The sequence below is a fragment of the Streptacidiphilus monticola genome, assembly GCF_042658505.1.
Classification (GTDB): Bacteria; Actinomycetota; Actinomycetes; order Streptomycetales; family Streptomycetaceae; genus Streptacidiphilus; species Streptacidiphilus monticola.
Genome location: NZ_JBHSQJ010000031.1, coordinates 56,030 through 171,372, shown reverse-complemented (window position 1 = coordinate 171,372; position 115,343 = coordinate 56,030). Strand labels below are relative to the sequence as shown.

The window sequence follows — 115,343 nt, the reverse complement described above, 5'->3', positions numbered from 1 at the left end:
CACCCGCCCGAACCAGGCGACTCGACCAACGTTAGACGCTGCTCTCCGGGGAGTCAAACAGGACAGGCGAGAACTTCGGAAGTTCTCGCCTGTCCTGTCAACCGACTTGTCCGGCAGGTCAGTTGGCGACGAGCTCGATGGCCGCGAGGTTGCGCTTGCCGCGGCGCAGGAGGAGCCAGCGGCCGTGGAGGAGGTCACTGGCGGTGACCACCGCCGCCTCGTCGGAGACCTTCTCGTTGTTCACGTAGGCGCCGCCCTCGTTGACCGTTCGGCGGGCGGCCGAACGGCTGGCCGAGAGGCCGGAGGCGACGAAAAGGTCGACAAGTTCACCCAGTTGGTCGACCTTCGCGTACGGCAGTTCGGCCACAGCCGCGGCGAGGGTCTGCTCGTCGAGGCCGCCCAGGTCGCCCTGGCCGAAGAGGGCCTTGGAGGCGGCGACCACGCGGTCGAGCTGCTCCTGGCCGTGGACGAGGGCGGTCAGTTCCTCGGCGAGCGCGCGCTGGCCGGCGCGCTTGAAGGGCTCCTCGACGGTGAGCCGCTCCAGCTCCTCGATCTCCTCGCGCGACTTGAAGCTGAAGATGCGCAGGAAGTTCGGCACATCGCGGTCGTCCGCGTTGAGCCAGAACTGGTAGAAGGCGTAGGGGCTGGTCAGCTCGGCGTCGAGCCAGACCGTGCCGGTCTCGGTCTTGCCGAACTTGGTGCCGTCGGCCTTGACGATCAGCGGGGTGCCCAGCGCGTGCACGGACTGGCCCTCGGCCTTGCGGATCAGGTCCGTGCCGGCCGTGAGGTTGCCCCACTGGTCGCTGCCGCCGGTCTGCAGGGTGCAGTGGTAGCGGCGGAACAGCTCCAGGTAGTCCATGCCCTGGAGGACCTGGTAGCTGAACTCGGTGTAGCTGATGCCGGCCTCGGAGTTGAGGCGGCGTGCCACGGCCTCTTTGGCGATCATGTTGTTGACCCGGAAGTGCTTGCCCACGTCGCGCAGCAGGCTGATGGCCGAGAGGCCCGAGGTCCAGTCCAGGTTGTTGACGACACGGGCCGCGTAGGGGCCCTCGAAGTCGAGGAACTTCTCCACCTGGCGGCGCAGCTTCTGCACCCATTCCGCGACGACCTCGGGGTCGTTCAGCGTGCGCTCGGAAGTGGGGCGGGGATCGCCGATCAGGCCGGTGGCGCCGCCGACCAGGGGGAGCGGGAAGTTGCCCGCCTCCTGGATCCGGCGCATGGTCAGCAGCTGCACCAGGTTGCCCATGTGCAGGCTGGGGGCCGTCGGGTCGAAGCCGCAATAGAAGGTGACCGGGCCGTCCGCGAATGCCTTGCGCAGGGCGTCCTCGTCGGTGGAGAGGGCGATGAGCCCGCGCCACTTGAGTTCGTCGACGATGTCGGTCACGGTCCGGTTCCCGCTTTCGTGAATGAGGAGTGGTGTCGGCCTAGGGACATGGGAACTCTAGCGCGGGGCGGGAGTCGACCGTTTTTTGGCGACGTGGCGGCGGTAGGGGCTGACGGTGGGGTCGCCGTCGATCCAGAAGCGCCAGGGGGTTTCGTGAGCACGGGAGACGCCGGTCCGGGGTCCGCAGCGGATCAGGTCGCCGGGTGCGGGGACACCGGCGTGGACCCGGACCGGTGCGGCCGGGTCGCAGATGTCGACGCCGTTGAGGCCCCGGTCGAAGGCGAGGGCCGAGGCCAGTCGGCCGGGGCCCTTCGCCAGTTCGGCGGGCTTCTTGGCGGTGGCCCGGCGCAGCGTGGCGTGGGCGTGGCCGTCCACCACCTCGCCGGCGCGCAGGAGCACGGCGTGGGAGCGGCCGACCGGGCCGCAGACCAGGTTGGCGGCGTGGTGCATGCCGTAGATCCAGTACACGTACAGGTGCCCGGCGGGGCCGAACATCACCTCGTTACGGGGGGTCGGGCCGCGCCAGCCGTGGGAGGCCGGATCGTCGGTGCCCTCGTAGGCCTCGACCTCGGTGATCCGCAGCAGGATGCGCTGGTCCGGCTCCTCGCGGACGAGGATGCGGCCGAGCAGCTCCGGGGCCACGAGGTGGGCGGGGCGGGCGAAGAACGCGCGGGGCAGGAGGTCACCGGTCGGCACAGCAGTCACCTCGGGATTCTCGCACCGGGGTCCGACCGGCATGCCGTGCGACGGGACGGTGCGGACGGCATAGGCTCGCCGTGGCCGGTCGGTCCCGTCGCGATCGGCCATGAGAGAGAAGGAGGTTGACGACATGTCGGAACAGAAGCGCCGACCGCTCCCCCACGACTTCCACCCGCCGGTCCCCTCGTTCGAGGTGGCCAGCACGGATCTCGAGGACGGCGGCACGCTGCCGGACGCCCACGTCTATGCCAAGGGGAACACCTCCCCGCAGCTGAGCTGGTCCGGGTTCCCGGAGGGCACCAAGAGCTTCGCGGTGACCTGCTACGACCCGGACGCGCCGACCGGCAGCGGCTTCTGGCACTGGTCCGTGTTCGACATTCCCGCCGACGTGACCGAACTGCCCACGGGCGCGGGCACCGGGGACTTCAAGGGCCTGCCCGCCGGAGCGGTGCAGGTGCGCAACGACTACGGCACCCGCGACTTCGGCGGCGCGGCCCCGCCGCCCGGGGACGGCCCGCACCGGTACGTGTTCACGGTGTACGCGGTGGACCAGGAGAAACTCGGCCCGGACGCCGACGCGACGCCCGCCGTGGTCGGTTTCAACCTGCGCTTCCACACGCTGGCCCGGGCCCAGCTGATCGCGGAGTACGAGGAGCGTTAACCCGCAGCTCAGCGAAATTGCGTTGTTGCGGCACCCGGCCCGCCCGCAAAGTGGGGGCACCTCGCCCACCGGGGGCGGGCCGAGTCGTGCCGAGGGGTGGCCGGGATGCGCAACACGCTGGTGCTCAATGCGAGCTACGAGCCGCTGGCTGCGGTGACGCAGCAGCGCGCGGTGGTGCTGGTGCTGCAGGACAAGGCGGTGGTCGAGGAGGCCCATCCGCTGCGAGTGGTGCGCGGCGGGACGCTGGAGCTGCCGGCGCCCCGGGTGGTGCGGCTCAGACGGTACGTCAAAGTGCCGTTCCGACAACGGGCCGCGTGGTCGCGGCGGGGCGTGCTGGTGCGGGACGGGTTCCGCTGCGCGTACTGCGGACGCCGGGCCACGACCGTGGACCACGTCGTGCCGCGGTCCCGCGGGGGCGGGGACACCTGGCTGAACACCGTGGCTGCGTGCGCGGCCGACAACCACCGGAAGGCTGACCGGACTCCGGAGCAGGCCGGCATGGTCCTGCTGCGGAAGCCGTTCGAGCCGACGCCGCAGGCGTCGCTGCTGGCGGCGCTGGGCATCGAGGGCTGGCCGGCGGTGGCCTGAGCTCCGCCGCCGGTACGTCCCGTCGGCAGCCCGGCCTACTGCCCCGTCCACAGGGTCGCAGCGGTGTGGTAGCTCGTCGTGTACTCGGGGAGGGCGACGACGACGCGGTCGCGGAGGAGGAGCCTGCCGGAGCCGAGCAGGGAGCCGGTGTTCTGCGGGAACTGGCCGCCCACGGTCTCCTTGCCGGTGGTCAGGTCGAGCCGGCTCAGCCGGGCGGGCTGACCCAGGCGCTCCTCCGTCGCCACCACGGCCGCGGTGTCGTCGACCGCGACGGGGACGGACTGGCCTTTCTCCTGGACGGCGGTGCGCCACAGCTGCTGACCGTTCGTCAGGTTCAGGGCGACGAACGCGGTGGCCCCCGCGGTGCCGGCCGCAGAGGTCGACGGCTCGACGGCGGCGACCAGCGTGGTGCCCTGGAAGAACAGGGCGGGGGCCGGATCGAAGGTGCCGTGGGTGGAGTCCAGGCGGCCGCCGGTCTGCGCGACCGGGACGGTGCTCTGGACGTCGCCCTTGTCGGTGAAGGACATCAGCGTGTCCTTGGCCGGGTCGCTCATGTGGACCGCGACGACGGGCGGGGTGGCCGAGAGCACCGTGTACGAGGCGGCGTTCTGCGGCAGGCCGCGCCACCAGCGGAGCTTGCCGCTGGCCGCGTCCAGGGTGATGGCCTGCTGCTTCGGGCTGGTGTCGGCGCAGGTGCTCTGCAGCAGCACGGTGGTGCCGGTGCCGTTGCCGGAAAGGGCGCAGTACTTGCCGGGGCCCGTGTAGCTCCAGCTCTGCTTGCCGGTGGCGGCGTCGTAGCCGTACGCGGCGGAGTCGCCGACGGCGACGACGCGGGTGTCGTCGACCATGACCTGGCCGCCGTAGTTCTTGGTGGCGCCGGAGATGCTCTTGGTCCACTTCGCCTTGCCGGTGGCCGTGTCCACGGCCACCAGCTGGGTGCAGGCCTGGCCGGTGCCGGGCTTGGGCTGGAACAGGACGGCGCCGACGCCGTCGGCGTTGGCCGTCGCGGACATGGCGCAGGGGACGGCTCCGGACCCGGGCGCCGCCACACTCCACAGCTTGTGCCCGTCGGCGAGCGCGTATGCAGTCACGCCGCTGGCGTCGCCGCGGACGACGGCGGAGTCGAGCAGCCACGCGCCGAGGAGCCCGTCGTTGCCGCCGGAGCCGACGGTGTCGGCGGGCGCGGCCCAGGTGCGGGTGTGGCTGGTGCCGACGTCGGTGGTGCTGTGACGACCGGCGGCCGCGGCGCTGCTGGGCGTGTCGGCGCCGTTGCCCGCCACCGTGATCCCGACGCCGGCCAGGACGATGAGGGCGGTGGCGCCGACGCCGGCGCGCAGCAGGAAGGTGCGCCGGTCGGTGCCGGGGGCGCGCCCGGTGGCGGCGTCGAGGAGGCGGCGGCCGAGGCCAGACGGGGCGTCAGCAGCCGCTTCCCGGGCCGGCTGCTGGTCCGGGGCGGCTTCCGGCTCGGGCTCGGGCTGCGACGCGGGGGCGGGCTGCGCTGTCGGCGTGTCGGCGGTGAACTGCTCCGCCGCCGGGGCCTCGGCCTGGAGCGGGAACTGCTGCTCCGCGGCGTATCCCTCGGTCCCGCCGGTGTAGGGGTCGTACCAGGCCTGCGTCTGCTGGGCGGCGGCCTGCTGCTGCTCAGAGGTCCAGTACTGGCCGGGGTCGTAGTACTGCTGCGGCTGCTGCGGCTCCGCGTACCCGGCCGGGTAGGCGGTGTACTCGGCGGGCTGCTGGTAGTCCTGATAGACCGTCTGCTGTGCTGCGGCGTAAGGGTCGTAGTACTGCTGGGGCTGCTGCGGGTCGGCGTACTCGTAGCCGTAGGGCTGCTGGTAGTAACCGGCGTAGGGATCCTGCTGCGGCTGCTCCTGCCAGTACTGGCCCGAGTGGTCGGGCTCGACGCCGTGCGCGTCTCGATCCATGGGTGGTCCCGCTTCCGCCTGCTCGATGCGTCCGACAGCATCTCACAGCAGCAGCCGCGCGATGGCGACACAGCCGACGGCCACGATGACGGCGCGCAGGGCGACGGGGGGCAGTCGGCGCCCGACCCGGGCGCCGATCTGGCCGCCGATGACGGAGCCGCCCGCGACGAGCAGCGCGGCGGTCCAGTCGACGGGGGCGGCGAAGGCGAAGAAGAGCCCCGAGACGGCGTTGACGATCAGTGCGAGCACGTTCTTCACGGCGTTCATCCGCTGCAGCGTGTCGGCGAGCAGCAGCCCCATCAGGCCGAGCAGCAGCACGCCCTGGGCCGCGCCGAAGTACCCGCCGTAGACGCCGGCCCCGAACACGCCCAGCAGCAGCGGGAGTCCGCCGTGCGGGTGCGGGTCGCCCTGGCGGCGGTCGGCCACCCAGCGGGCGAGGCGGGGCTGCAGCACGACCAGGACCAGGGCGAGACCGATCAGCACGGGGACGATGGCCTTGAACGCGTCCGCCGGGAGCACCAGCAGCAGGACCGCACCGAGCAGGCCGCCGAGCAGGGACGCGCTGCCCAGCCGCAGCAACCGGTCGCGCTGGCCCCGGAGTTCGGCCCGGTAGCCGATGGCTCCGCTGATCGAGCCGGGCACCAGGCCGATGGTGTTGGAGACGTTGGCGCTGACCGGGGGCAGGCCGACGGAGAGCAGCACCGGGAACGTGATCAGGGTGCCCGAGCCGACCACGGTGTTGATGGTCCCGGCGCCGACGCCGGCGGCGAGGACGCCAACTGCCTCCCACGGTGACATGCGCGTCCCCTCCTGTTCGACCGGGCTTCTCGTCGTTCGAGCCGATCATGGCAGGAGGGGACGGGGTCAGGTCACTCCGGGTCGATCTGTGGACGCTCGGTCCGCTTGTCCAGCGGCGTGGGGCCGTCCGCCGGGCCGGTGGCCTGCGGCGGGACGGCAGCGGAGCCGTTGGCGCCGGTCAGGTTGGTGAACGCGCCGCCCAGGCCCTTGAGGGCGTCGCCGACCTCGCTGGGGATGATCCAGAGCTTGTTGGCGTCGCCCTTGGCCAGCTCGGGCAGCGTCTCCAGGTACTTGTAGGCGAGCAGTTTCTGGTCGGCGTCACCGGCGTGGATGGCCTCGAAGACCGTGCGGATGGCGGCCGCCTGGCCGTCGGCGCGGAGGACGGCGGCCTGTGCCTCACCCTCGGCCTTGAGCACCTCGGCCTGCTTCTGGCCCTCGGCGGAGAGGATGGCCGCCTGGCGCTGGCCCTCGGCGGTGAGGATCGCGGCGCGCTTGTCGCGGTCGGCGCGCATCTGCTTCTCCATCGAGTCCTGGATGGAGGTCGGCGGCTCGATGGCCTTGAGCTCGACGCGGTTGACGCGGATGCCCCACTTGCCGGTCGCCTCGTCCAGCACGCCGCGCAGGCCGGCGTTGATGGTCTCGCGGGAGGTGAGGGTGGACTCCAGGTCCATGGAGCCGATGATGTTGCGCAGCGTGGTGATGGTCAGCTGCTCGATGGCCTGCAGGTAGCTCTGCACCTCGTAGGTGGCCGCGCGCGGGTCGGTGACCTGGAAGTAGATGACCGTGTCGATGTTCACGACCAGGTTGTCCTGGGTGATCACCGGCTGCGGCGGGAAGGGCTGCACCTGCTCGCGCAGGTCGAGCCGGTTGCGCACGGTGTCGATGAAGGGGACGACGATGTTCAGCCCGGCGTTGAGGGTGCGGGTGTAGCGGCCGAAGCGCTCCACGATCGCCGCCTGCGCCTGCGGGATGACCTGGATCGTCTTGACGAGGGCGATGAAGGCCACCACCACCAGGACGATCAGGACGATGATCACGGGTTGCAACGGGGACAACTCCCTTGACGCTGTGGACGCTTGACGGACACTCGGAGGGTCGGGAAGGTCAGAGGACCAGGGCGGTGGCCCCGTCGATGGACGCGACGCTGACCTGCTCGCCGGGCTCGAAGCGGGCCCCGGCGGCGAGGGCGCGGGCGGACCAGACCTCGCCGCGCAGCTTGATGCGCCCGCCGTGCTCGTCCACGGCCTCCAGGACCAGGGCGGTCTGCCCGGGCAGGGCGTCGACACCGGTGCGGGAACCGGGGGCCGGCTTGGTGAGGTGCCGGACGGCGATGGGCCGGACGAAGACGAGGAGGGCGACGCTGACCGCGAGGAACACGACGATCTGCAGCGGGACGCTCAGCCCCAGCCCCGCGGAGAGCGCGGCGGCCGCCGCGCCGAGGGCGAACATGGCGAACTCGGGCATGGCCGTGACGACCAGCGGTATGCAGAGGAGGGCAGCGCCCAGGAGCCACCAGATCCAATCGTCCACGGGATCAGTCTAGGCGTCAGATGCCTTTCCTGGCAGGGGCTTTGCCATGCACCGCGCAGGGGCGCGCGCGACGGCTCGCGTGCGCCCCTGCGGGAGCTGACGGCTGCGGGTCAGCCGAGCGGAAGGCCGCGCGCCGACCAGCGTCCGTCCTGGTGGTCGAGGGTGAGCGGCAGGCCGAAGCAGTGGGACAGGTTGCGCGGCGTGAGGGTCTCCTGAATCGGACCGGCGGCCAGCACCCGGCCCTGACGGATCATCAGGATGTGGCTGAAGCCCGGCGGGATCTCCTCGACGTGGTGGGTGACCATCACCATCGCCGGGGCGTTCGGGTCCTGCGCCAGCGCACCGAGACGGCGGACCAGGTCCTCGCGGCCGCCGAGGTCCAGGCCGGCGGCCGGCTCGTCGAGCAGCAGCAGCTCCGGGTCGGTCATCAGGGCGCGGGCGATCAGCGTGCGCTTGCGCTCGCCCTCGGAGAGGGTGCCGAACTTGCGGTCGGTGAACTCGGCCATGCCCAGCAGATCGAGCAGGAGCCGGGCGCGGGACTCGTCGGTCTGGTCGTACTGCTCGCGCCAGTGGGCGGTCATGCCGTAGGCGGCGGTGAGCACGGTGTCCAGCACGGTCTGGCGCTTGGGCAGGCGGTCGAGCATGGCCGCGCCGGCGGTGCCGATGCGGGGGCGCAGCTCGAAGACGTCCACGCTGCCGAGCTTCTCGCCGAGGATGGCGGCGGTGCCCTGGCTCGGGAAGAGGTAGCTGGAGGCGACCTGGAGCAGAGTGGTCTTGCCGGCGCCGTTCGGTCCGACGATCACCCACCGCTCGCCCTCGGCGACGGCCCAGGACACCTGTTCCAGCAGCGGGCGGCCGTCCCGGATCACGGACACGTCCACCAGCTCGAGAACGTCGCTCATTGCGTACGCCTTCCCCAAGTACAGAGTTTTCCCTTCGGCAGGGGAAAACCTACGCCACGAGACTGTCCGGACGCTCCGTAGGCTGGCTGCCATGACCGAAGAAGAGGAGCTGCGTTCGGCCCGTCTGGTCGCCTGGGGCAACGCCTGGTTCGCCGGGCTGACCTCTCCGGACCACCTCGCGGAGGCCGTGCGCGGGGACGACGCCGCGCACCAGGTGGTGGGGCTGCCGGGCGGCGGCACCCCCGGACTGACGCTCGCGCTGGGCGAGTTGCGAGGCCTGGGCGCGACAGGCCTGCGGCTGGCGCTGCCCGAGCCCGGGCACCCGCTGGGACTGACCGGCCCGCCGGAGTTCAACGCCCGCGCGATGGAGGCGGGCGAGGCGGTGCTCGCGGTGGGCGTGCCCTGGGGACTCGTCCCCGAAGTGGTGTGGCACGGATCACCGGACGGCGAAGGGGACGACGGCCTGACGGCGGTGACCTGGCACGCGCTCCCGGTGAATCCGGGCGTACCCGCCGATGTCCCCGCATTGCGGGACGCGGAACGGGAGTTGGCGCAGGGCATGCGCGAGGCGACGGACCTGCTGCTGCGGTTGGACGTCGCGGGCGCGGGTCCTGCGGTGCAGGACGCGCTGCGGCGGTTCCGGCGCGGGGAGGAGGGGACCGTGCTCGCGCCCGGCTATCCGCCCCGGGTGGTGAAGGTCCTGGACTCGGCACGGCGGGTGGCCGCGCTCCTGGAGATCGCCGCGATGAGCGAGGGGGCGGCGGTCAGCGCCGGCGAGATGGCCGCCCGCAGCGGCGCCCTGCGGCCGCTGGCGCGCAGCGCGCGCCGCGCCCAGGTGGCCGCGTACAACGCCCTCGTGGACGAGGCCCCGCGGTAGCCCCGGGGGGCGGGAGGGTTCGTGCCCTCGGCAGCGCTCGCGGTGGTCCCACCCCACTGACTCCGCGGGCGCGCGGCGCAGGGCCCGTTTCAACCAAGGGCGCGGGCCGCGGCCCGGTCGGCCGCCGTGGCGGCAGGCGCGGCCCCGGGGCGGGGAATGATCAGCCCGTGGCTGGGTCAGCCGGTGAGGCCGTTGCGGACGGCCCAGAGGGCGGCTTGGGTGCGGTCGGCCAGGTCGAGCTTCATCAGGATGTTGGAGACGTGCGTCTTCACGGTCTTCTCCGAGAGGTGCAGGCTGCGCGCGATCTCACGGTTGGAGCGGCCGTCCGCGATCAGGCCCAGGACCTCCTGCTCGCGGTCGGTCAGCGCCCCGCCGCGGCCCTGCGGGGCGCGACCGGAGAGGTCCTCGGAGAGCAGCGCGCCCGCCAGCTCCGGCTGCAGCAGCACGTGTCCGGCGTGCACCGAGCGGATCGCGCCGGCCAGGGCGTCCGGGTCGACGTCCTTGTAGACGTAGCCGGCGGCACCCGCCCGCAGCGCGGGGACGAGGGTGCGGTGCTCGGTGAAGCTGGTGACCACCAGCACCTTGGCCGGATTGCCCTTCTCCTTGAGCAGTTGGAGGGCCTCGATCCCGTCGGTGCCGGGCATCTTGACGTCCATCAGCACGACGTCCGGCTTCAGCTCCTCGGCTGCCGCGACGCCCTCCGCGCCGTCCGCGGCCTCGCCCACGACCTCGATGTCGGGCTGGACCTCCAGGAAGGTGCGCAGGCCCCGGCGGACCACCTGGTGGTCGTCGACGAGCAGCACGCGGATGGTTGCTGACGACCGCTCAGCCACCGGGCACCTCCAGTTCCACGACGGTCCCCTTGCCCGGGGACGACTCGATGCGCAGGGCGCCGCCGACCGAGGCGGCCCGGTCCCGCATGGACACCAGGCCGAGGTGGCGTCCGGCCCGGCGGACCTCCTCGGGGACGAAGCCGCGGCCGTCGTCCACGACGCGCAGCCTGGCGCCGCGCTCCCCCGCGCGGCGCAGCTCGACCGCCACCGTGCTCGCGCCGGAGTGACGCAGGGCGTTGTGCAGCGCCTCCTGGGCGACCCGCAGCACCGCCTCCTCCTGGCCGCCCGGCAGGGTGCCGATGCGGTCGTGGGCGAAGCTGACGGATGCCTTGTGCGCCCGGTCGAGGACGTCCACCTGGGAGGCGAGGGTCGGCAGCAGGCCGTCCTCGTCCAGCGCGGCGGGCCGCAACTCGACCACCACGCTGCGGAGTTCGTCGGCCGCCTCGGCCGCGAGCCGGGACACCTCGGCCAGTTCGCGGCGGGCCCGCGCCGGGTCGCGCTCGACCAGCGCGGCGGCGGCCTGGGCGGTCAGCCGGAGGGAGAACAGCTTCTGCGAGACGGCGTCGTGCAACTCGTGGGCGATCCGGGCGCGTTCGCCGACCAGGGTCAGCTCGCGGCTGCGCTCGTAGAGGCGGGCGTTGATCAGCGCCAGCGCGGCGTGCTGGGCGAGGATCCGCAGCAGTTCCTCGTCGTGCGCACTGAACGGGCTCCCGTCCTGCTTGTTCGCCAGGAAGAGCGCGCCGAGGATCTCGTCCTCGTCCTGGATCGGGACCCCGAGGAAGGCGTGCAGCTCGGGGTGCGCGGACGGCCAGCCGCCGAAGCGGGGGTCCGTGCGCACGTCGCCGAGCCGGGTCGCGGTCCGGCTGTGCAGCATCGCCGCCAGGATGCCGTGTTGACGGGGCAGCGGGCCGATGGCCCGCCACTGCGCCTCGCTCACGCCGTCGACGACGAACTGGGCGAAGCCGCCGTGGTCGTCGGGCACGCCGAGGGCGGCGTACTCGGCTCCGACGAGCGCGCGGGCCGAGGAGACGATCCGCTGCAGCACCTCGCGCACCTCGAGGTGACGGCTCATGGCCAGCACGGCGCTGCTCACCGCCTCGATGCCGCCGAGGCACGGGTCGCAGGCCGGGGCGGCAGGGGGTTCGCGGTGCTCGTCGCCGGTCATGCGGTCACGGTACCGCCCGGTGATCCACAAGGCATCGGACATCCGGCGTAGGACCGGGCGTAGGTCCAAGGTCCCGGGGCCACGGCGGCGGGCGGCCGAGGCGGGTCGGACCGCCGCGAACCTAGCGTCGGGAGGGTCAGCAGGACCGTGAGGTGGAGGGAGCCGGCGATGGGTGCGGGAGTGGCAGTGGTGACGGGGGCCTCGCGAGGGCTGGGCCGGGCACTGGCCCGGGCGCTCGCGGCGGAGGGCTGGTCGCTGGTGCTGGACGCGCGGGACCGGCGGGCGCTGGCCGAGGTGGCGGCGGAGGTGGGCGGCACGGCCGTCCCCGGCGACGTGACGGATGCCGGGCACCGGCGCGAACTCGTGGCGGCGGCAGCGGGGTTGGGAGGCATCGACCTGCTCGTGAACAACGCCGGGACGCTCGGCGTGGAGCCCCTGGTGCCGCTCGCTGAGGCGGACCTGGACGGACTGCGGCGGGCTTTCGAGGTCAACGCCGTGGCCTCGCTCGGCCTGGTCCAGGAGGCGCTACCGCTGCTGCGCGCCTCGGGCGGGGCGGTGCTGAACATCTCCTCCGAGGCCGCGGCCGAGCCGTACCCCACGTGGGGAGCGTACGGCTCGTCCAAGGCGGCCGTGGACCTGTGGTCGGCGGTGCTGGGCGTCGAGGAGCCGGGGCTGCGGGTGTGGGCCCTCGACCCGGGGTCGATGCGCACGGAGATGCTGACCGCGGCGGACGCCGAGGAGGCCGCCGCGGCGCCGGGGCCGGAGGAGCGGGCGGTTCCCGCGGTGCTGCGGCTGCTGGCGGATCGGCCGGAGAGCGGACGCTACGAAGTGGGAGAGGTGCTGAAGTGATGCGCGTGGTCGAGGTCGTCGGGAGGGGCGGCGGCAAGCGCGGCGACCGGGCCGGGCACCGGGCGCAGCCGGACGCCTTCGCGGAGGACTTCGAGCTGCCGGAGGACCTGGAGGCCTCCGCCCCGGTGGAGGAGCGCGGCGGCTCGGGGCGCGACGACGTGCGGCTGCTGGTCGCCCGCGGGGACGCGGGGACCGGGGCGGATGCCGGGGTGACGCACCATCGCTTCGCCGAACTGCCACGGCTGTTGGCGCCCGGCGACGTGCTCGTGGTGAACACGAGCGCGACGCTCCCGGCCGCGGTCGACGGCATGGTGGTCGAATCCGGCGAGCGGGTGGTCGTGCACTTCTCGACCCGCCGCACGGCGGACGAGTGGGTGGTCGAACTGCGGTCCCCGGACGGGCGGGGCTCCACCAAGCAGCGGACGGCGACGGGCCCGGTGACGGTCCGGCTGGCAGGCGGCGCCCTGCTGGCCCTGCGCACGGCGGCGGCCGACGGACGGCGGCTGTGGCGGGCGGTGCTGGGCGCCGAGGACCCGGTGGCGTACTTGCGCCGGTTCGGCCGGCCCATCCGCTACCGCTACACGGACGCGGACCGCCCGTTGACGGCGTATCAGACGGTCTTCGCGGACGCGCTGGCCGAGGTGCGCGGAACCGCGGACGCCGGCTCGGCGGAGATGCCGAGCGCGGCGCGGCCGTTCACGCCCGAGCTGGTGACGCAGCTGGTGTCGGCGGGGGTGCTGGTGGTGCCCATCACCCTGCACACCGGCGTCGCCTCGGTGGAATCCCACGAGCCCCCGTACGCCGAGTGGTTCGACGTCCCGGCGACGACGGCCCGGGTGGTGACGGAGGCCCGTCGCGCGGGCGGACGGGTCGTCGCGGTGGGGACGACGGCGGTCCGCGCGCTGGAGTCGGCGGCGGGCCCCGACGGGGCGGTGCGGGCGGCCCGCGGCTGGACCGAGCTGGTGGTCACGCCCGAGCGGGGCGTGCGGGCGGTGGACGGCCTGCTGACGGGACTTCACGAGCCCCGGGCATCCCACCTGTTGATGCTGGAGGCGATCGCCGGTCGGGACCTGTTGGCCCGCAGCTACGCGGAGGCGCTGCGCGCCCGCTACCTCTGGCACGAGTTCGGCGACCTGCACCTGGTGCTCCGGCGCTGATACCCCCTGGCGGCGCTGGGGTCCCCGGGCCGAAGGCTGGGGGAGAGGAACTGCGCGAGCGACCCACCCCCTGGGAGATCCGGCCCCATGTGCGGGACGAACCTCCCGGGGGGGGTGGGTTGCTCGCGCCGGGGGCACCTCCCGCCGTGGGGGCACCCCCGGCCGAAGGGTGGGGGAGGGTGGGGGATCCTCGCGCCCCCGGAGGGAGCTAGCGTCCGCCGAAGAGGTCGATGTGGATGGTCTCCGGCTGCGGGCCGCCCGCACCGCGCTCGGCGCGGGTCGTGGGCTGAGGGGACATCAGGATCACCATCCCGCCCACCGTCAGGAACACCAGGATCCCCACGGCCACCGGCAGGATGAACTCCGAGGCCGGCATACCGCTCGGGATCACCGGGTCCAGGTAGAGGGACACCCGCACCGCAGTCATCGCGGTGTAGTGCATGGCGACCACGGCGATCCCCGCGATCAGCGCGGCGCCGAGGCTGGCTGCGAAGCCCCGCACGTTCAGGGTCATCCAGAGCGCGGCTGTCGCCGCCACCACCGCGATGGCCACCGAGGCGGCCACGAGCAGCGGGTTGTAGGAGACGGTGCCCGCGACCTGCATGGCGCTCATGCCGAGGTAGTGCATCGCCGCCACCCCGAGGCCGGTGAAGCCACCGCCGATCAGCAGGCTGGCCGTGCCGCGCGGCCGGTGGCCGACCCAGAAGATGCCCACGCCTACGACGACGACGGCGACCCCGAGGCTCGCCAGCGTCCGCGGCACGTCGTAGACGATCGTCGCGTTCGTCACCGTGAAGCCCAGCATCGCGATGAAGTGCATGGTCCAGATGCCGCAGCCGATCGCCGCCGAGGCGAGCAGCAGCCAGCCGCGCCGCCGACGCGCCGGCAGGTCGAGCGCGCGGACGGTGCAGCGCAGGCCCAGAGCCGCGCCGAGGCAGGCGGCGAAGTACGCGAGCAGCGGGTTGACGAGGCCGTAGGTGAACCCGTCGATGTGTGCCATGGCCCAGGAACTCCGATCCGAGCGGCGGTGCAACGGATGAGCGGTCAGGCACATGATGGGAGGCCGAAACGCCGGGCGCGGGGGCCGCAATCGAACTGTTGTGAAAGGACGTGTGCCCCGCGCCGGGAAGGGCGCGGGGCACACGGGTGACGGACCGTCAGGGGCAGGGGCGGCTCAGCGCTTGCGCATGACCTCGGGCTCGTGGCGGCGCAGCAGCCGGACGACGAGGACGGCGCACAGGACGCCGAGCAGGACCAGCGCGCCGACGTCGATGCCCCACTGGCCGATGGTGTGCTTCCACAGCGGGTCGGTCTCGGTCTTGCCCTGCGGCGGGCCCATGATGGCGGGCAGGTTGACGGTCGCGGCCTCGGCGGCGACGGCCCAGCGGGACGGGGCCAGCCAGGCGACCTGCTCCAGACCGGGGGTGCCGAAGAGCGGGAAGAGCGAGCCGCAGAAGACCACCTGGATGATCGCGATGAGCACCAGCAGCGGCATGGTCTTCTCGGCGGTCTTCACCACGGCGGAGACGACCAGGCCCAGCATCATCGAGGTGATGCCCAACAGCATGACCACGAGCACCAGTTCGGGCAGCGGCGTGCCGCTGATCAGCAGCCCGGAGCTGGGCAGCTTGCGCGGCAGCAGGCCGATCGCGGCCACCAGGATCGACTGCACCGCCGTGATCGCGCCCAGCACGATGACCTTGGACATCACGTAGGCCGAACGCGACAGGCCGACCGCCCGTTCGCGTTCGTAGATGACGCGCTCCTTGATCAGCTCACGGACGGCGTTGGCCGCGCCGGTGAGGCAGGCGCTGACCGCCAGGACCAGCAGCACCGTGGCGGCGTCCGAGTTGATCGCGGGCTGTCCGGGGCCGGCCGGCTGGGCCGGGCCCAGGCCGTACTTGGCCGGGATGGCCATCGACAGCACGCCCATGATCAACGGCAGCGCGACCAGCAGGCCGACGTAGCCGCGGTCGGAGGCGATGACGGAGAGATAGCGGCGGATCAGCGTCGACAGCTGCGAGCCCCAGCTCTGCTGCTTCGGCGGCTGGACCGCCTGCACCTGCACCGGCGCGGACTGCGGCTGCACGGCCTCCACGTCGGCGGAGTACATCTGGTAGTGCACGCTGCCGCGGAAGCGGCCGGCCCAGTCGTGGTCCGGGTAGTTCTCGAAGGCCTGGAAGACGTCGGCCCAGGTCTCGTAGCCGAAGAAGTGCAGGGCCTCCTTGGGCGGGCCGAAGTAGGCCACGGAGCCACCGGGAGCCATCACCAGGAGCCGGTCGCAGAGGGCGAGTTCGGCCACGGAGTGGGTGACCACGAGCACCGTGCGGCCCTCGTCGGCGAGGTCGCGCAGCATCTTCATGACGTCGCGGTCCATGCCCGGGTCGAGGCCGGAGGTCGGCTCGTCCAGGAAGATCAGCGACGGCTTGGTCAGCAGCTCCAGGGCGACCGAGACGCGCTTGCGCTGACCGCCGGAGAGAGCGGTGATCTTGTTCTCGGCGCGCTTCTCCAGGTGCAGCTCGGTCAGCACCTCGTCCACCCGGCGCTCACGCTCGGCGGCCTCGGTGTCGCCCGGGAAGCGCAGCTCGGCGGCGTACTTGAGCGCCGTACGGACCGTCAGCTGCGAGTGCAGGATGTCGTCCTGCGGCACCAGACCGATGCGCTGGCGCAGTTCGGCGAACTGCTTGTAGAGGTTGCGGCCGTCGTAGAGGACGTCGCCGCGGTCGGCCGGGCGGTAGCCGGTCAGCGCGCGCAGCAGCGTCGACTTGCCGGAGCCGGACGGGCCGATGACGGCGATCAGCGACTTCTCCGGGACGCCGAAGGAGACGTCGTTGAGCAGGATCTTCTTCGCGCCCTTGTGCTCGACCTCGACGGTCAGGTGCCGGGCGGAGAAGGAGACCTCACCGGTGTCGACGAACTCCTCGAGCCGGTCGCCCACCAGGCGGAAGGTCGAGTGGCCGATGCCGACGATGTCCTGGGCGCCGAGGACGACACGCTGGATCGGCTGACCGTTGACGTACGTGCCGTTGTGGCTCTCGAGGTCGACGATCTCGTAGCGGCCGTCGGCGAGTTGGCGCAGTTCGGCGTGGTGGCGGGAGACCGAGAGGTCGGAGACGACGAGCTCGTTGTCGAGGCCGCGGCCGATGCGCAGCGTCTTCAGACCCGCCGTCAGGTTGCGCACCATCGTGGGGTTGCGCGAGCCGTAGACCGGCTCGGGCGCGGCCTGGCCGCCCCAGGACGCGGCGCCCTGCTGCTGCGGGATGCCCCCCTGGCCGCCCTGGCCTGCCTGCGGGCCGCCCCACTGCTGCTGGGGCTGCGGCGTCTGCTGCTGCGGCTGGGCGTAGCCCGCGTTCGGCTCGAAGCGGCTGGTCTGCACGTCGTACCAGCCCCCGTCACCGCCCGCCGGGGTGGCCGCAGGGACCCCGGCGAAGCTCAGCCGCGGCCCGTTCTCGGCGTTGCCCAGTACGACCACAGCACCCTCGCCCAGCTGGATCTGGGTGAGCCGCTGCCCGTTCGCGAAGGAGCCGTTGGTGCTGCCGAGGTCCTGGAACACCCAGGCATAGCCGTTGAAGCCGATGGTGGCGTGCCGCCACGAGACCCTGGCGTCGGCGATGCTGAAGTCAGAGTTCGGATCGCGGCCGACCGCGTAACTGCGGCCCGGTTCCAGGGTGGTGCGCTGTCCGTTGAGTTCAAGTACCAGTTGCGGCACTGTTGCCTGCCCCACGTGATAGTCCCCCGAGGTGCACCCCTGCGATGCAGGGGCAGTTTAGGGATGCCGAACGACTGGGGGAATCATTCCAGTTTCGGCGTCCACGGCGCGAGCGCTGACGCAGGACTGTTGCCGTGTGGCAATCTGGCGCGCGTGACTGTGTACGGGTACCAGCGGCCCACGGGGGCAGGCAGTTTGGTGCGGGGCGTCATCTGGTCGGCGCTGGCCGCGAGTTGGGCTGTGGTGGCGATGGCCGCCGTGGGGGCGCTGGGCGTGCACCTGCTCGGCCTGGACAAGTACGCCGACCTCGGCGGAGTGACGGCGGCGCTGGTCGCGATGGCGGTGGGCGGAAAGGTCAGCCCGACGGGTGACGTCTCGGTCTTCGGCCTCGACGCGGCCCAGGCCCAGGCGGACATCGGCATCGTGCCGCTGGGTCTGACGGTCGTCGGCGCGCTGGTGCTGGGCCGGCTGTTCGTCAGACCCCTTGGGCGGCTGGGCCGTTTGGAGGTCGCCGAGCTGGCGGCGCGGGCGCTGTCGGCGGTGGTGGCCTTCCTGGTGCTCATCGCCCTCGTCGCCTGGGCAGGCAACGGGACGGTGACGGTCAAGCTCGACTCGCTGACCGGGTCCGGCTCCTCGGGCTCCTCCGGCTCGTCCGGCGGCGACCCGCTCGGCGGCCTCGGCGACCTGGGCGGACTCCTCGGCGGCATCGTGGGCGGCAACACCAAGCCGACGGTGGGCTTCAAGGTGGACCTGGGCCCGACGCTGGGATGGGGCCTGCTGTGGGTCGTCGGCGTGCTCGTCGTCGCCTATCTGGCCTCCCGGCGCGCCGCGCTCCCGGCCGCGTGGGCGCCCCTGGCCCGGCAGGTGCGTCCGGCCGTCTCGACGGTCGTCACGCTGCTGACCGGCGCGATCGCGGTCGGCGCGCTGGCCGGCGTCGTCGTCGGCCTCACCGGCAACGGCGGCGCGCGGACCATCGGGGGGGTGCTGCTGGGCACGCCCAACGGTGTCTTCCTCGCCCTGCCACTGGGCATGTTCGTGCCGCTGACCGGCAAGGCGTCGGGCCTGCTGACGCAGTTCCTGCCGGCTCCGGTGAACCAGTTGCTGAAGGGCGGCTCCGGACAGTCCATCACCGTCCCCCATCTGGCCCAACTCGACGGCAGGGTCTGGCTGTTGCCGGTGGCCGTCGCCCTCTTCCTGCTGGCCTGCGGCGTCATGGCGGCGGTCCGGACGCCGCGCCCGGTGCTGCCCGAGTCCCTGGCGAAGGAGGCCGGCGGCACGGCGCTGCGGCTGGGCGTGGTGCTCGCCGTGGCGGTGCCGCTCATGCTGGCGCTGGCGGAGGTGTCGATCAACGCGGACGTGGGCGTGTTCGGCATCTTCAGCGTGAAGGGCAGCGGGGTCAGCATCAGCGGGAACCTCGGGCTGGGCTTCGTGCTGGGCCTGGTCGAGGGGGCGGTCTTCGGCTTCCTGGGCACGCTGCTGGTCCGCAGGTTCGCGGAGCCGAAGCGGGCCCCGGCACCCGTGGGTGGTCCCACGCCCCCTCCTCCGGCCCCGTACGGCGGCCTGCCCCAGGCCCCCCTGCCCCCGCGGCCGACGGCCAACCCGTACGCACCCCCCGCCTCCCCGCCGGTGGCTCCGCCACCCCAGGACTACAACCCCTATGCCGGCGGCCCGACCCAAGCCCCTCCCCCACCCCCCGAGCCGCCGCGCTAGCCCGTCCGCCCAGGCGGCGCAGCCGCCAGGGGCGCAGCCGCCAGGGGCGCGGGGAACTGCGCGACCGGCCCACCACCCAGGGAGGTTCGTCCCGCAGATGGGGTCGAACCCCCGTGGGTGGTGTGTTGCTCGCAGTGGGGGCACCCGCGCCCGAAGGGTGGGAGCACCGCCCGCCCGAAGGGTGGGGGATCCCCGCGCCCCTGGCGGCTGCGCCGCCCGCTGCGCTCCCGCAGGGCGTCCGAGGGGCGGGACGGGTGGGGGGCCGGGCCGCCAGGCCCGGTAGCGTGGGGGGCACCATGAACGCACAGGTCGCTCGGGCAGACGAGCCTCGCACTCTCCTGGTCAAGGTCTTCGGCAAGGACCGGCCCGGTCTCACCACCGGACTGTTCACGACGCTCGCCGGCTACGGCGTCGACGTCGTGGACTTCGAGCAGGTGGTGATCCGCGGCCGGATCGTCCTCGTCGCCCTGGTCACCGCGCCGCCCGCCGAGGGCGAACTGCGCGCCACCGTGCACCAGTGGGCCGACGCCCGCAAGCTCCAGGCCGAGGTCATCTCCGGCTCGGGCGACAACCGCCCCCGCGGGGAAGGTCGTTCGCATGTGACCGTGCTCGGGAACCCGCTCACCGCGGCCGCCCTGGCCGCGCTCACCGCGCGGATCACCGAGGCCGGGGGCAACATCGACCGCGTCTTCCGGCTGGCCAAGTACCCGGTGACCGCCGTCGAGCTGAACGTCTCCGGCGTCCTCACCGAGGAACTGCGGGCCGCCCTCGCCCCCGAGGCCGCCGCCCAGCGCGTCGACGTCGCCGTGGTCGCCTCCGGGCTGCAGCGCCGGGCCAAGCGCCTGGTGGTCATGGACGTGGACTCGACCCTGATCCAGGACGAGGTCATCGAGCTGTTCGCGGCCCACGCCGGCTGCGAGGAGAAGGTCGCAGAGGTCACCGCCGCCGCGATGCGCGGCGAGCTCGACTTCGCCGAATCGCTGCGTGCCCGGGTCGCCCTGCTGGAGGGCCTGGACGCGAGCGTCGTCGAGAAGGTCCGCGCCGAGGTCCGGCTCACTCCGGGCGCGCGCACGCTGATCCGCACCCTCAAGCGGCTGGGCTACCAGGTGGCCATCGTCTCCGGCGGGTTCACGCAGGTGACGGACGATCTGGTCGAGCGCCTGGGCCTGGACTTCGCCGCGGCCAACACCCTTGAAGTGGTGGACGGGAAGTTCACCGGCCGTGTCGTCGGGGAGATCGTGGACCGTGCCGGCAAGGCGCGGATGCTGCGCCGCTTCGCGGCGGAGGCCGGGGTGCCGCTGGAGCAGACGGTCGCGATCGGCGACGGCGCCAACGACCTCGACATGCTGAACACCGCCGGCCTGGGCGTCGCCTTCAACGCCAAGCCCGTCGTCCGCGAGGCCGCGCACACGGCGGTCAACGTGCCCTTCCTGGACACGGTGCTCTACCTGCTCGGCATCACCCGCGACGAGGTCGAGGAAGTCGTCTGACCCGACGAACGCAGGAGCCCCCGTCGGTGCCGACGGGGGCTCCTGCGTTCGGGCTCTCGCTGGTTGCCGGGGCTGACGCCCCGTCAGTCCTTCGGCGTACGGAAGGTGCTGAGCCGGGCGACGCCCGGTTCCAGGGCCTTCCACGGACCGGGGAACTCGAGCACGGCCACGGCCGCGGTGGGGAAGCCGGTGCCGCGCAGGCGGGCCAGGGCGTCGCCCTCGAACTCGCCGGCCAGTACCTCGGTCAGTCCCTGCACGCCCGGGTTGTGGCCGACGACGAGGACGGTGGCCACCTCCTCCGGGACCTCCTGCAGCACCTCGATGATCTGCCCGGGAGCGGCCTCGTAGAGCCGGTCCTCGTAGACGGTGCGGGGGCGGTGCGGCAGTTCGTGCGCGGCGAGCTTCCAGGTCTCCCGGGTGCGCTGCGCGCTGGAGCAGAGGACCAGTTCGGGCTGGAGGCCGCTGCCGGCCAGCCACTGCCCGACGGCGGGGGCGTCCTTGCGGCCTCGGTCGGCCAGCGGCCGCTCGTGGTCAGGCACGTTCGGCCAGTCGGCCTTCGCGTGCCGGAGGACGATGATCCTGCGGGACGTGTCGACGCTCATGCCTGCCAGCTTGGCAGAAACCGGACGAAGCGGCAGGAGGTCAGCCGATCTGGGCGGCGATGGTCGCGACGATCGAAATGACGATCATGACCCCGGCGATCAGGGCGGCCATCTGCAGCAGCTTCTTGTGGCCGTCCGTGGGGTTGGGTTCGAGTACGGGCATGCCGACGAGTCTGCCATCCACTGCGCGGTCGCCGTGCCCCCCTGCCCGGCCCAGGGCGGCTACTGCCCCAGCTCGTCCTCGACGCTCCTTGGACGGCCGGCCCTGCGGCCGACCACGGCCTGAACGGCCATCAGCACCGCCAGCAGGGCCAGGGGTTCGTACCAGCCGTGCTCCCGCTGGTAGAGGACGCCCACCAGGATCGGCCCCGGCACCGAGATCAGGTAGCCGACGCCCTGGGCGAACGCGGACAGCCGGGCCACGCCCTCGCCGGTCCGGGACCGGAGCCCGATCAGGGTCAGCACCAGCGGGAACGAGCAGTTGGCGATGCCGAGCAGGATCGCCCACACCCAGGGCGCCGCGGCGGGCGCGAAGGCCAGCCCGGCGTAGGAGACCAGTCCGAGGACTGCCAGCAGCAGCACGATCGGCCCCTGGTCCGGACGCCGCGCGGCCAGGGACGGGATGACGAACGACAGCGGCGCGCTGACGGCCATGGTGACCGCGAGCAGCAGGCCGGACTCGGTGGCGGAGATGCCGGCGTCCTGCAGGATCTGCGGCAGCCAGCCCATCGCCGCGTAGGCGGCGGTCGCCTGCAGGCCGAAGAAGACGGCGAGCAGCCAGGCCGTCCGGCTGCGGGTGATCGGCGTCCCGGGCGCGCTTGCGGAGCCGCTCGGCTGGGGGGTCGAGTCCCGCCGCTGCAGCGCGAGTTGGGCCAGCCACAGGACCACCGCCAGCGCCGCCGCCAGGGCCCAGACGCCCAGGCCGACGCGCCAACTGCCGCCCAGCGCGTTCGTCAGCGGCACCGCGAAGGCGGCCGCGACGGAGGTGCCCACCGACAGCGACATCGAGTAGAGCCCGGTGACCGGCCCGACCCGGTCCGGGAAGTAGCGCTTGACCACCACGGGCATGAGGACGTTGGCGACGGCGATGCCGGCCAGCGCCACAGCGGACAGCAGCAGGAACACCGCGCTGTCGGGCGCGAGCGCCCGGGCAGCGAGCCCCAGGCCGATGGCGGCCATGCCGGCGCAGACGGTGACGGCCGGCCCGATCCGCCGGGCGAGCCGCGGCGCGAGCAGGCCGAAGAGCGCGAAGCAGAGGCTCGGCAGCGCGGTGAGCACGCCCGCCATGGCCGCGTTCATGTGCAGGCCCCGGCGCACGTCGTCGAGCATCGGGCCGAGCCCGGCCACGGCGGGGCGCAGGTTGAAGGCGGCCACGAGCAGGGCGGCGAGGAGGAGCGCCTTGGGCGCGGCGGACGGGGCCGGGCGGCCGGCCTCCGGCTTCTGGGCGGATCCGGTGGTGGTTCGGGTGGCGGCGTCGGGGGTGGGCTTGGGGCCGGTGTCGCGGGCGATCCGGGAGGCAGACATGCCAGGATCATACAATCATGGGATGACTTAGTCGCGGGCATTGCGGATGATGGACAATGCCGGGAAGCAGAGCGGAGATTGAGGAGCGTCATGGCACTGACCTCGCCGCGGCGGGAGCCGCTGGCCGACCAGGTGATCGCGCAGCTGCGTGCGCAGATCACCTCGGGCGAGTGGCCCGTCGGCTCCAAGATCCCGACGGAGGCCGAGCTGGTCGAGCAGCTGGGCGTCGCCCGCAACACGGTCCGCGAGGCGGTGCGGGCCCTGGCCCACAACGGGCTGCTGGACATCCGCCAGGGCTCGGGCACGTACGTGCTGGCGACGAGCGAGCTGGCGGGGGTGATGCACCGCCGCTTCGCGGAGGCGGACCTGTCCCAGGTGACCGAACTGCGCCTGGCCCTGGAGGCGGCCGCGGCCAGGCTGGCCGCGGAGCGGCGGACGCAGCGGGACCTCAAGCTGCTGGACACCGCGCTGGCGCGGCGGGAGTCCGCCTGGGAGTCGGGCGACGCGGAGGCCTTCGTGCAGGCGGACGCGTCCTTCCACCAGGCGGTGATGGCCGCGGCCCACAACGACGTGATCGCCGCCCTGTACGCGGACCTGGGCGAGGTGCTGCGGGCGGAGCTACGGCAGGCGGTCGGCCCGGTGCTGGCGGAGCACCGCTATATGAGCCACAGTCAGATCCTCGACGCCATCAGGGACGGCGACGGCGAGCGGGCCTCCAAGGAGGCCGCGGCGGCGCTGACCGGATGCAGGTAGCTGCCCCCCGCGGGGGCGCGCGGATCCCCCAGCGGAAGGCTGGGAGGTGCCACCGGCGCGAGCAGCCCACCACTCAGGGAGGCTCGACCCGTTGGACGGGCCTCACCTCCCCGGGTGGTGGGCTGCTCGCGCCGGGCGACCTCCCGCCCGAAGGGTGGGGGATTCCTCGCGCCCGTTCAGGGGCGCTACGCGCCGATGGCGTGGAGGCCGCCGTCGACGTGGACGATCTCGCCCGTCGTCTTCGGGAACCAGTCGCTCAGCAGGGCGACCACACCCCGGCCGGCCGGCTCGGGGTCGGAGATGTCCCACTTCAGCGGGGACCGCTCGTTCCACGTGTCCGCCAGCTGCGAGAAGCCCGGGATGGACTTGGCCGCCATCGAGCCGAGCGGGCCCGCCGAGACCAGGTTGCAGCGGATGTCCTTCTCGCCCAGGTAGCGGGCCAGGTACCGGCTGGTGGCCTCCAGCGCCGCCTTCGCCGGGCCCATCCAGTCGTACTGCGGCCAGGCGAACTGCGCGTCGAAGGTCAGGCCGACGACCGCGCCGCCGTGCTCCATCAGCGGCAGGCAGGCCATGGTCAGGGACTTGAGCGAGTAGGCGCTGACGTGCATCGCCGTCGAGACCGACTCCCACGGGGTGTCCAGGAAGACACCGCCCAGGGCGTCCTGCGGCGCGAAGCCGATGGAGTGCACCACGCCGTCCAGGCCCCCGAGTTCGGCGCGGACCTTCTCGGCCAGCCCGTCCAGGTGCTCCTGGTTGGTGACGTCCAGCTCCAGCACCTTGACCGGCTTCGGCAGCTTCTTGGCGATGCGCTCGGTCAGGGTCGGGCGCGGGAACGCGGTGAGGATGATCTCGGCGCCCTGCTCCTGCGCCAGCTTCGCGGCGTGGAAGGCGATGGAGGACTCCATCAGCACACCCGTGATCAGGATGCGCTTGCCCTCGAGGATTCCACTCATGATCAGTGACCCATGCCCAATCCGCCGTCCACGGGGATGACGGCTCCGGTGATGTATGCGGCCTCGTCGGAGGAGAGGAAGCGGACCGCGGAGGCGATCTCCTCCGGCTGTGCGTAACGCGCCAGCGGGACCTGGGAGACGATCTCCGCCCGGCGCTCCTCGCCGAGGACCTTCGTCATGTCGGTGTCCACGAAGCCCGGGGCCACGACGTTGACGGTGATGTTGCGGGAGCCCAACTCCCTGGCCAGGGACCGGGCGAAGCCCACCAGGCCGGCCTTGGAGGCGGCGTAGTTGGCCTGGCCGGCCGAGCCCAGCAGGCCGACGACCGAGGAGATCAGCACGATCCGGCCCTTGCGGGCGCGCAGCATCGCCTTGGAGGCCCGCTTGACCACGCGGAAGGTGCCGGTCAGGTTGGTGTCCAGGACCGAGGTGAAGTCCTCCTCGGACATGCGCAGCAGCAGGGTGTCCCGGGTGACGCCGGCGTTGGCCACCAGCACCTCGACCGGACCCTGGGCGGCCTCGACCTCCTTGAAGGCCTGCTCGACCTGCTCCGGGTCGGTGATGTCGCACTTGACCCCGAACAAGCCCTCCGGCGGCTCTCCGGAACGGTAGGTCACCGCGACCTTGTCCCCGGCGTCGGCGAACGCGCGGGCGATCGCCAGACCGATGCCCCGGTTGCCTCCGGTGACGAGAACCGACCGGCTCACTGGCACACCTTCTCTCTGCGCTGTCTTCTCTCGGCAGCCTGACGCTATCCGTTGCCGCGGGCCGCGAGCGAATCGACCCTCCACAGCAGCCCCGGGCCTGAACTGTGGGTTTCTCACAGTCCTGACCTGTTCCGGCTCCGGCTTTTGGGAGGATGCCGGAGTGCCCCGCGAACCGGGGCACCCGGAGAAGGAGGAGAGCGAATGCCGGACACCTCACGGTCCGTGGACGCCGCGTTCCTGGCCCTGCCCGCCCGGGCCCTGGCCGAGGCGGCGCTGTCCCGGGCCCGGGAGCTTGGCGTGGAGCACGCGGACTTCCGGCTGGAGCGGGTGCGCAGCGCGTCCTGGCGGCTGCGCGACGCCCGGCCCGCCGGTACCTCGGACGTCCTGCAACTGGGCTTCGCGGTCCGGGTGGTGTGGCAGGGCTCCTGGGGCTTCGCGGCCGGGGTGGACCTCACCGCGGACGCCGCCCGGAAGGTCGCCGAGCAGGCGGTCGCGGTCGCGAAGCTGTCCGCGCCGCTGAGCGAGGAGCGCGTCGAGCTGGCCGACGAGCCGGTGCACGGGGACGTCACCTGGGTCTCGTCCTACGAGACCAACCCCTTCGACGTGCCGGACGCGGAGAAGACCGCGCTGCTCGCCGACTGGAGCAGCCGGCTGCTGGCCGCCGACGGCGTCTCGCACGTCTCGGCCTCGCTGCTGACGGTCCAGGAGAACAAGTTCTACGCCGACACCGCGGGCACGGTGACCACCCAGCAGCGGATCCGGCTGCACCCGGAGCTGACCGCGGTGTCGGTGGACGAGCGGACCGGCGCCTTCGACGAGATGCGCACCATCGCCCCGCCCGTGGGCCGCGGCTGGGAGTACCTCGCGGGCGGCCCCGGGGCGGGCTGGGACTGGGACGCCGAACTGGCCGAACTGCCGGTGCTGCTGGCCGAGAAGATGAAGGCCCCCAGCATCGAGGCCGGCCGCTACGATCTGGTGATCGACCCGTCCAACCTGTGGCTGACCATCCACGAGTCGATCGGCCACGCCACCGAGCTCGACCGCGCGCTCGGCTACGAGGCCGCCTACGCGGGCACCTCGTTCGCCACCTTCGACAAGCTCGGCTCGCTGCGGTACGGCTCCGAGGTCATGCACGTCACCGGCGACCGGACGGTGGAGCACGGCCTGGCCACCATCGGCTACGACGACGAGGGCGTGGCCACCCAGTCCTGGGACCTGGTCCGCGACGGCGTCCTGACGGGCTACCAACTCGACCGTCGCATGGCGAAGTTGAAGGGGCTGGGCCGGTCCAACGGCTGCGCCTTCGCCGACTCCCCCGCCCATGTCCCGGTACAGCGGATGGCCAACGTCTCGCTGCAGCCGGCCGCCGACGGCCCCGACACGGCGGGCCTGATCGCCGGCGTCGAGGACGGCCTCTACATCGTCGGCGACCGGTCCTGGTCCATCGACATGCAGCGGTACAACTTCCAGTTCACGGGTCAGCGCTTCTTCCGCATCCGCGACGGAAGGCTGGCCGGGCAGGTCAAGGACGTCGCCTACCAGGCCACCACCACCGACTTCTGGGGCTCGATGGAGGCCGTGGGCGGGCCGCAGACCTACGTCCTCGGCGGCGCCTTCAACTGCGGCAAGGCCCAGCCGGGCCAGGTCGCGGCGGTCTCGCACGGCTGCCCCTCGGCGCTGTTCCGGTCCGTCAACGTCCTCAACACCCAAGCGGAGGCTGGTCGCTGATGTCCCAGGCAATCCGACCCCACGAACTCGTCGAGCGCGCACTGGAGTTGTCCCAGGCGGACGGCTGCGTCGTCATCGCCCACGAGGAGTCCACCGCCAACCTCCGCTGGGCGGGCAACAGCCTGACCACCAACGGCGTCACCCGCGGCCGGACCCTGACGGTCATCTCCACCGTGGACGGGCAGCAGGGGACGGCCTCCGGTGTCGTCTCCCGCGAGGCGGTCACGCCGGACGAGATCGAGTCGCTGGTGCGCGCGGCCGAGGCCGCCGCCCGGGAGGCGGGACCGGCGGAGGACGCACAGCCGCTGGTCGAGCCCTACGGGCCGGCCTCGGCGGACTTCACCGCGCCGCCCGCGGAGACATCGGCCGAGGTCTTCGCGGACTTCTCCCCCGCGCTCGGCGAGGCCTTCGCGCTCTCGCGCAAGAGCGGGCGGCTGCTCTACGGCTTCGCCTACCACTCCGTCACCTCCACCTACCTGGGCAGCTCCACCGGCCTGCGGCTGCGGCACGACCAGCCGACCGGCACGCTCGAACTCAACGCCAAGACGGCCGACCTGACGGCCTCCGCCTGGACCGGCGCCGCCACCCGGGACTTCCGCGACGTCGACCCGCTGGCGCTGGAGGCGCAGCTGGCGACCCGTCTGGGCTGGGCGCAGCGGAAGGTGGACCTCGCGGCCGGACGCTACGAGACGATCCTGCCGCCCTCCGCGGTCGCGGACCTGATGATCTACGCGACCTGGTCCATGGGCGGCCGCGACGCCGCCGAAGGCCGCACCGTCTTCTCCAGGGCGGGCGGCGGCACCCGCGTCGGCGAGAAGCTGTCCCGGCTGCCGCTGACCCTGCGCAGCGACCCCGCCTACCCGGGCCTGGAGGCCGCGCCGTTCGTGGTGGCGCACGCCTCCGGCGGCGACAGCTCCGCCTTCGACAACGGCCTGGCGCTGGAGCCCACGGAGTGGATCCGCCAGGGGGAGCTGGCCAACCTGCTGACGACCCGTCACTCGGCGGGTCTGACCGGCCTCCCGGTCCGCCCGGGCCAGGACAACCTGGTCCTGGAGGGCGGCTCGGACGCGTCCCTGGATGACCTGGTGGCCGGCACCGAGCGGGGCCTGCTGCTCACCTGCCTCTGGTACATCCGCGAGGTGGACCCGGCCACGCTCCTGCTCACCGGCCTCACCCGGGACGGCGTCTACCTGGTGGAGAACGGCGAGGTCACCGGGGCGGTGAACAACTTCCGCTTCAACGAGTCCCCGGTGGACCTGCTGGGCCGGATCAGCGAGGCCGGCCGCACCGAGCGGTGCCTGCCGCGCGAGTGGAGCGACTGGTTCACCCGGGCGGCGATGCCGCCGGTGCGGGTGCCGGACTTCAACATGAGCTCCGTCAGCCAGGCGTCCTGACCGCCGCCGGCGGGGGCGCGCCGGGAAACGCTCCGGCGCGCCCCCGACCCCGGTCTCGGCGGAGCGGTCGGCGGGACGTACCGTGGAACGGCTCGATTCGACGGCAGGGGCAGTGGCAGGGGCGGTGGACAGCATGCGCAGGACAGGGCCGGGACGGCCCGGCGTCGTCCGCATCACCGGTGCGCGCACGGGGCTGACCGAGGATGTGAAGGGCCGTCAGCGCCGCTACATGATCTCGATGGCGGTCCGCACGGTGTGCGTGGTGCTCGCCGTCGTGCTGTGGCACGAGTCCCGGATCGCGGCGATCGTGGCGCTGGTCGGCGGCACGGTCATCCCCTACTTCGCCGTCATCGTCGCCAACGGCGGCCGCGAGGGCGCTCCCGGCCTGCCCGACACCTTCGTCGGCGCCCAGCCCCGGACGATGCTCCCGCCGGGCCCGTCGGAGCCGGTGGAGGGCACCATCGTGCCGCCGCGGCAAGGGGACTGACGCAGCCTTAGCGGGACCTTAAGACCGCCGTACGAATGTTTTAAGGATCATTGGTCCGCCGGCCGCGTGCACGTGCCATACTCGACGCGTTCGCTCTGCATCCCCCGTCGGAGCGAGCGCGAGATGCCGGGCGGCTCCCCCCGTGGCTGCCCGGCATCGCTCTGCCCGTAGGGTGGCGGTATGGGGACCGAGTCCGAGACGCCGATCTGCTCCGCGAAGGGCTGCCGCGAGCCGGCGCTCTGGGTACTGAGCTGGAACAACCCGAAGCTGCACACACCCGACCGCCGGAAGCAGTGGCTCGCCTGCGACGCCCACCGCGACTCCCTCAGCGAGTTCCTGGACATCCGCGGCTTCCTGAAGGACATCGAGCCCTTCGAGATCCGCTAGGTCCCGGCCGGCGCGCCGGGGCGCGCTCAGCCGCCGATGGCGGACATGGGGCGGGTGGGCTGGAGGAAGGACGGGTCGTCGATACCGGCGCCGGGCTTCTTGCCCCACATGGCCGCCTGCCAGAGGCGGGCGACGGCCGCGTCGGTGGCGCCGCTGCGGAGGGCGGAGCGCAGGTCGGTCTCCTCGGTCGCGAAGAGGCAGTTGCGGACCTGGCCGTCCGCCGTCAGCCGGGTGCGGTCGCAGGCGCGGCAGAAGGGGCGGGTGACGCTGGCGATCACGCCGACCCGGGCCGGGCCGCCGTTCACCAGCCAGCGCTCCGCGGGGGCCGCGCCGCGTGCGGACGAGGGCTCCGGAGTCAGCTCGAAGGCGGTGCGCAGCTGCCCGAGGATCTCCGCCGCGGTGACCATCTGCGCGCGGTCCCAGCCGTGTTGGGCGTCCAGCGGCATCTGCTCAATGAAGCGCAGCTCGTACCCCCGCTCCAGGCACCAGGCCAGCAGCGGGGCGGCCTCGTGCTCGTTCCGCCCGCGCATCAGCACCGCGTTGACCTTGACCGGGGTGAGCCCCGCCGCCTCCGCCGCGGCCAACCCGGCCAGCACGTCCGCGTGGCGGTCACGCCGCGTCAACTCGCGGAAGACGACCGGGTCCAGCGTGTCCAGGCTGACGTTGATCCGGTCCAGCCCGGCCGCCGCCAGGGCGGGGGCGACGCGCTGCAGTCCGATGCCGTTCGTGGTCAACGACAGCTCGGGGCGCGGCTCCAGCGCCGCGCACTCCTGCACGATGCCGACCAGCCCGGGCCGCAGCAGCGGCTCGCCGCCGGTGAAGCGGACCTCTCGGACGCCGAGCAGCGTCACCGCGATCCGGACCAGGCGGACGATCTCCGCGTCCGTCAGCAGCGTGTCCTTGGCCAGCCACTGCAGCCCCTCCTCGGGCATGCAGTAGGTGCAGCGCAGGTTGCACCGGTCGGTCAGCGAGACCCGCAGGTCGACCGCCGTCCGACCGAACTGGTCGATGAGCCCGGACACGTTGCACCTCCCCTTTTGCGCCTAGCCTATGCCCCGCGGCTGACACCTGCCCGGACGTACAACTCCGCGCACGGTACTGGCCGGAACGGCGGGTTTCCCCCGGAGGCGCGATCTTGTCAGCATGGCGGGCAACCGGGCGGCACGACGCACAGGAGGAGTGGTCATGGGCGGACCCCTGGAAGGGCTCCTGGTCGCCGACTTCAGCCGGGTGCTGGCCGGCCCGCTCGCCGCGGCCACCCTGGCCGACCTGGGCGCCACCGTCGTCAAGGTGGAGCGCCCCGGCGCCGGGGACGACACCCGGCACTGGGGGCCGCCCTTCGTGGACGGGACCGCGGCCTACTTCGACTGCGCCAACCGCAGCAAGCACGGCATGACCCTCGACCTCGGCGACCCCCAGGACGCCGCCCTGGCACGGGAGTTGGCCCGACGCGCGGACGTCCTGCTGGAGAACTTCAAGCCGGGCGGCCTGGCCCGCTACGGCCTGGACGACGCCAGCCTGCGCCCGGAGAACCCCGGGCTGGTCTACTGCTCGATCACCGGCTTCGGCAGCGGCAGCGACCTGCCCGGCTACGACTTCGTCGTCCAGGCGGTGGGCGGTCTCATGAGCATCACCGGCCCCGAGGGCGGCGAGCCGCAGAAGGCCGGCGTCGCGCTGGTGGACGTGCTCACCGCCAAGGACGCCGTCACCGCCGTACTCGCCGCGCTGCACCACCGCGGCCGGACCGGGCTCGGGCAGCGGGTCGAGGTCAACCTGCTCTCCTCGCTGCTGGGTTCGCTCGCCAACCAGGCCAGCGGCTTCCTCGCCACCGGCCGCCCGCCCCGGGCCCTCGGCAACCGCCACCCCAGCATCGCGCCCTACGAGACCCTGCGCTGCGCCGACGCCGAGCTGATCGCGGTGGCTTGCGGCAACGACGGCCAGTTCCGGGCGCTCGCCAAGGCGCTGGGCGCCCCCGAACTGGGCGAGGACCCGCGCTTCGCCACCAACGGCGCCCGGGTGACGCACCGTCAGGAGCTCGTGGAGGCCCTGGAGCAGCGGCTGGCCACGCGCCCCGCCGCCGCGTGGCAACGGCTGCTGACCGCCGCCGGGGTGCCCTGCGGACCCGTCAACGACCTGGCCGGGGCGTTCGCACTGGGCGCGGAGCTGGGCCTGGACCCGGTGGTTCCCGTCGGCGAAGGCCGGGTGCCGCAGGTGCGCAGTCCGCTGACGCTGGACGCCACCCCCGTCCGACCGCCCGTCGCCCCGCCGCGCCTGGGCGAGCACAATGACGCCGTACGCGCCTGGCTCGCCGGCCCGGCGGACGCGCCGCTGACCGACCATCTCCGACCGTCCACCCGCCTCCCCCAAGCTGAGGATCTGTGACATGGCTGCTCCCCTCGACCCCCGCGACCCGCTCGGCATCGACGACCTGCTGAGCGAGGAGGACCTCGCGGTCCGCGACACCGTCCGCGCCTGGTGCGCGGACCGGGTGCTGCCCCACATCGCCGACTGGTACGAGGCCGGCGAACTGCCGACGGTCCGTGAACTCGCCCGCGAGCTGGGCGGGATCGGCGCCCTGGGCATGCACCTGGAGGGCTACGGCTGCGCCGGGGCCAGCGCCGTCCAGTACGGCCTGGCCTGCCTGGAGCTGGAGGCGGCGGACTCCGGACTGCGGTCGCTGGTGTCCGTGCAGGGCTCGCTGGCCATGTACGCGATCCACCGCTGGGGCTCGGAGGAGCAGAAGCAGACCTGGCTGCCGCGGATGGCGGCGGGCGAGGTCATCGGCTGCTTCGGGCTCACCGAACCCGACCACGGCTCCGACCCCGCGTCGATGCGCACCAACGCGAAGCGGGACGGGGCGGACTGGGTCCTCAACGGCCGCAAGATGTGGATCACGAACGGCTCCGTCGCGGGCGTCGCGGTGGTGTGGGCGCAGACGGACGAGGGTGTGCGCGGATTCGTCGTCCCGACGGACACCCCCGGGTTCTCGGCCCCCGAGATCAAGCACAAGGGCTCGCTGCGGGCCTCGGTCACCAGTGAGCTGGTGCTCGACAACGTGCGCCTGCCCGAGGACGCGGTCTTCCCGGATGTGCGCGGCCTGAAGGGTCCGCTGTCCTGCCTGAACCAGGCCCGCTACGGCATCGTCTGGGGCGCGCTGGGCGCGGCGCGCTCCTGCCTGGAGACGGCCCGGGAGTACAGCCTGACGCGGGAGCAGTTCGGCCGCCCGATCGGCGGGTTCCAGCTCACCCAGGCCAAGCTGGCCGACATGTCGCTGGAGCTCAACAAGGGCTTGCTGCTCGCCCTGCATCTGGGCCGGCGGATGGACGCCGGGACGCTGCGCCCGGAGCAGGTGAGCTACGGCAAGCTCAACAACGTGCGCGAGGCGATCGAGATCGCCCGGACCGCCCGGACGATCCTGGGCGCGAACGGGATCTCCTTCGAGTACCCGATCATGCGCCACGCCAACAACCTGGAGTCGGTGCTCACGTACGAGGGCACGGTCGAGATGCACCAACTCATCGTCGGCAAGACCCTCACCGGCCTCGACGCCTTCCGCTGACCCCCGCCCCCGTCAGGGGCGCGAGGCTCCCCCACCCCTCCCCCAGCCTTCGGCCGGGGGTGCCCCCACCGCGAGCAACCCACCACTCGGGGAGGCCCGGCTCCGTGTGCGGGTCGAACCCCCGTGGGTGGTGGGCCGGTCGCGGTGGGGATACCTCCCGCCGTGGGGGCACCCCCGGCCGAACCGGGGGTGCGCAGGGGATCCTCGCGCCCCTGACAGGGGGCTGATGAAGGGTTAGAAGGTGACGCGGACCTTCAGGGCGGTGCGGTCGTCCATCGCGGCGTAACCCCCCGGCACCCCCTCCAGCCCCACGCTCATGTCGAACACCGGGGACGGGTCGATGACCCCCGCCAGCACGTCCTTCAGCAGCTCCGGAATGTACGCACGCGCCGGGGCCACCCCGCCCCGCAGAGCGACGTTGCGGTCGAACATCTGGTGGATGTCCACCCCCGCGCTCCCTCCGTGGGGCACGCCGACATAGCCGACGCTGCCGCCGTCCCTGGTCACGGAGATCGCCGTGCGCATCGACTCCTCCGTGCCGACGGCCTCCAGCACGGCGTGCGCGCCGACGCCCTTGGTCAGCTCGCGCACCGCCGCCACCGCCTCCTCGCCGCGCTGCGGGACGATGTCGGTCGCGCCGAAGCGGCGCGCGATCGCCGTGCGGGCCTCGTGGCGGCCCAGGGCGATGATCCGCTCGGCGCCCAGCCGCTTCGCGGCGAGGACGTCGCAGAGGCCCACCGCCCCGTCGCCGACGGCGGCGACGGGGGCGCCGGGGCGGGCGCCCGCGGCCAGCGCTGCGTGGTGGCCGGTGGCCATCACGTCGGACAGCGCCAGCATCGCGGTGAGCAGCCGCTCGTCCGACCGGGCGTCCTTGGGCAGCTTCACCAGGGTGCCGTCGGCGTAGGGGACGCGCACGGCCTCGCCCTGGCCGCCGTCGGAACCGACACTCCCCCAGAAGCCGCCGTGCGGGCAGGAGGTCTGCAGGCCCTCCGCGCAGAACTCGCAGGTTCCGTCGGACCAGACGAAGGGCGCGACGACCAGGTCCCCCACCGTGACTGACGTCACGTCAGCGCCGACCTCCTCGACGACGCCCAGGAACTCGTGACCGATCCGCTGGCCGGGCTCGCGCTTGGCGACGCCCCGGTAGGCCCAGAGGTCACTGCCGCAGATGCAGGCGAGGACGTTGCGGACGACGGCGTCGGTCGGCTTCTGGACCGCGGCGTCCGGCACCTCCTCCACCCGAACGTCCTTTGGCCCGTAAATCACCGTGGCGCGCATGCGATTTCACTCTCGTCGTGGTGCAGCGCCCCGTCCCGGCACGGGAACCCCCACCTCAGCGGCGGGAAGTGCCCGTGCCCCCGACGGGGCTGTCAGTAGTCACCCCTATTCTGAGTGACCGTGGAGGACAGCGACGAGTGGCCCGAGGCGTACCCGGCAGGCGGGTACGCCGTCGTGGACGTGGAGACGACCGGCCTGGCCGCTGACGACCGGGTCATCTCGATAGGCGTCTACGAGTTGGACCGCTTCGGTGTCCCGCAGGACCACTGGTACACCCTGGTGAATCCGGACCGGGATCCGGGGCCGGTGTGGATCCACGGGCTGACGAGCAGTCACCTGCGCGGCGCTCCACGCTTCCCCGAGGTGGCGGCCGAGCTGTCGGCGCGCCTGGCGGGCAAGGTGATGGTCGCTCACAACGCCCAGTTCGACTGGAAGATGCTCGCCCGCGAGTACGGCCGCGCCGCTCTGGAGATCCCCACCGAGCAGCGGCTGTGCACCGTGGTGCTCTCACGCGATCTCGCGCTGCCGCTCCCCAACCACCGACTGGCCACGCTCGCCGCGCACTTCGGCGTGGTGCCCGAGCGGGCCCACCACGCGCTCGACGACGCCCGGGTGCTCGCCGCCGTGTTCCGGCGCAGCCTCAAGCTCGCCGCGGCCGGCGGGCTGCGGCTGCCGCTGGTCAACTGCGTCATGCCGGTGGCGCTGCCCGAGGCGCTCGGGGAGATCCCGTCGCAGCGCCGGGCCGCCTGGTTCCGTCCCGCCCGGAGGCGTCCCGCCTGCCCGTATCCCAACCCCGGGCGCTGGCAGGCGTCCGGGCCGCTGGTGCAGGGCATGCGGGTGGCGATCACCGGGGACACGGCCGTCGACCGGGAGCAGCTCGAGGACCGGATGACCGAGGCCGGCCTGCACGTCGCCTCCTCGGTCTCCAGCCGTACCTCACTGCTCGTCACCAACGAGCCGGACAGCTGGACCACGAAGGCGCGCCGCGCCCGCGAGATCGGCACCCCGGTGGTGGACGAGGCGGCGTTCCTGCAGCTGCTGCGCGACGTCCGGCCGCAGAGCTGACCCCCGCTCCCGGGCGGCGGGAGTCCGGGAGGTACCGTTTCGGGGTGTTCCGCATCCTGCTCACCCGGCGCTGGGTCGCACTGACCCTGCTGTTCCTGGCCCTCATCCCCGCCATGGTCTGGCTGGGGCAGTGGCAGTTCCACCGCTACGAGCAGTCCAAGGCGAGCACCAGGCTCACCGACGCCAACGTGCGCGCGGCCGCCGTCGGCGTGGAGTCGCTCAGCTCGCCGGGGGTGGTGATCCCGCAGCGCGAGATGTACCGGCACGCGACGGCGACCGGGCACTACGACACCGCGCACGAGTTCGTGGTCCGGCACCGCACCGACTCCTCCGGCGACATCATCGGCTTCTACGTGGTCACCCCGCTGGTGCTGGACGACGGCAAGGAGATCCTGGTCAACCGCGGCTGGATCTCCCCGGGGAACACCACCGGCACCGAGTACCCCGCGGTCCCGGCCGCGCCGACCGGAACGGTGACGCTGGACGGCCTGTTCCGTCCGGACGAGACCAGCGCGCTCACCGGCATCCGGGACGTCAAGGGCCTGCCCGACCGGCAGTTCATGCTGATCAACAGTCAGGAGCAGGCCCGGCGCACCGGGGAGACGCTGCTCGCCGGGTACCTGGAGCTCAACCGCACCACCCCGGCACCGCGCGGCGCCCAGCCGGAGACCGTCCCGCAGCCGCAGGACGCCACCGGCGGCATGGCCGTCGTCGGCAAGGGCGTGCACCTTCCCTACGCCGTGCAGTGGTGGGTCTTCGCCGCGCTGGTCCCCGTCGCCTGGTGGTTCCTGTTCCGCCGCGAGTGGAAAGCCTCGCGAACGTCCTGATGCCGCCCGCCGCTTCGTAGCACGATTGACTCCATGCCTGGACGCATCGAGGACTACGCACTGATCGGAGACCTCCAGACCGCCGCCCTGGTCGGTCGGGACGGCTCCATCGACTGGCTCTGCCTGCCCCGCTTCGACTCCCCCAGCTGCTTCGCGGCCCTGCTCGGCGGCGACGAGCACGGCCACTGGCGGCTCTCCCCCGTCGGCAGCGGAGCCCGGCCCACCCGCCGCTACATCGGCAACTCCCTGGTCCTGGAGACCGTCTGGGAGACCCCGACCGGGAGCTGCCGGGTCATCGACTTCATGCCGCAACGGGACAGGACCCCCGACGTCATGCGCATCGTCGAGGGCATCTCCGGCACCGTGCGGATGACCGGGGAGCTGCGGCTGCGCTTCGACTACGCGCGGATCATCCCCTGGGTGCGTCGCACCGACCACCACCGGGTGGCCGTCGCCGGCCCCGACGCGGTGTGGCTGCGGGCCGGCCCGGGAGTGCGGACGAAGGGTCAGGACTTCGCGCACTTCGCGGAGTTCACCGTCCACGAGGGCGAACGGCACCCGTTCGTGCTGAGCTGGCGGCCCTCGCACCTGACCCAGCCGCCCCGGCAGGACCCCGACCAGGCGCTCGCCGCGACGCTGGCGGACTGGGAGAAGTGGGCCTCGCAGTGCACCTACGAGGGTCCCGACCGGGACCTGGTGCTGCGTTCGCTGATCATCCTCAAGGCGCTCACCTACGAGCCGACCGGCGGCATCGTCGCCGCGGTGACCGCGGGACTGCCCGAGCAGATCGGCGGTGAGCGCAACTGGGACTACCGCTTCTGCTGGCTGCGCGACTCCACGATGACCCTCGGCGCGCTGCTGCGCGCGGGCTTCCGGGACGAGGCCGAGGCCTGGCACGACTGGCTGCTGCGCGCGATCGCCGGCGACCCGGCCGACCTGCAGACCATGTACGGCGTCGCGGGCGAGCGCCGACTGCCGGAGATCGCCGCCGACTGGCTGCCGGGCTACGAGAGCTCCCGCCCGGTCCGCTTCGGCAACGCGGCCGTCAACCAGCTCCAACTCGACGTGTACGGCGAGGTCCTGGACACCCTCTACCTGGCCCACTGCCACGGCATCACCATGGAGCGGCATGTCTGGGGCCTGGTCCGGAAGCTGCTGGAGTACCTGGAGGAGCACTGGAGCGACCCGGACGAGGGCCTGTGGGAGGTGCGCGGCCCGCGCCGGCACTTCGTCCACTCCAAGGTGATGTCCTGGGTGGCCTTCGACCGCGCGGTCCGGCTCGCCGAGGAGACCGGCCTCCCGGGCCCCGTCGAGCGCTGGCGGGAGCTGTGCGGGATCATCCACGCGGACGTGTGCGAGCGCGGCGTCGACCACGAGCGCGGCGTGTTCACCCAGTACTACGGAGGCAAGGAGCTGGACGCGGCGACGCTGTTCACGGTCATGACCGGCTTCCTGCCGCCGAGCGACCCCCGGGTGGTCAACACCGTCCGCGCCGTCCGCGACGAACTCGACGAGGGCGGCTTCGTCCGCCGCTACTCCCTGCCCGCCGAGGGCACGTCGGCCGTGGACGGGCTGCGCGGCGAGGAGGGCGCCTTCCTCGCGTGCTCGTACTGGCTGGCGACGGCGCTGCTGCAGATCGGCGAGAAGGAGGAGGCGCAGGACCTCTTCACCCGGGTGAGCGCGCTGGCCAACGACCTCGGCATGATCTCGGAGGAGTGGGACGCCGAGAGCGGCCGCCAACTCGGCAACACCCCGCAGGCGTTCACCCATGTGGCGCTGGTCGACACGGCCTTCCAACTGGCGGGCCACGGAAGGGATCCGAGGATCGTCTGATGGACCTGGGACTGCAGGACCGCGTCTACGTCGTCACCGCCGCCACCCGCGGCCTGGGCTACGCCACGGCGGAGCAGCTGCTCGCCGAGGGAGCCCGCCTGGTGGTGACGGGGCGCTCGACCGAGTCGGTCGAGGACGCCGTGGCCCGGCTGGGCGATCCCGCCCGCGTCGTCGGCCTGGCCGCCGACAACGGCGACCCGGCGACGGCGCAGGCGCTGGTCGACACGGCGGTGGCGGCCTTCGCCCGCCTGGACGGCGTGCTCATCAGCGTCGGCGGCCCACCGGCGGGCGGCGTCCGGGAGGTGACGGACGATCAGTGGCGGGACGCGTTCGAGTCCGTCTTCCTCGGCGCGATCCGGATCGCCAGGACCGCCGCCCCGGTGCTGGAGGCGGGCGGCGCGATCGCCTTCGTGCTGTCCGGCTCGGTGCGCGAACCCATCGCGGGCCTGGCCGTCTCCAACGGTCTGCGACCGGGCCTGGCGATGGCCGCAAAGACGCTGGCCAACGAGCTGGGCCCGCGCGGGATCCGGGTCGTCAGCCTGCTGCCCGCGCGGATCGAGACGGAGCGGGTGGCCCATCTGGACTCCCTGGCACCGGACCCCGCCGCGGCGCGGGTCGCGGCGCAAGCCGCGATTCCGCTCCGCCGGTACGGCGAGCCCGCCGAGTTCGGCCGGGTGGCGGCCTTCGTCCTGTCCCCCGCGGCCGGCTACCTCACGGGCCTCACCCTCCCCGTCGACGGCGGCGCCCTCCACGGCCTCTGAGCCCCCGTCACCCCTCGACGACACGAAGCGCCTTCAGGGGCGCGGGGAACTGCGGGACCAGCCCACCACCCACGGAAGTGCGTCCCGCACATGGGATCAGCCCTCCCCGGGTGGTGTGCTGCTCGCGCTGGGGGCACCTCCCGCCGAAGACTGGGGAAGGGTGGGCGATTCCTCGCGCCCCTCAAGGGGCTCAGTCGCCGATTCCCGCGAGGTCGCGCAGGCGGCGCACCTGGGCCGCCCGCTCCGCGGCGGACTGTTCGTCGAGGGTGCGGGCGCCTGCGCCCGCCAGCAGGGCCTTGGTCTCGATCAGCGCGTTCCGGGGGGCGGCCAGCAGCGCCGCGGCCAAGTCCCGTGCCGCCGCGTCCAGTTCGCCCCTCGGCACGCTCACGTTCGCGAGCCCGAGGCGCACCGCCTCGTCCGCGTGGACGTACCGGCCCGTGCCGCAGATCTCCAGCGCCCTGGCCGGGCCCACCAGATCCACCAGCGGCTTGGTCCCGGTGAGGTCGGGCACCAGGCCCAGCGCCGTCTCCTTCATGGAGAACTGCACGTCCTCCGCCACCACCCGCAGGTCACAGGCGAGCGCCAGCTGGAACCCGGCGCCGATGGCGTGGCCCTGGACGGCGGCGATGGTGACCAGGTCGGCGCGGCGCCACCAGGTGAAGCCGGCCTGGTACTCCGCGATGACGGACTCGCCGTCCGGCCGCTTCGCGATCTCGACGAAGCTGACCTCGCCGGGGATGCCCTCCGGCGCGAAGGCCGCGCGGTCCAGGCCCGCGGAGAAGGAGACACCTTCCGCGCGGAGCAGGACGACCCGCACCGTCCCCGGCAGCGCGCTGCCGATCTCGGCGAGCGCGCGCCAGAGGGCCGGCGTCTGGGCGTTGCGGCGGTCAGGGTGACAGAGGGTCACCGTGGCCAGGGTGTCCGCCACTTCGAGGCGGACACCTGCTTGCTCCCAGCGCGCGGCAGCATCGACGGTGTCGGTCACGGCAGTCCTCCAGAGCTCGGCCGGAATTCAGCATGCGTAGCTACTGGAGAGTAACGAGGGCGACGGCTCTCGTCACCCCTGGGGTTCGCTCGGGACGCTGCCGCTCAGGACGCGGCAGCGGCCTTCGCCTTGCCGCGAGTGGCGCCGCCGCGGCCGCGCAGGTTCACTCCGGACTCGCTGAGCATCCGGTGCACGAAGCCGTAGGAACGGCCCGTCTCCTCCGCCAGCGCACGGATGCTCGCACCGGAGTCGTACTTCTTCTTGAGCTCGGTCGCGAGCTTCTCCCGCGCCGGTCCGGTCACTCGGCTGCCCTTTTTCAGAGTCTCGGCCACCCGTGCCTCCTCGTAGCAGTGCTCTGTCGGAATCCCATGATCACCCATGGGGGCCCCGCTGGCCACCCATTCGACAAGGTCCCCCCGTCGATTCCGGGAGCGCGCACCGGGCCGCGCGCCCCGCCAGGCGGCCCAATGGCCGCCGGTACGGGAACGAACCATTCCCTGACGAACCGTGAATCGGCAGATCAGACGGGGTATTTGGGGATTACACGGGATACTCCGACCGGGTTGCCGCCAAGAGCGTCACCCGGCGCGGCGGATCTTCGCGATATGAACTCTTCTGGTCCAGATGCATGATCCGCCGCCGACGGATTCAGGAGCAATGCAATGTTTCGCTCCTGAATCAATTCACGCGAGCGACACGAGATCCGCGTAACTCTCGTTCCAGAGATCCTCGACACCGTCCGGGAGCAGGATGATCCGCTCCGGCTGGAGCGCGTCCACCGCGCCCTCGTCGTGGGTCACCAGGACGACCGCGCCGGCGAAGGAGCGCAGCGCGCCGAGGATCTCCTCGCGGCTGGCCGGGTCCAGGTTGTTGGTCGGCTCGTCGAGCAGCAGCACGTTGGCGCTGGAGACGACCAGGGTGGCGAGGGCCAGTCGGGTCTTCTCGCCGCCGGAGAGCACTCCCGCCGGCTTGTCCACGTCGTCGCCGGAGAAGAGGAAGGAGCCGAGGATCTTGCGGACCTCGACCAGGTCCAGGTCCGGGGCCGCGGAGCGCATGTTCTCCAGGATGGTCCGGTCCGGGTCCAGGGTCTCGTGCTCCTGGGCGTAGTAGCCGATCTTCAGCCCGTGGCCGGGGACGACCTGGCCGGTGTCGGGCTGCTCCACGCCGGCGAGCATCCGCAGCAGCGTGGTCTTGCCCGCGCCGTTGAGGCCGAGCACGACGACCCGGGAGCCCTTGTCCACGGCCAGGTCGACGTCGGTGAAGATCTCCAGGGAGCCGTAGGACTTGGACAGCCCCTCGGCCGTGAGGGGGGTCTTGCCGCAGGGGGCCGGCTCGGGGAAGCGGAGCTTGGCGACCCGGTCGCTCTGCCGCACGTCCTCCAGGCCGGACAGCAGCTTCTCGGCGCGGCGGGCCATGTTCTGGGCGGCGACCGTCTTGGTGGCCTTGGCCCGCATCTTGTCGGCCTGCGCGTTGAGCTGCGCGGCCTTCTTCTCGGCGTTGGCCCGCTCGCGCTTGCGGCGCTTCTCGTCGGCCTCGCGCTGCTGGAGGTAGAGCTTCCAGCCCATGTTGTAGACGTCGATGGTGGCCCGGTTGGCGTCCAGGTAGAAGACCTTGTTGACGACCTCGTCCACGAGGTTGATGTCGTGGGAGATGACGATGAAGCCGCCCTTGTAGGTCTTCAGGTAGTCCCGCAGCCACAGGATCGAGTCGGCGTCCAGGTGGTTGGTGGGCTCGTCCAGCAGCAGCGTGTCGGAGTCCGAGAACAGGATCCGGGCCAGCTCGACGCGGCGGCGCTGGCCGCCGGAGAGGGTGTGCAGCTGCTGGGTCAGGATGCGGTCCGGCAGCCCCAGCGCGGCGGCGATGGTGGCGGCCTCGGCCTCGGCGGCGTAGCCGCCCTTGGTGAGGAACTCCGTCTCCAGGCGGGAGTACTTCTTCATCGCCTGGTCGCGGGTGGCGCCCTTGCCGTTGGCCATCTTGTCCTCGGCGATGCGCATCTTGCGCAGCACCTCGTCGAGACCGCGGGCGGAGAGGATCCGGTCCCGGGCCAGCACGTCGAGGTCGCCGGTGCGCGGGTCCTGCGGCAGGTAGCCGACGGGACCGGACCGGGTCACCGTGCCGGCGGCGGGGATGCCCTCGCCCGCGAGCACCTTGGTCAGCGTCGTCTTGCCGGCGCCGTTGCGCCCGACCAGACCGATACGGTCGCCCGCGGCGACCCGGAAGGAGGCGTTCTCCAGCAGGATGCGGGCGCCGGCGCGCAGTTCGACGTTGCTGGCGGCGATCATGGCGAGGCTGCTCCCGGACGTACTGGCGCCTGCGAGGCGCGGGCAAACTCGTCCAGTCTAACGGGCGGTGCAAAGCGGTTTCGGCTGCCGGACGGCGCCGGGCAGGTCCGGGACGGCCGCACCGGTCGCCGGATCCACCAACATGCCTCGCAGCAGCGGTCCCTGACACAGTGCCAGGGACCCGCCGGTCCCGAGGACCGGGCGGACGTCGGGCCCCGAGTCCCGCTTCCAGACGCGTCCGTCGGCGGTGAAGGCGTCCACGGCGGACGGGCCGTCGCCGGGGCAGGAGCGGGCGACCACGAGCGTCCCGTCGTCCAGGCTCACGCTGTGGGCGGGGACGTAGGAGCAGCCGGGCGGCGGCAGGGTATCCGTGCGGATGGTGCCGTCGTCGGTGTTGTAGGCGACGAACAGGCCCGAGGTGACCGCGAGGAACGTTTCCCCACCGGGGCTGGCGTGCAGCAGCGGGCGGCCGCCCTCGTCGATCTTGATGAACCGGTGCCAGCGGATCTCTGGGGCGCCCGGGGTGACGCCGGTGAGCATGCCGTCCGACCAGGCGACCAGGGCGACCTCGTGCGCGAGCGGGACGATGCGGGTCGGCGTCGAGCCGGGACGCCGGTAGGTCCAGGCGGTGACGCCGGTGGTGTCGTCGTACCCCTGTACCGCGTCGCCGTGGAGGCGGACCGCGTCCGCGGGGACGCTGGTGCTGTGCGCGGCGAGATCGTCCCCGAACGGGGCGGGGCGGTGCGCCCGGGCAGCGGCCCCGAGGACCGCGACGAGCGCGGCCAGGAGGAGGGCGACGACGACAGTTCGCATGCGCCCACGGTAGGCGCAGCCCGGTACCCCCCGCAGGCTACGCGCCGTTCTGTAGCAGACGTGCTACACACCGCCCCGGGCGGCGCCTTTGGGGCCCTGCAGGGCGAGGGGTCAGCGGGGCTGGAAAGCGATGAGCGCCGCGCCCGCCAGGGCGACGAGCGCACCCGTCATGTCCCACGGAGTGGGCCGGTAGCCGTCGACGACGACCGCCCAGGCCAGGGAGCCCAGGATGAAGACCCCGCCGTAGGCGGCGAGGACCCGGCCGAACGCGGCCGACGGCTGCGCCGCGGCCAGCAGGCCGTAGGCCGTGAGCGCGGCGGCGCCGCCCACGGCGAAGAGCCAGCCGCGGTGGTCCCTGACGGCCTGCCAGATCAGCCAGCAGCCCCCGATCTCGGCGAGCGCGGCGACCAGGAACAGGACGACGGAACGGGTGACGGTCACCCGGACACGATACGGGCCGCCTTCCGCAGCCACGGCGCGCGCCGCTTCGCCCAGTCCCGCAGCGCCCGGTCCGTGCGCAGCAGGGCGACCCGCAGCCGCACCGCCGGCCCGCGGCCGAGCAGCAGGCGGGCGTTCTGCGAGCGTTCCGGACGCCACCGCTGCTTGTAGGGCTCGTCGCCGCGCAGCAGGTTTATCTCCACCATCCCGCTGCGCAGCGCATGGGCCAGGTTCTCCCCGAACAGCATCCCGGCGATGTCCAGCCGCTCCCGGGCGCTCGGATGCACGCCGTAGAAGTACAGCGCCGCGATCCCCCGGGCCATCAGCTCCAGGTCCACGGCGATCAGTCGGCCGTCCAGCTCGTACTCGTGCATCGCCGCGCGGCCCCGGGCGGCGAGGGCCACCGCCGAGCGGCGCAGGTGCGCGGCGAAGCGTTCGCGCAGGTGCTCCCGGGTGACGCCGCGTCCGGTCCACTGGAGCGCGTGCAGGGCCAGCAGCCGGTCCACCGCCTGCGGCATCTCGGCGGCCGGCACGTCGCGGACGACGACACCCGCCGCCGCCAGCTTGCGCAGCTTGACCCGGGTCCGCTGGGCGGTCCGCCCCGGCAGCCTGCGCAGCAGGTCGTCCATGGGCAGGCCGGGCAGGTGCTGGCAGAGAGAGTCCGGGAGCTCCGCCGCCCGGCCGGGCCAGTGGGCGGCCAGCAGTCGGGCCGAGGCGTCGGCGCGGACCTCACGCAGGTCCAGCGTCGCCCAGGGGGCGCGCAACTGCCGTGCCAGCGCCCGGGCCAGCACGGGGGCGGCCTGCTCGGCGTGCTCGGGGTCGATCAGCACGTCGTGGAAGTCGGTGAGCCCGACGCCGATCGGGCGCAGGCCGCCGGGGCCGCGCATCAGCGGGGCCAGGGCGACCAGTCGGCCGTCGGGCCGACGGACCGTCACCACCCGGAGCCGGCCGGGGCGGCCGTAGCTCTGCCACCAGGAGGCGAGCCACCCATGGCTCTGGAAGGGGGTGGCCCCGGCGCTGCGTTCGACCAGCTGCTCCCAGTCCTCCGCCAGGGCGTCCAGCTCCTGCTGGTCCGTCAGCACGTGCGCCTGGAGCACCGGTTCAGGCCTCCACCGGCTGTGCCGCCGCCGCGGGCGTGGCGTGGCGCGGGCCGGGGACGGCTGCGGTCGCCGCCCGGCCGGGGCGGACCAGCAGCACCAGACCTCCCAGCAGCAGACCCGCCGCGGCGCCGACTGCGGTGTCCAGCGCGGCCGAGGGCGAGCTGGGCTTCTCGGGGGCGGCGGCCTTGGCGAAGGTCACCAGCTGCACGCCCGTCTGCTTGGCCGCCGCGTTGCCGAAGGCGACCAGCGAGGACGCCGCCGCGTTGGCCTCGGCCGCCGCGCTGTCGGCCCGGCCGGCGGTGCCGGTGAGCTGGATCAGCGGGGCGTCGGGCGAGGTGGTCGCCTCCAGGTGGGACGCCAGCTCTCCCGGCGTGAGCCGGGTCTGCGCGGCGGCCCGGGCCAGCACGTCCGGCTGGCCGACGATCCTGCCGTACGCCTGGGCGAAGTTGACGGCCGCGGAGCCGCCGTTCGGGGCGACCACCATGACATAGGCGCTGGCCTGGTACTGCGGCTGCGCCTGGGCCGCGTAACCGGCTCCGGCCGCGGCGCCGAGCGGTACCGCGACGGCCAGCGGCCACCAGCGCAGCAGGCCGCGCCGGCGCGGGGCCGCCCCGGCCTCGTCGCGGTCCGACGCGCGGTCAGGCGCGGGATCGGGGGCGCGGTCAGGCATGGATCTCCTCCGTGGTCTGCGGTCGGGCTTCCCTGTCCAACGCGCGTGGCGGCGGAACGTCACCCAGCAGCGTCCGGTAGAGGGAGGCGAGCTTCGGCGCGATGCGCGCCACGTCGTAGTCCTGCAGCACGTCCGGCGGGCGGCGGCCGTGGGCGGGCGCGGTCATCAGCTCGGCCGCGGCGGCGGCGTAGGCGGCGACGGTGGCGGGCAGCCGGGGGGCCTGCGGGATCTCCTCCGGCGGCAGCCCGGCCAGCGCCGGACCGTTGGTCCACAGCACCGGCAGGCCGGCGGCGAGTCCTTCCAGCAGCACCAGGCCGAAGGTCTCGCCCTCCGAAGGGGCCGCCAACGCGTCCATCGCGTACAGCATCTCGGGAACGTCCGCGCGCTCGCCCGCGAAGACCACGCGGTCGGCTACGCCCAGCCCGGCCGCGAGCCGCTGCAGCGGCTCGCGTTCCGGACCGGCGCCGACCAGCAGCAGCCGGGCCCGCTCCGGCAGTTGCGCCAGCACCCGCACCAGCAGGTCGAAACGCTTGCCCGGGACCAGCCGGCCGACACCGCCCAGTGTCCAGGACTCGCCGGGGATGCCCAACTCCTCGCGCAGGAGCAGCCGTTGTGCCGCCCGGGCGGAGGCCGGCACCAGGTGCCGGGCCAGGTCCACGCCGTTGGGCAGCACGGTGATCCGGTCCCGCGGGATTCCCCAGGCGGCCAGGTGGCCCGCGGTGTCCGGGGATACGGCGACCGTCATCCGGCCGAGCCGCTCCGTGGCGCGGTAGAGGAGCCGCGCGCCCGCGTTGACCCGGCGGCCCTCCAGGACGTCGCCCAGCAGCGAGTGCTCGGTGGCCAGCACCGTCCGCACGCCGGCGAGCCGGGCGGCGGGTCGGCCGTAGACGCAGGCCCGGTAGAGGTGGCAGTGGACCAGGTCGGGGCGGGCGGCCCGGATCTCGCGGGTGAGCCGGCGCAGCGCGGCGACGTCGCGGTTGCCGCGCATGCCCAGGTGCGCCACCCGGATCCCGTCCGCGCGCAGCCCGTCGGCGACCACGCCGGGGTTGGTCAGAGCGACCACCTCGCTGTGCACTCCCTCGGGCATGTGCCGTAGCAGCAGCCGGAGTTGCTGCTCGGCACCGCCCGCGTGCAGTCCGGTGATCACATGCAGGACCTTCACTGCTCCTCCTGTCCCTGCGGCCCGAGGCCGCGCGCGCAGCGGTGGTTGCGCCGCCGGTGGCGCAGGTGCTTGGCGCGCAGCCGCAGGGCGCCGTCGCGCTGGCCGACATAGCTGCGCGGCAGCGCCCAGCGACCGGTGAACGGCGAGTGGCAGATCGCCACCGCATAGTCGTAGCCCGCATCCCGGACCGCCTCGACCGCCTCGGCACCGTGGGCGCCGTAGGGGTAGCAGAAGCCGGCCACCGGCGCCCCGAGCACGTCCTCCAGCACCTCCCGGCTGCGCCGGGCCTCGTGCCGCAGGGCCTCCCGGTCGCTGCCGTCCATGCGCAGGTGGGTCAGCGAGTGGGAGCCGATCTCCCAGCCCGCGCGGGCGAGTTCGCGCACCTGAGGGGCCGTCAGCAGGCGACGGCGCGGGCCCTCCGCGTCCCAGGAGTTCCAGCCGCCGAGCTGTCCGGCGACGACGTAGGCAGAGGCGGTGAAGCCCAGCCGGTCCAGCACCGGCAGTACGGACCGGGGAAAGTCGGCGTAGCCGTCGTCGAAGGTGATGCCGACCAGCCCCTCGGCACGGCCCTCGCGCTGGGCGCGGACCAGCTCCGCCATGGCGACGCCCCGGCGGCCGGTGCGGGCCAGCCACTCCATCTGTCGGGTGAACCGCTCGGGGTCGACGGTGAGTTGGTAGGGGTCGTCCTGGCGTCCGGCGGAGACGGAGTGGTACATCCACACCCACGGGTAGCTCGGCCCCAGCTCGGCGGCCGCCTCGTCGGGCACCGGGCGCAGGTGCCGGGGCGGGCCCGGCCGCAGCGGGGTCCTGGGCAGTCGTTCGGTGGCCATCGGTACTCCACTCCTGTCAGGCGGAGGCAGCGGGCCGCAGACGGCGGCGCACGACTGCCAGCGGAACGGCGAGCTCGGGGGCGCGCAGCAGCAGCGCCGTCGCCGTGAAGGCCGCGAGCCCCGCTGCCGATCCGGACAGCAGGGACAGCGCGGCGGGTGCGGGCAGGGCGGCCCCGGCGAGCGCGGCGCCGGTCCCGGCGAGGGCCGCCACCAGCAGTCGCGCCTGGCCGCCGAGCACGGTGCCCAGCCGCACCCGCACCCCGCGGGCGCGCAGTGCCTGCAGCAGCAGGACGGCAGTGAGCGTGATCCCGGCGGCGTTGGCCGCGGCCAGGCCCACGGCTCCCAAGCGCGGAGCGGTGGCGGTGCCCACCCCGGCGGTGACGACGAGACCGAGGGCCATCGCGGCGAGCGGGTACCAGTCGCTGCGCTCCAGCCGCCGCTTGCCGACCCCGAAGCTGACCACCGGCCGGACCGCGAGGAAGGGCCGGATCAGCGTGCCGACCATCGCCTGGCCGAGCAGACCGAGGCTGTAGACGCGCATGACGGAGGCGGTGGCGGCGGTGTCGGCGGCGGTGAACTGGCCGCGCTCGAACAGCAGTTGCACCAGTTGGGGAGCGCAGGCGACCAACACGACGGTGCCTGCGAGGACCACCAGCGCGGCGAATCCCAGGTCCCGCTCGACCCGGTCCCGGGCCGCTTCCGCGTCCCCCTCGGCCAGCGCGCGGGCGACGACCGGAAACGACACGATGCAGACCATCAGGCCCGCGATCATGACCGTCTGGGCCACCTTCTCGGCGTAGTTGAGGTGCGAGATGCTGCCCGGCGGCAGGGAGCTGCCCAGGTACCGCTCGATGAAGACCTGCGCCTGTCGGGACAGGGTGAACAGCATCACCGGCAGCAGCACCCACGGGCTGACCTCCAGCCGGGTGGCCGCCTCGGCACTGCGGCGCCGGGGCTGACGCCGCGTCAGGGCCGCGAAGCGGGAGACCCGGCGGTTGAAGTCGGGCAGCAGCACGGCCACCATCGCCATGCTGCCGACCGCGACGCCCAGGGCGGCGGCCCGGATGCCCAGGCTGCCGTGCAGGGTGGTCATCACCGCCAGGATGCCGAGGTTGTAGGCGATGTAGACGGCCCCGGCGGCGGTGAAGCGGTGGTGGGCCCGGAGCCCGGCGGCGAGGTAGCCGACCAGCCCGAACGGGAGCACGGTGAGGGCGGTCAACCTGGTGCAGACCACGGCGAGGCCGGGGTCGGCGAGCCCCGGCGCGAGCAGGTGGACCAGCGCGGGCGCGCCGAGCGCGACCACGCCGGACACGGCGGCGAGGCTGAGCGCCAGCCACGGCAGCGTCGCGAGGACGAGCGCGCGGAGCGGGTCGCCGCCGCCCTGCCGAGTCTCCTTGCGGGCGGCGAGGGCGGCGCTGAACGCCGGGACGGTGAGGAACGCCATGGCGTCCTCGATCAGCAGGGGCGCGGCGGTCTCGGGCACGGTCCAGGACACGAGAAAGGCGTCCGTGGCGGAGCCGGCGCCGAAGAGGCGCGCCAGCAGCAGGTCCCGGAACAGCCCCAGTGCCGACCCGCCCACGCTGAGGAGGAAGGTCACGCCGACGGCCCTGGCCAGGAACCCCTTGGCGGGCCTGCGGGCTGACGCCTCCTCAGCCCGCTGCTCGGTCAGCGTCATGCGGGCTCCCCCTCGTCCGCGCGCCCGCCGCTCGCGGCGGCGAGCCCGAGCACCAACGAGATCAGCACGGTCGTGGTCCCCCCGATGTCCGCATACAGAAAGTCCACGAGCTGCCACAGCAGCAAGCCCCCCGCCCCCAACGCCAGCCCCCGCCCCGGCATCCAGCGCACGCGACGCGCCAACGGCTCGGCCACGGACCGGGCGGAGCCCGGGTCCGAACCCAGCCCCCGGCCGGCATCCCCGACCGGCGCAGCCGACGCACCGCCATCCCCACCCGAAGGACCAGGCACACCGCCGCCTGCGGTCGCGACGCGGCCAGCACCGGGCCAGCCGGAGTCCACGCCCCCGGACACCACCCGCGCCTCCACCGCCGCGCCGGACCGGCCGTGGCCCGGGTCCGAACCCAGCCCCCGGCCGGCATCCCCGACCGGCGCAGCCGACGCACCGCCATCCCCACCCGAAGGACCAGGCACACCGCCGCCTGCGGTCGCGACGCGGCCAGCACCGGGCCAGCCGGAGTCCACGCCCCCGGACACCACCCGCGCCTCCACCGCCGCGCCGGACCGGCCGTGGCCCGGGTCCGAACCCAGCCCCCGGCCGGCATCCCCGACCGGCGCAGCCGACGCACCGCCATCCCCACCCGAAGGACCAGGCACACCGCCGCCTGCGGTCGCGACGCGGCCAGCACCGGGCCAGCCGGAGTCCACGCCCCCGGACACCACCCGCGCCTCCACCGCCGCGCCGGACCGGCCGTGGCCCGGGTCCGAACCCAGCCCCCGGCCGGCATCCCCGACCGGCGCAGCCNGACGCGGGCCGCCGCCTCGGGGTGGACCGGGCGGAGACCTCGGCGAGGAGGCCGAGGAAGAGGGCGGCGAAAGCCGCGAGGCCCAGGAGGCCGTCCTCGGAGAGGAGGAGGAGATACATGTTGTGGGGCGACAGCAGCGGCTCCTTCGCGAAGGCCGCGCCCGCGCCCATGGTGTCGCTGCCGGAGGAGAGCCGCAGTGGTGCGTGGGCGTCGCGGTAGGAGGGGAACTCCTTCGGGCCGACCCCGGTCGCCGGGTGGTCCTGCCAGATCCGGCGGGCCGTCGTCCACAGGTCGTAGCGGTCGCTGACGGAGTGGTCGGGCGCCGAGCTCACCGAGCCGATGCTGGCGACCCGGGCCATCACCGCGGCGCCGCCCACCCCGAAGCCCCCGACCAGCACCACCGCCGCCGCCAGGGCGAACACCAGCCCGCGCAGCGCGAGTCGGAGGTCCGCGGCCACCAGCGTCACCACCAGCGCCACGCCCGTCGCGATCCAGCTACCCCGGCTGAAGGAGACGGCGAGCGGCACCACGAGGAAGCCCGAGGCCGCGCCGAGCACCAGCGCCTCCCGCCCGCGCCCGGCCGCACGGGCGCGCAGGGCCAGCGCGACCGCCGCCAGCAGGCCGTAGCTGACCACGACCGACATCGCCATCACGTCCTGGACCCCGAAGGTCCCCACCGCCCGTTGCGTGACGCCCTCGTACGAGGCCCCTGTCAGCGTCGCGAACTGCCAGGCCCCGATGGCACCTTCGACCAGAGCGGCCGCCACGAAGGCCCGCAGCACCAGCACCCGGTCCCGCTCCTCGCGCAGCGCCAGCAGCACGGCCAGCGGCACCACCACGAAGACCTGCACCAACCGCACGAAGCCGGACAGACTCTGGTGCGGGTCCTGCGAGGCCGCCGTCGCGACCGCCACCGCGACCAGTACGCCGCCGAACAGCAGGCCGTGCCGCAGCCGCAGCAGCGGCCCGCTCCCCGCTCGCAGCGCGCGCACCGCGCCGATGCCGACCACGCCCACGAGCGCCAGCGACCCGAGGTCCGCCGGGGTGACGTGCACGGCGGCGGTGACGTCCTTGTCGCCCGTGGGCACGCAGACCAACAGCACGGTCAGCGCGGCCAGATGGGCCGGGCGCAGGCCGGCCGCCAGCGCGCGGGCGCGGGACCGGGGCAGGGCGGCGATCAGGGTCACGGCAGGTCAGCTCCCGGAGGTCCGGAGCACCGCGACCACGGTCTGCAGCAGGATCTTGACGTCCTGCCAGAGGCTCCAGCTCTCGATGTAGTGGTTGTCGAAACGGGCCCGGTCCTCGATCGAGGTGTCCCCGCGCAGGCCGTTGACCTGGGCGAGGCCGGTGAGCCCGACGGGCACCCGGTGGCGGTCCCGGTAGCGCGGGTAGTCCTGGGCGAACTGCATGGCGAAGTAGGGGCGTTCGGGCCGTGGGCCGACCAGGCTCATCTCTCCGCGCAGGATGTTCCACAGCTGCGGCAGCTCGTCCAGCGAGGACTTGCGCAGGAACCTGCCGACGGGGCCGAGCCGGTGGTCGTTGGAGATGTTCCACTTGGTCGCCGACTCGTGCTCGTTGACCGGCCGCAGGCTGCGGAACTTCAGCACGGTGAACACCTGTCCGTCCAGGCCCACCCGTTCCTGACGGAAGATCACCCCGGGGCCGCCCTCCAGCCGGACGGCCAGGGCGCAGGCGGCCAGTACCGGGGACAGGAGCAGCAGCGCGCTCGCGGCGACGAGGATGTCCACGCCGCGCTTGACCGCCCACGACGGCCGCTGCATCGGGCCCGGGCCGAGCCGCAGGCAGGGCAGTCCCCACAGGTGGTCGCCGTGGTCGGGGCGGCGGTTGCCGTACTCCAGGGTGCCGAACTCCGGGAGCCCGGGCACCAGCCAGACCTCGCACTCGTGCCGGACGGCGGTGCGCAGCACGTGCGTCGAGTCGGCGTCGCCCGCGCCGCTGGGGGTGAGGATGACGTCGCGGATGCCGCGCATCAGCAACTCCCGCTCCAGCTGGGCCGGGGGGCCGAGGACCGGCACCGGGGAGTCGGCCGGCAGCAGGATCGGGTCGCGGTCCAGATAGCCGACGGGCCACAGCCCGTACTCGCGCCGCTCCAGCAGCGCGGCGGCGACCTTCTGGCCGATGTGGCCCGCCCCGGCGATCAGCACCGGCCGGGGGCGCCGCCGCCGGGTGGCCCGCAGGGCGGCGTGGACCACCGCACGGGCGACCACGTCGAGCAGCAGCATGGCCAGCAACAGTCCGGCCAGGGTCGGGAGTTCGGTGGGCAGACCGGGCGCCCACGGCACCTGGGGCAGGCGTTCGACCATCACCGTGAAGCCGACCGCGACGGCGCCGCGCCTGACGATCACGGGGACGTCGTCGAGCGCCGAGGGAAGCAGCCGGGTCCGGTAGAGGCCGCCGCCCGCGAAGAGCAGCAGCACGAGCGGGGCGAGCAGGACGAACGACCGCAGCCCTAGCCGCGGGTCGATCCAGCGGACGAGCACCACAGCGCCGGCGACGGAGAGCAGGTCCGCCCAGACCAGCGCGCCCGGACCGCCGGGGAGTTCACCGGTGCCCGCCGGCGGGGCGGCGGTGGTGACAGCGCGGCGCGGGACGAAAAGCCGCGCCGTACCCTGCGCGGCGGTGGTCTCCGAACAGAGCGGCAGGCCCTCGTTGTCGATGGTGGTCATCCGCGCCCAATCTCCCCTGGTGCTCGCCTGTTCAGGTAAGCAATGAAGCAGACAAAGCGGACATTACAGAAATCACTTCGCTGTGCACCGAAAGCGCTTGGCGCGGCTCGCCCTTTCACACCGTTGACGAATTAGTCAGACTTTCCCGGGCCGGATCCCCCTGAACGGGCAACTGCCGCCGCAGTTCCGCGTACACGCGTGCGACGGCGGCACAGGATTCGGACAACCGGTGCCGCTCCGCGACCCGGGCCCGCGCCTGCGACCCGAGCCGACGACAGCGGTCCAAGTCCGCCAGCATGTGCGAGATCCCGGACGCGAGTTCGACGATGTCCCCCACGGCGAGCGGGAGTTCCGACTCGCCCAGGCACTCGCGCGCCCCCGGCACGTCGGTCAGCAGGACCGGCCGCGCACAGGCCATCGCCTCCAACGGGGCCAGCGCCATGCCCTCCCACCGCGAGGGCTGCACCACCAGGTCCGCCGCGGCGTACCAGTCGCGCGGATCGGGCACAGCGCCGGCGAACCGCACCCCCGGCAGGCCCTCGGCCTGCCGCTCCAGCTCCTCCCGGTCGGGGCCGTCGCCCACCAGGGCCAACTCGGCGTCCGGCAGCGCGGCCCGGACCCGCGGCCAGGCCCGCAGCAGCAGGTCCTGCCCCTTCTGCCGGCAGAGCCGGCCGACGCAGACCACCAGCCGGGCCTCCCCGCGCACCCCCAGCTTCCGCCGCGCGTCGCGCGGCGCGGGCAGCACGGCCGGGTCGAAGCGGCCGATGTCAACTCCGTTCCGTACCACGGTGTACGGCGCCCGCACGCCCCGCTGCAGACCGCGGCTGCGCTCCACCTCGCTGACGCAGACCAGCCGGTGGGTCCAGCGCGCGGCCCACCGCTCCCAGCGGGTGACCACATCGGTCAGCGGACCGGAGGTGGCCTCGAAGGACCAGGCGTGCGGCTGGAACACGGTCGGCACCCCGCCCCGCACGGCGAGCCGCCCCGCCAGCCCCGCCTTGGAGCTGTGCAGGTGCAGCACGTCCGGCCCGACCTGCCGCACGATGCCGCGCAGCGCCCAGGCCTCCCGCCCCAGTGCCCGCCAAGGACTGCGCACGGCCGGCCAGTTGACGACGGCGGCACCGGCGTTGCGGGCGTCGGCCCCCAGGAACCCCTCGTCCGGGCAGGCCACGACGACCCGGTACCCGGCCGCGACCTGCGCCCGCACCAGATCCACGACGACGCGGGCCACCCCGCCGTCCACGGGTTGGGAGACGTGAAGGACCGTCAGCGAGTTCACAGGAGACACGAATCGTGAACCTAGGCCCCTACGGGCCTGGACTATGCCCACTTTCACTCCCCAGGCGTACACCTTCCACTCGCACGAGTGACCTTTCGGGGGCGCGAGGAACTGCGCGAGCAACCCGCCCCCGGGGAGGTCCGACCCCACCTGCGGGACGGACCTCCCCGGGTGGCGGGTTGGTCGCGCGGTTCCTCCCCCAGCCTTCGGGCCGGGGGCACCCCCACGCCTTTCGCGGGGCGCTCAGTCGTCGAGCCGGTGGCTCAGGTGCAGGTCGCGTTCCGTGTGGCCGTCCTCCAGGCGCAGGGCCGTCGCCACCGGCGGGTATCCGCTCGCGATCACGGTGTACTCCCCCGGCTCCAGGTCGGTGAACCTGAACTGCCCGTCCACCCCGGTCGTTTGGGCGGCCACCACCGCGCCGGAGGCGTCCAGCAGGGTGACCCGAGCGTCGGCCACCGGCGCCCCACCGGTCGTGCGGACCGTCCCCTTGAGCGTCCCGCTGCCCGCCATGGTCACGTCCTGGCGGGTCTCCCCGGCCGGTGTCACCTCGACGGTCAGCGCCGCCGGGCGGTACGCCCGGGCGCTGACGGCCAGCGTGTAGCGGCCGGACACCAGGTCCCGGAAGGCGTACTCGCCGTCCGCGTCCGCGTGCGTCGTGGCGACGACCTCGCCGCGCGCGTCCGTCAGCGTGACCGCCGCGTCGGGCACCGGCGCGCCCTCGGTGCTGCGCACCGCGCCGGACAGCCGGCCGGTACCGCCGAGGACGACGTCGAGGTCCACCGGGCGGCCGCCCACCGTCACGGTGACCGCCTGGGGCTGGTGCCCGCTCGCGGCGGCGATCAGCACGTAGTTGCCGCTGCGCGGCGCGGCCAGGGCCCAGCGGCCGTCGCTGCCGCTGCTGGTGCGGGCGACCTGGCGGCCGTCCATGTCCACCAGCGTCAGCACCGCCCGGGGCACCGCCGCGCGGTCGGGCTGGAGCACCGCGCCGGACACGGGGGTGCCGGACTGCTGTGCGGGAACGCTGGGTTGACCCGGCTGCGGGGCCGCGGCGTCGGCGGCGGCCGGAGGCTGCTCCGAGGCTGCGTGGGTGACCAATGGTTTCTCCTTCAGCAGGAAGGCCAGCAGGAAGCCCAGCACCAGCACCGGTGCCAGGTAGAGGAACACACGCGGCATCGCGGCCGCGAAGGAGTCGATGTACGCCGTGCGCAGCGGGACCGGCAGCGAGCGGACCAGTTGCGGGGTGATCGAGTCGGTGGGCGGCGCGCCCGCGCCACCCCCCGGCAGGCGGTGCGCCAGTTCGTGCGTCAGGCGGGAGTTGAACAGGGTGCCGAAGACCGCCGCGCCGACCGAACCGCCGATCTGGCGCAGGTAGTTGTTGGCGGAGGTGGCCGCGCCGATGTCCTGCGGGCGGACCGAGTTCTGCACCGCCAGCACCAGCACCGGCAGCACCAGGCCCACCCCCAGCCCCAGCACGGCCATGGCCACGCTCTGCACCGGGTAGCTGGAGTGCACGTCGAGCCGCCCGAGCAGCACCATGCCGAGCACCGAAAGGGCCCCGCCGACGATCGGGTACGCGCGGTAGCGGCCGGTCCGGCTGATCAACTGCCCGGTGCCGATGGAGGCCAGTACGATGCCGCCCATCATCGGCAGCATCTTCAGTCCCGAGGTGGTCGCGCTCGCGCCGTCCACCATCTGCAGGAAGCTGGGCAGGTAGCTGGCCGCGCCGAAGAGCGCCACGCCGACCACGACGCCGATGCCGCCGGCGACGTTGAACACCCCGTCGCGGAACAGGTGCAGGGGGATCACCGGCTCCGCCGCCCGCCGCTCGGCCAGGGGGAAGAGGGCGAGCGCCAGCACCGCGCCGCCGATCAGCCCGAGGACGACCGGGGAGCCCCAGGCGTACTGGCCGCCGCCCCAACTCGTCGCCAGGACCAGGCAGATGCCCATGGCCGCGAGCAGCGCCGAGCCGGGCAGGTCGAGCCGGGGCCGGCGTTCCTGCCGCGGGGGCCGGGTGAGCACGAGCGAGATGACGGCCAGGGCCAGCACGCCCAGCGGCAGGTTGACGTAGAAGCACCAGCGCCAGCCGGGCCCGTCGGTGAACCAGCCGCCGAGCAGCGGCCCCGCCACCGAGGAGAGCCCGAACACCGCGCCGATCAGGCCCATGTAGCGGCCGCGTTCGCGCGGCGACACGATGTCGGCGATGATCGCCTGCACACCGATCATGAGTCCGCCGCCGCCGATGCCCTGCACGGCGCGGAAGGCGATCAGCTCCGTCATGCTGTGCGACCAGCCGGCCAGCGCGGAGCCGATGAGGAAGACGACGATGGCGAACTGGAACACCGGCTTGCGCCCGAAGAGGTCGCCCAGCTTGCCGTAGAGCGGCAGCCCGACGGTGGACGCCAGCAGATAGGCGGTCACCACCCAGGACATGTGCTCCAGGCCGTGCAACTCGCCCACGATCCGGGGCAGCGCGGTGGCCACGATGGTCTGGTCGAGCGCGGCCAGCAGCAGCGCGAGCATCAGGCCCGCGAACACCAGCCGTACCCGCGCGGGGCCGGCCCGGTGCTCCGGCCCGCGGTCGGCGACGGATTCCCCACCGGTGTGCACGGTCTCGGCGTGCACTGCTTCGAGCACGGACATGCGGGGATCTTTGCAGTGCGCACCCTTCGCCAGGGCGCGAGCAGATCATCAGCCCGGCGCGGCTGACCGTCCGTCAACCTGCATAAATGTGGCCCCATATCGACAAATTGCCGAAGCTGCCGAAATGCGAAATCACCCGAAGGTGTGGCTCCCCGGCCCGACCGGACGAACGGCTCCCGGGCCGGGGGCGGGTGACCACTCAGGCGACGGCCGCGGCGAGGCGGCCCAGGACCTCGTCGTGGATGCGGTTGAGGCCCTTGGGGGCGAAGGTGCGTTCGAAGAAGCCGCCGATGCCGCTCGCGCCGGTCCAGGTGGTCTCCAGGACGACCTTGGCGCGGCCCTCGCCGGCCGGGGTGACCGTCCAGGTGTTGACGAGCGTCGAGTTGGCGTCGGTCTCCACCAGGCGGCCCGGGGAGGGCTCGGTGACGGTGAACAGGCAGTCGCGCACGCGCTTCTCGGTGGCCTGCAGCTTCCAGTGCACCTGCGTGCCGGCGCCGGTGCCCCCGGCGCGGACCTCGTACTCGCTGTACTGGGCGGGCAGCAGGGTCGGGCGGGTGGTCCGGTAGTCGGCCAGGGCGTCGAAGACCTTCTCCGGCGAGGCGTCGACCACCCGCTCGGTGACGGCGTAGACCTGACCCATGGGGTGCTCCTTGCGTTGTGGATGTCATGGTGGTGCTTGCGCGTCCAGACAACCACACCCGGGAGGCAGCAGGTGAACGAGGACGAGGTGCTCGACGTGGTCGACGAGCGGGACGAGGTCGTCGGGCAGGCGCGCCGCGCGGACGTCTACGCCCGGAACCTCAGGCACCGCTGCGCCTTCGTGCTGGCCCGAGCGGCGGACGGCCGGATCTTCGTGCACCGGCGGACGGCGCAGAAGCTGGTCTTCCCGTCCCTGCACGACATGTTCGTCGGCGGCGTCCTGGGCACCGGCGAGAGCTACGACGAGGCCGCCAAGCGGGAGGCCGAGGAGGAGTTGGGCGTCAGCGGGCTCAGCCCGCGGTTCCTCTTCAAGTTCCTGTACCGCGACGGCGAGCAGAGCTGGTGGTCGGCGGTGTACGAGGTGGAGACCCCGCTCGCCGTGGCGCCCCAGGAGAGCGAGGTGGCCTGGCACGCCTTCCTCACCGAGGAGGAGCTGGCGGCGAGGCTGGCCGAGTGGGAGTGGGTCCCCGACGGCCTGGCCGCCTGGCGGGAGTTGAGGGCCCGTCAGGACGCGCCGAGGTAGCCGCGGAGCGACTCGGTCAGCGCGGCGACGAAACCCTCGCGGGCCGGCTCGGCCACCAGGTCCAGCGACAGGTAGGGGTTGAGGTCCTCCAGCTCGACCAGGAGCAGCGCGCCCTCCCGGGTCCGGCAGGCGTCGACCCGCTGGATGCCGCGCTCCAGGGTGTTCCAGTCGACGAACCGCCGGGCGAAGGCCAGGTCCGCCGCGCTCGGCCGGTACTGCCGGAGCACCCAGCGCCGTTCCGGATCGGGCGCGTGCAGGGCGTACTGGAAGGCGTCGTCCACGAAGTAGAACGACACCTCGTAGCGGAAGTCGACCCGCGGCTGGACGAGCATTCCGTCGAGGTCGAGCGCGGCCAGCTCGTCCCGGTCCACGAAACGCAGGCCGATGGAGTCCGCGCCCTCCTTCGGCTTGACCGCGTAGCGGCCGCCGGCGGGCAGCAGATGCAGCCGGTCGGCGCGGTCGACGGTGGGGATGACCGGGTAGCCGGACTCGGTCAGGTCCAGCAGGTACTGCTTGCCCGCCATGTCGCCGCGGCCGGTCAGCGGGTTGTAGACGCGCGCGCCGGACGCCAGCGCCCGGGCGCGGAAGTCCGCATAGGCCTCGCGGTAGTGCAGCACCGGCCCGCTGTTGCGGACCAGGACCGCGTCGAAGCCGTCCATCAAGGCGGCGGCGTCCAGCGGGTGGCACAGCGCCAGGTCGAAGGCGTCCCGGAGCCGCCCGCTCAGGAAGATGTCCTCGTCGCAGTACCGACGCCCGCGCGCCGGATAGCCGAGGTCGGTCACGAGCAGCAGTCGGGGGCGGTCGGTCACCTGTTCTCCTTGCCGTGCGGACCGCCAATGTAGCCCGCGCGGCAGGGGCCCGGACGCCCTGCGACGTGCTACCGCTTCCTACCGGCAGGTAATCGCGCTATCCTCCCTTCACCGCCACCCTCCTCTCGGTTGGGAGCCGCAGCGACGGAGGGTTGGACGGGCTTCACACGGTTTCTCAGTCGCGGCCGTGTTCCCTCAACTCCACGCAGGCGCCGCCCTTGAGCGGAGCGGCCCCTGTGTTCTCCCGAGGAGACACGCCATGACCGCAACTCCTTCCCTCTTCCCCGTCGTCGCCGTCGTCGGCCTGGGCACCATGGGCGCCGGCATCGCCGAAGTGGTCGCCCGCAGCGGCCGCGAGGTCGTCGGCATCGAGGCGACCACGGACGAGGCCCACGCCGCCCGCGCACGCATCGAGGAGGCCACCGCCCACTCCGTGGAGCGCGGCCGCTACACCGAGGCCGAGCGGCAGGACCTGCTCGGCCGCATCAGCGTCACCGGGGTGCTCGCCTCAGCGGCCCGCGCCCAGCTGGTGATCGAGGAGGTGCCCGAGCGGCTGGAGCTCAAGCGCGAGCTCTTCGCCGAGCTCGACAAGATCTGCCCGCCGGAGACCGTCCTGGCGACCGGTACCACCGCCCTCTCCGTCACCAAGCTCGCCGCGGTGACCTCGCGCCCCGAGCGCGTCCTGGGCCTGCACTTCTTCAACCCGGCCCCGGCCATGCAGCTGGTCGAGGTGGTCCGCACGGTGCTGACCGACCCTCAGACGGCCGACGAGGCCGCCGAGTTCGCCCGTTCCCTGGGCAAGTCACCGGTTCTCGCCGGGGACCGGCCCGGGTTCATCGTCAACGGGCTGCTCTTCGCCTACCTCAACCAGGCGGCCGCGATGTACGAGTCGCGGTACGCCTCCCGCGAGGACATCGACGCCGCCATGCGGCTCGGCTGCGGCCTGCCCATGGGCCCGCTCGCGCTGCTGGACCTGATCGGCATCGACACCGCCCGTACGGTGCTGGAGGCCATGTACGCCCAGTCCCGCGACCGGCTGCACGCCCCCGCTCCGATCCTGGGCCAGCTGACCGCCGCCGGCCTGCTCGGCCGCAAGACCGGCCGCGGCTTCTACACCTACGCGGCGCCCGGCAGTTCGCAGATCGTGCCGGAGGACGGCGCGGCGGCGGGTGACCGCGTGCCGGGCCGGGAGATCCGCAGCGTCGGCGTCTGCGGCTCGGGCACCATGGCCACCGGCATCGTCGAGGTCTTCGCCAAGGCCGGCTACGACGTCGTCCTGGTCGCGCGCAGCCAGGAGAAGGCGGACCGGGCCAGGGCCGCGATCGCCACGTCCCTGGAGCGCAGCGTCAGCAAGGGCCGCCTGTCCGCCGAGGACCGGGACGCCACCCTGGCCCGGGTCACCGCCACCGGCTCCCTGGAGGATCTGCAGGGCGTGGACCTGGCCCTGGAGGCCGTGGCCGAGGACCTGGACGTCAAGCGAGAGCTGTTCGCCACCCTCGACAAGGTCTGCAAGCCGGGCGCGGTGCTGGCCACCACCACCTCGTCGCTCCCGGTCGTCCAGTGCGCCACCGCCACCTCCCGCCCGGCCGACGTCATCGGGATGCACTTCTTCAACCCGGCCCCGGCGATGAAGCTGGTCGAGGTGGTCTCCACCGTCCTCACCGCGCCTGACGTGACGTCAACCGTCCTGGAGCTGTGCGCCAAGGTGCGCAAGCACCCGGTGGAGTGCGGCGACCGGGCCGGCTTCATCGTCAACGCCCTGCTGTTCCCGTACCTCAACGACGCCGTGCGGATGATCGAGGAGCACTACACCTCGGTCGACGACGCCGACACCGCGATGAAGCTCGGCTGCGGCTACCCGATGGGGCCGTTCGAGCTGCTGGACGTGGTCGGCCTGGACGTCTCGCTGACGATCGAGAAGGTGCTGCACAGCGAGTTCCGCGAGCCCGGCCTGGCTCCGGCGCCGCTGCTGGAGCACCTGGTGGCCGCGGGCTGCCTCGGCCGCAAGACCGGCCGCGGCTTCCGCGACCACGCCCGCCGATGACCGTGCCCACCGCCGCAGCGCAGCCGTGTAGCGTTCGAGTCGTGAACACGGAGGAGCAGCAGGCGGAGGAGACCGCGGGAGCGCCCAGGCGGGCGACCGCGCAGCGGCGGCAGATGCGCCAGGACCTGGCGGGGGCGGCCATGCGGCTGTTCGCCACCCAGGGCTACGAGGAGACGACGGTCGACCAGATCGCCGCCGAGGCGGGTGTGGCGCGCCGGACCTTCTTCCGCTACTTCCGCTCCAAGGAAGAGGCGATCTTCCCGGACCACGACGACACCCTGGTCCGCGTCGCGGACCTGCTGGCGAGCGCGGACCCTGCGGAGCATCCGCTGGACGTGGTCTGCCGGGGCATCAAGGAGGTGCTGCGGATGTACGCGGCCACCCCCGAGGTCTCGGTGGCCCGCTACCGGCTGATCCGCCAGGTGCCGACGCTGCGCGAGCGCGAGATCGCCGTGGTGGCCCGCTACGAGCGGCTGTTCACCCGGTACCTGCTGGGCCGCTTCGACACCGCCGGACAGGCGTCGGGCGGCTGGGAGCGCGGCGTGGGCGACGACGCGATGCTGGCGGAGGTCTCGGCGGCGGCCGTGGTCGCGGCCCACAACCACGTGCTGCGGCGCTGGCTGCGGGCCGGCGGCCGGGGCGAGGTGGAGGCACAGCTCGACCACGCCTTCGAGGTCATCCGGCGCACCTTCTGGGGCGGCGGGACCGGCTCCGAACGGGTGGCACGGGGTGTCACTCCTGCCACACCCGAGACACTGGGCAGCGCCGTGGAGAGCGCCGTCAGTGCCACGCCGCAAGGCGAGGTGCTGATCACGGTGGCCCGCACGGACGCCCCGCTGGACCAGGTGCTGGACAGCATCCGCACCGCGCTGGCCAGTCCTTCCAAGGGATAAGGCCAGTTCAAAGGGCCCGCCACTCTACTGAGTGGCGGGCCCTTCGTGTTGCGGTTGCGGCGTGACGACAGTCACGCGACACTGAGCGAAAAAGCTGGCACGCAGTGTCTTTACGAGTGGCACAGGGTGCCAGTACGTTGTTACCCACTGGTCGCGGCGCCGCGGCTCCCCTCCCTCGGCGCGCCGTGCCCGGACCGCGCGCCACCCTTGCGCGGAGCCCCGTCTGACCACCCTCAGCAGAGCGACTGAACCGCCCCAGGTGACCGGTATCCGCTCCCGGTGACTTCTCCCCCATTCGACGCACCCTGCGTCCCTCAGCAGGTACGCCGCCGGAGGCAGCAGCCATGAAGGAAATCCTCGACGCGATCCTCAACCCGGAGAGCACGTCCGCCGACTTCGCGGCGGTCAAGCTCCCCGAGTCCTACCGCGCGATCACGCTCCACAAGGACGAGCAGGAGATGTTCGCCGGCATCCCGAGCCGGGACAAGGACCCCCGCAAGTCCCTGCACCTGGACGAGATCGCCGTCCCCCAACTCGGGCCCGGCGAGGCCCTGGTGGCCGTGATGGCCTCCTCCGTCAACTACAACACGGTGTGGAGTTCGATCTTCGAGCCGGTCTCCACCTTCGGCTTCCTGGAGCGCTATGGCCGCCTCTCCGCCGAGACCGCCCGCCACGACCAGCCGTTCCACGTCCTGGGCTCCGACCTGGCCGGTGTCGTGCTGCGGACCGGGCCGGGCGTGCACGCCTGGAAGCCGGGCGACCAGGTGGTCGCCCACTGTCTCAGCGTCGAGCTGGAGAGCGCCGACGGCCACAACGACACCATGCTCGACCCCGAGCAGCGCATCTGGGGCTTCGAGACCAACTACGGCGGCCTCGCCGAGATCGCGCTGGTCAAGTCGAACCAGCTGATGCCCAAGCCGAAGCACCTCACCTGGGAGGAGGCCGCCTCCCCGGGCCTGGTGAACTCCACCGCCTACCGGCAGCTGGTCTCCCGCAACGGCGCCGGCATGAAGCAGGGCGACAACGTGCTGATCTGGGGCGCCAGCGGCGGCCTCGGCTCCTACGCCACGCAGTACGCGCTGGCCGGCGGCGCCACCCCGATCTGCGTGGTCTCCTCTCCCGAGAAGGCGAAGATCTGCCAGGACATGGGCGCCGAGGCGATCATCGACCGCAACGCCGAGGGCTACCGGTTCTGGAAGGACGAGCAGAACCAGGACCCGCGCGAGTGGAAGCGGTTCGGCGCGAAGATCCGCGAGCTGACCGGCGGCGAGGACGTGGACATCGTCTTCGAGCACCCCGGCCGGGAGACCTTCGGCGCCTCGGTCTACGTCACCCGCAAGGGCGGCACCGTGGTCACCTGCGCCTCCACCTCCGGCTACATGCACCAGTACGACAACCGCTACCTGTGGATGTCGCTCAAGCGCATCGTCGGCTCGCACTTCGCCAACTACCGCGAGGCGTGGGAGGCCAACCGCCTGATCGCCAAGGGCAAGATCCACCCGACGCTTTCCAAGACCTACACCCTCGCCGAGACCGGCCAGGCGGCACTCGACGTGCACCACAACAAGCACCAGGGCAAGGTCGGCGTCCTCTGCCTCTCCCCCGAGGAGGGCCTCGGCGTCACCGACCCCGAGCTGCGCGCCAAGCACCTGCCCGCCATCAATCGCTTCCGCGGGGAGTGAGTCGACGTGGCTGACCGTCCCTGGCTGATGCGGACCTACGCGGGGCACTCCTCCGCGGCCGCGTCCAACGCCCTCTACCGGAAGAATCTGGCGAAGGGTCAGACCGGCCTGTCCGTCGCCTTCGACCTGCCCACGCAGACGGGCTACGACCCGGACCACGTCCTCGCCCGCGGCGAGGTCGGCCGCGTCGGCGTGCCGGTCAGCCACCTCGGCGACATGCGGACCCTCTTCGAGGGCATCCCGCTGGAGCGCACCAACACGTCCATGACCATCAACGCCACCGCGATGTGGCTGCTGGCCATGTACCAGGTGGTGGCCGAGGAGCAGGGCGCGGACATCGCCAAGCTCACCGGCACCACCCAGAACGACATCATCAAGGAGTACCTGTCGCGCGGGACGCACGTCTTCCCGCCCGGCCCCTCCATCCGGCTGACCACCGACATGATCGCCTACACGGTGGCCAACATCCCCAAGTGGAACCCGATCAACATCTGCAGCTACCACCTGCAGGAGGCCGGGGCCACGCCGGTGCAGGAGCTGGCCTACGCGATGTGCACCGCCATCGCGGTGCTGGACGCCGTGCGCGACAGCGGCCAGGTCAAGCCCGAGCAGATGGGCGAGGTCGTCGCCCGGATCTCCTTCTTCGTCAACGCGGGCGTCCGCTTCGTCGAGGAGATGTGCAAGCTGCGCGCCTTCGCCCAGCTGTGGGACAAGGTCACCCTGGAGCGCTACGGCGTCCAGGACCCCAGGCAGCGCCGGTTCCGCTACGGCGTCCAGGTCAACTCGCTCGGCCTGACCGAGGCGCAGCCGGAGAACAACGTCCAGCGCATCGTGCTGGAGATGCTGGCGGTCACGCTGTCCAAGGACGCCCGCGCCCGCGCGGTCCAACTCCCGGCCTGGAACGAGGCCTTGGGCCTGCCCCGGCCCTGGGACCAGCAGTGGTCGCTGCGCATCCAGCAGGTGCTGGCCTTCGAGTCGGACCTGCTGGAGTACGAGGACCTGTTCACCGGCAGCGTCGTCGTCGAGGCCAAGGTGCGCGAGCTGGTCGAGGGCGCCGAGGCGGAGATCGCCAAGGTGCAGGAGATGGGCGGGGCGATCCCGGCCGTCGAGTCCGGCTACCTCAAGTCCGCGCTGGTCGCCTCGCACGCCGAGCGGCGGGCGCGGATCGAGTCCGGCGAGGACAAGGTCGTCGGAGTCAACTGCTTCGAGACCACCGAGCCCTCGCCGCTGACGGCGGACCTGGACACCGCGATCATGCAGGTGGACCCGGCCGCCGAGGAGGCCGTCCGCACCGCCTTCGCGCAGTGGGTCGCCTCCCGCGACCGGCAGGCCGTCGCTGACGCCCTGTCAGAGCTCAAACGCCAGGCGGCCACGGACGCCAACCTGATGCCCGCCACCCTGGCCTGCGTCCGCGCCGGCGTCACCACCGGCGAGTGGGCCCAGGCGCTGCGCGACGTCTTCGGCGAGTACCGCGCCCCCACCGGGGTCTCCTCCGCTCCGGTCACCGGGCCGGTGGCCCAGGCGGACGACGAACTGGCCGCGGTGCGCGAGCGGGTCGCGGCCACCGCCGCCGACCTCGGCGTCGGGCGACTGCGCATCCTGGTCGGCAAGCCCGGCCTGGACGGGCACTCCAACGGCGCGGAGCAGATCGCCGTCCGCGCCCGCGATGCCGGCTTCGAAGTGGTCTACCAGGGCATCCGGCTGACGCCCGAGCAGATCACCGCGGCCGCCGTGGCCGAGGACGTGCACGTGGTCGGCCTGTCGATCCTCTCCGGCGCGCATGCCGAGCTCGTCCCCGACGTGCTGGCTCGGCTGCGCCGGGCCGGGATGGAGGACGTCCCGGTCGTCGTCGGCGGCATCATCCCGGCAGCTGACGAACAGTCACTGCTCGCCCAGGGAGTGGCCGCCGTGTTCACCCCCAAGGACTTCGGAATCACCGCGATCATCGGCCGTATCGTCGAGGAGATCCGAACCGCTCATGGTCTGGCCCCGCACAAGGAAGTGACCCTCGCCTGATGTCTTCCGCCACCTCTGCAGAATTCAGCCGTCTCCGCCCGCGCCGCTCCTGCCTCGCGGTCCCCGGCTCCAACCCGCGCTTCCTGGAGAAGGCCCAGGGCCTCCCCGCCGACCAGGTCTTCCTGGACCTGGAGGACGCGTGCGCGCCGCTGGCCAAGGAGGGCGCCCGCCACACCATCGTCGACGCGCTCAACAACGGCGACTGGACCGGGAAGACCCGCGTGGTCCGCGTCAACGACTGGACCACGCACTGGACCTACCGCGACGTCGTCACCGTCGTCGAGGGCGCGGGCCAGAACCTGGACTGCATCATGCTCCCGAAGGTGCAGGACGCCCAGCAGATCGTGGCGCTGGACCTGCTGCTCACCCAGATCGAGAAGACCATGGGCTTCGAGGTCGGCCGCATCGGCATCGAGGCGCAGATCGAGAACGCCAAGGGCCTGATCAACGTCGACGCGATCGCCGAGGCCAGCCCGCGACTGGAGACCATCATCTTCGGCCCGGCCGACTTCATGGCCTCCATCAACATGAAGTCCCTGGTCGTGGGCGAGCAGCCGCCGGGCTACCCGGCCGACGCCTACCACTACATCCTGATGCGCATCCTGATGGCCGCCCGCGCCAACGACCTGCAGGCCATCGACGGCCCCTACCTGCAGATCCGCAATGTCGACGGCTACCGCGAGGTCGCCGGCCGCTCGGCCGCCCTCGGCTTCGACGGCAAGTGGGTGCTGCACCCCGGCCAGGTCGAGGCGGCCAACGAGGTCTACTCCCCCTCGCAGGAGGACTACGACCACGCCGAGCTGATCCTGGACGCCTACGACTGGTGCACCTCCGAGGCAGGCGGCAAGAAGGGCTCCGCGATGCTCGGCGACGAGATGATCGACGAGGCGAGCCGCAAGATGGCCCTGGTCATCGCGGGCAAGGGCCGCGCCGCCGGCATGCAGCGCACCACCAAGTTCGAGATCCCGGAGAGCTGAGGCACCGTCATGCAGTTCGGACGCACCTACGAGGAGTTCGAGGTCGGGGCCGTCTACAAGCACTGGCCCGGAAAGACCGTCACCGAGTACGACGACCACCTGTTCTGTCTGCTCACCATGAACCACCACCCGCTGCACATGGACGCCAACTACGCGACCACGACCGTGCAGGGCAAGAACGTCGTGGTGGGCAACTACATCTACTCGCTGCTGCTGGGCATGTCCGTCCCGGACGTCTCCGGCAAGGCGATCGCCAACCTGGAGATCGAGTCGCTCAAGCACGTGGCGCCGACCTTCCACGGCGACACCATCTACGGCGAGACCACCGTGCTCGACAAGAACATGACCTCGAAGCCGGACCGCGGCATCGTCTACGTCGAGACCAAGGGCTACAAGCAGGACGGCACCCTGGTCTGCGTCTTCCGCCGCAAGGTCATGGTCCCCACGGAGACCTACGTCAAGGAGCGCGGAGGCGAGCAGCCCGGGCGCCCCGAGCTGAACGAATCCTGATCGACCGTCACCACCGACTCGGCTGCCCGGCGGAGGCCACGCCCGCCGGGCAGCCGATCCCCTCGCCTCTCCGCCCGAAGCCCTCGCCTCTGTAAGGACACGCCATGGGACGCCTCGCCCAGACCGAAGGTCTCACCGAGATCCAGCAGGACATCCTCGCCACCGTCCGCAGCTTTGTCGACAAGGAGATCATCCCGGTCGCCAACGAGCTGGAGCACAAGGACGAGTACCCGACCGACATCGTCGAGGGCATGAAGGAGATGGGCCTGTTCGGGCTCATGATCCCGGAGGAGTACGGCGGCCTCGGCGAGTCGCTGCTGACCTACGCGCTGGTGGTCGAGGAGATCGCCCGCGGCTGGATGTCCGTCTCCGGCATCATCAACACCCACTTCATCGTGGCCTACCTGCTGGCCCAGCACGGCACCCAGGAGCAGCGCGACCACTTCCTTCCGCGCATGGCGGCCGGCGAGGTCCGCGGCGCGTTCTCGATGTCCGAGCCGGGGCTGGGCTCCGACGTGGCGGCGATCCGCACCAAGGCGGTCAGGGACGGCGACGACTTCGTCGTCAACGGCCAGAAGATGTGGCTGACCAACGGCGGCTCCTCGACGCTGATCGCGCTGCTGGCGCGGACGGACGAGGGCCAGGAGGCCCCGCACCGGAACCTGACCACCTTCCTGATCGAGAAGACCCCGGGCTTCGGCCCGAACCCGTCGGTGCCGGGCCTGACCATCCCGGGCAAGATCGAGAAGATGGGCTACAAGGGCGTCGACACGACCGAGGCCATCTTCGACAACGTGCGGGTCCCGGCGGACCGGGTGCTGGGCGGCACGACCGGCCGCGGCTTCTACCAGATGATGGACGGCGTCGAGGTCGGCCGGGTCAACGTGGCCGCTCGCGGCTGCGGTGTCGCGCAGCGCGCGTTCGAGCTGGGCATCCGCTACGCGCAGCAGCGGGAGACCTTCGGCAAGAAGATCGCCCAGCACCAGGCGATCCAGTTCAAGCTGGCCGAGATGGCGACGAAGGTCGAGGCGGCCCACCAGATGATGGTGCGGGCGGCCCGGCTGAAGGACAGCGGCAAGCGCAACGACCTCGAGGCCGGCATGGCCAAGTACCTGGCGAGCGAGTACTGCAAGGAAGTTGTGGAGGACGCGTTCAGGATCCACGGCGGCTACGGCTTCTCGAAGGAGTACGAGATCGAGCGGCTGTACCGGGAGGCGCCGATGCTGCTGATCGGTGAGGGAACCGCGGAGATCCAGAAGATGATCGTCGGCCGCCGCCTCCTCGAGGAGTACAAGCTCGACTAGCCCTGCCAGGGGCCGCAGGCCCCGCAGGGCGCGAGGAACTGCGCGAGCAACACACCACCCGGGGAGGTTCGGCCGCATCGTTCGGCGTGCACCTCCCCGGGTGGCTTGTCGCGCAGTTCGTCGCGCCCCTGCGGGGCAAAGTGCAACTTGTCACCGTTTGCGGCGAACCCTTGGCTAAGGGGGGCTTGGGCCCGTACCTTGCAGGGAGGTTGCCGAGGAACCACCCGCTGCCGATAGCATCCACCCCTGGACACCGCTATCGTCCCCGAACCCCTCGATCACGCAGGTGCGCTCACCCGCATCAGCGATAAAGGTCTTCGATGCCCCTCAGCCCGTCCCAACCGCCCGCCGGCCGTCCCCGTGTGACGCTCGCCCGCGGTGCATCCCCTTGGCTCGTCCCGACTGTGGCCACCGCTGCCGTCTGTTCCGCCCTCACCCGGCGCAACGGCAGATGGGCCCTCGCGGCAGTGCCGGCGACCGCGCTGAGCGCGGGCATGCTGTGGTTCTTCCGCGACCCGGAGCGCGAGATCGCCCCCGGTCGGGTGATCTCCCCCGCCGACGGCGTCGTGCAGTCCATCGACGCCTGGCCGGACGGCCGCACCCGCGTGGCGGTCTTCATGAGCCCGCTCAACGTCCACGTCAACCGTGCGCCGCTCAGCGGCACCGTGCGCTCGGTCGAGCATGTGCCCGGCGGCTACGTCCCGGCGTTCAACAAGGACAGCGACCGCAACGAGCGGGTCGTGTGGCACTTCGACACCGAGATCGGCGACGTCGAGATGGTGCAGATCGCCGGCGCGGTCGCGCGCCGCATCGTGCCCTACGTGACCAGCGGCACCAAGGTGGACCAGGGCGAGCGCGTCGGTCTGATCCGTTTCGGCTCCCGTGTCGACACCTACCTCCCCGAGGGCGTCGAGCCCGGCGTGGTGGTGGGTCAGAAGACCACAGCGGGGGTGACGCGCCTTGACCGTGACTGACGACTTCCAGGAGACCGAGCAGGAGCGCGCCCAGCGCCTGCGCCTGCGCCACTGGGCGCGGGACCGGGAACTGCGCGCCCCCCGTTCGCCGCAGCAGCTGTCCACCGCGGACCTGTTCACGCTCGGCAACGCGGTCTGCGGCTTTCTCGCGATCTACTGCACCACCACCGGCGTCCTGATCCCGCACCTGACCGGGACGCTCTCGGCCGCCAACAGCCGCAGCGCCGCCGCCACGGCGGTGACCCTGCTGCTGATCGGCTCGATGTGCGACCTGTTCGACGGCCTGGTCGCCCGCAAGCTGCGCAGCAGCGCGCTGGGCGCCGAGCTGGACAACCTGGCCGACCTCACCAGCTTCGGCATCGCGCCGGCCTACTTCGTCATGGTCTGGGGCATGGTCGCCAACGACGGCCACCAGCGGGTGGGGGCGGCGGTCGCCATCTCCGTGCTGCTCGCGGTGGTGCTGCGGCTGGCCCGCTTCTCCTGCGCGGCGGCCCGGCCGGGCATCTTCCAGGGCATGCCGTCGCCGATGGGCGCGCTGACGGTCATCTCGATCGTGCTGCTGAACCCGAACTTCGTGCTGGGCGCGGTGGGCATCGTCCTGGTGGCGGCGCTGATGGTGAGTCAGGTCGAGTACCCCAAGCCGCAGGGCAAGCTGGCCACGGCGACGCTCGTCTGGATCGTCGTCAGCATGGGCTGCCTGGCCGCCTGGGCCACCGGCCTGCCGGCGGGCGAGACGCTGCTGCAGATCGGCGCGAGCCTGCAGGTGGCGCTGGCGCTGATGGCTCCGCTGATGGTCATCCGCCGCAAGGTCGGCGACGTCCGCGCCCGTCGTGCGGAGCAGCGCTCGGCCCACTGACGCGGCCCGCCGCGCAGGCGGTGAACGCGCCGAAGCCCCCGTCCCGGCAGGGACGGGGGCTTCGTGCTGACGGCCCCTCAGCGGGCGCCGAGCGCAGGGCAGTTGGCCGGGGCCGGGGCGCCGCTCAGCCCAACGGGGGCAGGACCTCGCGCACATGGCGGCCGAGGTCGTCCAGGCCCTGCAGCATCGTGTCGCGCTCGCCCGGCGGCAGGACGTCGTAGAGGTGGGCGTCGAGCTGTGCCGCGTGGCGGGCCGCTGCCTCGGTCAGCTTCTCGCGTCCGGCATCCGTCAGCGAGACCAGCTGGACGCGCTTGTCCTGGCTGGAGCGGCTGCGGCTGACCAGGCCGGCCTCGACCATCCGGTCGACCAGGCGGGTGGCGCCGCCGCTGGTCAGCACCAGCGAGCGGGAGAGGTCGCTCATCATCGCGCCCTCCTCGGGCGCCGCCTGGAGATGGAGCAGCACCTCGAACATCGCGTGGCTGATGCCGCTCTCCCGCTCCATCGTCGCGCCGAGCAGGCGCTCCATCAGCGAGGCCGTGGTGAGCAGCACTCCGAAGGCCCGGATCCGGGGGTCGGCCACCGCCGCACCCGGTGAGTCGATCACGTGTTCCTGTGCCGCAGCCATGTCCCGCCTTTTCCCCGTCACTACTTGCCCACACGTTACCGCCCGTCACAGTCATGTCCGTGACGGGCGATCAGAAATGACAGTCGCTCAGTACCCCACGGTGAACCGGGCGCCGACGAACTGCGGACGCTCGATCTCGTCGACCACGGCGACCGCGTAGTCCTCGGCGGAGATCCGGCTCTCACCGGCCTCGTCCACGACCAGCCGCTCGGTGCCGGTGCGGTAGGAGCCGGTGCGCTCGCCGGGCGCGATGGTCCCGGCGGGGCTGAGGTTGGTCCAGGCGACGTCCTCGACCGTGCGGTAGAAGTCCAGGGCGTCGCCGTGGGCATGCATGATCTCCAGCAGCCACCCGGGCAGCCCCGGGGCGTCCCAGACCTTCTGCCCGGGGACGGTCTCCAGGCTGCCGGCGCCGCCCACCGCGATCAGCCGGGGCGCGTCCGCGCCGAGTCCGCGCAGCGCCTCGACGAGCGACCGGGCCGCGGGCTCGATCAGCGCACTGTGCCCCGGGCCGTCGCCACCGCCGACCGCGCTGACGACCACGTCCTGGCCGCCCGCGGCCTTGGCCACGGCAGCCGGGTCGAGTACGTCGCCCGCGACGACCGCGACGCCCTCCGGGGCGTCGTAGCCCGCGGGGTCGCGCACCACCGCGGTGACCTGGTGCCCGCGCGCCACCGCCTCGTTGACGATGCGTGAGCCGATGGTGCCCTTGGCGCCGATGACGGCGATCTTCGCCATGTGGTCCTGCCCTTCAGGTCGCTGTGGTGCCCGGCCGTCCGTTGCGGGCCGGACACCACAGCAGAACCCTGATCCGTCAGGCTTTATTCCGACGGTGCCGGCGCTGGTACTACCAGTCCAGCTTCTTCACCGGGAAGGACCAGATGCCGCGCCCGTGGGTGGCGGCGTACAGCTTGCCGTCCGGGCCCAGCAGCAGCTGGTCGACGGCCACCGCCGGCAGCTCGCCGACGACCTGCCAGGACGCCCGGTGCGGAGCCCGGTACAGCACGCCCAGGTCGGTGCCCAGCGCCAGACCGCCGTTGGGCAGCAGCACCAGCGAGTCGCCCGGCACGTCGGGCAGGTTGGCCGAGATGTCGGTCCAGCTCTGCCCGCCGTCGCGGCTCTCGTAGAGATGGCCGACGCCCGCGCCCGGGCCCTCGTTCCACGCCCGCGAGAAGCCGTTGACGACCAGGTAGACGTGGCTGCCGTCGTTCGGGTCGATCTGCACGTCGCTCAGGTACCGGCTGGGGACGTTGGCCGGCAGCGTCAGCTGCTGCCAGCCGCTGCCGTCGGCGTTGCCGACGGCCAGGCCGCGCTGGAAGCCGGTGCTGTTGCACGGACCGCACCAGGCCGCGTAGACCTTGCCGCCCGAGGACGCCACGGCCGTGGCCGTGTGCCCCTGGCCGAGGTCGAACAGGCTGCTCCACTGCGCGGAGGAGCGGATGGCGTAGCCCTGGGTCTGCGCCCAGACGTGGCGGCCGCCCGCGATCCACAGGTTCGGCGTCTTCGCGTCGGCGACGAACGGCGCGATGAAGCGGGCCTCGGACGTCTTGTTGTCCGGCGGCGGCACGTTGTACGTCGTCGGCGCGCCCAGGCCGTTGTTGGCCGCGCAGTTCTGGGTGACGTTGATCTCCAGGTAGACGTACTCCGCTGCCATGTTGCAGCCGTTGGCGGGGTCGGTGAGGGTCCGGCCGCCGTCGCCGCCGAAGTTGGATCCCATCACGGTGTCGCCGCCGCGCAGGATCGACTGCCCGTTGTCCTGCAGGCCGCCGGTGACCACCAGGCCGCCGTTGGCCAGGTCCTTGCCCACGCCCACCGAGTAGTACTGCAGCGCGTCGATGGTGCCGTCGTTGAGCGAGGTCCAGTCGGTGGCGTGGCCGTCGGCGCCCGCGCTGCCGGCGACCGGACGGCGGTAGATGCCGCCGTCGTTGCCCACGAAGAGCACCGGCGTGCCGTGCACCGTGCCGACCGCGACGGCGTGCTGGTCCGGGTGGGTGGTCTGCGAGCAGTCACCCGTCTGCTTCGTCGGGTCGATGCTCCAGCACGGCAGGTAGAAGTTCCAGTACGGACCCGGCGTGGTCCAGCTGGCACCGCCGTCCTTGGTCTCGAAGACCTCCTCCAGGCCCGCGTAGACGTGGTCCGGGTTGGTCGGGTCCACCTGCAGGAACTGGTCGTACCAGGACTGGCCGCCCGGCTCGCCCGCCTGGGAACCGGCCGCGACCAGGGTGTCCGGGTCGGCGATCTTCGTCCACGGGCCGAAGGGGGAGCCGGACCTGGAGACGAAGATGCCCGCCAGCGGGTCGCCGCTGACGCCGTTGATGCCGTTGGGAGACTGGTCGATGGCGTAGTAGCGGGAGCCGTCGGCGGAGGCCGCGAAGGTCACCGTGCCGATCTCGTACGGGTCGGTCGGCAGGTCGCCCAGCGAGGTCAGCCGGGTCCAACTGCCGTCCGCGCCACGGGAGAAGAAGCCGTTGTAGCTGTCGCCGCTGCGCCAGCCGACGGCCGCGACGACCTTGGACGGGTCCTTGGGGTCGAAGGCGACGTCGCTGACGATGTTCTTGTAGGCCGAGGCCGGGTCGTTCGCCAGCGGGTGGCCCGGCAGGTAGTCCGGATTGGGGGCGTACTCCAGGGTCCAGGCGCCGCGCTTGTTCTTCAGCGAGTGGGACCACAGGCCCTCGGTGGTGGCCGCCCAGATCCGGTCGCCGTGGATGCGCAGCTCGTGGATCGCGGTGCTCTCCAGCTCGGTGCCGCCCACCCGGTCGCCGGGCTCGAACTTCCCGTGCACCGGGTCGTCCAGCAGGTAGACGCCGCTGCCGAGGTAGGCGTCGGAGTTGGTGGAGGACTCGCCCGTGCCGTACCAGAGGCGGCCCTTGCCGTCGAGCGTGAGCGCGCCGCTGGCCTGCGCCGGGAGCGCGTCGCTGATCGGCTGCCAGTGGCCGCCGCCGGAGCGCGAGCGCCAGACGCCGCCGCCGGCCGAGGCGGCCCACACGTCGCCGCTGTCGTCGGCGGCGAGCGCGGCCGTGCGGCCGGTGACCAGGCCCATGCCGCCCGAGGAGTTGGAGTCGTAGTCGCGGTAGCGGGGATCGTCGGAGTCGTAGGGGAGCCTGGTGACGTGCGTCCAGTCGCCGCCCGTGCGCGGCAGGCGCTGCAGCGAGGCCCAGGCCGCGCCGTACGCGCCGGGAGCCACCACGCCGGGGGAGGTGCGGGCTTCGGCGTACTGGGCCGCGCCCTCGGCGATCTCGTCGGCCTCCTCCTGGTCGTCGCCGTTGTCACCCCCGCCGCCCGCGACGAGGGCGTGCACGCCGGTGCCGCCGAGATGGTGATGGATCGTCATGCCCTGGGCCGGGACGGCCGCAAGAAGTCCCAGGGCGGCGAGGGCGCTGACGGTGAGCGCGCCTCTGCGCCGCCTGAGTGAACGAGCCGTGGTCAACAGATCCTCCCCGAGTGATGGGTGCACCGGTTCAAACTGCCGTGCTCAAAACAGAGGCATCGGGCCGGAGTGACTCGACCACACTCGCGGTGGTGACAGCCAGCACCGCGCCGAGGACGTTGTGAAACCGTTAACCCGAGGGCGAGGACGAGTCGATAAGCCGACGAAACGTCATCTCGATTGGATACCGTGCCAGTTGACGCGCCCCTGCCTACCCTCCGGAGGACCGCACGTGACCGCCTACACCCTCCCCCGCATGGACCAGGGTGAACGCCTCGACCAGGCGGAGTACCTCGCCTGCTTCGAGGAACTCTTCTGGCGCAGCGGCCCCGAAGGCTTCTGGAAGCTGGAGCGGCTGCAGCACTACCAGGAGCCCGGACTGGCCAGCTGGGAGGCGTACTTCCGCGACGGGGACTGGGACCTGGCGCTGCGGCTGGTCGAGGAGTCGCGGCCGGACGTCGCCGCCCACCTGTCCCGGATCGCCGCGGCAGGCGTGCGCCACCACCGGGTCCGGGTCGTCGAGCGGCCGCTCTCGCCGTACCTGCTCTGGGAGTTGCACCTGCTGCGGCTGAAGGACCAGCTCGGCGAGAACGTCCGGATCGTCGACGACAGCCTCGCCGGCCCGCTGCCCGAGCTCGTGGTGCTCGGCCGCCATGCCGTGTTCGACGTCCGCTACACCCCGGACGGCCTCCCCGACGGCGCGGTGCGGTGCACCGATCCGGACACCGTCGCCGAGGCGCGCGACCTGGTGCGCCGGCTGCACCGCGTCGGGGAGCCGCTGCCCGCGTTCTTCGCGCGCGAGGTTCAGGGCGTCAGGCCGTAGACGCGGCGGGCGTTCTCGCAGCCGATCAGCCGGGCGATCCGGTCCGCCTCCGCCTGCGGCAGGTGGGCGCCGCCGGCCCACTCCTGCACCGCGGCCCGGAAGTTGCGCGAGCCGACCAGGTACAGCTCGGCCAGGCCGTAGGCGTCGGTGGAGAACAGCAGCTTGCCGAAGGGCGCCAGCTCCAGCGCCTCGCCCAGCACCCGCGGTGCGGCCGGCCCGACATGACCCAGCGTCAGCCCCAGGTCGGCGTAGACGTGCGGGAAGGCCTGCGCCAGCCAGGCGGCCTGGCGGTGGTACGGCCAGCCGTGCAGCAGCACCACCGGCACGCCCAGCGGCTCCACCGCGCGCAGGAAGGGCGTCAGCAGCGAGGGGTCGGCCCGGTGCAGTGTGACGTCGGGGTCGCCGAATCCGGTGTGCAGCTGGAGCGGGCGGCCCGACTCCAGTGCGGTCCACAGCAGCTGACGGATCAGCACCGGATGGGTCAGCCGTCCACCGCCGGCGCCCAGGTAGTCCCCGGCCGCGTTGGCGACCTCCGCCGGGCTGGGCCGCTCCCCCGGCAGGTCGAGTCCGCAGCGGTAGGCGGCGACGGACTTGAAGGCCGTCGCGCCGGTCGCGGCCAGCGCGGCGGCGACATCCCTGGCCCAGTGCTCGGCGGTGGTGCCCTGCAGCCGCTCGGCGACCGCCTCCACCCGCACCACCTCGCGCCACCCGGCGCCGGCCTGCGCCGCGAGGTCGGCGGGGGCCAGCAGCCCGGGGCCGTCCAGGCCGGTGTCGACCAGCACTTCGGCGAGCCCCGCGGCCTGCAGCAGCCGGGAGTTGGCAGCGGCCGCACCGAGCTCGCGCCGCCGGGCGAGGTACGCCTCGGGCCCCGCCCACGGCTCCAGGCCCAGCACGGGCGGGCACCAGCGGCGCACCGCGAGGCCCAGCGAGCTGTCCCAGGGGGACGTGCCGGCCGCGGGCGAGCGGTCCGACTCGGTGAGCCAGGAGGCGAAGACGTCGTCCGGCAGCTCCCCGCCGTGGACGGCGTGGCAGTGGTGGTCGACCAGCTGAAGGGTCATCAGTACCGCCAGCGCGTCGCCGCGATCAGCGCCTCCGGAGCCGCGCCCGCCCACTGCTCGGACTCCGCGCGGCGCACCGCCCGCACCGCCTCGTAGAGCGGCTCCCCCATCGCCTCGGCCAGCAGCGTGCTCGCGGAGAACGCCTCCACGGCCTGGTCCAGCGAGGACGGCAGCCGGGGCGGCGGATCGGCCAGGTGCGCCGGGTCCCCCTCGACCTCCTCGGGCAGGGTGCCGCCGCCCGCGAGACCGGCCGCGATCACGCCGCCCAGCACCAGGTACGGGTTGGCGCTCAGGTCGAAGCTCTTGAACTCGGCGTTGGCGACCCGGGGCAGGCCCGCCACCAGCCGGACCGATGCCTCCCGGTTCTCCAGTCCCCAGCAGGCGTAGGCGCCGGCCCAGTGCGAGGGCACCAGGCGCAGGTAGCTCGCGGGCGAGGGCGCGCCGAGCGCCAGCAGCGCGGGCATCTGCTCCAGCACGCCGGCCAGGAAGCCCTCCCCCTCCTTGGTGAGCCCGTGGCGTCCCGGTCCGCCGGAGAACAGGTTCTCGTCCCCGCGCCAGACGCTCAGGTGCAGGTGCCCGCCATTGCCCACGCCGCCCGGCTCGAAGGCGGGGGCGAAGCAGGCCCGCAGCCCGTGCCGGTCGGAGACCCCCCGGATCGTGTGCCGGACCAGCACGCTCGTGTCCGCGGCCGCCAGCGGGTCCTCGGCGGCGACGGAGACCTCGAACTGCCCGGGTGAGTACTCCGGGTGCAGTTGCTGCACCTCCAGGCCCTCGGCCTCCAGCGCCTGCAGCAGGTCGCGCAGGTAGTCCGACAGGTCGGTGACCCGCTGCAGGCCGTAGGCGGGGCCCTGGGTCGGGTAGCCGCCGTCGCTGCGCTGGACGATCCACTCCACCTCGAACGCCGCCCGGAAGGTCAGCCCCTGGGCCAGCGCCCGCTCCACCATCCGCTTGAGGAACAGGCGTTGGCAGCCGGGATGGTTCCGGCCGTCCTGCTGCACCCGGTCCGCGGGGACCCACGCCCAGCCCGGCTGCGCGGCCAGCGGCACCGCCCGCGTCAGGTCGGGGAAGAGCCGCAGGTCGCCGCCGGGGCCACCGATCCAGCGGCTGGTCGTGGCCGAGTCGTCGGCCAGGAAGACGTCGAAGACCGGGGACATGCCGACGCCGTACGCCGACGCCTCCGCCAGCCGCCGCACCGGTACGCCCTTGACCCGCGCGATCCCCGCGTTGTCCACCCAGGTGAACGCGACCGCGACGACACCCTCGGCGCTGAGCTGAGCCGCCGTCAGGCGGGCCGCCTCCGATTCATCCCACTGGACCGACATGGGATCATGCTCCGCCCTCGTGCACGCTGAACGCACTGCGCCGCGCCGCACGCGCCACGGCGGGATCCGGATGCGCCGAGGCCACCGCCGCCAGCACGTGCCCGGCCCGCGGGTGGCCGACCCGGCGGGCCAGCGCGAACAGCCGCCCGGGATCGCCGTCGGCGGCGCCCTGGACGTGGCGGACCAGCATCCCGGTGTCGCCGTGCTCGAGCACGGCCGCGCCGGTGTCCACCCACAGCCACGCCGCGTCGTCCTGGTCCAGCACGTCCGCCGGGGCCACCCCCTCGTCGGCCTGCTCGGCCAGCCACAGCAGCGCGTAGGGGCGCAGCGTCTGTTCGGCCAGCGCCTCGCGGACGGCGGGCTCGGCCGGGTGCCCGGCCACCCGCAGCGCCTCGAAGGCGAGCCCCCGCAGCAGCGCGTCCTCGCCCCGGGCCACGGCGAGCAAGTCGGCCACGGCGCGGTCGACCTGACGGGCCGCCACCCACGCCCGGTACTCCGCCCGGGCCGGCCCCGGGGCATAGCCGGCGCAGGCGGCCAACAGCTCGTAGGCGGACTGCTCGATGTGCCCGGCGGCGGTCTGCGCGACCGTGCAGATCTCCTCCAGCTTGGCCCGCACCGCCCAGTGCCCCAGCGGAGTCAGTTCCACGTGCTCGGCGTCCCGGCGGACGAGGGCCCCGACGGCCTCGAACCCGTCCAGCATCCAGCCGAGCACGGCGGCGACGTCCGCGGGCCCGTAGGCCTGCGTGAGGGAGGCGGTGGCCCCGGCGTCGCCGCGGACGGCGGAGACGGCCCAGGCCGCGTGCGGCACCGGGGAGCCCCCGGCGAGGGCGTCGGCCCCGCCGTGCCACTGGTCGTCCAGGCCGCGACGCAGCAGCTCGCCCAGCTCGGTCTGCGCGACCGGGCCGTCCACCAGGTGCAGGAACGACAGCAGTTGCGGCGCGTGGTCCACGGCGTGCCCGGCGAGGGCGGTGAGTGAGCGGTCCGGGACGGAGACCAGCAGCGTCCAGGCGTCGAAGAGCGCGGCCCAGCCGCGGATCACCGCCTCGTCGTCGTGCTCCCAGGCGTGCAGCCGCCAGCCGGGGCCGGCCCCGGCCCCGCGCAGCTCCACCAGCCCGACGAGGCGCGCCCGCTCCCAGGCCGCGAGGGCCTGATCCACCGTCAGGGCGAGGGCGTGCCCGGCGTCTTGCGCGTCCTGCGGCAGCAGGTCGCCGCGCTTGTCCACGGCGGCCAGCTCGCCCGCCCAGCGGGCGACGCGGACGGCGTCCTGCAGGAGGCGCCGCGCGAGCGGCGCGAGCGCGGCCGGCCCGGGCAGCCCTGCGGGCGGCTTCCGCCGCGAGGGCTCCCGGCGGGGCGGGATGCCGACGGCGGCGGTGGGCAGCCGAGTCACTCGTGCGGAGGCGGGGATGCTGCCGCCGCGTTGCGGTCGGGAATCACGGTCGCGCGAATTCCGGGACGTCACGCCGTGCAGTCTTCCCCGAAGCCCCGCCTCTTGTCACATCCCAGGCGCGCCGCGGGTTTCAGGCGACACGGGGATGACTTTTGTGTTGCAGACGTATCACGCCCCAAGGCCCCGTAAGGGGCGCGAGGAACTGCGCGAGCGACCCACCACCCACGGAGGTTCGACCCTGACTGCAGGCCGGACCTCCCCGAGTGGTGGCCAGTGCCGTGTCCGGATGGGTCCACGTGTTGCGGCGCCCGGCACGGCACTCCCCCAGCCTTCGGCCGGGGGTGCCCCCACCACCGGACACCGCAACCCGGCGAACCTATCCGGACACGGCACTAGCTCGCGCGTTCCTCGCGCCCCCAGGGGGAGGTGCGACTACAGCAAGGGGGTCAGGAAGCGCCGCAGGACGTCCTCGTAGCGGTCGGGGGCCGAGTTCCACAGGGCGGCGTGCTCCGCGCCCGGGAACTGCTCGAAGAGCACCAGCTCGTCGCGGTTGTAGGCCAGTCGCCGCGCCGGGGCGATCGGGGCGACCGTGTCGTCGGGGCTGTGCAGCAGCGCCGTCGGCACCTTCAGGCCCACCCCCGACGCCATCCGGTCGAACTCCGCCTGGTCCACCGCCGTGCGGCCCTCCGCGGCCCGCAACCCCAGGGCGGCCAGCGGGGACGGCACACCTCTCCGCTCCGCGGACCGCAGGACCGTCCCCCGGAAGTCCAGCACCGGGGAGTCCAGGATCAGCCCCCGCACCATGTCCGCGTGGTCGGACCGCTCCGCGGCCTGCAGGGCCATCGTCGCGCCCACCGACCAGCCGTAGAGCACCACCCGGCTCGCCCCGCTGCTCGCGGCCAGGCGGATCGCCGCCTCCACGTCGCGCCACTCGGTCTCGCCGAAGTGCCCGACGCCGTCCGGGGATTGGGGCGCCCCCTCGTCGTTCCGGTAGGTCATGGCCAGCACCGGCAGCTTCAGCCGCTGGAACAGCGGCAGCAGCGGCAGCACCTGCTGCCGGTCGGCGCCGAGCCCGTGCACGGCGATCACCCAGGGGTCGCGCACCCCCGAGGTGAACCAGGCCGGCATCGGGCCCAGCTCGCCGCGCACGGAGGTCTCCGAAAAGTCGATCCCCCAACGGGACTTGGGGTCCCCGAGATCCACCCTCGGGGTGATCCGCACCGCGGCGCCCGGCTCGGGCGCCGGTCCCTGCCGCAACTCGCGGACGACCGTCTGCGAGGTCGTGCCCAGCACCGGCCCGACCACCGCGTGTCCCGCCACGGCCCACTCCAGGGCGTAGACGCCGCGCCGCTCCGTCTCCGGGGTGCGGGTCAGCTCCACCCTGCCGGGCTCCACGGCGTGCACCCGCAGGCCGTCCCCCGTCGCCGGGGGCCTGCGGCCGGGGCGCAGCACCAGGTCCGAGACGGCGCGGCCGGCGACCAGGGCGACCGCGCCCGCGCCCACCACCGAGACCGTGGCCACTGCGGCTGCCCTCGACCAACGCATCTCGCACCTCAGTTCCCGAGCCGACAACGCCTCCACCCATCCCAGTACCCCGTCCGACGCGCCGCCAGCTCTGGTCACCCATCCGACGGAGTGTCCGGTTCCTTGCGCCGGACGTGACACAGTGCCCGTTGCCCCGGGCGCGGAGCGCGCACTAGCGTCCCCGGCACCGCGACAAGAAAGCAGGTCAGCAGGCCGTGAGCAGCAGCCAGCCCGTCAGCAGCGCCCGCAACGGCGGAGTCTCCTTCTGGTACGACGAGCTCGGACTGCCCGCCGCCACGCCACCCCTCGGCGGCCCGCTCACCGTGGACGTCGCCGTCGTCGGCGGCGGCTACACCGGCCTGTGGACGGCCTACTACCTCAAGCGGGCCCGGCCGTCCCTGCGCATCGCCGTCCTCGAGCAGCGCTTCTGCGGCTACGGCGCCTCCGGCCGCAACGGCGGCTGGCTCTACAACGGCTTCGCCGGGCGCGGCGTCTTCGCCCGCCGCTACGGCAAGCCCCGCGCGGTCGCGCTGCAGCGCGCCATGACGGCCGCCGTGGACGAGGTGCTCCGGGTCTGCGCCGCCGAGGGCATCGACGCCGACGCGCACCGGGGCGGCGTGCTGGAGGTCGCCCGCACGCCGGCCCAACTCGCCCGCCTGGACGCCTACCTGACCGACGAGCACGCCTACGGCGTCACCGACGTCGAGCGCCTGGACGCGGCCGCGTCCCGCGCCCGCATCGACGTGGCCGGCACCCTGGGCGGCGTCTGGAACCCGCACGGCGCCCGCATCCAGCCGGCGAAGCTGGTCCGCGGCCTGGCCGACGCGGTGCGCGCGCTCGGCGTCGAGGTCTTCGAGCAGACCGCGGTCACCGAGATCCATCCGGCCTCGTCCGGTTCCCGCGCGCGGGCGGTCACCCCGCACGGCACGGTCAGCGCCGAGTACGTGCTGCGCTGCACCGAGGGCTTCACCGCCAACCTGCGTGGCGAGAAGCGGTCCTGGCTGCCGATGAACTCCTCGCTGATCGTCACCGAGCCGCTGGGCAAGGAGTTCTGGGACTCCGTCGGCTGGGAGGGCCGCGAGACGCTCGGCGACATGGCGCACGCCTACATGTACGCCCAGCGCACCGCGGACGACCGGATCGCCCTGGGCGGGCGCGGCGTCCCCTACCGCTTCGGCTCGCGCACCGACAACGACGGCGGCACGCACCAGCGGACCATCGAGCAGCTGCACGAGATCCTGACCCGCTTCTTCCCGGCGCTGCGGCCGGGCGTCCGGATCGAGCACGCCTGGTCGGGCGTGCTGGGCGTGCCGCGCGACTGGTGCTCCACGGTGACCCTCGACCGCGCCTCCGGCCTCGGCTGGGCGGGCGGCTACGTCGGCAGCGGCGTGACCACGACGAACCTGGCCGGTCGCACCCTGCGCGACCTGGTCCTGGGCGAGGACACGGAGCTGACCGCGCTGCCGTGGGTGGGCCACCGGGTGCGCAAGTGGGAACCGGAGCCCCTGCGCTGGCTCGGCGTCCAGGCGATGTACGCGGCGTACCACGCGGCCGACCGCGCGGAGTCGGCGGGCCGCGGGACCACCTCCCCCATCGCCCGGGTAGCGGACGTGGTCTCCGGGCGGCACTGAACCCGCGGCGACGGGGCAGGCTCCCTCGGAGTGCGAATCGTCCCAAAGCGGGGCAAGCTTGAGCCGACGGTTCGGGGACCGTCCGGCACACAGCATTCGACACCTTGGGGAGCCCATGTCTGTCTTTCTGTGTTTGCTCGTAGCCCCGTTCGGCCTGCTGGTCATCCTTGGTCTCTCCTGGTTCGAGGACCACTTCCTGCGGCCTCCCCAGAGCCCCGCCGACCAGGTCGTCCAACACGCCGTCACCCTCCTCAAACTGCAGCCCCGGATGCGCAGCCAGTCGCAGCCGTCCCACCACGAGGACCGCGCCGCCTAATGGGAGCTACCGGGTCGGCGAGACTCGGTGCCGTAGCCGCCAGTAGGTGAGCACTCTCGCTGCCGGAGCCGTTCGAGCTCTGAGGTCAGACCGTGCCCCTGCTGGTCGGTCGGAAGGCCATGACCGCTGATGGGGTGGCGTGCCCGCCGAGCAGAGCGTGAGCACTGGATCCATTAGGCCGCGTGCCGTGTCTTCCGCAGGCTGCACGACCAGGAAGTATCCGACGGGGAGGAAGAGTTGCTGCTGATCGGCGACGACTGGGCCGAGGACCACCATGACGTCGAGGTCCAGGACGCCACCGGCCGCAGGCTCGCGACCGCGAGGCTGCCCGAGGGCGCGGAGGGCATCGCCACGTTCCATGAGCTCGTGGCCAAGCACTCAGGCGAGGACCTCGATCCGGCCGACGTGGTCGTGGGGATAGAGACCGATCGCGGCACCTGGGTGCAGGCCCTGCTCGCCGTCGGCTACCAGGTCTATGCGATCAACCCCAGGCAGGTCGCCCGGTTCAAGGAGCGGTACGGCACCTCCGGTGCCAAGAGCGACAAGGGCGACGCCCATGCACTGGCCGACATGGTCCGCATCGACCGCGACCAGCTGCGGCCCGTCGCCGGGGACAGCGCCCAGGCCCAGGCCGTCAAGGTCGTCGCCCGGGCCCACCAGACCCTGATCTGGGAACGCACCCGCACCTTCCAGCGGTTGCGCAACACGTTGCGCGAGTACTTCCCCGCCGCCCTGAACGCCTACACGAGCCTGGAGCTGACCAGCACCGACGCGCTGGAACTGCTGATCAAGGCACCCACGCCGCAGGCGGCGGCGAAGCTAACCCGCTCCCAGATCGCCGCAGTCCTCTCGCGGGCCCGGCGGCACAACCGGGACCAGAAAGCCGGGGCGATCCAGGCCGCACTGCGCGAGAAGCAGTTGGAGCTGCCCGGGCCGGTGGCCGCCGCCTACGCGGCCGCCACCACCGCCCACGCCCGACTCCTGCTCGCCCTGAACGAGCAGATAACCGTGATGGAAGAGCAGGTGAAGGCGCATTTTCTCGCGCACCCGGACGCTGAGATCTACCTGTCGATGCCCGGCATCGGAGAGATCACCGGCGCCCGGGTGCTCGCCGAGTTCGGGGACGACCCCACCCGTTACAGCTCCGCCAAGCCCCGCAAGAACTACGCCGGGACCAGCCCGGTCACCCGGGCCTCCGGCAAGAGCCACAATGTCCAGGCCCGCTACGTGCGCAACAACCGGCTCGCCGACGCCCTCCAGCGCCAGGCGTTCTCGGCCCTGCGCGCCTCACCCGGAGCCCGCCGCTACTACGACAAACAACGAGCCCGCGAGGCCGGCTACAACGCCGCCCTCCGCCAAGTCGGCAACCGGCTCGTCGGCATCCTCCACGGATGCCTCAAGACCCGCACCCACTATGACGAAGCGACCGCCTGGTCACACCACGCACACCTCCATGCCGCTTGACCTCAAACGTCATGGGGTGTCTGACCTGACGCACTGTGACCCACCACGCGTGGAGGCCGTGTTGACCTGGCGTCCGCCCGCGTGGTGGGATCTTTTCGCCAATCGGAGGCAAGCAGAGGAAGCCGGTGCGAATCCGGCGCGGTCCCGCCACTGTCACCGGGGAGCACCTGCGCACGACGCCACGGCGGCCATCCGGCCGCGGGAAGGCGCGCAGGGGCGCTGATCCGGGGAGCCAGGAGACTCTCGCCTCCGGATCGTCGACCCGGGGCGCGGACCCTGAGTGAGGACACACCGGTGCGCAGCGCCTACGCGCTTGGGGCCGCCGTCGGATACGCCGCCGACGCCGCCTTCGGCGACCCCCGACGCGGCCACCCCGTGGCCGGCTTCGGACGGCTCGCCGGGGCGCTGGAACGCCGTCTGTGGCGGGACCACCGCGCCGCCGGGGCCGCCTTCACCGCCCTCACCGTGGGCTCCATCCTCGCCGCCGCCCGCTGGGCCGACCGCCGCCTCCCCCGCGCCGCCCTCGCGGCCGCCGCGACCTGGACCGTGCTCGGCGGCGCCTCGCTCGTCCGCGAGGCCCGCACGATCGCCCGCCACCTCGACGCCGGGGACCTCGACGCCGCCCGCGACCGCCTTCCCTACCTGTGCGGACGCGACCCGCGGGAACTGACGGAGCGTGAACTCGCCCGCGCCGTGGTCGAGTCGGTGGGCGAGAACACCGCCGACGCCGTCGTCAACGCACTGACCTGGGGCGCCCTCGCCGGAACGCCGGGGCTGCTGGCCTTCCGCGCGGTCAACACGCTGGACGCCATGGTCGGCCACCGCTCCCCGAGGTACCTGCGCTTCGGCTGGGCCTCCGCCCGCCTGGACGACGTCGCGGGCTGGCCCGGGGCGAGGCTGACGGCGCTGCTGACCGTCGTCGCCTCGCCGGACCCGGTCCGCGCCTGGAAGGTGTGGCGGCGCGACGCCGCGAGCCACCCCAGCCCCAACGCCGGGCATGCGGAGGCGGCCTTCGCCGGGGCGCTCGGCGTCCGGCTCGGCGGCCCGCTCCGGTACGGCGAGCGGGTCGAGCACCGGCCGGTCCTCGGCGCGGAACTGCGGCCGGTGAGCGTGGACGACATCGAGCGTGCCTGCCGGCTCTCGCGCCGGGTCGGCCTGCTCGCCCTCGGCGTGACCTGCGCCGTGTCCCTGGCGACCCACTGGAGGAAGCGATGAGCCCCGCCGGAGCCCTGCTGGTCGCCGGAACCACCTCCGACGCGGGCAAGAGCGTCGTCACCGCCGGGATCTGTCGCTGGCTCAGCCGACAGGGCGTCAAGGTCGCGCCGTTCAAGGCGCAGAACATGTCGCTCAACTCCTTCGTCACCCACGACGGCGCCGAGATCGGGCGGGCCCAGGCGATGCAGGCCGCCGCCGCCCGCGTCGAGCCCGAGGCGGCGATGAACCCGGTGCTGCTCAAGCCGGGCAGCGACCAGCGCAGCCAGGTCGTCGTGCTCGGCCGGCCCGTCGCGGAGGTGGGCGCGCTGGACTACCGCGAGCGCAAGCCCGCGCTGCTGCGGATCGCCCTGGACTGCCTGGACGACCTGCGGTCCCGCCACGACGTGGTGATCTGCGAGGGCGCCGGCTCCCCCGCCGAGATCAACCTGCGCGACCGGGACATCGCCAACATGGGCCTGGCCGTGGCGGCCCGCCTTCCGGTGGTCGTCGTCGGCGACATCGACCGCGGCGGCGTCTTCGCCTCGATGTTCGGGACGCTGGCCCTGCTCTCCGCCGAGGACCAGCGCCACCTCGGCGGCTGGATCGTCAACAAGTTCCGCGGCGACGTGCGGCTGCTCCAGCCGGGGCTGGACCAGCTGCGGGAGTTGACGCACCGTCCGACGCTGGGCGTGCTGCCGATGCTGCCGGGGCTGTGGCTGGACGCCGAGGACTCGCTGGACCTGTCCGGCGTCGCGGCCGCCGCCCCCGCCGGGCCGCCGGTGGGCCGGGACGTGCTGCGGGTCTCCGTCGTCCGGCTGCCCCGGCTGTCCAACTTCACGGACATCGACGCGCTGGCCCAGGAGCCCGGCGTGCTCGTCCGCTGGGCGACCCGGCCCGAGGAGCTGGCCGACGCCGACCTTGTGGTCCTGCCCGGCACCCGGGCCACCGTCGCCGACCTGGCCTGGCTGCGCGAGCAGCGACTCGACACCGCCGTCCAGGCCCGCGCCGCCGAGGGGCGGCCGGTGCTCGGCGTGTGCGGCGGCTTCCAGATGCTCGGCCGGACCATCACCGACGAGGTCGAGTCGGGGGCCGGGCTGGTCGAAGGCCTCAGCCTGCTGCCGGTGCGGATCCGCTTCGCGGCCGCCAAGACGCTGGCCCGGCCGGTCGGCACGGCGTTCGGGGAGACCGTGCACGGCTACGAGATCCACCACGGACAGGCCGCGGTCGAGGGCGGCGAGCCCTTCCTCGACGGCTGCCGCGAGGGCGCGGTGTGGGGCACCACCTGGCACGGCGCCCTGGAGAACGACGGCTTCCGCCGCGCCTTCCTGCGCGAGGTCGCCCGCCTGGCCGGACGCGCCTTCGAGCCCGCGCCGGACACCAGCTTCGCCGCCGCCCGCGAGCAACGACTGGACCGCCTCGGCGACCTGATCGAGCGTCACGCCGACACGGGCGCGCTGTTGCGCCTGATCGAGCAGGGCGTCCCCGCCGACCTGCCCTTCGTCCCTCCGGGGGCGCCCGTCCCGCCGGGGGCGGCGTGAACCGCCCCGACCGCCGCAACCGGCCGAGCACCGAGAACCCCAGCACTGAGGAGACCCCGAGGATGAGCCGCGACGACAGCACCACCGTGCTGCTGCTCTCCACCGCCGACACCGACCTGCTGGCCGCGCGCGCCTCCGGCGCCGGCTACCGCATCGGCAACCCGACCCGGGTCTCAGTGACCGAGGAACTGCCCGGGCTGCTGGACGGCGCGGACGTGGTCGTGGTCCGGCTGCTCGGCGGCCGCCGCGCCTGGGAGGACGGGCTCGACGCCATCGCCGCCTCCGGTCTGCCCACCGTCCTGCTGGGCGGCGAGGCGGTGCCGGACGCCGAGCTGATGGGTCTGTCCACGGCCCCGGCGGGCGTGGTCGCGGAGGCCCTGCGCTACCTCGTCGAGGGCGGCCCCGGGAACCTGGCCGAGCTGGCCCGCTTCCTCTCCGACACGGTCCTGCTCACCGGCGAGGGCTTCGCGCCGCCGGAGCCGATGCCCCAGTTCGGTGTCCGCGGCGGCGACCGCCGACCGACGCCCGGCCGGCCGACGGTGGGCGTGCTCTTCTACCGGGCCCACGAGCTGTCCGGGAACACCGCGTTCGTGGACACCCTGTGCGAACGCATCGAGGCCAAGGGCGGCCAGGCGCTGCCCGTCTTCTGCGGTTCCCTGCGCGGCGTAGGCAAGGCGCAGCAGAGGGTGGGGGCCGCAAGCGAGGAACGAGCGAACGGCACCCGCCCGGAGCGGAGCCGCGCCGAAGACGGCCATCACGCACCGCGCGGGGCGGATCCGGGGCTGTACGAACTGCTCGGGCGCTGCGACGTGCTGGTCGCGACCGTGCTCGCGGCGGGCGGGACCGTCGCGGCCGAGGCGTCGGCCGGCGGGGAGGAGGAGAGCTGGGACATCGGCGCGCTGGCCGAGTTGGACATCCCGGTGATCCAGGGCCTGTGCCTGACCACCTCCCGCGCCGCGTGGGACGAGTCGGACGCCGCGCTCAGCCCGCTCGACGCGGCCATGCAGGTGGCGATCCCCGAGTTCGACGGGCGGCTGGTCTCCGTGCCCTTCTCCTTCAAGGAGACCGGCACCGAGGGCATCCCCGTCTACGTCGCCGACGAGGAGCGCGCCGCCCGCGTCGCCGGGATCGCGCTCCGGCACGCCGCGCTCCGGCACAAGCCCGACGCGGAGAAGAAGATCGCCGTCGTCTTCACCGCCTACCCCACCAAGCACTCCCGTGTCGGCAACGCCGTGGGCCTGGACACCCCCGCCTCGGCCGTCCGGCTGCTCGACGCGCTGCGCGCCGCCGGGTACGGCGTGGCCGACTACCCGGACAGCGGCGACGAACTGATCCACCGTCTGATCGCCGCCGGCGGCCACGACGTGGAGTGGCTCACCGAGGAGCAGCTCGCCGCCGCCCCCGCCAGGGTGCCGCTGGCCGACTACCGGCGCTGGTTCGACGCGCTCGACCCCGGGCTGCGCGACGCCATGCTGGAGCACTGGGGCGAGCCGCCGGGCTCGCTCTACGTGGACGGCGACGACATCGTGCTCGCCTCGCTGCGGTTCGGCAACGTCGTGCTGCTGATCCAGCCGCCGCGCGGCTTCGGCGAGAACCCGATCGCGATCTACCACGACCCCGACCTGCCGCCCTCGCACCACTACTTCGCCGCCTACCGCTGGCTCGAGCACAGCTTCGGCGCCGACGCCGTCGTCCACCTCGGCAAGCACGGCACCATGGAGTGGCTGCCCGGCAAGGGCCTCGGCCTCTCCGCCGGCTGTGCGCCGGACGCCGTGCTGGGCGAGCTGCCGCTCGTCTATCCGTTCATCGTCAACGACCCCGGCGAGGGCACCCAGGCCAAGCGGCGCGGGCACGCGACGATCGTGGACCACCTGGTGCCGCCGATGGCCCGTGCCGACACCTACGGAGACCTGGCCAAGCTGGAGCAACTCCTCGACGAGTACGCCCTGGTGAGCGACCTGGACCCGGCCAAGGCCCCGGCGGTGCGGGCGCAGATCTGGACCCTGGTGAAGGCTGCCGAGCTCCACCACGACCTGCACGTCGACGAGCAGCCGGGCGAGGACGAGTTCGACGAGTTCGTCATGCACATCGACGGCTACCTCTGCGAGATCAAGGACGTACAGATCCGCGACGGCCTGCACATCCTGGGCGGCGGACCGGTCGGCGAGGCGCGGGTCAACCTGGTGCTGGCGGTGCTGCGTTCGGCGCAGATCTGGGGCGGCAGGGCCGACGCCCTGCCCGGTCTGCGGGCCGCCCTGGCCGGGCACTTCGGGCTGGACGAGAGGGAGCTGCTGGCGGAGCCGGGGGCGGTCGTCAAGGTGCCGGCCGAGCTGACCGCGCTGGTCGACGGCCCCGCGCGGACCGCGTCCGACGCCGTGGACCTGCTGGAGCAGCTGTGCCGCCGACTGGCCGAGGGCATGGAGGCGGCGGACTGGGCTCCGTCCGCCGCACGGGAGTTGGCGGCCTCGGTGCTCGGCGGCGCCGAACTCGCGCCCGCGGTCGCGGTGCTGGAGTTCGCCGCCGAGGAGGTCGTGCCGCGCCTGGCGCGGACCACCGACGAGCTGGACCACATCCTGCGCGCCCTGCGCGGCGGTTACGTTCCCGCGGGGCCGTCCGGCTCGCCCACGCGCGGCCTGGTCAACGTGCTGCCCACCGGCCGCAACTTCTACTCGGTCGACCCCAAGGCCATCCCCTCCCGGCTGAGTTGGGAGGTCGGCCAGGCGCTGGCCGACTCGCTGGTGGCCCGTTACCAGGCCGACACCGGCGGCTACCCGCGCTCGGTGGGCCTCACCGTCTGGGGCACCTCCTGCATGCGCACCCAGGGCGACGACATCGCCGAGATCCTGGCGCTGCTCGGCTGCCGCCCGGTCTGGGACGACGCCTCGCGCCGGGTCACCGGCTTCGAGATCGTGCCGCTCGCCGAACTCGGCCGACCCCGCATCGATGTGACGGTCCGCATCTCCGGCTTCTTCCGCGACGCCTTCCCGCACGTGGTCGCCCTGCTGGACGACGCGGTGCGGGCGGTCGCCGAGCTGGACGAGCCGGCCGAGTCCAACTACGTCCGCGCGCACGCCGACGCCGACACCGCCGAGCACGGCGACCGCCGCCGCGCCACGGCGCGCATCTTCGGCTCCAAGCCGGGTGCCTACGGGGCCGGGCTGCTGCCGCTGATCGACGCCCGCAACTGGCGCAGCGACGCCGACCTGGCGGAGGTCTACGCGGTCTGGGGCGGCTACGCCTACGGCCGCGGCCTCGACGGCCGCGCGGCCCGCGGGGACATGGAGCAGGCCTTCCGCCGGATCTCCGTGGCCGCCAAGAACATCGACACCCGCGAGCACGACCTGGTGGACGCGGACGACTACTTCCAGTACCACGGCGGCATGGTGGCCATGGTGCGCCACCTGACCGGCGACTCCCCGGCCGCCTACGTCGGCGACAGCGCCCTGCCCAGCCAGATCAGGACGCGCACCCTGGGCGAGGAGACGCACCGGGTCTTCCGCGCCCGCGTGGTCAACCCCCGCTGGATGGCCGCCATGCGCCGCCACGGCTACAAGGGCGCCTTCGAGATGGCCGCCACCGTCGACTACCTCTTCGGCTACGACGCCACGGCCGGGGTCGTGGACGACTGGATGTACGAGAAGCTCGCGAGCGAGTACGTCTTCTCCCCGGAGAACCGGGAGTTCATGAAGCAGTCCAACCCCTGGGCCCTGCGCGGCATCACCGAGCGGTTGCTGGAGGCGGCGGAGCGGCAGCTGTGGGCCGACCCGCAGCAGCAGACCCTGGACCAGTTGCGTGCCACCTACCTGGAACTCGAAGGCGACCTCGAAGGCCGACTCGAAGGAGACGACGAGCAGTGACCCCGACGGTGACCACGACGTCTGTGAACTCCCCTGCGGGTGACGTCCGATACCCCTTCACGGCCGTCGTCGGCATGGACCGGCTGCGGCTGGCGCTGCTGCTGAACGCCGTCTCGCCGCAGGTCGGCGGGGTGCTCGTGCGGGGCGAGAAGGGCACCGCCAAGAGCACCATGGTCCGCGCGCTGGCCGGGCTGCTGCCCGACATCGCCGTGGTGGACGGCTGCCGCTTCGCCTGCGACCCGGCCGCCCCCGACCCGCAGTGCCCCGACGGCCCGCACACCGGCGCCTCCGGCTCGGGCCGCCGGCCGACCTCGCTGGTCGAACTGCCGGTCGGCGTCTCCGAGGACCGCGTGGTCGGCTCGCTCGACCTGGAGCGCGCGCTCGCGGAGGGTGTCAAGGCCTACGAGCCGGGACTGCTGGCGGCCGCGCACCGGGGCGTGCTCTACATCGACGAGGTCAACCTGCTCCACGACCACCTGGTGGACCTGCTTCTCGACGCCGCCGCGATGGGCCGCTCCTATGTCGAGCGCGAGGGCGTCTCGGTCCGGCACGCCTCCCGGTTCCTCCTGGTCGGCACGATGAACCCGGAGGAAGGCGAGCTGCGCCCGCAGCTGCTCGACCGTTTCGGCCTCACGGTCGAGATCGCCGCCACCCGCGAACCGCAGGAGCGGGCGGAGGTCGTGCGCCGCCGCCTCGCCCACGACGCCGACCCCGCCGCCTTCGCGGCCCGTTGGGCGGCGGAGGAACGGGCCCTGGCCGCGCGCATCGTGGCCGCGCGGGAGCTGCTGCCGCAGGTCGAGCTCTCCGACACGGCGCTGCGTCAGATCACCGCCGTCTGCGCGGCGTTCGAGGTGGACGGCCTGCGGGCCGACATCGTCATGGCCCGGACGGCGGTCGCCCTGGCCGCCTGGGCGGGCCGGACCCAGGTCCTCGCGGAGGACGTCCGCACCGCCGCCGAGCTCGCCCTCCCGCACCGGCGCCGCCGCAACCCCTTCGACGCGCCAGGACTGGACGAGTCCAAGCTGGACGAGACGCTGGAGCAGTTCGCCGACCGGGATCCCGACGACGGCCCCGAGGACGACGGCCCGGAGGGCGGACCGGACGGTCCGGGCGGAGGCGGCGGCGCTCCTGCCGACCGTGCCGACGGCCCCGCTGACGGCGCGTCAGCCGCCCCGGAGCCGGACTCCACGCCCGGGACGGCCGGCTCCGCCCCGGCCGGCGAGCACTCCCCCGTCGCCGCGGACCAGCCCTACCGCACCCGGCTGCTCCAGGTCCCGGGGACCGGTGAGGGCGTCCAGGGCCGCCGCTCCCGGGCCCGGACCGAGAGCGGCGGGCACACCGTGCGCGCGGCCCGGCCCACCGGCGCGCTCCAACGCCTGCACCTCACCGCCACGTTGACCGCCGCAGCACCCCACCAGCTCGCCCGGGGCCGCCGCACCGGCCAGCCGCTGGCGCTGCGCCGCGACGACTTCCGGCAGCAGGTACGGGAGGGCCGCGAGGGCAACCTCGTGCTGTTCGTCGTGGACGCCTCCGGGTCCATGGCGGCCCGGCAGCGCATGTCGGCGGTCAAGGGCGCGGTGCTGTCCCTGCTGATGGACGCCTACCAGCGCCGGGACAAGATCGGCATGATCTCCTTCCGGGGCGGCTCGGCCGAGCTGCTGCTGCCGCCCACCTCGTCGGTGGAGGCGGGAGCGGCCCGGCTCCAGCAGCTGCCGACGGGCGGCCGGACGCCCCTGGCGGCGGGGCTGCTCCGCGCCCACGAGACGCTGCGCGTGGAGCGCCTGCGCGACCCGCTGCGGCGACCCTTGGTCGTTCTGGTCACCGACGGCCGGGCCACCGGTTCCCGCGCCGCCCTGGACGACGCCCGGCGGGCGGCCGTCCTGCTGGCGGCGACGGGCGCGGCCTCGGTCGTCGTGGACTGCGAGTCCGGCCCCGTCCGGCTCGGCCTGGCAGGCGAGTTGGCCTCGCTGCTGCACGGGCCCGCGGTCCGGCTGGACGAGCTGCGCGCCGACTCCGTGGCCTCGCTCGTGCAGACCCTGACCGCTTCCCGCCCCTCCGCCCGTTCCTCGCAGAAAGCCGCGTGAGCACGCCATGCCCCAGGGACAGCCGACGACCGTCCCCGACGACGGCCTGACCACCCGTCAGCGCCGCACCCTGCCCGTCCTCGCCGTCCACACCGGCCCCGGCAAGGGCAAGTCCACCGCGGCCTTCGGCCTCGCCCTGCGGGCCTGGAACCAGGGCTGGCCGATCGGGGTGTTCCAGTTCGTCAAGTCCGCCAAGTGGCGCGTGGGCGAGGAGAACGCGCTGCGCGTGCTCGGCGCCTCGGGCGAGGGCGGCACGGTCGCCTGGCACAAGATGGGCGAGGGCTGGTCCTGGGTCCAGCGCGACATCGCCGACAGCGAGGAGGCCGCGAAGGAGGGCTGGGCGCAGGTCAAGCGCGACCTGGCCGCCGAGACCTACCGGCTGTACGTGCTGGACGAGTTCACCTACCCGCTGCACTGGGGCTGGATCCCGGTCGAGGAGGTGCTCGACGTCCTGCGCGACCGCCCCGGCAGCCAGCACGTCGTCATCACCGGTCGGTACGCCCCGGAGGCCCTGGTCGAGGCGGCGGACCTGGTCACCGAGATGACCAAGGTCAAGCACCCGATGGACGCCGGCCGCAAGGGCCAGCGCGGCATCGAGTGGTGACGGTGTGACACCGCGCCTCGTCGTCGCCGCGCCGTCCTCCGGGGCTGGGAAGACCACCGTGGCAACAGGGCTGATGGCCGCGCTGACGGCGCGGGGACTGCGGGTTTCGCCGCACAAGGTCGGCCCCGACTACATCGACCCGGGCTATCACGCCCTGGCGACCGGCCGCCCCGGGCGCAACCTGGATCCCGTACTGAGCGGCGAGCACCGGGTGGCGCCGCTCTTCGCGCACGGCGCGGGAGCGGCCGCGGGCGGAGGGACCAGCGACATCGCGGTCGTCGAGGGCGTCATGGGCCTGTACGACGGCGCGGCCGGAAAGGGCGAGCTCGGGTCCACCGCGCAGGTCGCCAAGCTGCTGCGGGCGCCGGTGGTGCTCGTCGTCGACGCCTCGTCACAGTCCCGCTCGGTGGCGGCACTCGTGCACGGCTTCGCCTCCTGGGACCCCGAGGTGCGGATCGGTGGGGTCATCCTCAACCGCGTCGGCTCCGACCGGCACGAGGCCATGCTGCGCGAGGCCCTGGAGGAGGGCGGCGGCGTCCCCGTGCTGGGCGCGGTCCGACGCACGGGCGCGGTGGCCACCCCGAGCCGGCACCTGGGCCTGATCCCGGCCGTGGAACGGGACGCGGAGGCGGTCCGGGCGGTGCGGGAGATGGGCGAGCTGGTGGCCGCCGGGGTGGACCTGGACGCGGTGCTGGCGCTGGCACGCAGCGCACCGGAGTTGGGGCGGCCGGGGGCAGCGCTGCGCCCCTGGGACCCAGCGGAGGCGGTCGGCAGCGCCGAGGACGGCTCCCCGCCCCTCCACGGTCGTCCCAGGCCGGTGATCGCCGTGGCCGGCGGCGCGGCCTTCTCCTTCTCCTACACCGAGAACGCCGAACTGCTCGCGGCGGCGGGCGCGGACGTCGTCACCTTCGACCCGCTGCGGGACGCATCCCTCCCCGAGGGGACCTCGGGTCTGGTGATCGGCGGGGGTTTCCCGGAGGTCTACGCGGACCAGCTCTCCGCGAACGCGCCCCTGCGGGCGGCGGTCGCGGCCTTCGCGGCGTCGCCGTCCGGCGGTCCCATCGCCGCGGAGTGCGCGGGACTGCTGTACCTCGGGGCCGAGTTGGACGGCTCCCCGATGTGCGGAGTCCTCGACGTGCGGGCGGAGATGACGCCACGGCTGACGCTGGGCTACCGGGAGGCCGTCGCCCTCTCGGACAGCCCGCTCGCGGCCGCGGGCACGCGGGTGCGCGGCCACGAGTTCCACCGCACGGTCACCGTGCCGGGGGCGGACCAGGCCTCGCCGGCGTGGGGATGGCGCAGCTGGGAAGGGCGGCCGGTGGTCGAGGGCTTCACCTCGGAGCGGCTGCACGCCTCCTACCTGCACCTGCACTGGACCGGGGCCCCGGAGCTGGCACGGCGGTTCGTGCAGCGGGCGGCGAGGGCGGCGTCCGCCGCGGGACGGGACGAGGCGGGCTGACGCAGGCTGAGTCGGCCAGGTTCGGCCTGAGTCAGCCTCAGTCGGCCTGAGTCAGCCTGAGGGACAACTGCCCGCGGGCATCGGTGTGTCAGACTCTGCGCCCGTGACTCACGATGCGACCGCTGCCCCTTCGACCCCTGCACCCAATTCCTCCGGCACCGGCGGCTCGCCGGCCGCCGCGTCCGGGACATGGCTCCTGGGCGGTGAACTCCCGGTCCACCGAGTGGGCTTCGGCACGATGCGCCTGCCGCAGACCGGACCCGCCCTGCGCCCCGACGCCGTTCCGCGCGACCGCGACCAGGCCCTCGCCGTCCTGCGACGGGCGGTGGAACTCGGCGTCAACCACATCGACACGGCCGCGTTCTACTTCTCGCCGCTGCGCTCGGCCAACGAGCTCGTCAACGCGACGCTGAACCCGTACCGCGACGACATCGTCGTCGCCACCAAAGTCGGCCCGGCACGGGACGCCTCCGGCGAGTGGGACGACGCCGCCCGACCCGAGCAGCTGCGCGGCCAGGTGGAGGAGAACCTGCGTCAACTGGGGCGGGACTCCCTGGACTTGGTGTACCTGCGGGTGATGCCGAGCTTCGGGGAGTCGATCGTCGACCACTTCGGCGCGTTGGCGGAGCTGCGGGACGCGGGCCTGATCCGCCACCTGGGCCTGTCGACGGGGCGCGTGGACCTGCTGGAGCAGGCGCTCGCCATCGCGCCCGTGGCGTCGGTGCAGAGCCGCTTCGGCTTGGGCGCGGGCAGCCCGGGGACGGAGGAACTGCTGCGGGTGTGCGGGGAGAAGGGCATCGCGTTCGTGCCCTTCTTCGCCATCGCGGGCGACGGCGGGGAGCGAGGCGCGGTGCAGGACACCGAGGCGGGCGGGGCTTCGGGAGGGCTGCGGCGGACTACGCGGGAGATCGCGCAGGCGCATGGGGCTTCGGAGGCTCAGATTCGGCTGGCGTGGTCCCTGCACCAGGGCGGGCATGTCCTCGGGATTCCGGGGACGGGGAGCGTGGCCCATGTGGAGCAGAATGTGGCGGCTGGATCGATTCGATTGAGTGCGGACGAACTGCGGGTGCTGACGGGGTTTCATCGCGGGGAGAAGAACGAGGAGAAGGAGACGGAGAAGGCGGAGGAGGAGTAGGAGGAGGACGGCTGGGGTCGGTCGGTGTTTCGCGGGAAGCATGCAACGGCATTCGCCGTTGGGTGAGTTGACGTCCGTGCTGCTCGCTCCGCTCGCCGGAAAAGACGCGACTACGGGGAGGGAGCGGGGGCGGCCAAGCGCCGTCGCCGGGTGCCGGGTTGGCGCGGGCAGGGATTTCTTCTGGGGGCAGCGGGACAATTCTCTGGAACCCTCTGCCCCGGCGGACGCGGTCAACCCGCCGGACGCGGTCGGCCCGGCGAGCGCGGCGTGTCCCGGCGTCCGGTCGGCGCGGTCGGCGCGGGAGCAGGCGGCCCACGTGGTGGCGGGTTGCCGACAGCCGCCCCCAAACCCCCGACAACCCGCCATCAACCAACCGACCGGACCCGGCCCCGCCGCCGAACACCGCCCAACTCACCAGGCAGCGCCCGACGAGCCGCCGAACCCCTGCGACGGAAGGGCCCCGGGCACGCCAGGCACCCCCACTCATTGGCGGGTTGACGACGCCCGCCGCCCAACCCCCGACAACCCGCCACCCACCAGGCCGGGCACAGGCGACGCCGTGGTTCATCCCAGGCTCAGCGGGCGCGGCCAAGCCGACGGGCGACACCCTCCCGAGCACGGCGGGCAGGAGCCCCCACGTGGTGGCGGGTTGCCGACAGCCGCCCCCAAACCCCCGACAACCCGCCATCAACCAACCGACCGGACCCGGCCCCGCCGGCAAACACCGCCCAACTCACCGGGCAGCGCCCGACAGGCCGCCGGGCCACGGCGACCGAAGAGGGCGCGGCACGGGGCCAGACTTCCCCACTCGATGGCGGGTTGCCGACAGCCGACGCCGAACCAGCGACAACCCGCCACTCACCGACCGGACTTGACCCGGCCGCCAACTCGGCCCAACTCACCGGGCAGCGCCCGACAGCCCGCCTATCCCCGGCAAGCAAGAGCCCCGGCCACGCCACGCACCCCCGCCCATTGGCGGGTTAACGACACCCGCCGCCCAACCCCCGACAACCCGCCACCCACCACCCACCGACCGGGCCGAGCACCGGCCCGGGTCTGCCCGCACCCTCCGGTACGGCGTAGGCGCAACGGTCGAAACCACGCACCGCGTGCAGAAGGGCAGGGCGTCGGCCACCCGCCCTCCCAGCCCGCGTTTTTGAGAGCGAGCGCGAGCGAGCAGCACGGCGAGTCAGATCGCGTCCCCCGGAATGCCGTTGCACACGTGGGGCGTCACCTTCGCCCCCCTCTCGTCACTCGTTCCGGGTCTTTCAACCTTCCCCCGGTTTGCGGGGGTCGGCAGCAACGGCATAACCCCGGCACTCAGTCGCCTACATCACCGCACATGACAACACGAGCCAGGAGGCACAGGAGACCTCTGCCTTGCCCGATGCCGTCCCCACCCCCGAGTCGACGCCGGGGCAGACGCCACCACCAGGCGACCCGGCCTCATGCCAGCCGGAGGAGGCACGGGCGCGCCGCGCGCCCACCGCCGGGAGCCCCCTCAACCTGGTCGCCGACCTCGACACCGCCGCACTCTGGTTCTCCTCCCGCTTGCACGCCCGCCGCCAGGCGCTGACCGCCGTGGGGACCGGGCCGCTGCCGCCTGCCAAGCCGCCGGTCGCGGCGTGCGGCTATCGCCGCCACGGCGCGGTGGACCTCAAGCCGCTCAGACCCCATCCGATGAAACGGCGTCACCTCCGCTGAGCGCGGCCCCTCCTGCCATCCCTCCCGCCATCCGTCCATTCACCCGCCGCCCGTCCATCCACCCGCCGCCCGTCCATCCCACGTCCGTCCCTCCCACCGTCCCTCACCTCCCGGCATCCCTCACTCCCCGCCGTCCCCCACCCCCCGCCGTCCGTCACCCGGGGCGGGAACCGGCACGCCCGCGCGGCACAATGGCGCCATGAGCGCGCCGAAGAAGCCCTGTCCCTGCGGTCTGCCCGCCGACTACGCCTCCTGCTGCGGGCGGCTGCACCGGGGCGCGGGCCAGGCGGCGACAGCCGAGGAGTTGATGCGGTCGCGCTTCAGCGCCTTCGCCGTCGGGGACACGGCGTACCTGCTGCGCAGCTGGCATCCCACGACGCGGCCGCAGGGGGGCCTGGACCTGGATCCGGCGCTGCGCTGGGAGAAGTTGGAGATCCTCGCCACCTCCGAGGGCGGACCGTTCCACAGCGAGGGCACCGTCGAGTTCCGGGCGCACTACCGCCACGGGCGGGAGCGCGGGAGCATGCACGAGAAGAGTCGGTTCGCGCGCGTGGACGGTGCCTGGGTGTATGTGGACGGGGTCGTGGACGACCGGTAGCCGGAGCCGCCCGGGCCGGAGGCCGCGAGTGGGACGCGCCACAGGAGGTCCGGTTGACTCCCCTCCGTGACGCGTGGTGGGATTTCGACGCAAAACCGCTGGACAGACCGTTACGACTGAACAGACACCAACCGAAGACCTGCGGCGGCATTGACGAGGAAGTCCGGTGCGAATCCGGCGCGGTCCCGCCACTGTCACCGAGGCGCCGGCCGAGCACGCCTGCGCCCTGGGAGCCAGGAACTCTGGCCGCCGTCACCACGAGCCGGGGCGCGGACCCCGAGTGAGGACTGCTGCCGTGCGCGCAAGCGCGCCCCGCATCGTCGGGGTGGGAATGGGGCCGGGCGACCCCGAACTGGTCACCGTCAAGGCCGTGCGGGTGCTTCGCGAGGCCGACGTGATCGTCGTCCCCGTGATGGACACCGGGGAGCTGGGCCGCGCGGAGGCGACGGTCCGTCAGCACGTCGCCGGGGACGCCGAGATCGTGCGGGTGGTGTTCGCCCTGAACGAGCGTGAGGACCGGGGCCGCCGGGAGGCGGCCTGGGACGCGGCGGGGACTCGGGTGGCGGAGCTGCTGCGCGGCGGGGGCGGCCGCACCGTCGCCTTCGCGACGATCGGCGATCCCAACGTCTACTCGACCTTCACCTATCTCGCGGAGACGCTGCGGGGCCTGGTGCCCGGCCTCGTCGTGGAGACGGTCCCGGGGATCACGGCGATGCAGGCGCTGGCCGCCGCGAGCGGCACGGTGCTCGCCGAGGGCACCGAGCCGCTGACGCTGGTTCCCATGACTGCGGGTCAGGACGTGCTCCGCGGCGCCCTGGAGGGGCCCGGCACCGTCGTGGCGTACAAGTTCGGGCGCGTCGCCGGGCAGGTCGCCGCGGCGCTCGCGGAGACGGGCCGCGCCGGGGACGCCGTGTGGGGCGCCGCGCTGGGCCTGCCGGACGAGCGGATCGCCGAACCGGGGACGCCCATCGAGGGCGCTCTCCCCTATCTGTCCACCCTCATCGCGCCGGCGGCGCGCACCGGCGGCCGAGGAGGCAAGCTGTGACGGAGCATCAGCAGGCGCAGGGCAAGGTGACGTTCGTCGGGGCCGGCCCCGGGGCGGCGGACCTGCTGACCTTCCGGGCGGCGCGGGCCATCGCCGAGGCGGACAGCGTGATCTGGGCGGCCAGCCTGGTCCAGGCCGAGGTGCTGGAGCACGCGCGGCCGGACGCGGAGATCCTGGACTCCTCGCTGGTGCCGATGGAGGACGTCCTCGCCGTCTACGAGCGGGCCGCCCGCGAGGGGCGCCGGGTGGCGCGCATCCACTCCGGGGACCCCTCCCTGTGGGGCGCGGTGCAGGAGCAGCTGGACCGCTGCCGGGAGCTCGGGCTGGAGACGGAGATCGTGCCCGGCGTGTCCTCGTTCGCGGCCGTCGCGGCGCTGGCGCAGCGCGAGTTGACCATCCCCGAGGTCGCGCAGAGCGTGATCCTGACCCGGCTGGGCGGCGGCAAGACGCCGATGCCGCCGGGCGAGGAGGTCCGTGAGTTCGCCCGGCACGGCACGACCATGGCGATCTTCCTGTCCGCGGCGCGCAGCAAGCAGCTGGTGGAGGAGCTGCTGGAGGGCGGCTACCCGCAGGAGACGCCGGTCGTCGTGGCCTACCAGGCCACCTGGCCGGAGGAGCTCCTGCTGCACTGCACGGTGGCGACCCTGGAGGAGACCGTCAAGCAGCACAAGCTGTGGAAGCACACGCTGTTCCTGGTCGGTCCGGCGCTGGGCGCGTCCGGGACGCGCTCGCACCTCTACCACCCGGGGCACTTCCACACCTTCCGCAGGGCGGACCGCCAGGCCCGCCGGGAGCTGCGCGGTACCCGTGGCTGACGAGCTGCGTGAGCCGGACCTGCCGCGGACCGCGAAGGTCCGGCAAGGTCCGCTGCGCAGCGGCTGGACGACGGGCACCTGCGCCTCGGCGGCCGCCCGGGCGGCGGCGCTGATGCTGCTGAACGGCCGTCAGGTCGCCGACGTGGACGTGGCGCTGCCGTCGGGACGGCGGGTCTCCTTCGCCGTGGCGCGCTGCGAACAGCTGCGGCCGGGGCGGTGCGAGGCCGTGGTGGTGAAGGACGCCGGGGACGATCCCGACGTCACCCACGGCGCGCACCTGACAGCGACGGTGAGCTGGCGGGCCGAGGGCAGCACCGGCGTCGTGCTGCACGGCGGCGTCGGCGTGGGCGTGGTGACCAAGCCGGGCCTGGGGCTCGAGGTGGGCGGACCGGCGATCAACCCGGTGCCGCGCGCGATGATCACGCAGGCGGTGCAGGAGGTCGTCGGCGAGCGCGGGGTGGACGTCACCATCAGCGTGCCGGACGGCGAGCTGCGGGCGCGCAAGACCACCAACGGCAAGCTGGGCATCATCGGCGGCATCTCGATCCTCGGCACGACGGGCATCGTCCGGCCGTTCTCGACGGCCTCCTGGCGGGCCTCGGTGGAGCAGGCCGTGTCGGTGGCGGCGGCCCAGGGCGAGAAGGCCGTCGTGCTGTGCACCGGCGGGCGGACGGAGAAGGGCGCGATGGAGCAGATCCCCTCGCTGCCGCCGGTCTGCTTCGTCGAGGTGGGCGACTTCACCGGGGCGGCGCTGCGGCGCGCGGTGGCGGGCGGCATGGAGCGGGCGGTCTTCGTCGGCATGGTGGGCAAGCTCACCAAGCTGGCGGCGGGCGTGCTGATGACGCACTACACCCGCTCCAAGGTGGACCCGGGGATTCTCGGGCGGATCACCGAAGTGGTGGGCGGCGGCCTGGAGTTGGCGGAGCAGGTGTCCGCCGCGAACACCGCGCGGCACGCGTACGAGCTGTGGCAGGCGGCCGGGCTGCTGGAACCGGCCGGGCTGGAGCTGTGCCGCCGCGTGGCCGAGGTCATGGAGCGGTTCACCGAGGGCCGGCTCGCGGCCGAGGTGGCGATGGTGGACTTCACCGGCCGGAACGTGGTCGCCTCGACCGGCGGGGTGCTGCTGCCGTGACGCGGAGGATTCTCGTGCTGGGCGCGGAGCTCGCGCCCGCCTACGCGGCGGAGATCGCGGCGGCCGCGGTCGTCGTGGGCGCGCGCCGGCATCTGGACGCGGCCGGTGTCGATGGTCAACGGCGGCTGGTGCTGGGGCCGTTGGCACCGGCGCTGGACGCCGTCGAGCGGAGTGACGGCCCGGTCGTGGTGCTCGCGTCGGGCGATCCGGGGTTCTTCGGGATCGTCCGCAAACTGGCCGAACGCTTCGGCGGTGAGCGGGAGTTGGACGTCCGACCGGGCGTCGGCAGTGTGGCCGCGGCCTTCGCGCGGCTGGGGCTGGCCTGGGAGGACGCGGTGGTGGTCAGCGCTCACGGACGCGATCCGCGCGTCGCCCTCAACGTCTGCCGGGCGCAGCGGAAGGTGGCGGTGCTGACCGCGCCGGGGGCCGGTCCGGCGGAGATCGGCGCGGCGCTGGCGGCAATGCCGGGCCTGCGCCGGCGGCTGGTCGTCGCCAGCGGGCTGGGCACCGGCCGGGAGTCGGTCGAGGAGCTGACGCCGGAACAGGCCGCGGCCCGGGACTGGCCGGACGTCAACGTCGTGCTGTCGCTGGGGGACGGCGCCGGGGTCGGGCCGATGCGGTCCGTCGCCGGGTGGGCCGGGCCGCCGGGGGGCGGCTGGGCTCTGCCTGAGGAAGCCTTCGCGCACCGGGACGCGATGCTGACCAAGGCGGAGGTCCGCGCCCTGGTGCTGGCCCGACTCGGGCCCCGGCCGGGCGAGTTGGTCTGGGACGTGGGCGCGGGCAGCGGCTCGGTCGCCGTGGAGTGCGCCCGGCTGGGCGCCGCGGCCGTGGCGGTGGAGAAGGCGGCGGACGGCGTGGCCCGGATCCGGGCCAACGCCGCCGCGCACGGCGTGGACGTGGCCGTGGTGCACGGCGCCGCGCCCGAGGCGCTGGCGCGGCTCCCGGAACCGGACGCCGTCTTCGTCGGCGGCGGGGGCGCCGATCTGCCGGGCATCGTGCGGCTGGCGGCCGGACGGGCGCGCCGGACGGTGGTGGTGACGCTCGCCGCGCTCGACCGCGTTCCGGCCGTGCGGGCCGAACTGGCCGCGGCGGGCTGGTCGGTGGACGGCGTGCTGCTGCAGGCGTCACGGCTGGCCCCGCTGCCGGGGGACGTGACCAGGCTCGCGGCCGCCAATCCCGTGTTCGTGCTGTGGGGCGTGCGCCCCGGGACTGTTGGACTGTCAGGAGAAGCAGAGTGATCGGCCTCATCGCCGCGACCGCGGCCGGACGCCGCGGAGCCGCCCGCCTCGCCGCCGCGCTGGCGGACGCGGACACCCGGGTCTACGACATGCCGGTCGCGGAGGCCGTGCGCACCGCCTTCGCCGAGTGCGAGCAGCTGGTCTGCTTCCTGGCCACCGGCGCCACCGTGCGGCTGCTGGCGCCGCTGCTCGCGGACAAGCGCACGGACCCGGGCGTGGTCTGCGTGGACGAGGCGCAGCGCTTCGCGGTCGCCCTGGTCGGCGGCCACGAGGGCGGCGCTAACGCCCTCGCCGGACGGGTCGCCGACGCGCTCGGCGCGCAGGCCGTGGTGACCACGGCCACGGACGCGGTGTCGCTGCCCGGCCTCGACACGCTGGGTCTGGCCGCCGAGGGCGACGTCGCCGCCGTCAGCAGGGCCATGCTCGACGGCGGGCCGGTCCGGCTGGTCGCCGAGACCCGCTACCCGCTGCCCGCGCTGCCGGGCAACGTGGTCGCCGACGCGGCCGAGGGCAGCCCGCAACTGGTCATCAGCGACCGCACCGTGGACCCCGAGCCCGGGGTGCCGACGGCGGTGCTGCGCCCGCGCACCCTGGTGGTCGGCGTCGGGGCCAGCCGTGGCGTCCCGGCGGACGAGGTGCTGACGCTGGTGCGCGAGGCCCTGGCCGACGCCGGGCTCTCCCCCGCCGCCGTCTCGCACCTGGCGACGGTCGACGCCAAGGCGGACGAGGCCGGACTGCTCGCCGCCGCGCGGGAGTTGGGCGTCGAGCTGCGCGCCCACCGGGCCGCGGAACTGGCCGCGATCGCGGTGCCGAACCCGTCCGACGCGCCGCTCGCCGCCGTGGGCACGCCCAGTGTCGCGGAGGCGGCCGCGCTGGCGTCGGGTGGCGAACTCGTGGTCCCCAAGCGGAAGTCGGTGCGGGCGGACGGTGCCGCGGCGATGGCCACGGTGGCCGTGGCCCGGGTGGCCCCGCGCGGCCGGCTGGCGGTCGTCGGCCTCGGGCCGGGCGCGCGCGACCTGCTGACCGAGCGGGCGAAGCGGGAACTGCGACGGGCGAGCGTGATCGTCGGGCTCGACCAGTACGTCGACCAGATCCGCGATCTGCTGCGTCCTGGCGTGCGGATCGAGGCGACCGGGCTGGGAGCCGAGGAGGAGCGCGCGCGCAGCGCGGTGCGGCTGGCCGAGCAGGGCCTGGCCGTCGCGCTGATCGGCAGCGGCGACGCGGGCGTCTACGCCATGGCCTCGCCGGCCCTGGCCGAGGCGGGCGCGGACATCGACGTGGTCGGCGTCCCGGGCGTGACCGCCGCGCTCGCGGCGGCGGCGCTGCTGGGCGCGCCGCTCGGGCACGACCACGTCTCGATCAGCCTGTCCGACCTGCACACCCCCTGGGAGGTCATCGAGCGCCGGATCCGCGCGGCCGCCGAGTCCGACCTCGTGGTCACCTTCTACAACCCCCGCTCCCGGGGCCGCGACTGGCAGCTGCCCAAGGCGCTGGAACTGCTGCGGGCCCACCGCGACGGGACCACCCCGGTGGGCGTCGCGCACTCGGTCTCCCGCCCGGACGAGTGGCACGCCGTCACCACGCTGGACGAACTCGACGTCGCCACCGTCGACATGACGACGGTGGTCACGGTGGGCAACACGGCGAGCCGGACGGTGGCCGGGCGGATGGTGACCCCGCGCGGCTACCGCTGGCAGGTGTGACGTGACGACCGCATCCGAGCCCGCGCCTGGGCCGGTGCTCGGGCCCGCGCCGGTCGAGGTCACCGAGCGCTGCCAGGGCTGCGGGGCCTGCCTGCTGACCTGCCCGGTGCACGCGATCCGACCCGGGGGCCGGCCGCTGCTGGTGCGCGCGGACCTGTGCACCGGCTGCCTGGAGTGCCTGGACGTCTGCCCGGTGGACGCCATCGACATCATCGACATGCAAGAGGGAGTGGGGAGATGACGCGCCGCCAGGTGCACCCGATCGAGGCGGAGTCCTACCGGCGGCTGCGCGCCCGGCGCGACACCGGCCACCTGCCGCCGCTGGCCCGCGCGGTCGCGGAGCGGATCGTCCATTCCAGCGCCGACCTCGGCTACCTGGACGAGCTGGTGATCGCGGAGGAGCCGGTGCTGCGCGCCGCCGCCGACGCGCTGGCGGCGGGCGCGCCGATCGTCGCGGACGTGGAGATGGTCGCGGCCGGGATCACCAGCCGCCCGGCGCTGTGCCGGGTGCGCGAGGCCAAGGCCGACCCCTCGGTGGGGCTGACCCGCTCCGCCGCTGCCGTCCGCCTGGCGCTGGAGGAGGTCGGGCACGGCGCCGTGTGGGTGATCGGCTGCGCCCCGACCGCCCTCGAGGAGCTGATCCGCCTGGACGCCCGGCCCGCCCTGGTCATCGGCCTGCCGGTGGGCTTCGTCGGCGCGGTCGAGTCCAAGGAGGCGCTGCGCGCCTCCGGCCTGCCCGCCGTCAGCAACCGCTCGGAGAAGGGCGGTTCGGCCGTGGCCGCCGCGGCCGTCAACGCCCTGCTCTACCCCGACCTGTACGAGAACCTGCCCGACCCCGCCGAGGAGCCCTCGCTGTGAACGCCCCGACCGCCCCCGCCCCCGCCCTGCTGCTGGTCGGCCACGGAACCCGGGACGACGCCGGCGCCGAGGCCTTCCGCGGCTTCGTCGACGAGCTGCGGGCCTTCCTGCCGCAGACCGCCGTCGGCGGCGGCTTCATCGAGCTGTCCCCGCCCCCGCTCGCCGACGCCGTGGCCGACCTGGTGGCGGGTGGCGCCCGTTCCTTCGCCGCGGTGCCGCTGGTCCTGGTCTCCGCCGGGCACGCCAAGGGGGACATCCCCGCGGCACTGGTGCGCGAGAAGGAGCGCCACCCCGGCACCAGCTTCCGCTACGGGCGCCCGCTGGGCCCGCACCCGGCGCTGCTGACCGTACTGGAGCGGCGACTTGACGAGGTGCTGGCCGCGGACGAGCGCGCCGACACGACCGTGCTGCTGGTCGGCCGCGGCTCGACGGATCCGGACGCGAACGCGGAGGTGTTCAAGACCGCCCGGCTGTTCTGGGAGGGCCGGGGCCTGGCCGGCGTCGAGACCGCCTTCGTCTCGCTGGCCGCGCCCGACGTGCCGGCGGGTCTGGACCGCTGCCGTGCGCTCGGCGCGAAGCGGATCGTGGTGCTGCCGTACTTCCTGTTCACCGGCATCCTGCCGGAGCGGGTCGCCGAACAGGCCCGCGACTGGGCGGCGGCCCACCCCGACGTCGAACTGCGGCAGGCCGAAGTCATGGGCGCCACCCAGGAGTTGGCGGACCTGGTGCTCGAGCGCTACCGGGAGGTGGTGGACGGCGGGGACCTGCGGATGAACTGCGACACCTGTGTGTACCGGATCGCCATGCCCGGCTTCGAGGACAAGGTCGGCGCGCCGCAGACCCCGCACCACCACCCCGACGACCCGGGGCACAGCCACGGACACGGCCACTCGCACGGCCAGGGGCACGGCAAGGGGCACGGGCAGTCGCACGGGCACTCTGACGGTCACGACGGACACCACCACCATGGCCACTGAGCCCGCGCTCCACCTGCTCCGCCACCACGGCGACACCGAGGTGGCCGGCGGCGGCCTGGTGGACCTCGCCGTCAACGTCCGCACCGGCACGCCACCGACGTGGCTGCGGACGCTGCTGGCGGAGGAGCTGGGCCGCCTGGCCGCCTACCCCGACGGCCGCGAGGCCCGGGCCGCGGTGGCCGCCGGGCACCGCCGCCCGGTCGACGAGGTGCTGCTGACCTCGGGCGCGGCCGAGGCCTTCGTGCTGCTCGCCCGGGTACTGCGCCCGTGCCGGGCGGTGGTGGTGCACCCCCAGTTCACCGAGCCGGAAGCGGCTCTGCGCGACGCCGGCCACCGGGTCGAGCGGCTCGTGCTCCGTGCGGAGAGCGGGTTCACGCTCGACCCGGCGGCAGTCCCCCCCGACGCCGACCTGGTCGTGGTCGGCAACCCGACCAACCCGACGTCCGTCCTGCACCCGGCGGCCAGCCTGGCCCAACTGGCCCGCCCGGGCCGGGTGCTGGTCGTGGACGAGGCCTTCGCGGACACCGTCCCCGGCGAGCCGGAGGCCCTCGCCGGCCGCGGCGACCTCCCGGGCCTGGTGGTGCTGCGCAGCCTCACCAAGACCTGGGGCCTGGCCGGCCTCCGCGTCGGCTACCTGCTCGCGGAGCAGGCCCTGGTCACCCGGCTGGCACGTGCCCAACCGCTGTGGCCCGTCTCGTCCTTGGCGCTGGCGGCGGCGATCGCCTGCAGCTCCCCCGCGGCCCTCGCGGAGGCGGACGCGGCCGCCCGGCAGACCGCGGACGACCGGGCCTACCTGCTCCAACGCCTGGCCGAGTTCCCGCAGATGACCGTCCACGGCCTCCCCCGCGCCTCGTTCGTCCTGCTGCAGACCCCCGGCGCGAGCGCCCTGCGCGACCGCCTTCGCGCCCTGGGCTTCGCGCTCCGCCGCGGCGACACCTTCCCCGGCCTCGACACCGACTGGCTCCGCGTCGCGGTCCGCGACCGCGCCACGACCGACGCCCTCTGCGCTGCGCTCACCGCGGTGCTGTAGCCCCGGTGGCCGAGCGCCCCCTGACCGCCCGGCCACCGACCCCCGGACCACGCTCCGCGACCGGCGGCCACCGCCAGCTGCGGAGCGGCAGCACGCGAGCGTCACCGGCGGCCATCAGGCCGGTGCGGCCCCCGCCACGCCAGCTCACCGCCCCGGCCCGGGACCCCCACCCACGCGGTCCCACCGCCCCCAAGCGCCGTGCAGCACAACGCGCTTCAGGAACGGCGGCCCGTTCGCCATGGCATCCACCGACCGAGCGCCACTTCGCCGTGCCCAGAGCGGCGCGGGCAAGAGCGTCACAGGGGCCCGCGTCGGTGCGGCCCCCCGGCCGCACCGGCGCGGCGCGCCCCCGGCCGGGTTTCCCTGCCTGCGCGATCACGCCACCCCAAGGGCCTTGCCCTGCAGGGGCCTTGACGGGCGGTAGCCCGTCGCCACGGACCCGCCGCCCGCTGAGGCTGCGACACCGGGGGTCTCCCTGGCGCCGACACACCTGGGCGATGCCGGCTCTCCCGACCGGAGGTCACCCGTGCTTGGCGCGCCGCCTGCGGGCCAGCGTGAGCGCGCCGACGCCCGCGCCGACGGCGACGACCGCGCCGCCTGCGATCAGCGGGGTCGAACTGGACGCTCCCGTCGTGGCGAGCCCGGCCCCCGTACCGCTGCCCTCGTTGTCGCCGCCCCCGGAACCCGCACCGCCGCCCGTCGCCGTCGCGGAGACCGAGCCACTCGCCGAGGCGGACGGCCCGCCGGCCCGCGTGCCGCTCGCGGTGGCCGAGGGGGACGTCGAGCAGCCGCAACCCCCGGTCCCTCCACCGCCGTTGGAGCCGCCCCCGGCAGGCGTGCTGTGCGAGGCCGACGGCGACGCGGACGCCGACGAGCCCCCTCCGTTCCCGCCACCGCCGTTGCCGCCACCGCCGCCCTGCTGGCCGGCGGGCTTGGTGCACGAGGCCTGCGCCAGCGTCACCTCTCCGGTGATCTTCGCGACGTCGATGTTGAGCGGGTTCACCTCCACGCTCAGCCGCAGCGCCGCCGCAGCCGCGCTGTCGTCAGTCACCGTGGTCCTGCTCAGCTCCAGGCTCACCTTGCCCACCAGCGGCACGTCCACCACCGTGGGCCCGCCCACCTTCAACTGCACGCCGATACCCAACACCTTCACATGCCCGGCCACTTCGGCCGCCGCCGTGGGCCTGCCGCCCGCCGGGCAGTCCGCCGTGGCCTTCACCAGGTCGGCTTGGAGCAGGCTGGCCAGCAGCAGGCTGGGCAGGTGTGCGTCGGCCTTGACCAGCTCGACCCCCGCGTGGGACCCGTGGCTGTCGGAGGTGGCCCAGGTGCGGCCCGCGTCCGCCCGCAGCAGGCTGAGCGGGCTGCCGTGGTGCAGGCCGTCCACGTTCACGGTGAGCAGACTGCCGCCCTTGCTGACCGGGGAGTCGATCCGGTTGAGCGTCGCCTCGACCGGGACGTCGACGGCGTTGAGCAGCTTGACGTCGAGACCGACCTCGGCGGTCGTGGCGGATGCGGTGCCGACGGGCGCGCCGCCGCCGTTGGTGGCGAACGCGGGCTGCGCCATGCCGAGCAGCGCCGCCGACGCGAAGGCGCAGGCGGGCATGGCGAAGCGGTACATGCGGGACATAAGGTGAAACCCCCACCCAAGTGCAGAAGTACGAACAGAGCTGAAGGGTTCGGAATCAAGCGGGTGGAACGGCCGCGATCTCGAACGTGGCCCATTCTTGGCGAACGCTCTGTCACATCGTCAGCACACGGCGTCAGTTCACCCGGAAGAGTGAAGACGCATCAAGGCTCCCAGGTTTCACAGCAGTTCAGCGGGGAGGCGTCAACCGTCGCGTCGTCGAGGCTACGTCGACACCAACGGGCAGCTGAACAGTTGCCTCGCGATGGCGGGCGGCCGCCACACCCCGGTCCAGGACACGGAGCCGCAACGAGCGCCCTCCCAGCTACTTCGGATGCCGCCTATCCCTGTCGGAAGAACCACGCCATGCGCGGCTCCATGAACGGTTTGGCGATCTTGGCGATCGGAGGGCTGCAGAGCAGTAGTGCGGCAAGGGCCGCCCCGGCGGTCAAGGCCAGCTGTCCGAGCGCGGTGTGGACGAAACCCGTTCCGTAGACGCCCTGTTGGATCAGCCAGCGCTGGAGGAACGGGTGAAGCAGGAACGCGCACATGCTCGCAACACCGAGCCCCGAAACCCATGACCGACCACGGGGGACCAGGGCCAAGAACGCGGCGCCGAGCACAGCTCCTGTCACGTTGATGGCCAGGGACTGCGCCGCCCAGTGGAGGTAGGACGCGTGGAGCCCGGAGGCCCCGCCGCTGCGGTAGAGCCAACCGAGCCCGAGACTCGGGGCCACCACGTAGGCGGCGAAGGCCCCTACGGCGAGGAGCGGGAGGGCCACGGCTTTGAGAACTCGGCTCTCACGCAACCAGCTGATGGCTTCTGGGCGCAGGGTGAGCCCGGCGACGAAGAACGGCAGAAACTCAAGCGTGCGGCCGACGGAGAGCTCGGGGGTCAGGGGGAGGGCGCCAGCGGCGAGCGAGATGGCCGTTGCGGTGGCCGGGTCTGTACGGTCTTCAGCTCTTCCAAGATCCTCGTAGCCGCCGGCTACGCGCACCCGCTCGATGAACCGCTCCCGGGCGGTGCCGCTCCTGGAAACCGGTCCGGTGGAGGTGTCCGCCGCCCCTAGCTAGGGCAGGCGCCAGTCGACCGGATCCGCGCCCTGGCGGGCGAGCAGGTCGTTGGCCCGGCTGAACGGCCGGGAGCCGAAGAAGCCGCGGTCGGCGGACATCGGGCTCGGGTGGGCCGACTCGATGCAGGGGACCTGTCCCAGCAGCGGCTTGAGGCTGCGGGCGTCGCGTCCCCAGAGGATCGCGACGAGTGGGACGCCCGGGCCGCGTTCGACCAGAGCGCGGATGGCCTGGTCGGTCACGGCCTCCCAGCCCGCCCCGCGGTGGGCGCCGGGCTTGCGGGGGGCGGTGGTGAGCACCCTGTTGAGCAGCAGCACGCCCCGCCGCGTCCACGGCGTCAGGTCGCCGGTCGCGGGCGCGGGCAGGCCGAGGTCCTGCTGGTACTCCTGGAAGATGTTGACCAGGCTGCCGGGCAGCGGCCGCACGTCCGGGGCGACCGAGAACGACAGCCCGACGGCGTGGCCCGGGGTGGGGTAGGGATCCTGACCCACGATCAGCACCCGTACGTCCGCGAGCGGTTGCTGGAACGCCCGGAGGATGTTCGGGCCGGCGGGCAGGTAGGTCCGCCGCTGGGCGATCTCGCCGCGCAGGAACTCCCCCATCGCGGCGATCTGCCCCTCCACGGGCGCCAGGGCCTTCGCCCACCCGGTCTCGACGATCTCACTCAGGGGACGCGCAGACATGCCAGGAGCCTAGCCCATACGGAGCAGCCCTCCGCCCGGCTACCCGAGCGCCTGCCGGGCCGCCTCGGCCAGGGGTTCCGCGGAGACGGACTCGGCCGTGTCCAGGGCCCGGCGCAGCGCGACGTCGGCGTCCTTCTCCCGCCCGGGGGCCGCCCGAAGGGCGAGTCCCAGGGCGAGTTGGGCGCGGGCGCGCTCGTAGGGGGCGGGTGCGGTGGCGAGCAGGTCGGCGGCGCGCTGGTGGTGGTCGAGCCGGGCCGGATCGTTCGCGGGCAGGGTCTCGGCCACGGCCAGGTGGGCGGCGCCACGGGCGGACGCGGTGCCGAAGCGCTCGGCGTAGCGCAGGGACTCCCGGGCCAGTTCCCGTGCCTCGCCGGAACGTCCCTCCCCGACGAGGACGTTGGCGAGCACGCGGCGCCACGGGCTCCAGCCCGGGTTGCGCATGCCCCGGCGGTCCAGGCGGGCGCCCGTGTCGCGCAGCACCGCCTCCGCGCCCGCCGGGTCGCCCGCCGCCTGGAGCAGGGCGCCGAGGACCGTCTGCGAGTCGGGAAAGGTGACCGCGTTGGAGAACGGCGCCTGGAACCGGTAGGCGTCCGCGTACTCGGAGGCCTCGGCGACCTTGCCCCGAGCGACGAGGACGGCGATCAGCGTGCCGGTGGCGTACCAGTGGACGGGCAGTCCCTCGCCCACGCGGTCCGCGATGTCCAGTCCGGTGCGGGCCTCGCGCTCAGCGTCCGCCAAGTCGCCGCTGCGGTAGTGCACGTAGCCGAGGATGGTGTGCGCGAAGGCGAGGTGCGCCCCGCGCCAGCCCGCGCGTTCGTACTCCGCTATCCCCTCGGCGAAGAGCGCGACGGCACGCTCGGGGCGGTCGGCGAACATGTGGACGAGCGCCGTCAGCACCGGGACCTCGAAGCCCCATTCGGGGTCCGCCCAGCTCAGGCCGGAGCCCTGCAGGGCCAGGTCCGCGTAGCGCAGTGCGGTCGCGTGGTCCTCCCCACGGACGGTGGCGTCCCAGGCGCGCAGGCCCCAGACGTAACGGGTGGCCGTGTCCGGCGGGCCGCCGGGGTGCTCCAGTTCCAGCAACTGGGCCAGGTCGGCAAGGCGTTGCGAGCGCGCCTCGGAGTCCTGCTCGTGCGCGTCGAAGGCGCACCACATGAACTCCCAGACCTCCAGCCGCAACCGGTGGTCCGGCCGGGCCGCGCGGGCGGCCTCCCGCGCCATGCAGGCTGCCGCCTCGGACAGCCGGTTGCTGTGCGCGAGGGACTGGGCCAGCAGGACGCTCGCGCCGAGGTGCAGCTCCGGCGAGAGGTCCGGCTGGGCCAGGGCCTCGCGCAGCTCGTCCACGGTGGCCTGGGGATCGTAGAGCAGGGTGGAGCTGCCGAGCTCGAAGTGCACCTGGGCGCGCAGCTCGTCCGGCGGCGGTTCGGCCACGGCCCGGCGCAGGCAGCGCTGGGCCGCGTCGGGCGCGCCGGCCTGCATGAACATCCCGGCGGCGGCGCGCAGTTGGCTGACGACGTCGGGGTTCCCGGTCGGCTCCACCTCGAGCCAGTGCCGGGCCACGACGACCGGACTGCGGCCGGTCTCGACCAGGATCCACGCGGCTCGCTCGTGCAGGCCGGTCCGCAGCTCGTCGGGGATGGCGCCGTAGACGCTGCTGGCGACGAGGGGGTGGATGAACTCCAGTACCTGCCCTCCCGTCAGCACCCGGGCCCGGCGCAGTCTCTCGGCTGCCTCCTCGGCGTCCGCGCGGGACAGGGACGCGACCTGGGCGGCCAGCTCGAGCGGGGTCGCGATGCCGAGGACGGCCACGCACCAGGCCAACTGGACCGCCGCTCCGCCCAGTTGCTCGATCCGTTCGACCAGCCCGCGGCCCTGGGTGGCCTGCGCGATGCGGCGCAGCGCCGGCCACGCCGCCTCCGCGGGGGCGATCCCGCGATCGCGGGCCTTGGCGACGAGTTCGACGGTCTCGAAGGGGTTCCCGCCGGTGACCGCCCACACCTCGCGTCCGAAGGCCTCGTCCACGCGCTGCCGGCTGTCGGCGTAGAAGCGGGCGCAGAGCTCGGCCACGGCCTCGGGGCTGAGCGGCTCCAGCCCCAGCGGCCGCACCCCGTTGTCCCCGGGCATGGCCCGGAACGCCTCGGCCCAGTCCGGCAGTTCGGCGGGCCGGTAGGCGACGGCGAGCAGCACCGGCAGGTCCGCGAGGCGGGAGGCGAACGCGGCGAGCCAGGACAGCGAGTGGGGGTCGGCCCAGTGCGCGTCGTCGACGACGAGGACGAGCGGCCCGCGGGCGTGGGCGAGGTTGGTGACCACCCAGTCCAGGCCGTCCCGCACACCTTGCGGGTCGGGCGGCGCGGCGCCCTCGGGCGCGGCGAGCCCGACGGCGGGGCCGACGATCTCCTGCCAGTCACCGAGGAGGGCCCGCACCCCGGCCTCGTCCGCGTCCGCGAGCAGGGGGCGCAGCAGCCCGCGCACGACGTGGAAGGCGCTGTTGGCCTCACGCTCGCCACCGCGGGCGGCGAGCACCATGAGGTCGCGCTCGTGCGCGAGTTCGCGCACGGCGGCCAGCACGCTGGTCTTCCCGAGACCCGCCGCACCGGTGACCACGAGCAGCCGGTCCCCGACGGACGCGGCCCGCGAGCCCCGCGCCAGCCGGTCCAGCGCGGCCCGGGCGCTGCGGAGTTCCGCTTCGCGCTCGAGCAGGTTGCTGCGCATCATGCGCCGAGCGTAGCGAGGAAAGCCCCGGCGGAGGGGCAGATTGACGCTCCGACAGAAGCCCCTCAGGGGGCGCGAGGAACTGCGCGAGCAACACCCCCGCCCACGGAGGTCCGGCCGCCTCAACGGGCCGGACCTCCCCGAGTGGGGTGTTGTTCGCGCAGTTCCTCGCGCCCCTGGAGGCTGCGCCTCCCAGCGTCGCTGCGACGTGCAGCGCTCAGGGAGAACCGGCCCCGGCTGCCGGACAGGCGCCCGTGCTTGGTGGGCTGGTCGCGCCCACGCGGCGGAGCCGCGCATGGCTGCAGCCTCGCGCCCCTGAGGGGGCTGCGACTAGCGGCCGGTGATCAGGTTGCCCTTGAGGATGACTGCGAGGGGGGCGGAGAGGACGGACAGGTCCGCGCGGGGGTCGGCGGGGTAGAGGACGAGGTCCGCGGGGGCTCCCTCAGCGATGCCCTCGCGGCCGAGCCACTCCCGGGCGTGCCAGGTCGTCGCCGCGAGGGCCTCTACCCGGGACAGCCCGGCCTTGTGCAGTTCCGCGACCTCGTCCGCGACGAGGCCGTGGGGCAGGGAGCCACCGGCGTCCGTGCCGACGAAGACGGGGATGCCCGCCTCGTGCGCCGCCGCGATCGTGTCGTAGCGGCGGGCGTGGAGGTCGCGCATGTGGGCCGCGTAGCGGGGGAACTTGGCCTCGCCGGAGGCCGCGATCTTCGGAAAGGTGGCGATGTTGACCAGCGTGGGCACGATCGCCACGCCCCGCTCGGCGAAGAGCGGGATGGTCTCCTCCGTCAGTCCCGTCGCGTGCTCGACGCAGTCGATGCCCGCCTCCACCAAGTCGCGCAGCGAGGACTCGGCGAAGCAGTGCGCGGTGACCCGGGCGCCCTCCTCGTGTGCGGCGGCGATGGCCTCGTCGACGGCCCAGCGGGGCCAGCTGGGGGCCAGGTCGCCGGTCTCGCGGTCGATCCAGTCGCCGACCAGCTTGACCCAGCCGTCCCCGGCGCGGGCCTCCCGGCGCACGTAGGCCGCCAGGTCGCCGGGTTCGATCTCGTGGGCGAAGTTGCGGATGTAGCGGCGGGTGCGGGCGATGTGGCGGCCGGCACGGATGATCCGGGGCAGGTCCTCGCGGTCGTCGATCCAGCGGGTGTCGGCCGGGGAGCCGGCGTCGCGGATCAGCAGGGTGCCGGCGTCACGGTCCGTCAGGGCCTGCTTCTCGCTGGTGGCTTCGTCCACCGCGCCGTGGGCGTCCAGGCCGACGTGGCAGTGGGCGTCGACCAGGCCGGGCAGGGTCCAGCCGGTCACCGTGGCGGTGGCGGGAGCCGTGGGCCGGGTGAAGGTGATCCGGCCGTCGAGCACCCACAGCTCGTCGCGGACCTCCTCCGGGCCGACCAGGACCGGGCCGCGGACGTGTATGACCTGGGCCGGGACCGGGGCATGGGCGTCGGACACGGCGTCAGTTCCCTTCCAGCGCGCGGGCGCGGACGGCGCGGCGCAGTTCGTCGAGCTGGTCGTCCAGGCCGCGGCGCAGCGCGGCGGTGAGGTCGGTGCGGGCCAGGCACTCCTCGGCGGCGGCGACCGTGGCGGGCTCGGCGGCCTGGGACGGGAAGCCGTTACGGGCGAGGAGGCGGGCCACCGCCGGGCCGCGCCGGTCGGCGGCGGGCACCGCGTCGGCGAAGAAGCGGGGCACGAACGGGTGCACCAGTTCGGCCTGTTCGGGCTGCCAGAAGCCCTGGGCGGTGGCGCCGAGGAGGTAGTTGGACAGCTCGCCGTGGAACATCGCCTGCCAGGCGGCCTCCTTCGCCTCGGCGGTCGGCAGCGCCGCCCGGCACCGCGCGGCGCCCTCCTCGCTGGTGGTGGAGGGGTCGCGGGCCAGTTCGGCGGCGATCTCGGACTCCCCCGCGCCGCCCAGCACGGTGAGCCGGAGCAGCAACTGCCAGCGCAGGTCCGGGTCGAGCTCGGGGCCGCCGGGGACGGTTCCCTCGGCCAGCCACTGCTGCAGCTCGGCGACGTCGCTGGGGGATCCCGCGGCGGCGATCAGGCCACGGACGGCGATCAGGCGCAGGCCGCTGTCGGTCAGGTCGCCCTCGGTGCGGCGCAGCAGCGCCCGGCAGAGCCGGGCCAGTCCGGCGAGCGCGGTGGGTCGTGCGGCAGGCGGCAGGTACTGGTCGGCCACGGTCTGCTGGGCGAAGCCGAGCACGGACTGGACCAGGTGCACGGACTGCTCGCCGGGCAGGTGGCGGTCCACGAGGTCGAGGAAGGCGCCGGGGGCCAGCTCGCCGTCGCGGACCCGGTCCCGTGCCTCCGTCCACAGCACGGCGCGCGCGGACTCGTCGGGGACCTCGGCCAGCGCGGCGGTGACGGCCTGCCACGACTTCTCGTCCAGGCGGGTCTTGGCGTAGGCGAGGTCGGAGTCGTTGAGGACGAGCAGGTCGGCACCCCCGGCCGCGTCGAGCGCCACCGGCTCGTCGGTGGCGGGGAGTTCGAGGGAGGTGCGGGCCGTCCGCTCCAGCCGGCCTTCGAGGTCGCGCGTGTATCCCGCGGTGCTGAGCAGGTGCGGGCGCCGCACGCCGTCGGCGGAGTCGTGCAGGAGTTGACCGTCCGTCAGCCGCAGCGTGTCGACGCCGCTGGTGCGCAGCCACCGTTCGGCCCAGCCGTGGACGTCCCGGCCGCTGGCGGCGGCGAGGGCCTCGAGCAGGTCGTGCAGCGTGGCGTTGCCGAAGGCGTGCTGGTCGAAGTGGCGGTTGACCCCCTCCAGGAACGCCTTCTCGCCCAGCCAGGCGACGAGTTGGCGCAGCACGGCCGCGCCCTTGGCGTAGGAGATGCCGTCGAAGTTCTGCAGCGCGGCGGCGGTGTCCTCGACCTCGGTGGGGGCGACGGGGTGGGTGGAGCGCCGCTGGTCGGCGGCGTAGCCCCAGTTCTTGCGGTCGGCGGCGAAGCCGGTCCAGGCGCCGGTCCAGCGGGTGGAGGAGGCCACGACCTGGTAGGCCATGTACTCGGCGAAGGACTCGTTCAGCCACAGGTCGTCCCACCAGCGCATGGTGACCAGGTCGCCGAACCACATGTGCGCCATCTCGTGGGCGACGACGATGGCCCGCTCCTCGCGCTCGGTGTCGGCGACCTGGGAGCGGAAGACGAACTCGTCGCGGAAGGTCACGCAGCCGGGGTTCTCCATCGCGCCGGCGTTGAACTCCGGGACGAAGCACTGGTCGTAGCTGCCGAAGGGGTACCGCTGCCGGAAGATCCGGTGGTAGTGGTCGAAGCTGCGCCGGGTGGTCTCCAGGATCTCCTCGGCGTCGGCGTCCAGGTGCGCGGCCAGCGAGCGGCGGCAGTGCAGGCCGAGGGGGATGCCGTCGTGCTCGGAGAGCACGCTGTGCAGCGGGCCGGCGACGACGCTGACCAGGTAGCTGCTGATCGGCTGGGTGGGCGTGAACGCCCAGCGACCGGCCTCCCCCTCGGCGGGCCGGGAGACGGCCTCGCCGTTGCCGACGACCGTCCACCCGGCGGGGGCGTTGACGGTCAGCTGGTAGGGGGCCTTGAGGTCGGGCTGGTCGAAGGCGGCGAAGACGCGGGGGCCGTCGTCGAGGAAGGACTGCGTGTAGACGTACGCCTCGCCGTCGGCGGGGTCCGTGTACCGGTGCATGCCCTCGCCGGTGTGCGAGTAGGCCATGTCCGCCTCGACCACGAGCTCGTTGTCGGCGGCGAGGCTGGTGAGCGGGTACCGCCCGTCGCTGAGCGCGGCGGGGTCCAGGGCCCGGCCGTTGAGCACGATGCCGTGCAGGGTGCGCGGCTTGACGTCGAGGAAGGTGCCCGCGCCGGGGGTGCTGCAGCCGAACCGGATCACGGTCCGGGAGGCGAACACCTCCTCCCCCCGCGTCAGGTCCAGCTCCACCTCCGCGGAGCGGACCTCCAGCAGGCGTCGTCGTTCCACCGCT

The 115,343-nt window shown here is 73.4% G+C and carries 96 protein-coding genes and 2 riboswitches (1 of these 98 cut by a window edge); of the genes, 50 read left to right on the top strand and 46 right to left on the bottom strand.

Annotation, left to right across the window (positions count from 1 at the left end; all coding sequences use genetic code 11):
• Positions 1-118: 118 nt before the first annotated feature.
• Together tyrS and ACFP3V_RS09070 are read right to left on the bottom strand one after the other, a co-directional pair.
• The gene (gene tyrS / locus ACFP3V_RS09075; protein WP_380581718.1) at positions 119-1,384 is read right to left on the bottom strand and encodes a tyrosine--tRNA ligase; all 1,266 of its coding nucleotides are present in this window, start codon (positions 1,382-1,384) and stop codon (positions 119-121) included.
• A 57-nt stretch (positions 1,385-1,441) separates the two neighbouring features.
• Positions 1,442-2,089 (bottom strand): DNA-3-methyladenine glycosylase, encoded by a 648-nt coding sequence (locus tag ACFP3V_RS09070; protein ID WP_380581717.1) that lies wholly within the window; start codon positions 2,087-2,089, stop codon positions 1,442-1,444.
• Between the two features lie 124 nt (positions 2,090-2,213).
• Between ACFP3V_RS09070 and ACFP3V_RS09065 the strand changes: the two genes are divergently transcribed.
• Together ACFP3V_RS09065 and ACFP3V_RS09060 are read left to right on the top strand one after the other, a co-directional pair.
• On the top strand, positions 2,214-2,744 hold the full coding sequence (locus tag ACFP3V_RS09065; RefSeq protein ID WP_380581715.1) for a YbhB/YbcL family Raf kinase inhibitor-like protein: 531 nt from the start codon (positions 2,214-2,216) through the stop codon (positions 2,742-2,744).
• A 105-nt stretch (positions 2,745-2,849) separates the two neighbouring features.
• The gene (locus ACFP3V_RS09060) at positions 2,850-3,332 is read left to right on the top strand and encodes an HNH endonuclease (RefSeq protein ID WP_380581713.1); all 483 of its coding nucleotides are present in this window, start codon (positions 2,850-2,852) and stop codon (positions 3,330-3,332) included.
• Positions 3,333-3,367: 35 nt separating this feature from the next.
• On the opposite strand, the gene ACFP3V_RS09055 is transcribed toward ACFP3V_RS09060, so the two are convergent.
• The 5 genes from ACFP3V_RS09055 to ACFP3V_RS09035 all read right to left on the bottom strand — a co-directional run bounded on the left by ACFP3V_RS09055 (position 3,368) and on the right by ACFP3V_RS09035 (position 8,484).
• On the bottom strand, positions 3,368-5,254 hold the full coding sequence (locus ACFP3V_RS09055) for an outer membrane protein assembly factor BamB family protein (protein ID WP_380581711.1): 1,887 nt from the start codon (positions 5,252-5,254) through the stop codon (positions 3,368-3,370).
• 42 nt (positions 5,255-5,296) lie between these two features.
• Positions 5,297-6,052 carry a sulfite exporter TauE/SafE family protein gene (locus ACFP3V_RS09050; protein ID WP_380581709.1) on the bottom strand — a complete coding sequence of 252 codons (756 nt, stop codon included), beginning with the start codon at positions 6,050-6,052 and terminating at the stop codon, positions 5,297-5,299.
• 71 nt (positions 6,053-6,123) lie between these two features.
• The gene (locus ACFP3V_RS09045) at positions 6,124-7,098 is read right to left on the bottom strand and encodes an SPFH domain-containing protein (RefSeq protein WP_380581707.1); all 975 of its coding nucleotides are present in this window, start codon (positions 7,096-7,098) and stop codon (positions 6,124-6,126) included.
• A 58-nt stretch (positions 7,099-7,156) separates the two neighbouring features.
• Entirely contained in the window at positions 7,157-7,582 is a 426-nt protein-coding gene (locus ACFP3V_RS09040; RefSeq protein WP_380581705.1) for an NfeD family protein, read from the bottom strand.
• A gap of 110 nt (positions 7,583-7,692) precedes the next feature.
• Complete coding sequence (locus tag ACFP3V_RS09035; protein ID WP_380581703.1) at positions 7,693-8,484, bottom strand: ABC transporter ATP-binding protein; 792 nt, start codon at positions 8,482-8,484, stop codon at positions 7,693-7,695.
• A gap of 91 nt (positions 8,485-8,575) precedes the next feature.
• On the opposite strand from ACFP3V_RS09035, the gene ACFP3V_RS09030 reads away from it, so the two are divergent.
• On the top strand, positions 8,576-9,361 hold the full coding sequence (locus ACFP3V_RS09030) for a hypothetical protein (RefSeq protein WP_380581701.1): 786 nt from the start codon (positions 8,576-8,578) through the stop codon (positions 9,359-9,361).
• Between the two features lie 176 nt (positions 9,362-9,537).
• Here ACFP3V_RS09030 and ACFP3V_RS09025 read toward each other — a convergent pair whose 3' ends face one another.
• On the bottom strand, positions 9,538-10,194 hold the full coding sequence (locus ACFP3V_RS09025) for a response regulator (protein ID WP_380581699.1): 657 nt from the start codon (positions 10,192-10,194) through the stop codon (positions 9,538-9,540).
• Positions 10,187-11,359 carry a GAF domain-containing sensor histidine kinase gene (locus ACFP3V_RS09020; protein ID WP_380581697.1) on the bottom strand — a complete coding sequence of 391 codons (1,173 nt, stop codon included), beginning with the start codon at positions 11,357-11,359 and terminating at the stop codon, positions 10,187-10,189. Before ACFP3V_RS09020 ends, ACFP3V_RS09025 begins: the two co-directional genes overlap by 8 nt.
• A 168-nt stretch (positions 11,360-11,527) precedes the next feature.
• Between ACFP3V_RS09020 and ACFP3V_RS09015 the strand changes: the two genes are divergently transcribed.
• Both ACFP3V_RS09015 and ACFP3V_RS09010 read left to right on the top strand, forming a co-directional pair.
• Entirely contained in the window at positions 11,528-12,208 is a 681-nt protein-coding gene (locus ACFP3V_RS09015; RefSeq protein ID WP_380581695.1) for an SDR family oxidoreductase, read from the top strand.
• Complete coding sequence (locus tag ACFP3V_RS09010; RefSeq protein WP_380581693.1) at positions 12,208-13,365, top strand: S-adenosylmethionine:tRNA ribosyltransferase-isomerase; 1,158 nt, start codon at positions 12,208-12,210, stop codon at positions 13,363-13,365. The genes ACFP3V_RS09015 and ACFP3V_RS09010 overlap by 1 nt, the downstream gene beginning before the upstream one ends.
• 208 nt (positions 13,366-13,573) lie before the next feature.
• On the opposite strand, the gene ACFP3V_RS09005 is transcribed toward ACFP3V_RS09010, so the two are convergent.
• The gene (locus ACFP3V_RS09005) at positions 13,574-14,365 is read right to left on the bottom strand and encodes an MHYT domain-containing protein (protein WP_380581691.1); all 792 of its coding nucleotides are present in this window, start codon (positions 14,363-14,365) and stop codon (positions 13,574-13,576) included.
• A gap of 174 nt (positions 14,366-14,539) precedes the next feature.
• Complete coding sequence (locus tag ACFP3V_RS09000) at positions 14,540-17,074, bottom strand: FHA domain-containing protein (RefSeq protein WP_380581732.1); 2,535 nt, start codon at positions 17,072-17,074, stop codon at positions 14,540-14,542.
• 153 nt (positions 17,075-17,227) lie between these two features.
• Here ACFP3V_RS09000 and ACFP3V_RS08995 point away from each other — a divergent pair, with 153 nt between their 5' ends.
• Complete coding sequence (locus ACFP3V_RS08995; protein WP_380581689.1) at positions 17,228-18,784, top strand: streptophobe family protein; 1,557 nt, start codon at positions 17,228-17,230, stop codon at positions 18,782-18,784.
• A gap of 296 nt (positions 18,785-19,080) precedes the next feature.
• Entirely contained in the window at positions 19,081-20,274 is a 1,194-nt protein-coding gene (gene serB / locus ACFP3V_RS08990) for a phosphoserine phosphatase SerB (protein WP_380581687.1), read from the top strand.
• Positions 20,275-20,357: 83 nt separating this feature from the next.
• On the opposite strand, the gene ACFP3V_RS08985 is transcribed toward serB, so the two are convergent.
• Genes ACFP3V_RS08985 through ACFP3V_RS08975 form a run of 3 tightly spaced genes read right to left on the bottom strand, consistent with a single transcriptional unit; the run spans position 20,358 to position 22,400 of the window.
• Positions 20,358-20,876, bottom strand: coding sequence for a SixA phosphatase family protein (locus ACFP3V_RS08985; protein WP_380581685.1), 519 nt, complete (start codon positions 20,874-20,876; stop codon positions 20,358-20,360).
• Between the two features lie 40 nt (positions 20,877-20,916).
• Entirely contained in the window at positions 20,917-21,039 is a 123-nt protein-coding gene (locus ACFP3V_RS08980; RefSeq protein WP_380581683.1) for an SGM_5486 family transporter-associated protein, read from the bottom strand.
• 59 nt (positions 21,040-21,098) lie between these two features.
• Complete coding sequence (locus tag ACFP3V_RS08975; RefSeq protein WP_380581681.1) at positions 21,099-22,400, bottom strand: CynX/NimT family MFS transporter; 1,302 nt, start codon at positions 22,398-22,400, stop codon at positions 21,099-21,101.
• Positions 22,401-22,490: 90 nt separating this feature from the next.
• Here ACFP3V_RS08975 and ACFP3V_RS08970 point away from each other — a divergent pair, with 90 nt between their 5' ends.
• Entirely contained in the window at positions 22,491-23,153 is a 663-nt protein-coding gene (locus tag ACFP3V_RS08970) for a FadR/GntR family transcriptional regulator (RefSeq protein ID WP_380581679.1), read from the top strand.
• A 185-nt stretch (positions 23,154-23,338) separates the two neighbouring features.
• Here ACFP3V_RS08970 and fabI read toward each other — a convergent pair whose 3' ends face one another.
• Complete coding sequence (gene fabI, locus ACFP3V_RS08965) at positions 23,339-24,106, bottom strand: enoyl-ACP reductase FabI (protein WP_380581677.1); 768 nt, start codon at positions 24,104-24,106, stop codon at positions 23,339-23,341.
• 2 nt (positions 24,107-24,108) lie between these two features.
• The gene (gene fabG / locus ACFP3V_RS08960) at positions 24,109-24,813 is read right to left on the bottom strand and encodes a 3-oxoacyl-[acyl-carrier-protein] reductase (protein ID WP_380581675.1); all 705 of its coding nucleotides are present in this window, start codon (positions 24,811-24,813) and stop codon (positions 24,109-24,111) included.
• A 201-nt stretch (positions 24,814-25,014) separates the two neighbouring features.
• Between fabG and ACFP3V_RS08955 the strand changes: the two genes are divergently transcribed.
• From ACFP3V_RS08955 to ACFP3V_RS08940, 4 genes are all read left to right on the top strand, one after another.
• Positions 25,015-26,541 carry a TldD/PmbA family protein gene (locus ACFP3V_RS08955; RefSeq protein ID WP_380581673.1) on the top strand — a complete coding sequence of 509 codons (1,527 nt, stop codon included), beginning with the start codon at positions 25,015-25,017 and terminating at the stop codon, positions 26,539-26,541.
• Complete coding sequence (locus ACFP3V_RS08950) at positions 26,541-27,935, top strand: metallopeptidase TldD-related protein (RefSeq protein WP_380581671.1); 1,395 nt, start codon at positions 26,541-26,543, stop codon at positions 27,933-27,935. The genes ACFP3V_RS08955 and ACFP3V_RS08950 overlap by 1 nt, the downstream gene beginning before the upstream one ends.
• A 133-nt stretch (positions 27,936-28,068) precedes the next feature.
• Complete coding sequence (locus ACFP3V_RS08945) at positions 28,069-28,422, top strand: DUF3099 domain-containing protein (RefSeq protein WP_380581669.1); 354 nt, start codon at positions 28,069-28,071, stop codon at positions 28,420-28,422.
• Between the two features lie 180 nt (positions 28,423-28,602).
• Positions 28,603-28,809, top strand: a complete 207-nt coding sequence (locus tag ACFP3V_RS08940; protein WP_380581667.1) for a hypothetical protein — start codon at positions 28,603-28,605, stop codon at positions 28,807-28,809.
• A gap of 26 nt (positions 28,810-28,835) precedes the next feature.
• Here the strand turns inward: ACFP3V_RS08940 and moaA are convergent, their stop codons facing one another.
• The gene (gene moaA, locus ACFP3V_RS08935; RefSeq protein WP_380581665.1) at positions 28,836-29,831 is read right to left on the bottom strand and encodes a GTP 3',8-cyclase MoaA; all 996 of its coding nucleotides are present in this window, start codon (positions 29,829-29,831) and stop codon (positions 28,836-28,838) included.
• Between the two features lie 163 nt (positions 29,832-29,994).
• Between moaA and ACFP3V_RS08930 the strand changes: the two genes are divergently transcribed.
• Both ACFP3V_RS08930 and ACFP3V_RS08925 read left to right on the top strand, forming a co-directional pair.
• Positions 29,995-31,191, top strand: coding sequence for a CaiB/BaiF CoA transferase family protein (locus ACFP3V_RS08930; protein ID WP_380581663.1), 1,197 nt, complete (start codon positions 29,995-29,997; stop codon positions 31,189-31,191).
• Between the two features lies 1 nt (position 31,192).
• A complete protein-coding gene (locus ACFP3V_RS08925; protein ID WP_380581661.1) occupies positions 31,193-32,368 on the top strand; it encodes an acyl-CoA dehydrogenase family protein in 1,176 nt (391 codons plus the stop codon).
• A 234-nt stretch (positions 32,369-32,602) separates the two neighbouring features.
• On the opposite strand, the gene ACFP3V_RS08920 is transcribed toward ACFP3V_RS08925, so the two are convergent.
• Positions 32,603-33,646, bottom strand: a complete 1,044-nt coding sequence (locus ACFP3V_RS08920) for a zinc-dependent alcohol dehydrogenase family protein (RefSeq protein ID WP_380581659.1) — start codon at positions 33,644-33,646, stop codon at positions 32,603-32,605.
• A gap of 114 nt (positions 33,647-33,760) precedes the next feature.
• Here ACFP3V_RS08920 and ACFP3V_RS08915 point away from each other — a divergent pair, with 114 nt between their 5' ends.
• Genes ACFP3V_RS08915 through ACFP3V_RS08900 form a run of 4 tightly spaced genes read left to right on the top strand, consistent with a single transcriptional unit; the run spans position 33,761 to position 38,132 of the window.
• Positions 33,761-34,711 carry a DEDDh family exonuclease gene (locus tag ACFP3V_RS08915; protein WP_380581657.1) on the top strand — a complete coding sequence of 317 codons (951 nt, stop codon included), beginning with the start codon at positions 33,761-33,763 and terminating at the stop codon, positions 34,709-34,711.
• A gap of 44 nt (positions 34,712-34,755) precedes the next feature.
• On the top strand, positions 34,756-35,538 hold the full coding sequence (locus ACFP3V_RS08910) for an SURF1 family cytochrome oxidase biogenesis protein (RefSeq protein WP_380581655.1): 783 nt from the start codon (positions 34,756-34,758) through the stop codon (positions 35,536-35,538).
• 33 nt (positions 35,539-35,571) lie between these two features.
• Positions 35,572-37,371, top strand: coding sequence for a glycoside hydrolase family 15 protein (locus ACFP3V_RS08905; RefSeq protein ID WP_380581653.1), 1,800 nt, complete (start codon positions 35,572-35,574; stop codon positions 37,369-37,371).
• Positions 37,371-38,132 carry an SDR family oxidoreductase gene (locus ACFP3V_RS08900; RefSeq protein WP_380581651.1) on the top strand — a complete coding sequence of 254 codons (762 nt, stop codon included), beginning with the start codon at positions 37,371-37,373 and terminating at the stop codon, positions 38,130-38,132. Before ACFP3V_RS08905 ends, ACFP3V_RS08900 begins: the two co-directional genes overlap by 1 nt.
• Before the next feature lie 190 nt (positions 38,133-38,322).
• Here ACFP3V_RS08900 and ACFP3V_RS08895 read toward each other — a convergent pair whose 3' ends face one another.
• The 14 genes from ACFP3V_RS08895 to ACFP3V_RS08830 all read right to left on the bottom strand — a co-directional run bounded on the left by ACFP3V_RS08895 (position 38,323) and on the right by ACFP3V_RS08830 (position 56,138).
• Positions 38,323-39,117, bottom strand: a complete 795-nt coding sequence (locus ACFP3V_RS08895) for an enoyl-CoA hydratase/isomerase family protein (RefSeq protein WP_380581649.1) — start codon at positions 39,115-39,117, stop codon at positions 38,323-38,325.
• A 104-nt stretch (positions 39,118-39,221) separates the two neighbouring features.
• Positions 39,222-39,449: a helix-turn-helix domain-containing protein gene (locus ACFP3V_RS08890; RefSeq protein ID WP_380581646.1), complete on the bottom strand. Its 228-nt coding sequence runs from the start codon at positions 39,447-39,449 to the stop codon at positions 39,222-39,224.
• 351 nt (positions 39,450-39,800) lie between these two features.
• A complete protein-coding gene (locus tag ACFP3V_RS08885; protein ID WP_380581643.1) occupies positions 39,801-41,399 on the bottom strand; it encodes an ABC-F family ATP-binding cassette domain-containing protein in 1,599 nt (532 codons plus the stop codon).
• A 57-nt stretch (positions 41,400-41,456) separates the two neighbouring features.
• Positions 41,457-42,212, bottom strand: coding sequence for a PQQ-binding-like beta-propeller repeat protein (locus ACFP3V_RS08880; protein ID WP_380581640.1), 756 nt, complete (start codon positions 42,210-42,212; stop codon positions 41,457-41,459).
• A 111-nt stretch (positions 42,213-42,323) separates the two neighbouring features.
• Positions 42,324-42,653, bottom strand: a complete 330-nt coding sequence (locus tag ACFP3V_RS08875) for a YnfA family protein (protein WP_380581638.1) — start codon at positions 42,651-42,653, stop codon at positions 42,324-42,326.
• Positions 42,650-43,747 (bottom strand): GNAT family N-acetyltransferase, encoded by a 1,098-nt coding sequence (locus ACFP3V_RS08870; protein WP_380581636.1) that lies wholly within the window; start codon positions 43,745-43,747, stop codon positions 42,650-42,652. Before ACFP3V_RS08870 ends, ACFP3V_RS08875 begins: the two co-directional genes overlap by 4 nt.
• Before the next feature lie 4 nt (positions 43,748-43,751).
• A complete protein-coding gene (locus ACFP3V_RS08865; RefSeq protein WP_380581634.1) occupies positions 43,752-44,420 on the bottom strand; it encodes a YveK family protein in 669 nt (222 codons plus the stop codon).
• A complete protein-coding gene (locus ACFP3V_RS08860; protein WP_380581632.1) occupies positions 44,413-45,582 on the bottom strand; it encodes a glycosyltransferase in 1,170 nt (389 codons plus the stop codon). The genes ACFP3V_RS08865 and ACFP3V_RS08860 overlap by 8 nt, the downstream gene beginning before the upstream one ends.
• Positions 45,579-46,412, bottom strand: a complete 834-nt coding sequence (locus ACFP3V_RS08855; RefSeq protein ID WP_380581630.1) for a polysaccharide deacetylase family protein — start codon at positions 46,410-46,412, stop codon at positions 45,579-45,581. The genes ACFP3V_RS08860 and ACFP3V_RS08855 overlap by 4 nt, the downstream gene beginning before the upstream one ends.
• A gap of 16 nt (positions 46,413-46,428) precedes the next feature.
• A complete protein-coding gene (locus tag ACFP3V_RS08850) occupies positions 46,429-49,536 on the bottom strand; it encodes a lipid II flippase MurJ (protein WP_465270095.1) in 3,108 nt (1,035 codons plus the stop codon).
• A 549-nt stretch (positions 49,537-50,085) separates the two neighbouring features.
• On the bottom strand, positions 50,086-51,579 hold the full coding sequence (locus ACFP3V_RS08845; protein WP_380581626.1) for a sugar transferase: 1,494 nt from the start codon (positions 51,577-51,579) through the stop codon (positions 50,086-50,088).
• Positions 51,580-51,694: 115 nt separating this feature from the next.
• Positions 51,695-52,867 carry a glycosyltransferase gene (locus ACFP3V_RS08840; RefSeq protein ID WP_380581624.1) on the bottom strand — a complete coding sequence of 391 codons (1,173 nt, stop codon included), beginning with the start codon at positions 52,865-52,867 and terminating at the stop codon, positions 51,695-51,697.
• 234 nt (positions 52,868-53,101) lie between these two features.
• Entirely contained in the window at positions 53,102-55,498 is a 2,397-nt protein-coding gene (locus ACFP3V_RS08835; RefSeq protein WP_380581622.1) for an MFS transporter, read from the bottom strand.
• Positions 55,499-55,697: 199 nt separating this feature from the next.
• Complete coding sequence (locus tag ACFP3V_RS08830; protein ID WP_380581620.1) at positions 55,698-56,138, bottom strand: SRPBCC family protein; 441 nt, start codon at positions 56,136-56,138, stop codon at positions 55,698-55,700.
• A 21-nt stretch (positions 56,139-56,159) separates the two neighbouring features.
• On the opposite strand from ACFP3V_RS08830, the gene ACFP3V_RS08825 reads away from it, so the two are divergent.
• Positions 56,160-56,720 (top strand): NUDIX hydrolase, encoded by a 561-nt coding sequence (locus ACFP3V_RS08825; protein WP_380581618.1) that lies wholly within the window; start codon positions 56,160-56,162, stop codon positions 56,718-56,720.
• Here ACFP3V_RS08825 and ACFP3V_RS08820 read toward each other — a convergent pair.
• The gene (locus ACFP3V_RS08820; RefSeq protein WP_380581616.1) at positions 56,702-57,529 is read right to left on the bottom strand and encodes an ATP-grasp domain-containing protein; all 828 of its coding nucleotides are present in this window, start codon (positions 57,527-57,529) and stop codon (positions 56,702-56,704) included. The genes ACFP3V_RS08825 and ACFP3V_RS08820 overlap by 19 nt on opposite strands.
• A 259-nt stretch (positions 57,530-57,788) precedes the next feature.
• Here ACFP3V_RS08820 and ACFP3V_RS08815 point away from each other — a divergent pair, with 259 nt between their 5' ends.
• The 9 genes from ACFP3V_RS08815 to ACFP3V_RS08775 all read left to right on the top strand — a co-directional run bounded on the left by ACFP3V_RS08815 (position 57,789) and on the right by ACFP3V_RS08775 (position 68,785).
• Positions 57,789-59,573, top strand: a complete 1,785-nt coding sequence (locus ACFP3V_RS08815; protein ID WP_380581614.1) for a 3-hydroxyacyl-CoA dehydrogenase family protein — start codon at positions 57,789-57,791, stop codon at positions 59,571-59,573.
• Complete coding sequence (locus tag ACFP3V_RS08810; protein WP_380581612.1) at positions 59,570-60,466, top strand: TetR family transcriptional regulator; 897 nt, start codon at positions 59,570-59,572, stop codon at positions 60,464-60,466. The genes ACFP3V_RS08815 and ACFP3V_RS08810 overlap by 4 nt, the downstream gene beginning before the upstream one ends.
• A gap of 344 nt (positions 60,467-60,810) precedes the next feature.
• Positions 60,811-62,148, top strand: coding sequence for a crotonyl-CoA carboxylase/reductase (gene ccrA / locus ACFP3V_RS08805; RefSeq protein WP_380581610.1), 1,338 nt, complete (start codon positions 60,811-60,813; stop codon positions 62,146-62,148).
• Between the two features lie 6 nt (positions 62,149-62,154).
• Positions 62,155-64,164, top strand: a complete 2,010-nt coding sequence (locus tag ACFP3V_RS08800; protein WP_380581608.1) for a protein meaA — start codon at positions 62,155-62,157, stop codon at positions 64,162-64,164.
• Entirely contained in the window at positions 64,164-65,141 is a 978-nt protein-coding gene (locus ACFP3V_RS08795) for an HpcH/HpaI aldolase/citrate lyase family protein (RefSeq protein WP_380581606.1), read from the top strand. Before ACFP3V_RS08800 ends, ACFP3V_RS08795 begins: the two co-directional genes overlap by 1 nt.
• Positions 65,142-65,150: 9 nt before the next feature.
• On the top strand, positions 65,151-65,651 hold the full coding sequence (locus ACFP3V_RS08790) for a MaoC family dehydratase (RefSeq protein ID WP_380581604.1): 501 nt from the start codon (positions 65,151-65,153) through the stop codon (positions 65,649-65,651).
• A gap of 104 nt (positions 65,652-65,755) precedes the next feature.
• Positions 65,756-66,955, top strand: a complete 1,200-nt coding sequence (locus ACFP3V_RS08785; RefSeq protein WP_380581602.1) for an acyl-CoA dehydrogenase family protein — start codon at positions 65,756-65,758, stop codon at positions 66,953-66,955.
• A gap of 320 nt (positions 66,956-67,275) precedes the next feature.
• Positions 67,276-67,929: a phosphatidylserine decarboxylase gene (locus ACFP3V_RS08780; RefSeq protein WP_380581600.1), complete on the top strand. Its 654-nt coding sequence runs from the start codon at positions 67,276-67,278 to the stop codon at positions 67,927-67,929.
• A 37-nt stretch (positions 67,930-67,966) separates the two neighbouring features.
• Positions 67,967-68,785 (top strand): CDP-alcohol phosphatidyltransferase family protein, encoded by an 819-nt coding sequence (locus ACFP3V_RS08775; RefSeq protein WP_380581730.1) that lies wholly within the window; start codon positions 67,967-67,969, stop codon positions 68,783-68,785.
• A gap of 124 nt (positions 68,786-68,909) precedes the next feature.
• Here the strand turns inward: ACFP3V_RS08775 and ACFP3V_RS08770 are convergent, their stop codons facing one another.
• The 3 genes from ACFP3V_RS08770 to ACFP3V_RS08760 all read right to left on the bottom strand — a co-directional run bounded on the left by ACFP3V_RS08770 (position 68,910) and on the right by ACFP3V_RS08760 (position 72,834).
• Positions 68,910-69,410, bottom strand: a complete 501-nt coding sequence (locus ACFP3V_RS08770) for a MarR family winged helix-turn-helix transcriptional regulator (protein ID WP_380581598.1) — start codon at positions 69,408-69,410, stop codon at positions 68,910-68,912.
• Between the two features lie 87 nt (positions 69,411-69,497).
• Complete coding sequence (locus tag ACFP3V_RS08765) at positions 69,498-70,145, bottom strand: NAD(P)-dependent oxidoreductase (protein WP_380581596.1); 648 nt, start codon at positions 70,143-70,145, stop codon at positions 69,498-69,500.
• Positions 70,146-70,254: 109 nt separating this feature from the next.
• Complete coding sequence (locus tag ACFP3V_RS08760) at positions 70,255-72,834, bottom strand: beta propeller repeat protein (protein WP_380581594.1); 2,580 nt, start codon at positions 72,832-72,834, stop codon at positions 70,255-70,257.
• 232 nt (positions 72,835-73,066) lie between these two features.
• Here ACFP3V_RS08760 and ACFP3V_RS08755 point away from each other — a divergent pair, with 232 nt between their 5' ends.
• Complete coding sequence (locus ACFP3V_RS08755) at positions 73,067-73,657, top strand: DUF6879 family protein (protein WP_380581592.1); 591 nt, start codon at positions 73,067-73,069, stop codon at positions 73,655-73,657.
• On the opposite strand, the gene ACFP3V_RS08750 is transcribed toward ACFP3V_RS08755, so the two are convergent.
• The 4 genes from ACFP3V_RS08750 to ACFP3V_RS08735 form a co-directional block, all read right to left on the bottom strand.
• On the bottom strand, positions 73,639-74,715 hold the full coding sequence (locus ACFP3V_RS08750) for an amidohydrolase family protein (protein ID WP_380581589.1): 1,077 nt from the start codon (positions 74,713-74,715) through the stop codon (positions 73,639-73,641). The genes ACFP3V_RS08755 and ACFP3V_RS08750 overlap by 19 nt on opposite strands.
• Positions 74,715-76,037 (bottom strand): glutamine synthetase family protein, encoded by a 1,323-nt coding sequence (locus ACFP3V_RS08745; protein WP_380581587.1) that lies wholly within the window; start codon positions 76,035-76,037, stop codon positions 74,715-74,717. Before ACFP3V_RS08745 ends, ACFP3V_RS08750 begins: the two co-directional genes overlap by 1 nt.
• Positions 76,038-76,041: 4 nt before the next feature.
• Positions 76,042-77,424, bottom strand: coding sequence for a hypothetical protein (locus tag ACFP3V_RS08740; protein ID WP_380581585.1), 1,383 nt, complete (start codon positions 77,422-77,424; stop codon positions 76,042-76,044).
• Positions 77,425-77,856: 432 nt separating this feature from the next.
• Positions 77,857-78,945 (bottom strand): alpha/beta hydrolase family protein, encoded by a 1,089-nt coding sequence (locus ACFP3V_RS08735; RefSeq protein WP_380581583.1) that lies wholly within the window; start codon positions 78,943-78,945, stop codon positions 77,857-77,859.
• A gap of 218 nt (positions 78,946-79,163) precedes the next feature.
• On the opposite strand from ACFP3V_RS08735, the gene ACFP3V_RS08730 reads away from it, so the two are divergent.
• From ACFP3V_RS08730 to cobC, 21 genes are all read left to right on the top strand, one after another.
• Entirely contained in the window at positions 79,164-80,579 is a 1,416-nt protein-coding gene (locus tag ACFP3V_RS08730) for an NAD(P)/FAD-dependent oxidoreductase (protein WP_380581581.1), read from the top strand.
• A 115-nt stretch (positions 80,580-80,694) separates the two neighbouring features.
• The gene (locus ACFP3V_RS08725) at positions 80,695-80,895 is read left to right on the top strand and encodes a hypothetical protein (RefSeq protein ID WP_380581578.1); all 201 of its coding nucleotides are present in this window, start codon (positions 80,695-80,697) and stop codon (positions 80,893-80,895) included.
• 237 nt (positions 80,896-81,132) lie between these two features.
• Positions 81,133-82,359, top strand: a complete 1,227-nt coding sequence (locus tag ACFP3V_RS08720) for an IS110 family RNA-guided transposase (protein ID WP_380581576.1) — start codon at positions 81,133-81,135, stop codon at positions 82,357-82,359.
• A gap of 89 nt (positions 82,360-82,448) precedes the next feature.
• Positions 82,449-82,624, top strand: a riboswitch (cobalamin riboswitch).
• A gap of 29 nt (positions 82,625-82,653) precedes the next feature.
• Positions 82,654-83,574, top strand: coding sequence for a cobalamin biosynthesis protein (locus tag ACFP3V_RS08715; RefSeq protein WP_380581574.1), 921 nt, complete (start codon positions 82,654-82,656; stop codon positions 83,572-83,574).
• Positions 83,571-85,091: a cobyric acid synthase gene (locus tag ACFP3V_RS08710; protein WP_380581572.1), complete on the top strand. Its 1,521-nt coding sequence runs from the start codon at positions 83,571-83,573 to the stop codon at positions 85,089-85,091. Before ACFP3V_RS08715 ends, ACFP3V_RS08710 begins: the two co-directional genes overlap by 4 nt.
• A gap of 62 nt (positions 85,092-85,153) precedes the next feature.
• Positions 85,154-88,948 carry a cobaltochelatase subunit CobN gene (gene cobN / locus ACFP3V_RS08705; protein WP_380581570.1) on the top strand — a complete coding sequence of 1,265 codons (3,795 nt, stop codon included), beginning with the start codon at positions 85,154-85,156 and terminating at the stop codon, positions 88,946-88,948.
• A 74-nt stretch (positions 88,949-89,022) separates the two neighbouring features.
• Positions 89,023-91,032, top strand: a complete 2,010-nt coding sequence (locus tag ACFP3V_RS08700; RefSeq protein ID WP_380581728.1) for a putative cobaltochelatase — start codon at positions 89,023-89,025, stop codon at positions 91,030-91,032.
• 7 nt (positions 91,033-91,039) lie between these two features.
• Positions 91,040-91,636 carry a cob(I)yrinic acid a,c-diamide adenosyltransferase gene (gene cobO, locus ACFP3V_RS08695; protein ID WP_380581568.1) on the top strand — a complete coding sequence of 199 codons (597 nt, stop codon included), beginning with the start codon at positions 91,040-91,042 and terminating at the stop codon, positions 91,634-91,636.
• A gap of 4 nt (positions 91,637-91,640) precedes the next feature.
• Complete coding sequence (locus tag ACFP3V_RS08690) at positions 91,641-93,095, top strand: cobyrinate a,c-diamide synthase (protein ID WP_380581566.1); 1,455 nt, start codon at positions 91,641-91,643, stop codon at positions 93,093-93,095.
• A gap of 103 nt (positions 93,096-93,198) precedes the next feature.
• On the top strand, positions 93,199-94,230 hold the full coding sequence (locus ACFP3V_RS08685; RefSeq protein ID WP_380581564.1) for an aldo/keto reductase: 1,032 nt from the start codon (positions 93,199-93,201) through the stop codon (positions 94,228-94,230).
• A gap of 1,380 nt (positions 94,231-95,610) precedes the next feature.
• Complete coding sequence (locus ACFP3V_RS08680; protein ID WP_380581562.1) at positions 95,611-95,934, top strand: hypothetical protein; 324 nt, start codon at positions 95,611-95,613, stop codon at positions 95,932-95,934.
• Positions 95,935-96,133: 199 nt separating this feature from the next.
• Entirely contained in the window at positions 96,134-96,532 is a 399-nt protein-coding gene (locus tag ACFP3V_RS08675; RefSeq protein ID WP_380581560.1) for a YchJ family protein, read from the top strand.
• 155 nt (positions 96,533-96,687) lie between these two features.
• A riboswitch (cobalamin riboswitch) is annotated at positions 96,688-96,775 on the top strand.
• A 52-nt stretch (positions 96,776-96,827) separates the two neighbouring features.
• Entirely contained in the window at positions 96,828-97,577 is a 750-nt protein-coding gene (gene cobI / locus ACFP3V_RS08670) for a precorrin-2 C(20)-methyltransferase (protein WP_380581558.1), read from the top strand.
• Entirely contained in the window at positions 97,574-98,392 is an 819-nt protein-coding gene (gene cobM / locus ACFP3V_RS08665) for a precorrin-4 C(11)-methyltransferase (protein WP_380581556.1), read from the top strand. The genes cobI and cobM overlap by 4 nt, the downstream gene beginning before the upstream one ends.
• Positions 98,385-99,524 (top strand): cobalt-precorrin-5B (C(1))-methyltransferase, encoded by a 1,140-nt coding sequence (locus ACFP3V_RS08660; protein WP_380581554.1) that lies wholly within the window; start codon positions 98,385-98,387, stop codon positions 99,522-99,524. The genes cobM and ACFP3V_RS08660 overlap by 8 nt, the downstream gene beginning before the upstream one ends.
• On the top strand, positions 99,521-100,762 hold the full coding sequence (gene cbiE / locus ACFP3V_RS08655; RefSeq protein ID WP_380581552.1) for a precorrin-6y C5,15-methyltransferase (decarboxylating) subunit CbiE: 1,242 nt from the start codon (positions 99,521-99,523) through the stop codon (positions 100,760-100,762). The genes ACFP3V_RS08660 and cbiE overlap by 4 nt, the downstream gene beginning before the upstream one ends.
• Positions 100,759-102,465: a precorrin-3B C(17)-methyltransferase gene (gene cobJ, locus ACFP3V_RS08650; RefSeq protein ID WP_380581550.1), complete on the top strand. Its 1,707-nt coding sequence runs from the start codon at positions 100,759-100,761 to the stop codon at positions 102,463-102,465. The genes cbiE and cobJ overlap by 4 nt, the downstream gene beginning before the upstream one ends.
• Before the next feature lies 1 nt (position 102,466).
• Entirely contained in the window at positions 102,467-102,706 is a 240-nt protein-coding gene (locus tag ACFP3V_RS08645; RefSeq protein WP_380581548.1) for a DUF362 domain-containing protein, read from the top strand.
• Positions 102,703-103,323 carry a precorrin-8X methylmutase gene (locus tag ACFP3V_RS08640; RefSeq protein ID WP_380581546.1) on the top strand — a complete coding sequence of 207 codons (621 nt, stop codon included), beginning with the start codon at positions 102,703-102,705 and terminating at the stop codon, positions 103,321-103,323. The genes ACFP3V_RS08645 and ACFP3V_RS08640 overlap by 4 nt, the downstream gene beginning before the upstream one ends.
• Positions 103,320-104,300 carry a sirohydrochlorin chelatase gene (locus ACFP3V_RS08635; protein WP_380581544.1) on the top strand — a complete coding sequence of 327 codons (981 nt, stop codon included), beginning with the start codon at positions 103,320-103,322 and terminating at the stop codon, positions 104,298-104,300. Before ACFP3V_RS08640 ends, ACFP3V_RS08635 begins: the two co-directional genes overlap by 4 nt.
• The gene (gene cobC / locus ACFP3V_RS08630; RefSeq protein WP_380581542.1) at positions 104,290-105,330 is read left to right on the top strand and encodes an Rv2231c family pyridoxal phosphate-dependent protein CobC; all 1,041 of its coding nucleotides are present in this window, start codon (positions 104,290-104,292) and stop codon (positions 105,328-105,330) included. Before ACFP3V_RS08635 ends, cobC begins: the two co-directional genes overlap by 11 nt.
• Before the next feature lie 520 nt (positions 105,331-105,850).
• Here cobC and ACFP3V_RS08625 read toward each other — a convergent pair.
• The 6 genes from ACFP3V_RS08625 to pepN all read right to left on the bottom strand — a co-directional run.
• Positions 105,851-106,957, bottom strand: coding sequence for an SCO1860 family LAETG-anchored protein (locus ACFP3V_RS08625; protein ID WP_380581540.1), 1,107 nt, complete (start codon positions 106,955-106,957; stop codon positions 105,851-105,853).
• Between the two features lie 338 nt (positions 106,958-107,295).
• The gene (locus ACFP3V_RS08620) at positions 107,296-107,952 is read right to left on the bottom strand and encodes a hypothetical protein (RefSeq protein WP_380581538.1); all 657 of its coding nucleotides are present in this window, start codon (positions 107,950-107,952) and stop codon (positions 107,296-107,298) included.
• 72 nt (positions 107,953-108,024) lie between these two features.
• Positions 108,025-108,708, bottom strand: coding sequence for a uracil-DNA glycosylase (locus tag ACFP3V_RS08615; protein ID WP_380581536.1), 684 nt, complete (start codon positions 108,706-108,708; stop codon positions 108,025-108,027).
• A 39-nt stretch (positions 108,709-108,747) separates the two neighbouring features.
• Entirely contained in the window at positions 108,748-111,420 is a 2,673-nt protein-coding gene (locus tag ACFP3V_RS08610; RefSeq protein ID WP_380581534.1) for an ATP-binding protein, read from the bottom strand.
• 327 nt (positions 111,421-111,747) lie between these two features.
• Positions 111,748-112,860: an amidohydrolase family protein gene (locus ACFP3V_RS08605; RefSeq protein ID WP_380581532.1), complete on the bottom strand. Its 1,113-nt coding sequence runs from the start codon at positions 112,858-112,860 to the stop codon at positions 111,748-111,750.
• A gap of 4 nt (positions 112,861-112,864) precedes the next feature.
• Positions 112,865-115,343, bottom strand: the 3' portion of a protein-coding gene (gene pepN, locus ACFP3V_RS08600) for an aminopeptidase N (RefSeq protein ID WP_380581530.1). It continues 23 nt past the right edge of the window; only the last 2,479 of its 2,502 coding nucleotides appear in the window; the start codon falls outside the window, past its right edge; it ends in the stop codon at positions 112,865-112,867.

What these genes read in the sequence shown, in the direction of transcription:
- ACFP3V_RS09065 (WP_380581715.1), top strand. Translation starts at nt 2,214, where the DNA reads ATGTCGGAACAGAAGCGCCGACCGCTCCCCCACGACTTCCACCCGCCG.
- ACFP3V_RS09060 (WP_380581713.1), top strand. Translation starts at nt 2,850, where the DNA reads ATGCGCAACACGCTGGTGCTCAATGCGAGCTACGAGCCGCTGGCTGCG.
- ACFP3V_RS09055 (WP_380581711.1), bottom strand. Translation starts at nt 5,254, where the DNA reads ATGGATCGAGACGCGCACGGCGTCGAGCCCGACCACTCGGGCCAGTAC.
- ACFP3V_RS09050 (WP_380581709.1), bottom strand. Translation starts at nt 6,052, where the DNA reads ATGTCACCGTGGGAGGCAGTTGGCGTCCTCGCCGCCGGCGTCGGCGCC.
- ACFP3V_RS09035 (WP_380581703.1), bottom strand. Translation starts at nt 8,484, where the DNA reads ATGAGCGACGTTCTCGAGCTGGTGGACGTGTCCGTGATCCGGGACGGC.
- ACFP3V_RS09030 (WP_380581701.1), top strand. Translation starts at nt 8,576, where the DNA reads ATGACCGAAGAAGAGGAGCTGCGTTCGGCCCGTCTGGTCGCCTGGGGC.
- ACFP3V_RS09020 (WP_380581697.1), bottom strand. Translation starts at nt 11,359, where the DNA reads ATGACCGGCGACGAGCACCGCGAACCCCCTGCCGCCCCGGCCTGCGAC.
- ACFP3V_RS09015 (WP_380581695.1), top strand. Translation starts at nt 11,528, where the DNA reads ATGGGTGCGGGAGTGGCAGTGGTGACGGGGGCCTCGCGAGGGCTGGGC.
- ACFP3V_RS09010 (WP_380581693.1), top strand. Translation starts at nt 12,208, where the DNA reads ATGCGCGTGGTCGAGGTCGTCGGGAGGGGCGGCGGCAAGCGCGGCGAC.
- ACFP3V_RS09005 (WP_380581691.1), bottom strand. Translation starts at nt 14,365, where the DNA reads ATGGCACACATCGACGGGTTCACCTACGGCCTCGTCAACCCGCTGCTC.
- serB (WP_380581687.1), top strand. Translation starts at nt 19,081, where the DNA reads ATGAACGCACAGGTCGCTCGGGCAGACGAGCCTCGCACTCTCCTGGTC.
- ACFP3V_RS08985 (WP_380581685.1), bottom strand. Translation starts at nt 20,876, where the DNA reads ATGAGCGTCGACACGTCCCGCAGGATCATCGTCCTCCGGCACGCGAAG.
- ACFP3V_RS08980 (WP_380581683.1), bottom strand. Translation starts at nt 21,039, where the DNA reads ATGCCCGTACTCGAACCCAACCCCACGGACGGCCACAAGAAGCTGCTG.
- ACFP3V_RS08975 (WP_380581681.1), bottom strand. Translation starts at nt 22,400, where the DNA reads ATGTCTGCCTCCCGGATCGCCCGCGACACCGGCCCCAAGCCCACCCCC.
- ACFP3V_RS08970 (WP_380581679.1), top strand. Translation starts at nt 22,491, where the DNA reads ATGGCACTGACCTCGCCGCGGCGGGAGCCGCTGGCCGACCAGGTGATC.
- fabI (WP_380581677.1), bottom strand. Translation starts at nt 24,106, where the DNA reads ATGAGTGGAATCCTCGAGGGCAAGCGCATCCTGATCACGGGTGTGCTG.
- ACFP3V_RS08955 (WP_380581673.1), top strand. Translation starts at nt 25,015, where the DNA reads ATGCCGGACACCTCACGGTCCGTGGACGCCGCGTTCCTGGCCCTGCCC.
- ACFP3V_RS08950 (WP_380581671.1), top strand. Translation starts at nt 26,541, where the DNA reads ATGTCCCAGGCAATCCGACCCCACGAACTCGTCGAGCGCGCACTGGAG.
- ACFP3V_RS08945 (WP_380581669.1), top strand. Translation starts at nt 28,069, where the DNA reads ATGCGCAGGACAGGGCCGGGACGGCCCGGCGTCGTCCGCATCACCGGT.
- ACFP3V_RS08940 (WP_380581667.1), top strand. Translation starts at nt 28,603, where the DNA reads ATGGGGACCGAGTCCGAGACGCCGATCTGCTCCGCGAAGGGCTGCCGC.
- ACFP3V_RS08930 (WP_380581663.1), top strand. Translation starts at nt 29,995, where the DNA reads ATGGGCGGACCCCTGGAAGGGCTCCTGGTCGCCGACTTCAGCCGGGTG.
- ACFP3V_RS08925 (WP_380581661.1), top strand. Translation starts at nt 31,193, where the DNA reads ATGGCTGCTCCCCTCGACCCCCGCGACCCGCTCGGCATCGACGACCTG.
- ACFP3V_RS08920 (WP_380581659.1), bottom strand. Translation starts at nt 33,646, where the DNA reads ATGCGCGCCACGGTGATTTACGGGCCAAAGGACGTTCGGGTGGAGGAG.
- ACFP3V_RS08905 (WP_380581653.1), top strand. Translation starts at nt 35,572, where the DNA reads ATGCCTGGACGCATCGAGGACTACGCACTGATCGGAGACCTCCAGACC.
- ACFP3V_RS08900 (WP_380581651.1), top strand. Translation starts at nt 37,371, where the DNA reads ATGGACCTGGGACTGCAGGACCGCGTCTACGTCGTCACCGCCGCCACC.
- ACFP3V_RS08885 (WP_380581643.1), bottom strand. Translation starts at nt 41,399, where the DNA reads ATGATCGCCGCCAGCAACGTCGAACTGCGCGCCGGCGCCCGCATCCTG.
- ACFP3V_RS08880 (WP_380581640.1), bottom strand. Translation starts at nt 42,212, where the DNA reads ATGCGAACTGTCGTCGTCGCCCTCCTCCTGGCCGCGCTCGTCGCGGTC.
- ACFP3V_RS08865 (WP_380581634.1), bottom strand. Translation starts at nt 44,420, where the DNA reads ATGCCTGACCGCGCCCCCGATCCCGCGCCTGACCGCGCGTCGGACCGC.
- ACFP3V_RS08855 (WP_380581630.1), bottom strand. Translation starts at nt 46,412, where the DNA reads ATGGCCACCGAACGACTGCCCAGGACCCCGCTGCGGCCGGGCCCGCCC.
- ACFP3V_RS08845 (WP_380581626.1), bottom strand. Translation starts at nt 51,579, where the DNA reads ATGACCACCATCGACAACGAGGGCCTGCCGCTCTGTTCGGAGACCACC.
- ACFP3V_RS08835 (WP_380581622.1), bottom strand. Translation starts at nt 55,498, where the DNA reads ATGTCCGTGCTCGAAGCAGTGCACGCCGAGACCGTGCACACCGGTGGG.
- ACFP3V_RS08830 (WP_380581620.1), bottom strand. Translation starts at nt 56,138, where the DNA reads ATGGGTCAGGTCTACGCCGTCACCGAGCGGGTGGTCGACGCCTCGCCG.
- ACFP3V_RS08825 (WP_380581618.1), top strand. Translation starts at nt 56,160, where the DNA reads ATGTCATGGTGGTGCTTGCGCGTCCAGACAACCACACCCGGGAGGCAG.
- ACFP3V_RS08815 (WP_380581614.1), top strand. Translation starts at nt 57,789, where the DNA reads ATGACCGCAACTCCTTCCCTCTTCCCCGTCGTCGCCGTCGTCGGCCTG.
- ACFP3V_RS08810 (WP_380581612.1), top strand. Translation starts at nt 59,570, where the DNA reads ATGACCGTGCCCACCGCCGCAGCGCAGCCGTGTAGCGTTCGAGTCGTG.
- ccrA (WP_380581610.1), top strand. Translation starts at nt 60,811, where the DNA reads ATGAAGGAAATCCTCGACGCGATCCTCAACCCGGAGAGCACGTCCGCC.
- ACFP3V_RS08795 (WP_380581606.1), top strand. Translation starts at nt 64,164, where the DNA reads ATGTCTTCCGCCACCTCTGCAGAATTCAGCCGTCTCCGCCCGCGCCGC.
- ACFP3V_RS08790 (WP_380581604.1), top strand. Translation starts at nt 65,151, where the DNA reads ATGCAGTTCGGACGCACCTACGAGGAGTTCGAGGTCGGGGCCGTCTAC.
- ACFP3V_RS08785 (WP_380581602.1), top strand. Translation starts at nt 65,756, where the DNA reads ATGGGACGCCTCGCCCAGACCGAAGGTCTCACCGAGATCCAGCAGGAC.
- ACFP3V_RS08780 (WP_380581600.1), top strand. Translation starts at nt 67,276, where the DNA reads ATGCCCCTCAGCCCGTCCCAACCGCCCGCCGGCCGTCCCCGTGTGACG.
- ACFP3V_RS08770 (WP_380581598.1), bottom strand. Translation starts at nt 69,410, where the DNA reads ATGGCTGCGGCACAGGAACACGTGATCGACTCACCGGGTGCGGCGGTG.
- ACFP3V_RS08765 (WP_380581596.1), bottom strand. Translation starts at nt 70,145, where the DNA reads ATGGCGAAGATCGCCGTCATCGGCGCCAAGGGCACCATCGGCTCACGC.
- ACFP3V_RS08750 (WP_380581589.1), bottom strand. Translation starts at nt 74,715, where the DNA reads ATGACCCTTCAGCTGGTCGACCACCACTGCCACGCCGTCCACGGCGGG.
- ACFP3V_RS08745 (WP_380581587.1), bottom strand. Translation starts at nt 76,037, where the DNA reads ATGTCGGTCCAGTGGGATGAATCGGAGGCGGCCCGCCTGACGGCGGCT.
- ACFP3V_RS08725 (WP_380581578.1), top strand. Translation starts at nt 80,695, where the DNA reads ATGTCTGTCTTTCTGTGTTTGCTCGTAGCCCCGTTCGGCCTGCTGGTC.
- ACFP3V_RS08710 (WP_380581572.1), top strand. Translation starts at nt 83,571, where the DNA reads ATGAGCCCCGCCGGAGCCCTGCTGGTCGCCGGAACCACCTCCGACGCG.
- cobN (WP_380581570.1), top strand. Translation starts at nt 85,154, where the DNA reads ATGAGCCGCGACGACAGCACCACCGTGCTGCTGCTCTCCACCGCCGAC.
- ACFP3V_RS08700 (WP_380581728.1), top strand. Translation starts at nt 89,023, where the DNA reads ATGGACCGGCTGCGGCTGGCGCTGCTGCTGAACGCCGTCTCGCCGCAG.
- cobO (WP_380581568.1), top strand. Translation starts at nt 91,040, where the DNA reads ATGCCCCAGGGACAGCCGACGACCGTCCCCGACGACGGCCTGACCACC.
- ACFP3V_RS08675 (WP_380581560.1), top strand. Translation starts at nt 96,134, where the DNA reads ATGAGCGCGCCGAAGAAGCCCTGTCCCTGCGGTCTGCCCGCCGACTAC.
- ACFP3V_RS08640 (WP_380581546.1), top strand. Translation starts at nt 102,703, where the DNA reads ATGACGCGCCGCCAGGTGCACCCGATCGAGGCGGAGTCCTACCGGCGG.
- cobC (WP_380581542.1), top strand. Translation starts at nt 104,290, where the DNA reads ATGGCCACTGAGCCCGCGCTCCACCTGCTCCGCCACCACGGCGACACC.
- ACFP3V_RS08625 (WP_380581540.1), bottom strand. Translation starts at nt 106,957, where the DNA reads ATGTCCCGCATGTACCGCTTCGCCATGCCCGCCTGCGCCTTCGCGTCG.
- ACFP3V_RS08615 (WP_380581536.1), bottom strand. Translation starts at nt 108,708, where the DNA reads ATGTCTGCGCGTCCCCTGAGTGAGATCGTCGAGACCGGGTGGGCGAAG.
- ACFP3V_RS08610 (WP_380581534.1), bottom strand. Translation starts at nt 111,420, where the DNA reads ATGATGCGCAGCAACCTGCTCGAGCGCGAAGCGGAACTCCGCAGCGCC.